Origin of the sequence: Streptomyces sp. NBC_01233 (assembly GCF_035989305.1) — a bacterium.
GTDB lineage: Bacteria > Actinomycetota > Actinomycetes > Streptomycetales > Streptomycetaceae > Streptomyces.
Genome location: NZ_CP108514.1, coordinates 56,964 through 170,546, shown reverse-complemented (window position 1 = coordinate 170,546; position 113,583 = coordinate 56,964). Strand labels below are relative to the sequence as shown.

At 71.5% G+C, this 113,583-nt stretch carries 105 protein-coding genes, 1 tRNA gene and 4 pseudogenes (2 of these 110 running past the window's edge); 42 read left to right on the top strand and 68 right to left on the bottom strand.

Going from position 1 to position 113,583, the window contains the following annotated elements:
- From OG332_RS00825 to OG332_RS00815, 3 genes are all read right to left on the bottom strand, one after another.
- Positions 1-337, bottom strand: the 5' portion of a protein-coding gene (locus OG332_RS00825) for a VOC family protein (protein ID WP_327411591.1). Its footprint begins 86 nt before the window's first position; the window shows 337 of its 423 coding nt (coding positions 1-337); its start codon is at positions 335-337; the stop codon falls past the left edge of the window.
- 264 nt (positions 338-601) lie between these two features.
- Positions 602-676, bottom strand: a tRNA-Trp gene (locus OG332_RS00820).
- Between the two features lie 165 nt (positions 677-841).
- Complete coding sequence (locus OG332_RS00815) at positions 842-1,477, bottom strand: alpha/beta hydrolase (RefSeq protein WP_327411590.1); 636 nt, start codon at positions 1,475-1,477, stop codon at positions 842-844.
- Positions 1,478-2,118: 641 nt separating this feature from the next.
- On the opposite strand from OG332_RS00815, the gene OG332_RS00810 reads away from it, so the two are divergent.
- Positions 2,119-2,562: a transglycosylase SLT domain-containing protein gene (locus OG332_RS00810; protein ID WP_327411589.1), complete on the top strand. Its 444-nt coding sequence runs from the start codon at positions 2,119-2,121 to the stop codon at positions 2,560-2,562.
- A 19-nt stretch (positions 2,563-2,581) separates the two neighbouring features.
- Here OG332_RS00810 and OG332_RS00805 read toward each other — a convergent pair whose 3' ends face one another.
- The 4 genes from OG332_RS00805 to OG332_RS00790 all read right to left on the bottom strand — a co-directional run bounded on the left by OG332_RS00805 (position 2,582) and on the right by OG332_RS00790 (position 8,051).
- A complete protein-coding gene (locus OG332_RS00805; protein WP_327411588.1) occupies positions 2,582-3,424 on the bottom strand; it encodes an IS5 family transposase in 843 nt (280 codons plus the stop codon).
- A gap of 276 nt (positions 3,425-3,700) precedes the next feature.
- Positions 3,701-5,098 carry an IS1380 family transposase gene (locus tag OG332_RS00800; RefSeq protein ID WP_327411587.1) on the bottom strand — a complete coding sequence of 466 codons (1,398 nt, stop codon included), beginning with the start codon at positions 5,096-5,098 and terminating at the stop codon, positions 3,701-3,703.
- An 865-nt stretch (positions 5,099-5,963) separates the two neighbouring features.
- Entirely contained in the window at positions 5,964-6,878 is a 915-nt protein-coding gene (gene puuE, locus OG332_RS00795) for an allantoinase PuuE (protein WP_327411586.1), read from the bottom strand.
- A gap of 432 nt (positions 6,879-7,310) precedes the next feature.
- Entirely contained in the window at positions 7,311-8,051 is a 741-nt protein-coding gene (locus OG332_RS00790; RefSeq protein WP_327411585.1) for a hypothetical protein, read from the bottom strand.
- Positions 8,052-8,230: 179 nt separating this feature from the next.
- Here OG332_RS00790 and OG332_RS00785 point away from each other — a divergent pair, with 179 nt between their 5' ends.
- Both OG332_RS00785 and OG332_RS00780 read left to right on the top strand, forming a co-directional pair.
- Positions 8,231-8,920 (top strand): nuclear transport factor 2 family protein, encoded by a 690-nt coding sequence (locus OG332_RS00785; protein ID WP_327411584.1) that lies wholly within the window; start codon positions 8,231-8,233, stop codon positions 8,918-8,920.
- A 162-nt stretch (positions 8,921-9,082) separates the two neighbouring features.
- Entirely contained in the window at positions 9,083-9,580 is a 498-nt protein-coding gene (locus tag OG332_RS00780) for an anthrone oxygenase family protein (RefSeq protein WP_327411583.1), read from the top strand.
- 128 nt (positions 9,581-9,708) lie between these two features.
- On the opposite strand, the gene OG332_RS00775 is transcribed toward OG332_RS00780, so the two are convergent.
- From OG332_RS00775 to OG332_RS00740, 8 genes are all read right to left on the bottom strand, one after another.
- The gene (locus OG332_RS00775; RefSeq protein WP_327411582.1) at positions 9,709-10,323 is read right to left on the bottom strand and encodes an anthrone oxygenase family protein; all 615 of its coding nucleotides are present in this window, start codon (positions 10,321-10,323) and stop codon (positions 9,709-9,711) included.
- Between the two features lie 159 nt (positions 10,324-10,482).
- A complete protein-coding gene (ahcY, locus tag OG332_RS00770; protein ID WP_327411581.1) occupies positions 10,483-11,901 on the bottom strand; it encodes an adenosylhomocysteinase in 1,419 nt (472 codons plus the stop codon).
- A 5-nt stretch (positions 11,902-11,906) separates the two neighbouring features.
- Positions 11,907-12,788, bottom strand: coding sequence for a methylenetetrahydrofolate reductase [NAD(P)H] (gene metF, locus OG332_RS00765; RefSeq protein ID WP_442816322.1), 882 nt, complete (start codon positions 12,786-12,788; stop codon positions 11,907-11,909).
- A gap of 171 nt (positions 12,789-12,959) precedes the next feature.
- A complete protein-coding gene (locus tag OG332_RS00760; RefSeq protein ID WP_327419062.1) occupies positions 12,960-14,123 on the bottom strand; it encodes an IS701 family transposase in 1,164 nt (387 codons plus the stop codon).
- 156 nt (positions 14,124-14,279) lie between these two features.
- Complete coding sequence (gene metH / locus OG332_RS00755; RefSeq protein ID WP_327411580.1) at positions 14,280-17,744, bottom strand: methionine synthase; 3,465 nt, start codon at positions 17,742-17,744, stop codon at positions 14,280-14,282.
- On the bottom strand, positions 17,741-18,721 hold the full coding sequence (locus OG332_RS00750) for a carbohydrate kinase family protein (protein ID WP_327411579.1): 981 nt from the start codon (positions 18,719-18,721) through the stop codon (positions 17,741-17,743). Before OG332_RS00750 ends, metH begins: the two co-directional genes overlap by 4 nt.
- Before the next feature lie 177 nt (positions 18,722-18,898).
- Positions 18,899-20,107 carry a methionine adenosyltransferase gene (metK, locus tag OG332_RS00745; RefSeq protein ID WP_327411578.1) on the bottom strand — a complete coding sequence of 403 codons (1,209 nt, stop codon included), beginning with the start codon at positions 20,105-20,107 and terminating at the stop codon, positions 18,899-18,901.
- 199 nt (positions 20,108-20,306) lie between these two features.
- A complete protein-coding gene (locus OG332_RS00740) occupies positions 20,307-21,776 on the bottom strand; it encodes a multicopper oxidase family protein (protein ID WP_327411577.1) in 1,470 nt (489 codons plus the stop codon).
- Positions 21,777-22,094: 318 nt separating this feature from the next.
- Between OG332_RS00740 and OG332_RS00735 the strand changes: the two genes are divergently transcribed.
- From OG332_RS00735 to OG332_RS00725, 3 genes are all read left to right on the top strand, one after another.
- Positions 22,095-23,489 (top strand): pyridoxal phosphate-dependent decarboxylase family protein, encoded by a 1,395-nt coding sequence (locus OG332_RS00735; RefSeq protein WP_442816088.1) that lies wholly within the window; start codon positions 22,095-22,097, stop codon positions 23,487-23,489.
- 107 nt (positions 23,490-23,596) lie between these two features.
- Positions 23,597-24,199: a hypothetical protein gene (locus OG332_RS00730; protein WP_327411576.1), complete on the top strand. Its 603-nt coding sequence runs from the start codon at positions 23,597-23,599 to the stop codon at positions 24,197-24,199.
- A complete protein-coding gene (locus OG332_RS00725) occupies positions 24,196-24,831 on the top strand; it encodes a DUF6875 domain-containing protein (protein ID WP_327411575.1) in 636 nt (211 codons plus the stop codon). The genes OG332_RS00730 and OG332_RS00725 overlap by 4 nt, the downstream gene beginning before the upstream one ends.
- Positions 24,832-24,940: 109 nt before the next feature.
- Here the strand turns inward: OG332_RS00725 and OG332_RS00720 are convergent, their stop codons facing one another.
- From OG332_RS00720 to OG332_RS00665, 12 genes are all read right to left on the bottom strand, one after another.
- Positions 24,941-25,774, bottom strand: a complete 834-nt coding sequence (locus OG332_RS00720) for an alpha/beta hydrolase (RefSeq protein WP_327411574.1) — start codon at positions 25,772-25,774, stop codon at positions 24,941-24,943.
- Entirely contained in the window at positions 25,771-26,493 is a 723-nt protein-coding gene (locus OG332_RS00715; RefSeq protein ID WP_327411573.1) for an indole-3-glycerol-phosphate synthase, read from the bottom strand. Before OG332_RS00715 ends, OG332_RS00720 begins: the two co-directional genes overlap by 4 nt.
- Positions 26,490-27,344, bottom strand: a complete 855-nt coding sequence (locus OG332_RS00710; RefSeq protein WP_327411572.1) for an N-(5'-phosphoribosyl)anthranilate isomerase — start codon at positions 27,342-27,344, stop codon at positions 26,490-26,492. The genes OG332_RS00715 and OG332_RS00710 overlap by 4 nt, the downstream gene beginning before the upstream one ends.
- Positions 27,341-28,492 (bottom strand): acyl-CoA dehydrogenase family protein, encoded by a 1,152-nt coding sequence (locus OG332_RS00705; RefSeq protein WP_327411571.1) that lies wholly within the window; start codon positions 28,490-28,492, stop codon positions 27,341-27,343. Before OG332_RS00705 ends, OG332_RS00710 begins: the two co-directional genes overlap by 4 nt.
- A 62-nt stretch (positions 28,493-28,554) precedes the next feature.
- A complete protein-coding gene (locus OG332_RS00700) occupies positions 28,555-28,929 on the bottom strand; it encodes an ectoine synthase (RefSeq protein ID WP_030721055.1) in 375 nt (124 codons plus the stop codon).
- Positions 28,930-29,004: 75 nt separating this feature from the next.
- Positions 29,005-29,850, bottom strand: coding sequence for a tryptophan synthase subunit alpha (gene trpA / locus OG332_RS00695; protein ID WP_442816321.1), 846 nt, complete (start codon positions 29,848-29,850; stop codon positions 29,005-29,007).
- A gap of 100 nt (positions 29,851-29,950) precedes the next feature.
- Positions 29,951-30,994 (bottom strand): hypothetical protein, encoded by a 1,044-nt coding sequence (locus OG332_RS00690; protein WP_327411569.1) that lies wholly within the window; start codon positions 30,992-30,994, stop codon positions 29,951-29,953.
- Between the two features lie 45 nt (positions 30,995-31,039).
- Complete coding sequence (locus OG332_RS00685; protein WP_327411568.1) at positions 31,040-31,297, bottom strand: phosphopantetheine-binding protein; 258 nt, start codon at positions 31,295-31,297, stop codon at positions 31,040-31,042.
- Positions 31,294-32,895 (bottom strand): AMP-binding protein, encoded by a 1,602-nt coding sequence (locus OG332_RS00680; protein ID WP_327411567.1) that lies wholly within the window; start codon positions 32,893-32,895, stop codon positions 31,294-31,296. Before OG332_RS00680 ends, OG332_RS00685 begins: the two co-directional genes overlap by 4 nt.
- On the bottom strand, positions 32,892-33,749 hold the full coding sequence (locus OG332_RS00675) for a MaoC family dehydratase (RefSeq protein WP_327411566.1): 858 nt from the start codon (positions 33,747-33,749) through the stop codon (positions 32,892-32,894). The genes OG332_RS00680 and OG332_RS00675 overlap by 4 nt, the downstream gene beginning before the upstream one ends.
- Positions 33,746-34,999 carry a beta-ketoacyl-[acyl-carrier-protein] synthase family protein gene (locus OG332_RS00670; RefSeq protein ID WP_327411565.1) on the bottom strand — a complete coding sequence of 418 codons (1,254 nt, stop codon included), beginning with the start codon at positions 34,997-34,999 and terminating at the stop codon, positions 33,746-33,748. Before OG332_RS00670 ends, OG332_RS00675 begins: the two co-directional genes overlap by 4 nt.
- A 47-nt stretch (positions 35,000-35,046) precedes the next feature.
- On the bottom strand, positions 35,047-36,258 hold the full coding sequence (locus tag OG332_RS00665) for an aminotransferase class I/II-fold pyridoxal phosphate-dependent enzyme (protein WP_327411564.1): 1,212 nt from the start codon (positions 36,256-36,258) through the stop codon (positions 35,047-35,049).
- 294 nt (positions 36,259-36,552) lie between these two features.
- Here OG332_RS00665 and OG332_RS00660 point away from each other — a divergent pair, with 294 nt between their 5' ends.
- Positions 36,553-37,470 (top strand): AfsR/SARP family transcriptional regulator, encoded by a 918-nt coding sequence (locus OG332_RS00660; protein WP_327411563.1) that lies wholly within the window; start codon positions 36,553-36,555, stop codon positions 37,468-37,470.
- Between the two features lie 185 nt (positions 37,471-37,655).
- On the opposite strand, the gene OG332_RS00655 is transcribed toward OG332_RS00660, so the two are convergent.
- The 3 genes from OG332_RS00655 to OG332_RS00645 are packed head-to-tail and all read right to left on the bottom strand — an operon-like array spanning position 37,656 to position 39,661.
- Entirely contained in the window at positions 37,656-38,408 is a 753-nt protein-coding gene (locus OG332_RS00655) for an SDR family NAD(P)-dependent oxidoreductase (RefSeq protein WP_327411562.1), read from the bottom strand.
- Entirely contained in the window at positions 38,405-39,391 is a 987-nt protein-coding gene (locus OG332_RS00650; RefSeq protein WP_327411561.1) for a 3-oxoacyl-ACP synthase III family protein, read from the bottom strand. The genes OG332_RS00655 and OG332_RS00650 overlap by 4 nt, the downstream gene beginning before the upstream one ends.
- Positions 39,392-39,406: 15 nt before the next feature.
- The gene (locus OG332_RS00645; RefSeq protein WP_327411560.1) at positions 39,407-39,661 is read right to left on the bottom strand and encodes a hypothetical protein; all 255 of its coding nucleotides are present in this window, start codon (positions 39,659-39,661) and stop codon (positions 39,407-39,409) included.
- 205 nt (positions 39,662-39,866) lie between these two features.
- Here OG332_RS00645 and OG332_RS00640 point away from each other — a divergent pair, with 205 nt between their 5' ends.
- The 6 genes from OG332_RS00640 to OG332_RS00615 all read left to right on the top strand — a co-directional run bounded on the left by OG332_RS00640 (position 39,867) and on the right by OG332_RS00615 (position 45,973).
- A complete protein-coding gene (locus OG332_RS00640; RefSeq protein WP_327411559.1) occupies positions 39,867-40,763 on the top strand; it encodes a class I SAM-dependent methyltransferase in 897 nt (298 codons plus the stop codon).
- A gap of 10 nt (positions 40,764-40,773) precedes the next feature.
- Positions 40,774-42,336: a flavin-containing monooxygenase gene (locus tag OG332_RS00635; RefSeq protein ID WP_327411558.1), complete on the top strand. Its 1,563-nt coding sequence runs from the start codon at positions 40,774-40,776 to the stop codon at positions 42,334-42,336.
- 10 nt (positions 42,337-42,346) lie between these two features.
- Complete coding sequence (locus OG332_RS00630; protein WP_327411557.1) at positions 42,347-43,873, top strand: FAD-binding protein; 1,527 nt, start codon at positions 42,347-42,349, stop codon at positions 43,871-43,873.
- 95 nt (positions 43,874-43,968) lie between these two features.
- Positions 43,969-44,442 carry an SRPBCC family protein gene (locus OG332_RS00625; RefSeq protein ID WP_319732797.1) on the top strand — a complete coding sequence of 158 codons (474 nt, stop codon included), beginning with the start codon at positions 43,969-43,971 and terminating at the stop codon, positions 44,440-44,442.
- Positions 44,439-45,275, top strand: coding sequence for an alpha/beta fold hydrolase (locus OG332_RS00620; RefSeq protein WP_327411556.1), 837 nt, complete (start codon positions 44,439-44,441; stop codon positions 45,273-45,275). The genes OG332_RS00625 and OG332_RS00620 overlap by 4 nt, the downstream gene beginning before the upstream one ends.
- On the top strand, positions 45,272-45,973 hold the full coding sequence (locus OG332_RS00615) for a 4'-phosphopantetheinyl transferase family protein (protein ID WP_327411555.1): 702 nt from the start codon (positions 45,272-45,274) through the stop codon (positions 45,971-45,973). The genes OG332_RS00620 and OG332_RS00615 overlap by 4 nt, the downstream gene beginning before the upstream one ends.
- 50 nt (positions 45,974-46,023) lie before the next feature.
- Here the strand turns inward: OG332_RS00615 and OG332_RS00610 are convergent, their stop codons facing one another.
- The 4 genes from OG332_RS00610 to OG332_RS00595 form a co-directional block, all read right to left on the bottom strand.
- A complete protein-coding gene (locus OG332_RS00610; RefSeq protein ID WP_327411554.1) occupies positions 46,024-47,022 on the bottom strand; it encodes an AraC family transcriptional regulator in 999 nt (332 codons plus the stop codon).
- A gap of 131 nt (positions 47,023-47,153) precedes the next feature.
- Complete coding sequence (locus tag OG332_RS00605) at positions 47,154-47,648, bottom strand: anthrone oxygenase family protein (RefSeq protein WP_327411553.1); 495 nt, start codon at positions 47,646-47,648, stop codon at positions 47,154-47,156.
- Entirely contained in the window at positions 47,645-48,280 is a 636-nt protein-coding gene (locus tag OG332_RS00600; RefSeq protein WP_327411552.1) for a hemerythrin domain-containing protein, read from the bottom strand. The genes OG332_RS00605 and OG332_RS00600 overlap by 4 nt, the downstream gene beginning before the upstream one ends.
- Positions 48,281-48,438: 158 nt before the next feature.
- Positions 48,439-49,257 carry an NAD(P)H-binding protein gene (locus OG332_RS00595; RefSeq protein ID WP_327411551.1) on the bottom strand — a complete coding sequence of 273 codons (819 nt, stop codon included), beginning with the start codon at positions 49,255-49,257 and terminating at the stop codon, positions 48,439-48,441.
- Between the two features lie 321 nt (positions 49,258-49,578).
- Between OG332_RS00595 and OG332_RS00590 the strand changes: the two genes are divergently transcribed.
- Positions 49,579-50,577: an AMP-binding protein gene (locus OG332_RS00590; protein ID WP_327411550.1), complete on the top strand. Its 999-nt coding sequence runs from the start codon at positions 49,579-49,581 to the stop codon at positions 50,575-50,577.
- A 90-nt stretch (positions 50,578-50,667) separates the two neighbouring features.
- Here OG332_RS00590 and OG332_RS00585 read toward each other — a convergent pair whose 3' ends face one another.
- The 4 genes from OG332_RS00585 to OG332_RS00570 form a co-directional block, all read right to left on the bottom strand.
- The gene (locus OG332_RS00585; RefSeq protein ID WP_327411549.1) at positions 50,668-51,474 is read right to left on the bottom strand and encodes an SDR family NAD(P)-dependent oxidoreductase; all 807 of its coding nucleotides are present in this window, start codon (positions 51,472-51,474) and stop codon (positions 50,668-50,670) included.
- 66 nt (positions 51,475-51,540) lie between these two features.
- Positions 51,541-51,759 (bottom strand): acyl-CoA carboxylase epsilon subunit, encoded by a 219-nt coding sequence (locus tag OG332_RS00580; RefSeq protein WP_327411548.1) that lies wholly within the window; start codon positions 51,757-51,759, stop codon positions 51,541-51,543.
- Positions 51,756-53,330 (bottom strand): acyl-CoA carboxylase subunit beta, encoded by a 1,575-nt coding sequence (locus tag OG332_RS00575; RefSeq protein ID WP_327411547.1) that lies wholly within the window; start codon positions 53,328-53,330, stop codon positions 51,756-51,758. Before OG332_RS00575 ends, OG332_RS00580 begins: the two co-directional genes overlap by 4 nt.
- A 148-nt stretch (positions 53,331-53,478) precedes the next feature.
- The gene (locus tag OG332_RS00570) at positions 53,479-54,696 is read right to left on the bottom strand and encodes an aminotransferase class V-fold PLP-dependent enzyme (RefSeq protein WP_327411546.1); all 1,218 of its coding nucleotides are present in this window, start codon (positions 54,694-54,696) and stop codon (positions 53,479-53,481) included.
- Between the two features lie 362 nt (positions 54,697-55,058).
- On the opposite strand from OG332_RS00570, the gene OG332_RS00565 reads away from it, so the two are divergent.
- Together OG332_RS00565 and OG332_RS00560 are read left to right on the top strand one after the other, a co-directional pair.
- Positions 55,059-55,226, top strand: coding sequence for a hypothetical protein (locus tag OG332_RS00565; RefSeq protein WP_327411545.1), 168 nt, complete (start codon positions 55,059-55,061; stop codon positions 55,224-55,226).
- Positions 55,227-55,490: 264 nt separating this feature from the next.
- Positions 55,491-56,312, top strand: a complete 822-nt coding sequence (locus OG332_RS00560) for an AfsR/SARP family transcriptional regulator (RefSeq protein ID WP_327411544.1) — start codon at positions 55,491-55,493, stop codon at positions 56,310-56,312.
- Positions 56,313-56,354: 42 nt separating this feature from the next.
- Here OG332_RS00560 and OG332_RS00555 read toward each other — a convergent pair whose 3' ends face one another.
- The 11 genes and pseudogenes from OG332_RS00555 to OG332_RS00505 all read right to left on the bottom strand — a co-directional run bounded on the left by OG332_RS00555 (position 56,355) and on the right by OG332_RS00505 (position 69,005).
- Positions 56,355-58,397, bottom strand: coding sequence for a condensation domain-containing protein (locus OG332_RS00555; protein ID WP_327411543.1), 2,043 nt, complete (start codon positions 58,395-58,397; stop codon positions 56,355-56,357).
- A 149-nt stretch (positions 58,398-58,546) separates the two neighbouring features.
- Complete coding sequence (locus OG332_RS00550; protein WP_327419060.1) at positions 58,547-59,461, bottom strand: 4'-phosphopantetheinyl transferase family protein; 915 nt, start codon at positions 59,459-59,461, stop codon at positions 58,547-58,549.
- Positions 59,462-59,534: 73 nt separating this feature from the next.
- Positions 59,535-60,497: an SRPBCC family protein gene (locus OG332_RS00545; RefSeq protein WP_327411542.1), complete on the bottom strand. Its 963-nt coding sequence runs from the start codon at positions 60,495-60,497 to the stop codon at positions 59,535-59,537.
- A gap of 68 nt (positions 60,498-60,565) precedes the next feature.
- Entirely contained in the window at positions 60,566-61,837 is a 1,272-nt protein-coding gene (locus OG332_RS00540; protein ID WP_327411541.1) for a helix-turn-helix transcriptional regulator, read from the bottom strand.
- Positions 61,838-61,953: 116 nt separating this feature from the next.
- Positions 61,954-62,649, bottom strand: a pseudogene (locus OG332_RS00535) (serine hydrolase); the annotation flags it as partial.
- Between the two features lie 193 nt (positions 62,650-62,842).
- On the bottom strand, positions 62,843-63,676 hold the full coding sequence (locus OG332_RS00530; RefSeq protein WP_327411540.1) for an AfsR/SARP family transcriptional regulator: 834 nt from the start codon (positions 63,674-63,676) through the stop codon (positions 62,843-62,845).
- A gap of 374 nt (positions 63,677-64,050) precedes the next feature.
- Positions 64,051-64,731 carry a ScbR family autoregulator-binding transcription factor gene (locus tag OG332_RS00525; protein ID WP_327411539.1) on the bottom strand — a complete coding sequence of 227 codons (681 nt, stop codon included), beginning with the start codon at positions 64,729-64,731 and terminating at the stop codon, positions 64,051-64,053.
- A gap of 104 nt (positions 64,732-64,835) precedes the next feature.
- Positions 64,836-65,717: an AfsR/SARP family transcriptional regulator gene (locus OG332_RS00520; protein WP_327411538.1), complete on the bottom strand. Its 882-nt coding sequence runs from the start codon at positions 65,715-65,717 to the stop codon at positions 64,836-64,838.
- A 238-nt stretch (positions 65,718-65,955) separates the two neighbouring features.
- Entirely contained in the window at positions 65,956-66,669 is a 714-nt protein-coding gene (locus OG332_RS00515) for a ScbR family autoregulator-binding transcription factor (RefSeq protein WP_327411537.1), read from the bottom strand.
- Between the two features lie 189 nt (positions 66,670-66,858).
- A complete protein-coding gene (locus tag OG332_RS00510; RefSeq protein ID WP_327411536.1) occupies positions 66,859-67,536 on the bottom strand; it encodes a ScbR family autoregulator-binding transcription factor in 678 nt (225 codons plus the stop codon).
- A gap of 179 nt (positions 67,537-67,715) precedes the next feature.
- Positions 67,716-69,005, bottom strand: coding sequence for a cytochrome P450 family protein (locus OG332_RS00505; protein ID WP_327411535.1), 1,290 nt, complete (start codon positions 69,003-69,005; stop codon positions 67,716-67,718).
- Between the two features lie 460 nt (positions 69,006-69,465).
- On the opposite strand from OG332_RS00505, the gene OG332_RS00500 reads away from it, so the two are divergent.
- Positions 69,466-70,452 carry a ScbA/BarX family gamma-butyrolactone biosynthesis protein gene (locus OG332_RS00500; RefSeq protein ID WP_327411534.1) on the top strand — a complete coding sequence of 329 codons (987 nt, stop codon included), beginning with the start codon at positions 69,466-69,468 and terminating at the stop codon, positions 70,450-70,452.
- A gap of 55 nt (positions 70,453-70,507) precedes the next feature.
- Here OG332_RS00500 and OG332_RS00495 read toward each other — a convergent pair whose 3' ends face one another.
- Positions 70,508-71,452, bottom strand: coding sequence for an NAD-dependent epimerase/dehydratase family protein (locus OG332_RS00495; RefSeq protein ID WP_327411533.1), 945 nt, complete (start codon positions 71,450-71,452; stop codon positions 70,508-70,510).
- 34 nt (positions 71,453-71,486) lie between these two features.
- On the opposite strand from OG332_RS00495, the gene OG332_RS00490 reads away from it, so the two are divergent.
- Positions 71,487-72,263: an SDR family NAD(P)-dependent oxidoreductase gene (locus OG332_RS00490; protein ID WP_327411532.1), complete on the top strand. Its 777-nt coding sequence runs from the start codon at positions 71,487-71,489 to the stop codon at positions 72,261-72,263.
- Between the two features lie 216 nt (positions 72,264-72,479).
- Positions 72,480-73,223 carry a class I SAM-dependent methyltransferase gene (locus OG332_RS00485; protein WP_327411531.1) on the top strand — a complete coding sequence of 248 codons (744 nt, stop codon included), beginning with the start codon at positions 72,480-72,482 and terminating at the stop codon, positions 73,221-73,223.
- A 29-nt stretch (positions 73,224-73,252) separates the two neighbouring features.
- On the opposite strand, the gene OG332_RS00480 is transcribed toward OG332_RS00485, so the two are convergent.
- Together OG332_RS00480 and OG332_RS00475 are read right to left on the bottom strand one after the other, a co-directional pair.
- Positions 73,253-74,146 (bottom strand): aldo/keto reductase, encoded by an 894-nt coding sequence (locus OG332_RS00480; RefSeq protein WP_327411530.1) that lies wholly within the window; start codon positions 74,144-74,146, stop codon positions 73,253-73,255.
- Positions 74,147-74,159: 13 nt separating this feature from the next.
- Positions 74,160-75,098: an NAD-dependent epimerase/dehydratase family protein gene (locus OG332_RS00475; RefSeq protein ID WP_327411529.1), complete on the bottom strand. Its 939-nt coding sequence runs from the start codon at positions 75,096-75,098 to the stop codon at positions 74,160-74,162.
- Between the two features lie 70 nt (positions 75,099-75,168).
- Here OG332_RS00475 and OG332_RS00470 point away from each other — a divergent pair, with 70 nt between their 5' ends.
- Positions 75,169-76,080: a LysR family transcriptional regulator gene (locus OG332_RS00470; protein ID WP_327411528.1), complete on the top strand. Its 912-nt coding sequence runs from the start codon at positions 75,169-75,171 to the stop codon at positions 76,078-76,080.
- Positions 76,081-76,147: 67 nt separating this feature from the next.
- Here OG332_RS00470 and OG332_RS00465 read toward each other — a convergent pair whose 3' ends face one another.
- From OG332_RS00465 to OG332_RS00430, 8 genes and pseudogenes are all read right to left on the bottom strand, one after another.
- A complete protein-coding gene (locus OG332_RS00465; protein ID WP_327411527.1) occupies positions 76,148-76,930 on the bottom strand; it encodes a lysophospholipid acyltransferase family protein in 783 nt (260 codons plus the stop codon).
- 168 nt (positions 76,931-77,098) lie between these two features.
- Positions 77,099-78,532: a hypothetical protein gene (locus OG332_RS00460; protein ID WP_327411526.1), complete on the bottom strand. Its 1,434-nt coding sequence runs from the start codon at positions 78,530-78,532 to the stop codon at positions 77,099-77,101.
- A gap of 65 nt (positions 78,533-78,597) precedes the next feature.
- Complete coding sequence (locus OG332_RS00455; protein WP_327411525.1) at positions 78,598-80,079, bottom strand: lipase family protein; 1,482 nt, start codon at positions 80,077-80,079, stop codon at positions 78,598-78,600.
- A gap of 303 nt (positions 80,080-80,382) precedes the next feature.
- Complete coding sequence (locus OG332_RS00450; protein WP_327411524.1) at positions 80,383-81,159, bottom strand: peptidoglycan recognition protein family protein; 777 nt, start codon at positions 81,157-81,159, stop codon at positions 80,383-80,385.
- A 355-nt stretch (positions 81,160-81,514) separates the two neighbouring features.
- Positions 81,515-81,955: a hypothetical protein gene (locus OG332_RS00445; RefSeq protein ID WP_327411523.1), complete on the bottom strand. Its 441-nt coding sequence runs from the start codon at positions 81,953-81,955 to the stop codon at positions 81,515-81,517.
- 157 nt (positions 81,956-82,112) lie between these two features.
- On the bottom strand, positions 82,113-82,859 hold the full coding sequence (locus OG332_RS00440) for an anti-sigma factor (protein WP_327411522.1): 747 nt from the start codon (positions 82,857-82,859) through the stop codon (positions 82,113-82,115).
- Positions 82,856-83,370 (bottom strand): annotated as a pseudogene (locus OG332_RS00435) (sigma-70 family RNA polymerase sigma factor). Before OG332_RS00435 ends, OG332_RS00440 begins: the two are co-directional and overlap by 4 nt.
- A gap of 378 nt (positions 83,371-83,748) precedes the next feature.
- Positions 83,749-84,657: a DUF4344 domain-containing metallopeptidase gene (locus tag OG332_RS00430; RefSeq protein ID WP_327411521.1), complete on the bottom strand. Its 909-nt coding sequence runs from the start codon at positions 84,655-84,657 to the stop codon at positions 83,749-83,751.
- Positions 84,658-84,856: 199 nt separating this feature from the next.
- Between OG332_RS00430 and OG332_RS00425 the strand changes: the two genes are divergently transcribed.
- The 7 genes from OG332_RS00425 to OG332_RS00395 all read left to right on the top strand — a co-directional run bounded on the left by OG332_RS00425 (position 84,857) and on the right by OG332_RS00395 (position 91,475).
- Positions 84,857-85,957, top strand: a complete 1,101-nt coding sequence (locus OG332_RS00425) for an LLM class flavin-dependent oxidoreductase (protein ID WP_327411520.1) — start codon at positions 84,857-84,859, stop codon at positions 85,955-85,957.
- The gene (locus OG332_RS00420; protein ID WP_327411519.1) at positions 85,954-86,607 is read left to right on the top strand and encodes a CE1759 family FMN reductase; all 654 of its coding nucleotides are present in this window, start codon (positions 85,954-85,956) and stop codon (positions 86,605-86,607) included. The genes OG332_RS00425 and OG332_RS00420 overlap by 4 nt, the downstream gene beginning before the upstream one ends.
- Positions 86,608-86,728: 121 nt before the next feature.
- Positions 86,729-87,199: a flavodoxin family protein gene (locus tag OG332_RS00415; RefSeq protein WP_327411518.1), complete on the top strand. Its 471-nt coding sequence runs from the start codon at positions 86,729-86,731 to the stop codon at positions 87,197-87,199.
- A gap of 146 nt (positions 87,200-87,345) precedes the next feature.
- A complete protein-coding gene (locus OG332_RS00410) occupies positions 87,346-88,239 on the top strand; it encodes a CPBP family intramembrane glutamic endopeptidase (RefSeq protein WP_327411517.1) in 894 nt (297 codons plus the stop codon).
- Position 88,240: 1 nt separating this feature from the next.
- Positions 88,241-89,569 (top strand): sensor histidine kinase, encoded by a 1,329-nt coding sequence (locus OG332_RS00405; protein ID WP_327411516.1) that lies wholly within the window; start codon positions 88,241-88,243, stop codon positions 89,567-89,569.
- Positions 89,521-90,165, top strand: coding sequence for a response regulator transcription factor (locus OG332_RS00400; RefSeq protein WP_327411515.1), 645 nt, complete (start codon positions 89,521-89,523; stop codon positions 90,163-90,165). The genes OG332_RS00405 and OG332_RS00400 overlap by 49 nt, the downstream gene beginning before the upstream one ends.
- 239 nt (positions 90,166-90,404) lie before the next feature.
- Positions 90,405-91,475, top strand: coding sequence for a hypothetical protein (locus tag OG332_RS00395; protein WP_327411514.1), 1,071 nt, complete (start codon positions 90,405-90,407; stop codon positions 91,473-91,475).
- Positions 91,476-91,580: 105 nt separating this feature from the next.
- On the opposite strand, the gene OG332_RS00390 is transcribed toward OG332_RS00395, so the two are convergent.
- The gene (locus OG332_RS00390; protein ID WP_327411513.1) at positions 91,581-91,907 is read right to left on the bottom strand and encodes a hypothetical protein; all 327 of its coding nucleotides are present in this window, start codon (positions 91,905-91,907) and stop codon (positions 91,581-91,583) included.
- 190 nt (positions 91,908-92,097) lie between these two features.
- Positions 92,098-92,637 carry a GNAT family N-acetyltransferase gene (locus OG332_RS00385; protein WP_327419059.1) on the bottom strand — a complete coding sequence of 180 codons (540 nt, stop codon included), beginning with the start codon at positions 92,635-92,637 and terminating at the stop codon, positions 92,098-92,100.
- A gap of 127 nt (positions 92,638-92,764) precedes the next feature.
- On the opposite strand from OG332_RS00385, the gene OG332_RS00380 reads away from it, so the two are divergent.
- From OG332_RS00380 to OG332_RS00370, 3 genes are all read left to right on the top strand, one after another.
- On the top strand, positions 92,765-93,475 hold the full coding sequence (locus tag OG332_RS00380; protein ID WP_327411512.1) for a hypothetical protein: 711 nt from the start codon (positions 92,765-92,767) through the stop codon (positions 93,473-93,475).
- A gap of 403 nt (positions 93,476-93,878) precedes the next feature.
- The gene (locus OG332_RS00375) at positions 93,879-94,484 is read left to right on the top strand and encodes a hypothetical protein (RefSeq protein WP_327411511.1); all 606 of its coding nucleotides are present in this window, start codon (positions 93,879-93,881) and stop codon (positions 94,482-94,484) included.
- Between the two features lie 127 nt (positions 94,485-94,611).
- Positions 94,612-95,667: a hypothetical protein gene (locus OG332_RS00370; RefSeq protein ID WP_327411510.1), complete on the top strand. Its 1,056-nt coding sequence runs from the start codon at positions 94,612-94,614 to the stop codon at positions 95,665-95,667.
- A gap of 187 nt (positions 95,668-95,854) precedes the next feature.
- Here OG332_RS00370 and OG332_RS00365 read toward each other — a convergent pair whose 3' ends face one another.
- The 4 genes from OG332_RS00365 to OG332_RS00350 form a co-directional block, all read right to left on the bottom strand.
- Positions 95,855-96,328 carry a hypothetical protein gene (locus tag OG332_RS00365; RefSeq protein ID WP_327411509.1) on the bottom strand — a complete coding sequence of 158 codons (474 nt, stop codon included), beginning with the start codon at positions 96,326-96,328 and terminating at the stop codon, positions 95,855-95,857.
- A 222-nt stretch (positions 96,329-96,550) separates the two neighbouring features.
- On the bottom strand, positions 96,551-97,252 hold the full coding sequence (locus OG332_RS00360; RefSeq protein ID WP_327411508.1) for a 2-phosphosulfolactate phosphatase: 702 nt from the start codon (positions 97,250-97,252) through the stop codon (positions 96,551-96,553).
- A gap of 334 nt (positions 97,253-97,586) precedes the next feature.
- Positions 97,587-98,345 (bottom strand): MBL fold metallo-hydrolase, encoded by a 759-nt coding sequence (locus OG332_RS00355; RefSeq protein ID WP_327411507.1) that lies wholly within the window; start codon positions 98,343-98,345, stop codon positions 97,587-97,589.
- A 112-nt stretch (positions 98,346-98,457) separates the two neighbouring features.
- Positions 98,458-99,435, bottom strand: coding sequence for a GlxA family transcriptional regulator (locus tag OG332_RS00350; protein WP_327411506.1), 978 nt, complete (start codon positions 99,433-99,435; stop codon positions 98,458-98,460).
- A 304-nt stretch (positions 99,436-99,739) separates the two neighbouring features.
- Between OG332_RS00350 and OG332_RS00345 the strand changes: the two genes are divergently transcribed.
- Both OG332_RS00345 and OG332_RS00340 read left to right on the top strand, forming a co-directional pair.
- Positions 99,740-100,471, top strand: coding sequence for an SDR family NAD(P)-dependent oxidoreductase (locus OG332_RS00345; protein WP_327411505.1), 732 nt, complete (start codon positions 99,740-99,742; stop codon positions 100,469-100,471).
- A 730-nt stretch (positions 100,472-101,201) separates the two neighbouring features.
- Positions 101,202-101,368: pseudogene (locus OG332_RS00340) on the top strand (NF041680 family putative transposase); the annotation flags it as partial.
- A gap of 25 nt (positions 101,369-101,393) precedes the next feature.
- On the opposite strand, the gene OG332_RS00335 reads toward OG332_RS00340, so the two are convergent.
- Both OG332_RS00335 and OG332_RS00325 read right to left on the bottom strand, forming a co-directional pair.
- Positions 101,394-101,996: a HalD/BesD family halogenase gene (locus OG332_RS00335; RefSeq protein ID WP_442816087.1), complete on the bottom strand. Its 603-nt coding sequence runs from the start codon at positions 101,994-101,996 to the stop codon at positions 101,394-101,396.
- A 113-nt stretch (positions 101,997-102,109) separates the two neighbouring features.
- A complete protein-coding gene (locus OG332_RS00325; protein ID WP_327411503.1) occupies positions 102,110-102,313 on the bottom strand; it encodes a hypothetical protein in 204 nt (67 codons plus the stop codon).
- 650 nt (positions 102,314-102,963) lie between these two features.
- Here OG332_RS00325 and OG332_RS00320 point away from each other — a divergent pair.
- From OG332_RS00320 to OG332_RS00275, 10 genes and pseudogenes are all read left to right on the top strand, one after another.
- Positions 102,964-103,716, top strand: a complete 753-nt coding sequence (locus OG332_RS00320; RefSeq protein ID WP_327411502.1) for an ASCH domain-containing protein — start codon at positions 102,964-102,966, stop codon at positions 103,714-103,716.
- Between the two features lie 308 nt (positions 103,717-104,024).
- Positions 104,025-105,641 carry an IS1182 family transposase gene (locus tag OG332_RS00315; RefSeq protein ID WP_327419058.1) on the top strand — a complete coding sequence of 539 codons (1,617 nt, stop codon included), beginning with the start codon at positions 104,025-104,027 and terminating at the stop codon, positions 105,639-105,641.
- Between the two features lie 246 nt (positions 105,642-105,887).
- Positions 105,888-107,519, top strand: coding sequence for an IS21 family transposase (gene istA / locus OG332_RS00310; protein WP_327419057.1), 1,632 nt, complete (start codon positions 105,888-105,890; stop codon positions 107,517-107,519).
- Positions 107,516-108,331 (top strand): IS21-like element helper ATPase IstB, encoded by an 816-nt coding sequence (gene istB / locus OG332_RS00305; RefSeq protein WP_327411501.1) that lies wholly within the window; start codon positions 107,516-107,518, stop codon positions 108,329-108,331. The genes istA and istB overlap by 4 nt, the downstream gene beginning before the upstream one ends.
- A 711-nt stretch (positions 108,332-109,042) precedes the next feature.
- Positions 109,043-109,213 (top strand): hypothetical protein, encoded by a 171-nt coding sequence (locus tag OG332_RS00300; protein WP_327411500.1) that lies wholly within the window; start codon positions 109,043-109,045, stop codon positions 109,211-109,213.
- Between the two features lie 358 nt (positions 109,214-109,571).
- Complete coding sequence (locus tag OG332_RS00295) at positions 109,572-110,342, top strand: 2OG-Fe dioxygenase family protein (RefSeq protein WP_327411499.1); 771 nt, start codon at positions 109,572-109,574, stop codon at positions 110,340-110,342.
- 114 nt (positions 110,343-110,456) lie between these two features.
- Positions 110,457-110,657: pseudogene (locus tag OG332_RS00290) on the top strand (transposase); the annotation flags it as partial.
- Positions 110,658-110,696: 39 nt separating this feature from the next.
- Positions 110,697-110,990 (top strand): hypothetical protein, encoded by a 294-nt coding sequence (locus OG332_RS00285; protein WP_327419573.1) that lies wholly within the window; start codon positions 110,697-110,699, stop codon positions 110,988-110,990.
- A 141-nt stretch (positions 110,991-111,131) separates the two neighbouring features.
- A complete protein-coding gene (locus OG332_RS00280; RefSeq protein WP_442816085.1) occupies positions 111,132-112,292 on the top strand; it encodes an ISAs1 family transposase in 1,161 nt (386 codons plus the stop codon).
- 564 nt (positions 112,293-112,856) lie between these two features.
- On the top strand, positions 112,857-113,583 hold the beginning of the coding sequence (locus OG332_RS00275) for a transposase (protein WP_442816086.1). 1,037 nt of this gene lie beyond the right edge of the window; 727 of the gene's 1,764 nt are visible here — the first part of the coding sequence; it begins with the start codon at positions 112,857-112,859; its stop codon lies off the right edge, out of view.

The following is a 113,583-nucleotide window of genomic DNA, read 5'->3' as shown; positions in this document are numbered from 1 at the left end:
GGTAGTTCCCGTCGATCTCGGCGATCGAGTCCCTGGTCTTGAATCCCGGAACGTCGACGTCCTCGAACACCACACCGAGCCGCTTGAGCCCCGTGACCACACGGGTGAGGTCGTCGACCTCGAAGGCCATCTGCGTGAACGTGCCGGGCGAGGATCCCGTGGACCGGAACAGCACGAACTCCGCACTCCCGCACCGGTACAGAAGGCCGCCGGGCCGCTCGTCGACAGGCTCCAGGCCGAGGCGCTCGGCGTAGAAACGCCGGGCCCGTCCCAGATCCTGGGCGGGAAGCCGGGTCGCCACGCGCGCCCTGGCCAGAAGGTCGCCGCTCACGTTCATGTCCCCAGTGTGCCCGTGCACCGGCCACGGACGGGCGGTCGACGCGCGCCACCGAATCCGCCCGGCGGACCGGGCCCCGCACGTGCCCGAAGCCCGGGCACCCAGTACGGGGCACACCCGCGAGGAGGAGCACCCGGACGGCCGTGCCGGGCCTGCCGTACGTGTGGGATCGCCGGGGCGGGGCCGGCCCCCGGCGTACTGGCCCCGGCCCGCGCCCGCGCCCTCGATGCGGTTCCGGGCTCGTCTCCTGCCGTGGTCTGCGGACGGAGCCGACCGGATTCGAACCGGCGTCCTCGCGGTTTTGGAGACCGCGCGCGTCGACCTCTGCGCTACGGCTCCGTCCGCCCGGCATCCTAAGCCACCCCGCCCCGACCCCATCCGATGCCCTCCCTCCGCCCTGGAGCGGCTAGCACGGGGGCCAACCGATGCGGTACCCGCCCGGCCCCCGTTGTCCAGCGCACGCGCTCTCCGTACGCGCTCTCCGTACGCGCTCTCCGCGCGTGCTCAGCGCAGCGTGGGGATCACCTCGCGCGTCTCGTCGACCTCGACGCCCGCGGTGCGGCGGCCGAGCGTCCCCGTCGGCGTCTCGTCCGCGCATGCGGTGTCCCGTGCGGGCAGTGCCAGCGTGGCGAGGTACTCCGTGACCAGGGCGCTGACGCACGCGCTCCGGTTGTACGCGGTGTGTCCTTCACCGGCGAAGGTCAGCAGCCGCCCGTTGTCCAGCCTCGCTGCCAGGGCCACGGCGTCCTGGTACGGGGTGTCCGGGTCCCCGGTCGTGCCGAGGACCAGGATCGGGGCGGAACTCGCCGCCCGGTAGGAGCCCTCGAAACGGCTCGGGCGTTCCGCCGGCCACTGGGCGCAGGTCGGCGCATGGTTGTGGTCGTAGGTGGGCGGCCCGAGCCCGATGGCGGATCCCAGCAGCGGCTCCGAGGCGACATGGGCACCGACCAGCGCGTCCAGGAGCAGCCGACTGGTCGGATAGACGCGGTCGGCGCACTCGACGGCCATGTTGACGTTGAGGAAGTCGAACGACGCGGGGGAGGGCGGGTTCAGCAGGAACGTGGCCTGCCGTGCCTGCGCCGCCCGCAGGGCCTGCCCCAGCTCGGGCCAGATCTCCTTGCCCGCGTTGATGTTGAACATCAGCCGGTACCGGGTGTTCTCGTGTCGGGTGTTTTGGTTCTGTTGTTCTTGTGTGGGGTGGGCGGGTCGGTGGCTGGGGTCTGCCGGGTGCTGTGCTGCTTGGGTGCTGTGCTGCTTGGGTGCCGGGCGGCCTGGGCCGGGTGCCGGGGCGGGCTGGGTGCGGGGTGGGTGGGGCGTCTGGTGGGGGCTGTCGGAGTTGTGTGGCTCGGGGTGTCGTGCTGACGGGGGTGGTGCGGGGTGGGCACGGAAGGTTGGCCTGTAGTCCACCTGTCCCCTTCGATTCCGGTGCAATTCTGACAAATCAACCACCTCGTTGGAGGGGTGTGTGTGGTGACGTTTAGTGAGGTTGGGGTGGTTTGGGGGTGACTCGGCCCATAGGGCCCACGTCACATACGGCCTGGGTTAGTAGGTGGTGGTGGGCTTGGGGTGGTCGCGTTGTGGGGGCTTTGGCCTGCGTGGATCCCTGTGGCGGTGCGGTGGGGGTGTGGGTGTGTTGCTGCGAGGCCGGGTAGTAGGTGGAGTCGTTGCCAGGGCGTGGGGGCGTCGGTAGAACTGGATGAGTCGCCGGGCGGTGCGGGTGTTTCACCCGCCGCCTGCGGTTCCCCTCTCCACTGCGTGAGTGGTTCACGCATGTCTTCGGCATGCGGCGACCGTCTCTGTCCCCTTCGGAAGGTCAATCCGTGTCCAACGCCGTCATCCGCCGCATCGCCGCTTCGAAGAAGGCCCTCGCGGGTTCCGTCCTCGCCCTGGGCGTCGCCGGTTCCATGCTTGCCGCGGTTCCCGCGCAGGCTGCCCCGACGAGCGCCAAGGCGATCGCGCAGCAGATGATCAAGGACCCGGCCCAGTTCGCCGCCTTCGACAAGATCATTTCGCGTGAGAGTGGCTGGGACTACACCGCGACCAACGCCTCCTCCGGCGCCTACGGCCTGGCCCAGGCCCTGCCGGCGTCGAAGATGGCCTCCGCGGGCGCGGACTGGAAGACCAACCCGGCCACCCAGATCAAGTGGGGCCTGGACTACATGAACGAGCGCTACGGCAGCCCCGTCGGCGCCTGGAACTTCTGGTCCGCCAACCACTGGTACTAAGACCGACCGGCAGTAGGCGTCACTTGAGTCGTCGGGTGGTGGGGCGGGTGTCCCAGCGGTATTGGAGCGTCGCGCGGCGGATGAGCATGCGGAGCGTGACGATCGTGGCGGTGAGGTGCAGGTAGAAGTCCACGACGTTGCCGTTCTTCTCGGTGCAGCGCCGCAGTTTGCCGAAGCCGTTCATCCACGAGTGTGCGCGCTCCACCACCCAGCGTTTCCCGGCTTGGATTGGGGCGGGCACACCCTTGCGGGCGATCTCGACGGTGAAGCCGAACTCCTCCAGCGCGGTCCGGGTCTTCGCGCTGTCGTAGCCGCGGTCCAGGTTGACGTTGACCTGCTCGGGGAGTGGTCCGACCTGGGTTTTCACGGCGTCGAGGGTGGGGATGAGCAGGGGCGAGTCGTGCCGGTTGGCTCCGGCGGAGACCAGGCCGAGCGGAACACCGCGGGCCTCGGCTGCTATCGAGCGTTTCAGGCCCTGCTTGCCGCGGTCGACCGGGGAGCGGCCGGCCTTCTCGCCGCCGCAGGGCGCCTTGGTGATGCAGCCGTCGACCGACAGTTCGTCGAGTTCCAGGCCGATCATGCGGTCGTACGCCTCCAGGGCCAAGGCGTGCAGTTGCTGACATATCCCCAGGTCGGCCCAGTGTCTGACGCGGCGTCGGATAGTGCGGTCGGAGCAGCCGGGACTGGCGATGCGTTCGTAGCCGGAGCCGTGCACGAGGGCAGCGATCACGTGCTCGAAGACGATCCGGTCGGGGAGGCGCGGATTGTGGCAGCCAAGCGGATGGCCGTCCACGTGCGCGGGCAGCAGCGCCGCGAACTGGTCCCACAGGGGTTCGAGCAGGCATGATGGCAGGACAGGCACGAGCCCTCCGGTGATCACTGAGCGTAGAGAACTCCATGATCACTCAGGCTCGTGCCTGCCTTGCGCTCGGGCCGCCGATCACCGACACCCACGGCCCTACTGCCGGTCGGTCTAAGCCTCGATCCACCGATGTGGTCTGAGGGTGATCTTCTGGCGGGCGTCTGTGCCGGTTTTGGGGCGGTGGTTGGGCATGGGCAGGTTGTAGCCGCTGGTCTGCCCAGCTTTTCCACGACTTGGTTCCGGTTGGGCCCTGGCGGGCGGGGTGGGCAGGGGGCGTCAGGCCGGGCCGGGTGGGCCGTGGACCGTGTCGAACAGGTGCGTCCAGGCGTGCTGCCAGGGCCAGTTGTGCGGTAGGTGCAGGGTGACGCGCCGGGCGGAGCGGGCGGTCCGGGCCGGAACGTGGATCAGGTGGGTGCGGAGGGTGGCGGTGGTGGCCTTGGCGTGGAAGGCGGAGGTCAGAGCACCGGTGGCCCGCAGCAGGTTGTAGGTCATCGCCCACAGGGTCAGCCAGGCCGCGTTGGCGTTGAACTGTCCGGAGGGCAGGTGGGCGAGGGCGGAGGCTTTGCTGTCGGCGATGACCTGCTCGACGACGGCGTGGTGACGGTGTTCCCGCTCGGCCTGGAGCGTTCCGGCGGGGTTGTCGGTGAAGAACGGGTGGTAGCGCCAGACGGGGAACAGCTCGCCCTGCTCACCGACGCCGGCGGGTTTGGCCAGGTCCCGGACCCGGCGCACGATCAGCCGGGCCGTGACCCGCTCGCTCTTCTTGCGGCCGGCGAACGCGGTGTATGCGGGTATCTCGGCGACTTCGGCGCCGGAGATGAGCTCCCCGGTGTCGGGGTCGGGCACCGCGGTCGGGTAGCTGATCTGCTGCCACGTGCCGTCCGGGATGGCCAGGACGGCCCGTTTGATGGAGGGGTTCATGCCGGTCGTGATGGAGAAGTGGGCTCCGGCCCGGCGGCAGGCGGCGATCACACCGGCGTTGTAGAACTGCGAGTCCGCCCGCAGGATCCGCAGGCCGGTGCAGCCGGCCTCCCGGGCGGTGGCCAGAGCCTCGCTGACGAACTTGGGGGCACCGCGGGAGTCGGCCGCCTTGCCCCGCCGCATCCGTGCCCCGGCGATCACCGGCCGCGCGGCGGGGGTGCAGATCGTGGCGAGCAGGGGGTGCAGGGTGCGGACACCCTTGAACCGGCCGTACTCGCCACCCTGCTTGGTCCGGCCGTAGACCCGTTTGTGGGTGGAGTCGACATCGATGAACGCCTTCTCGCCCGCGCCGGGCAGCAGCGGGGTGTGCGAGGCCAGAGCGGCCAGGAACCCGCGGTGCACCGCGTGGAGCTGGAGCGCGTGACCATGGGTGAACGAGCGCAGAAACGTGCCCAGCGTGGACGGCGCACGGACGCCTGCGAACAACACGGGCATCGCACCGTGCCGCAGCACATCCAGATCGTCGATGCTGTCCGCACCCGCGGCCATCCCGGCCACGATGCTGGTCACCTTGGCGTCCGCCGACGCGCCCGCGCCGTTCTTCGCGCCGGTCAGCTTCACCTTCTCGGCCACCAGCCGGGCAAGCCCGCACCGCTCGGCCAGCCGCATCACCGGGACCAGCCCGGCATGCGCGACCAGATTCGCGTCATCGAACGCGGCAAACACCGCCGAAGCAGCATGGGAAGATTGCATCTCGCGGATGTTCTCTTGCTCTGTGGAAATGGAACCGTAGGAAGTCCCATCATCCCAGCTCAGAGGGCATCCGCGTCTTCATGTCCAAGCCCTGGACCGGCTATTGCTCGGTGGATCGAGGCTAAGCCACCGGCACGCAGCAGACGGACAGCAGACGCACGGAAGACGCCCGGCCGGAATTCTCCCGGCCGGGCGTCTTCCGTGCATCCAGCCGCCCCCGGGCCCCCGGGCCCCGGCCCCCCGGGCCCCCGGCCCCCCCAGACCCCCTGGACCCCTGGACCCCCGAGCCTGCGGTCTCTCGGGCCTCCGGCCTTCCGAGCCGCCGGACCCCCTCACGGCCTGCGGTCTCTCGGGCTTCCGGCCCCCCGGGCCTCCGGGTTCCCGGCCCCCGGGCTCCTGGGCCTCCGGGCTTCCGAGCCTCTGGGCCTGCGGGCTTCCGGGCTTCCGGGCCCTCGGGCCTGCGGGCCTCCGGCTTCCCGGCTTCCGGGCTTCCGGGCCTGCGGTCTCTCGGGCCTGCGGGCCTGCGGTCTCTCGGACTCCCGGGCCTGCGGGCCTCCGGGTTCCCGGGTTCCCGGGCCTGCGGACCCCCGGGCCTGCGGGCTTCCAGACCCCCGGGCTCTCGGGCCGCCGGGCTTCCGAGCCGCTGGGCTTCCGGCCCCCCGGGCCCTCGGGCTTGCGGGCTTCCGGGTTCCCGGGCCTGCGGGCTTCCGGACCCCCGAGCCGCCGGGCTCCCGGACCCCCGAGCCGCCGGGCTTCCGGGCCTGCGGTCTCCCAGGCCTGCGGACCCTCGGGCTCCTGGGCCTGCGGGCTTCCCGGGTTCCCGGACCCTCGGGCTTGCGGGCTGGGGCTGGGTCTGCGGAAGGATTCAGGGCGGGGGCGGGGGTGGGTGGGTGGTGAGCCAGTGACGTGCGATCTGCTCGCGGGTGGCGACCCATGTCCCGCCCCGCTGCGCGACGTGTTCCAAGAAGCCGTCGAGCGCACGGATACGGCCGGGCCGGCCGATGATCCGGCAGTGCAGGCCCACGCTCATCATCCGCGGCCGTTGTCCGCCCTCGGCGTGGAGCACCTCGAACGTGTCGATGAGATACGCGAGCATGTCGTCGGCCGTCGTGAAGCCGTGGACGATCAGGAACTTGAAATCGTTGGCATCCAGGCTGTACGGAACCACGAGGTGCGGGCGGCCGCCCATCTCCGCGTAGAACGGCAGGTCGTCCGAGTAGTCGTCGCTGTCGTAGAGGAAACCGCCGTCCTCGGCGACCAGACGCCGCGTGGCGGGGCTGGTCCGGCCGGTGTACCAGCCGACGGGCCGGCGTCCCACGAGCCGTTCGATCGTGGCGATCGAACGCGCGATGTCGGCGCGCTCGACGTCCTCGGGCACGTGGCGGTAGTCGATCCAGCGCCAGCCGTGGCCCGCCACCTCCCAGCCCGCGGCGCCCATCGCGCGCGCCGCGTCCGGGTTGCGCTCCAGGGCCTGGCCCACCGCGTGGACGGTGAGCGGCACGCCGTGCGCCGTGAGCGTGCGGTGGAGGCGCCAGAAACCGGCGCGCGCACCGTAGGCGAACATCGACTCGGCGTTCAGGTCACGCCCGCCCACCACGGGCGGCGCACCGACCAGTTCGTGAAGGAACCCCTCCGAGGCGCGGTCGCCTTCAAGGACGCTCTGCTCCCCGCCTTCCTCGTAGTTGAGGACGAGACTGACCGCGACACGGGCCCCGCCGGGCCACGCGGCATGCGGCGGCCCGGCGCCGTAACCGACGAGGTCGCGCTGATCCTCGGACACGGGCCGCACCCTACCCCCGCCGCGCCCCCGGACCCGGGCGACGCCGCGCCGGGCGGCAGCCCCCGCGGCCGATCAGCCCACACCGCCCGGTGCAGGCCCCCCGGCAAACAGGGCGCGGGACACCGGAGGTGACCCGACGCCAGGCCGGGAACAAAGGGCCGGGAACAAAGGGCCGGGAAGAAAGGGCCGGGAACAAAGGGCCGGGAAGGAAGGGCCGGGAACAAAGGGCCGGGAAGAAAGGGCCGGGAACAAAGGGCCGGGGAGAAGGGGCCGGGGAGAAAGGGAGGGGGAGGGTGGGGAGGGTGGGGAGGAGGGGAGGAGGGGAGGAGGGGTGGGGAGGGTGGACCGGCAGCCGGTGCCCCGCGTCTTACCGGCGCCCTGCCGGTTTCCGGTGCCCGGTGTCTTACCCGCGCCCGCCCGGATACCGGTGCCTTACCGGTGCCCCGCGTTCGCAGGCCCCGGCGGGGAGGAGTCCTGCCGGGAATCCTTCCTCGAACGGTTTCGGTCCAGGAACCAGGCGCCCGCGCCCACCAGCACGGCCGCCCCGGCTCCGTACAGGGGCAGCCACAGGGTCGTCGTGGACGCCAGGCACTCGGCGACGGCCTTGCGGCGCTGGGCCTCCTGCGCGTACGCCACGGCGGCGCCGTCGCCTGCGGCCAGGTTTGCGACTGCCGCCCGCGTGCGGATGACCTCGTACCTGCCGAGCCCGTCGCACCCGCTGCGCGTGCCCGGCATCGGGAACAGCCAGTCCCAGCGCTGCATCATGGGGGCCAGCGCGATCGCCACGCACAGTCCGACGACGAGTGAGTAGGCGACCAGAGCGCGCATGTACGCCGACCGGACGCCGGGCCGCCATACGGGCTGGCCGCGGAAGGCGAAGACCACCGCGAAAAGCGTCACCCCGATGTAGGTGGCGAACCACTGCCAGGAACCCTGCGCGAGTGCGAACGCCAGTACGGCGGCGAGCCCGATGCCGATGACCCCGGCCTGACCGGCGCCGTCATCGCCCGCTCCGCCCGGTCCGGGCCGTCGACTTCCTTGGGGGCCGGGCTCGCTCACGGGCCCCTCCTGCAGGGTGGGAGGCATCGCCCGCAGTATCCGCCGTGCGCCGCCGCCCAGCCCGGGCGCCATGCCGGGGGCGGCGGCGATGGCCTCCGGACGGGGGAGCCGCACCCGACGCCCCCGTGCGGCCGCACAAGGAGCGGTGGCGGCGGACGGGACGTGCACGGCCGGCGCATCCCGTGGACAGGCGTGGACAGTGTCGGGCAGTGGCCAGGCCCTGCGGGGTCTGGCCAGTGGACAGCGCCCGGCGTGAGGCTGTGTGCCACACACCGCCTGAAGGAGCAACAGCCATGGCATCCCGCCCGATCCGTACGATGACGGTCCTGACCGCCACCGCAGCCCTGTGCGCCACCGCCCACGCCGCCACCGCCGTCGCCGCCACCGCCCACGCCGCCTCCGCCGTCGCCGCCACCGCCCACGCCGCCTCCGCCGTCGCCGCCACCGCCCACGCCGCCTCCGCCGTCGCCGCCACGGCCCACGTCACCTCCACCTCCGCCGTCGCCGCCACGGCCCACGCCGCCTCCACCTCCGCCGTCGCCTCCGCGGCCCCTGCTGCTCCCGCCGCGGGCCGGCACGTGCCGCGGATCGTCACCGCCTGGGCCCGTGCCTGGAACGGCACCGACCCCCAGGCCCTCGGCGCCCTGTTCACCGCCGACGGCACCTACACCGACGAAGCCGTGGCCGTCACCTTCCGCGGACGGGAGGAGATCGCGGGGTGGAAGGCCCGTGCCGACACCCTCATCGAGAACGTCCACGTCACCGTCCGCTCCACCCGTCTCGAGGGGGACCGCGTCACCGTCCGGGCCCTCTACTCCGGCCATCTCAAGGGCGCGTCCAAGCCCTTCGCCGTGCCGATGACCACCGTCCTCGGCCTCGATGGCAACCACTGCCGGATCGTCTTCGACCGGGACCACTACAGCCTGGCCGCGGTCCTGTCCCAGTCCGGCCTGCCCGCCGACTGGACCCCGCCCGCCGCCTGACAGGGGGCCGGCCGCTCGAGATCCACTCGAAGGCGGCTCGAATCACCCACCGCTGGAGCCCCCTGCGCCCGTATGATCCCCATGACTTGACGATTCGATGACCCGTTCCCGAAGAATCGATGACCGAGAGACTTGGCGGACGGACGAACAGGGGGACGCACGATGGAGACCGCACGCCTGGCCTCGCTCATCGCCGCCACGCTCACCACGGGACTGGTCAGTGGCCTCTTCTACGGTTTCTCCGTCTCCGTGATGCCGGGTCTCAAGCGCACCGACGACCGTACGGTCATCGAGGTCATGCAGCGCATCAACGTGGCCATCCTCAACGGCTGGTTCGTCCTCGGCTACATCGGGGCGTTCCTGTTCACCGCGCTGGCCCTGGCCCTCCACATCCCCTCCGACGGCCGTGACGTGCTGCCGCCGCTGATCGCGGCCCTGGTCTGCTACATCGTCTCGATGGGCGTCACCAACAAGGTGAACATCCCGCTGAACAACATGCTGGAGAAGGCCGGTCCCGTCGACCGGATCCCCGACCCCGCAGCGGTCCGCCGCGCCTTCGAGGGCCCCTGGTCCGTTGCGAATGTGTGGCGCACCCTGCTGTGCACGGCCTCCGTGGGCTTCCTGTCCTGGGCGCTGTACCTGCACGGCCAGGCCGGCTGACCCCCTGTCCGCCCCCGGCCGGCCGTCCCCCCGGCCGGCCGGGGGCGGGCGGGATGTACGAAGTCCCCCGGTCGGGTGGCCGGGGGACTTCGTGGTGGTGCGGTGAGGGGGAGGACGGGAGCCGCGGTTCAGCGGGTGGCGCGGCCGTACAGGACCAGGGCACGGGACAGGGCCGTCAGGGCCGCCGTGCACAGCAGGGTGCGGACGATGTTGGTGGCGGCCCAGGTGTCCTTGAACTTGTCGACGATCGAGAAGTCCGTCAGCTTCGCCGCGTCCCCCGCGTCGGCGAGTTCGTTGTTGAGGGGGATGTTCACCGAGAAGGTGATCATCAGGACGAGGAAGTAGGCCGCCGTGGCCGCCCCGACCCAGATCGCCACGGTGCGGCGGCCCTTGCGGAACTCGACGATCGCCGAGGCCGCGGAGGTGAGCAGGGCGAGTACGAAGGCCATGCCGAAGACGGCGTTGCCGTCGATCGCCGCGTTGAAGTTCTGCATCGCGGTGATGTAGGTGCGTTCGTCGCCCGCCGCCAGACCCGGCATCACCGAGACGTCGAAGGCGAAGAAGAGGCCGGCCATCAGGCCCATGAGGATCGTGGAGACCAGCAGGAGGGCGGTGCCCGCCTTGCCGCGGTCGGCGGGCGCGGGGGGCTGGGGCGGGGCGTAGGGGCCGGGCTGCTGGGTGGCGTACGGGCTCGGGCCTGGGGCGGGGTAATGCTGGGGGCTGCCGGCCGGGTTGGGGTTCATGGGACATCCTCGTCTGGGGTGGTGGGAGCACTGCTCTTTCGGCGCGGGACATCCGATCGTGACACTCCCGGGGACACCCGGCCACGGGCTTTCCACCGGCTCTCGAGCAAACCTCGAGAGCCGGTGGCTCGATCTTTTCGGTCGCCGGTCAGGGGGTGGTCAGTAGCGGTAGTGGTCCGGCTTGTACGGGCCCTCGACCTGGACGCCGATGTAGGCGGCCTGCTCCGGGCGCAGGGTGGTCAGGCGGACGCCGAGGGCGTCGAGGTGGAGGCGGGCGACCTTCTCGTCGAGGTGCTTGGGCAGCACGTACACCTCGGTCGGGTACTCCTCCGGCTTGGTGAAGAGCTCGATCTGGGCCAGGGTCTGGTCCGCGAAGGAGTTCGACATGACGAAGGAGGGGTGGCCGGTCGCGTTGCCCAGGTTGAGCAGACGGCCCTCGGACAGCACGATCAGGACCTTGCCGTCGGGGAACTTCCAGGTGTGGACCTGCGGCTTGACCTCGTCCTTGACGATGCCGTCGATCTTCGCGAGGCCGGCCATGTCGATCTCGTTGTCGAAGTGGCCGATGTTGCCCACGATGGCCTGGTGCTTCATCCTGGCCATGTCGGCGGCCATGATGATGTCCTTGTTGCCGGTGGTCGTGATGAAGATGTCGGCGCTCTCGACGACATCGTCCAGGGTGGCGACCTGGTAGCCGTCCATCGCCGCCTGCAGCGCGCAGATCGGGTCGATCTCGGTGACGATGACACGGGCGCCCTGGCCGCGCAGGGACTCGGCGCAGCCCTTGCCGACGTCGCCGTAGCCGAAGACCACGGCCGTCTTGCCGCCGATGAGGACGTCGGTGGCACGGTTGATGCCGTCGATCAGGGAGTGGCGGCAGCCGTACTTGTTGTCGAACTTCGACTTCGTCACCGCGTCGTTCACGTTGATCGCCGGGAACAGCAGGGCGCCCGCCCGGTGCATCTCGTAGAGGCGGTGGACCCCGGTGGTGGTCTCCTCCGTCACGCCGCGGATGTCCGCCGCAAGTGCCGTCCAGTCGATGGACGTCTTCTGCAGCAGGCCCAGGACCAGGGCCATTTCCTCGTTGTCCGCGGTGGACGGGTCCGGCACGGCGCCCGCCTTCTGGTACTCGACACCCTTGTGGACCAGGAGGGTTGCGTCACCGCCGTCGTCGAGGATCATGTTGGGGCCCGCGTGGCCGGGCCAGGCCAGGGCCTGCTCGGTGCACCACCAGTACTCCTGGAGCGTCTCGCCCTTCCAGGCGAAGACGGGGATGCCCTGCGGGCTGTCCGGGGTGCCGTTCGGGCCCACCGCGATGGCGGCGGCCGCGTGGTCCTGGGTGGAGTAGATGTTGCAGGACACCCAGCGCACCTGGGCCCCCAGCGCCACCAGCGTCTCGATCAGGACGGCCGTCTGCACGGTCATGTGCAGGGAACCGGTGATCCTCGCCCCGGCGAGGGGCTGCGAGGGGGCGTACTCCTTGCGGATCGACATCAGACCGGGCATCTCGTGCTCGGCCAGGGTGATCTCCTTGCGGCCGAAGTCCGCGAGGCCGAGATCGGCGACCTTGAAGTCCATGGGTTCTACTCCGTGATGGTGGTGGCTGGGTGCTGGCTGACGTTCAGGTTCTGATGGATCTCCAGAGTCGCGGTGGACTTGTTGAGGGTGATGTAGTGCAGGCCCGGCGCACCCTCGGCGAGCAGACGCTCGGCCATCGCGGTCGCGTACTCGACCCCGATGCGGTGACCGGCCGCCGGATCGTCCTTCGCCGCTTCCAGCCGCCGGGCCAGCGCCGCCGGGAAGCGGGCATCGCTCAGCTCGGCGAAACGCCGGATCTGGCGGAAATCGGTGGCCGGCATGATCTCGGGGATGACCGGTGTCAGGCAGCCGACGGCGCACAGCCGGTCACGCAGGCGCAGGTAGTCCTCGGCGTGGAAGAACATCTGGGTGATGGCGTAGTCGGCGCCGGCCCGGCACTTGGCGGCGAAGTGCCGGATGTCCTCGCTCCAGCCGGGCGAACGGGGATGACGCTCGGGGAAAGCCGCGACACCCACCGTGAAGTCACCCAACTGCCGTATCAAAGTGACCAGTTCATGGGCATGCGTCAGCCCGCCCGGATGCGGCGTCCACTGCCCCTTCGGATCGCCGGGCGGGTCACCGCGCAGGGCGAGCACGTCACGGATACCCGCGTCGGCGTACTGGCCGATGATGTGGCGCAGCTCGGCCACCGAATGCCCCACCGCCGTCAGGTGCGCGACCGGGCGCAGCGTCGTCTGCGCCGCGATGCGCTTGGTGACCTCCACGGTGCGGTCGCGGGAGGAGCCGCCGGCCCCGTAGGTGACGGAGACGAAGGACGGCGCGAACGGCTCGATCCGCCGGATCGCCGCCCACAGGGTGCGCTCCGCGGCATCGGTCTTCGGCGGGAAGAACTCGAACGAGAAGGTCCGCCGCCCCTGGGACAGCAGCTCGCGGACACCCGGGGCGGCGGGCTTAATACTGCAACCGCATGTGTGGGTCGTGGCCTCGGCGTTGGTAATGGCAGCGGCGGGCTCGGGCCTGGCTGCGGCGCCGGAAGCGTGACCAGTGCAGACGGTGCTCGTTGCTGTGGCAGCGGGGCGTGACGACGACGTGCCCGATCATCCGGCGGATCTCCGGGACGCTGAGGGGTATGAGGTCTTGCTCGTCATCTCCGCTGCCCCTTTTGCGGCTTCTGCGGCACGGATGGCCGTGAGGTAGGCCAGGACGGCCATGGCCAGGGTGATGTGCCGGTACCAGGCCCGGTAGAGCCGCACCTGGTAGTGATCGAGCCCGCATTCACCCTTCGCGGTCTGGAAGCATTCCTCCACCGCCCACCTGGCTCCGGCGGTCCTGACCAGGTCTTTCAGCCGGGAAGTGACGGGGCCATAGCAGACGTAGTAGGCGATGTCGGTGGGGTCGGACAGATTGCGGCGGGCGAGCACCCAGTGCCCGAATCCGCCCTCCCAGGCGGGCCGGATCGCGACGCGGGCCCAGTGGTAGATCCGCTGGCCGTGGGCGCCTGCTCCGGCGGAGATCCGCTTCCATGCCTGCTTCGGCAGGGCCGCGATCAGCTCGTCGACGCGGGCGTCCCGGCCGTCGGCGGTGATCACGGTGTCGTTGACCTTGGTGGCCAGCACATACGCGGCCTGGCGTTCTTCCAGCCAGGCGCGGAAGTGCTTGACCTGCCCGTATGCCTCGTCCGCGGTCACCCAGGCGAAGGGAACAGCCGCGTCGATGGCGCGTTGCAGCATCCACTTGAGGTGCTCGATCTTCGTGGCGAACGGCACGGTGTCGTCGATCCCGGCTGCCCGGCAGCGGTCGCGGTCGTCCGTCCAGGACTTCGGGACGTAGAGTTCCCGGTCGATCAGCGCCCGCCCTTTGGCGGATGCGTAGGCGAGGAAGGTGCCGATCTGGCAGTTCTCGGTGCGGCCAGCGGTGCCGGAATACTGCCGCTGGACCCCTGCTGACCTGGTGCCCTTCTTCAGGAACCCGGTGTCGTCCCCGATGAGCACGCCATCCTTGGCGCCGATGGTCTCCACGACGAAGTCCCGGACATCGTCGCGGACCGCGTTCTCGTCCCATTCGGAGTGGTTGAGCAGGCGTTGCACACCGTCCGGGCGGAGCTGGCCGACCTGCTCGGCCAGCGTCCACCCGTTCTTCTTCTCTAGCGGCGCAAGCAGGCCCGTCATGTAGTCCAGAGCCCGATCACGTGGCTCCGACCTGCCAAAACGATGCCCGAACCGGGCATGCAACCCCGCTACACCCTCGGACCACGACTCGATCTGCTCAACCGTCAGCGATTCATCACACAGTCACAACAACGAGCAACCTCACCGACCGTCACGCCACATGCGGTTGCAGTATTAAGGGTGCGGGGGCGGTCGGTGGTGGCGGCCAGAGCAGCCGGCATGTCGGACTCCTTTCCAACTCATCCGATCTCAACGGGCGTTGAAATACTTGGCTTCGGGGTGATGGACCACGATCGCGTCGGTGGACTGCTCCGGGTGGAGCTGGAACTCCTCCGACAGGCGCACCCCGATCCGCTCCGGCTGCAGAAGAGCGGCGATCTTCGCGCGGTCCTCCAGGTCGGGGCAGGCGGGATAGCCCAGCGAGTAGCGGCAGCCCTGGTACTCGGTGCGGAACATGCCGTCCATGGACCCCGGATCCGATCCGGCGATGCCCAGCTCGCCGCGGACGCGGGCGTGCCAGTACTCGGCCAGGGCCTCGGCGAGCTGCACGGACAGGCCGTGCAGCTCCATGTACTCGCGGTAGGCGTCGGCGGCGAAGAGCCGGGCCGTCTCCTGCCCGATGCGGCTGCCGGCGGTGACCACCTGGAAGCCCACGACGTCGGTTGCCCCGCTGTCCTCGGAGCGGAAGAAGTCCGCCAGGCACAGCCGGCGGCCGCGGCCCTGGCGGGGAAAGGTGAAACGGGTCCGCTCGGATCCGTTCTCGTCCAGGACGATCAGGTCCTCGCCCTTGGAGACACACCGGAAGTAGCCGTGCACGACAGCCGCCTCCAGCAGCCCGCCGGTGTGCAGGCGCTCCAGCCAGCCGCGCAGCCGGGGCCGCCCGTCCGTCTCGATGGTCTCGCTGTCCTTCAAACCCCACTGGCCCTTGAACAGGGCGCCCTCGTCCAGCCAGGACGCGTACTCCTTGAGCGGGATGCCCTTGACGACGCGGGTGCCCCAGAACGGCGGGGTGGGGACCGGGTGGTCGACGGACACGTCGGAGCGGCCGCCGGGCTGGGGCCCCGCCACCAGGAGCGGCGTATCGCGCCGGGCGACGCGGCGCTGCTTCAGGGGCGGCAACACGACGCCGGGAACACCGCGTTTCACCCCCATCAAGGCGTCCATGAGGCGCAGGCCTTCGAAGGCGTCGCGGGCGTAGCGGACTTCGCCCTCGTAGATCTCGTGGAGGTCTTGTTCGACGTAGGCGCGGGTGAGGGCCGCACCGCCGAGGATCACCGGGTAGTCGGCCGCCAGCTTGCGCTGGTTGAGCTCCTGAAGGTTCTCCTTCATGATCACGGTCGACTTCACCAGCAGCCCGGACATGCCGATCACATCGGCCTTGTGCTCCTGCGCCGCCTCCAAGATCGCGGAGACGGGCTGCTTGATCCCGATGTTGACGACGTTGTAGCCGTTGTTGGTGAGGATGATGTCGACGAGGTTCTTGCCGATGTCGTGGACGTCGCCGCGGACCGTGGCCAGCACGATCGTGCCCTTGCCCTCGTCGTCGGTCTTCTCCATGTGCGGCTCGAGGTAGGCGACGGCCGTCTTCATGACCTCCGCGGACTGCAGCACGAACGGGAGCTGCATCTGGCCGGAGCCGAACAGCTCACCGACGACCTTCATGCCCTCCAACAGCGTGTCGTTGACGATGCCGAGGGCGGGACGGGTCTGCAGGGCCTCGTCGAGATCGCCCTCCAGGCCGTTCTTCTCACCGTCGATGATCCGCCGCTGCAACCGCTCGTCCAGCGGCAGCGCAAGGAGCTCCTCGGCCCGCCCGGCCTTCAGCGACTTGGTGTTGACCCCCTCGAAGAGGGCCATCAGCTTCTGCAGCGGGTCGTAGCCCTCCGCCCGCCGGTCATAGATCAGATCCAGCGCCGTGGCGACCTGCTCCTGATCGAAACGCGCGATCGGCAAGATCTTCGACGCGTGCACGATCGCCGAATCCAGACCCGCCTTCACACACTCGTCCAGGAACACCGAGTTCAACAGGACCCGCGCAGCCGGATTCAACCCGAAGGAAATGTTCGACAGACCCAGCGTGGTCTGGACGTCCGGGTGGCGGCGCTTGAGCTCGCGGATCGACTCGATCGTGGCGATACCGTCCTTCCGGGACTCCTCCTGCCCGGTGCAGATCGTGAACGTCAGTGTGTCGATGAGGATGTCCGACTCCCGGATCCCCCAGTTCCCCGTCAGGTCCCCGATCAGCCGTTCGGCAATGGCGACCTTGTGCTCGACGGTGCGGGCCTGGCCCTGTTCGTCGATGGTCAGCGCGATCAGCGCGGCGCCGTGCTCCTGCGCCAGTCGGGTGACCTTCGCGAAGCGGGACTCCGCACCGTCACCGTCCTCGTAGTTCACCGAGTTGATGACCGCACGCCCGCCGAGCTTCTCCAGGCCCGCCTGGAGGACGGGAACCTCGGTCGAGTCCAACACGATCGGCAGCGTGGAGGCCGTGGCGAAGCGGCCCGCAAGCTCCGCCATGTCCGCGACGCCGTCGCGGCCCACGTAGTCCACGCAGAGGTCGAGCATGTGCGCGCCCTCACGGATCTGGTCCCGTGCCATCTCCACGCAGTCGTCCCAGCGGGCCTCCAGCATCGCCTCACGGAACTTCTTCGACCCGTTCGCGTTGGTGCGCTCACCGATGGCCATGTACGAGGTGTCCTGGCGGAACGGAACCGTCTGGTAGAGCGAGGCGGCGCCGGGCTCGGGCTGGGGGGTGCGAGCGGTGATCGCGGTGCCGCGGACCCGCTCGACGACCTGCCGCAGATGCTCCGGCGTCGTCCCACAGCAACCACCCACCAGAGAAAGCCCGTACTCGCGGACGAAGGTCTCCTGTGCTTCGGCCAGCTCGGGGGCGCTGAGCGGGTAGTGCGCGCCGTCCTTGGTCAGGACGGGCAGGCCGGCGTTGGGCATGCAGGACAGCGGGATACGGGCGTTGCGCGCCAGATACCGCAGGTGCTCGCTCATCTCCGCGGGGCCGGTCGCACAGTTCAGACCGACCATGTCGATACCCAGCGGCTCCAGCGCCGTCAGGGCCGCACCGATCTCGGAGCCCAGCAGCATCGTGCCGGTGGTCTCGACGGTGACGGAGCAGATCAGCGGGACGGTGACCCCGAGGGCCTCCATGGCGCGCCGGGCACCGATAATGGAGGACTTGGTCTGCAGGAGGTCCTGGGTGGTCTCGACGAGCAGCGCGTCGGCGCCGCCGGTGATCAGGCCCTCGGCGTTGATCTGGTAGGCGTCGCGGATCTTCGCGTAGGTGATGTGGCCCAGGGTGGGCAGCTTGGTGCCGGGGCCCATGGAGCCGAGAACCCAGCGCTGCTGCCCCGTCGACGCCGTGAACTCGTCGGCGACCTCGCGGGCGATACGGGCACCCGCCTGCGACAGCTCGAAATTGCGCTCCGCGATGTCGTACTCCGCCAGAGCCGCGAAGTTCGCACCGAAGGTGTTCGTCTCGACGCAGTCCACACCCACCGCGAAGTACGCCTCGTGCACCGTCCGCACGATGTCCGGACGCGTCACGTTCAGAACCTCGTTGCAGCCCTCCAGCTGCTGGAAGTCCTCCATCGAGGGGTCCTGCGCCTGCAGCATCGTCCCCATCGCCCCGTCGGCGACCACCACACGGGTCGCGAGCGCCTCCCGCAGGGCATCGGCCCGCATCTGCGCGTTCACCGTCATGCCGACCGCCCCAGCTTCGCCTCCAGCAGCCCGGCCGCATGCTCCCCGTACACCGCGCGAACGGTGGCCAGCAGACGCTCGGGCCGGACCTCGTACGCCTGGGATCCGACCGTCACCAAGGCCAGCGCCGACATCGCGCAGCCGAGCTGCGCGGCGCTCTCCAGCTTTAGGCCCCAGCTGACGGCGGCCAGGAAGCCGGAGCGGAAGGCGTCGCCGACACCGGTCGGGTCCTCGGCGCGGACGTCGGGAACCGCGCCGACCGTGACGGCCGGCGCGCCCATGCGGTCGATACGGACGCCCTGCGCGCCCAGGGTGGTGACCCACGTACCGACGCGGTCCAGGACCTCCTGGCGGCTCCACCCGGCCCGTTCACGCAGCAGCGCGGACTCGTACTCGTTGGTGAACAGCCAGCGGGCCCCGGTGACCAGGCTGCGGACCTCGGCGCCGGTGAGGCGGGCGAGCTGCTGCGAGGGGTCGGCGGCGAAATCGATGTCCAGGTCCCGGGCCTGCTCGGTGTGGCGGACCATCGCGCCGGGATCGTTGGGCGAGACGAGCACCAGGTCGAGGGGGGCGCGGTCATGGACGGCGCGCAGGTCGACACGGCCGGCCTCGGCCATGGCGCCCGCGTAGAAGGCGGCTATCTGGTTGGTGTCCTGGTCGGTCATGCACATGAAGCGGGCGGTCTGGTGGTCCGAGGAGACGTACACCGAGCCGGTGTCGACGCCGTGTTCCTTGAGCCAGACCTCGTACTCGGCGAAGTCCGGGCCCACGGCGCCCACCAGCAGGGGGTCGAGGCCGAGGCCGCCGAGGCCGAAGGCGATGTTGGCCGCCACTCCGCCCCGCCGCACCTGGAGGGTGTCGACGAGGAACGACAACGAGACGTGTTCCAGCTGGTCGGGGAGCAGCTGGTCGACGAACCGGCCCGGGAAGGCCATGAGGTGATCTGTGGCGATGGATCCGGTCACCGCGATACGCACGTGGACTCCTGTGAACTGGTCTGATGCCGGCGGGGCGGGGCGGGGCGGGGCGAGGCGGGGCGGGGCGGGGCGGGGTGTGGGTGTGGGGGTGTGGGTGTGGGGGGTGTGGGGGTGCCTGGCGGGGCGGGACGGGGCGGTGTGGGGGGCTGGTGGGGGCCGTGCGCGCGCCCGGGGTGCTCAGGCGGCGGCGACGGCCTTCAGCCGCTCGGCGCGGTCGGTGCGCTCCCACGTGAAGTCCGGCAGCTCACGGCCGAAGTGCCCGTACGCGGCGGTCTGCGCGTAGATCGGGCGCAACAGGTCCAGATCACGGATGATCGCGGCCGGACGCAGGTCGAAGACCTCGCCGATGGCCCGCTCGATACGGTCGGTGGGCACGGTGTGGGTACCGAAGGTCTCCACGAACAGACCCACCGGCTCGGCCTTGCCGATCGCGTACGCGACCTGCACCTCGCACCGCGAGGCGAGACCGGCCGCGACGACGTTCTTGGCGACCCAGCGCATCGCGTACGCGGCGGAGCGGTCGACCTTGGACGGGTCCTTCCCGGAGAACGCGCCGCCACCGTGGCGGGCCATCCCCCCGTACGTATCGATGATGATCTTGCGGCCGGTCAGGCCGGCGTCGCCCATCGGGCCGCCGATCTCGAAACGGCCGGTCGGGTTCACCAAAAGCCGGTAGCCCTCGGTCTCCAGCTTGATGCCGTCCTCGGCGAGCCGGGCCAGCACGTACTCGACGACCGAGGCGCGGACGTCCGGCGCCAGCAGGGCCTCCAGGTCGACATCGGATGCGTGCTGGGTCGAGACGACGACCGTGTCCAGGCGCACGGCCCGCTCACCGTCATACTCGATGGTGACCTGCGTCTTGCCGTCGGGACGCAGGTAGGGGATCGTCCCGTTCTTGCGGACCTCCGACAGCCGGCGCGAAAGCCGGTGCGCGAGGTGGATCGGCAGCGGCATGAGCTCGGGCGTCTCGTCGCAGGCGTAGCCGAACATCAAGCCCTGATCGCCGGCACCCTGCCGGTCCAACTCGTCCTCATCGCCCTCCACCCGGCTCTCGTAGGCCGCGTCGACACCCTGCGCGATGTCCGGGGACTGCGCGCCGATGGACACCGACACGCCACAGGAGGCGCCGTCGAAGCCCTTCTGCGAGGAGTCGTAGCCGATCTCCAGGATCTTGGCCCGCACCAGCTGCGCGATGGGGGCGTAGGCCTGCGTGGTGACCTCGCCGGCTATGTGCACCAGACCGGTGGTGATCAGCGTCTCCACCGCCACCCGCGAGGCCGGGTCTTGTGCGAGGAGCGCGTCGAGGATCGTGTCGCTGATCTGGTCGGCGATCTTGTCGGGGTGTCCCTCGGTCACGGACTCCGAGGTGAACAGACGACGGGACATCTCACTCCTGGTGGTGTGGGCACGGATTCGGGTACGACGGTCGGATCGGTCAGGGGTCGGGCGTGGGGGACACGGCCGGACACGGTCTGTTGCCGAGGATCCTGCCGCCCGGTCCTCGGCCCGTCCTTGAGAGCGCGTCGAGCGGACCTGGCCGGTTCCCCCACCTCCGCTCCAAGCGGCGCATCCCCCGCGGGCACCGCTACCGGATACGGAAATTGGCCATCATGCCCATCGCCGAGTGGTCCAGCAGATGGCAGTGGTAGACGTACGTCCCCCTGAACGTGTCGAAAGTGGCGTGCAGCTTCACGCTCTCGCCGGGGAACAGCCGGACCGTGTCCTTCAGCCCGGCCTCGCCCGGAGCCACCGGCGCCCCGTTGCGCTCCAGCACCCGGAACTGGACCAGGTGCATGTGAAAGTTGTGCGGGACGACCTTGTTGGCGTTGGTGACCGTCCAGATCTCCGAGCTCCCGTGGGCGATGGTCTGGTCGATGCGCTGGTAGTCCCACACCTGCCCGTCCATGAACCCCTGCGGCTCCTGGCGGCCGTCCTCGTCCATGCTCAAGACGATGCTGCGCTGGACCGTGGCCTTCGCCATGGCCGGCAGGGAGCGCAGCGTCTCGGGCACCCGGCTCGCATCGGACGCCGTCCGCACGACGTCGAAGCGCAGCACCTTGCCCACCTGCTCGGGCGTCCCCGGCCCCAAAGTGTTCTCCAAGACGATCTTCGTACCGACCCGGTAGCGCGAGAAGTCGATGACCACATCCGCCCGCTCCGCCGGCGACAGCCCGATGGTGTCCGTCGCGAAGGGGTGTTCCAGCAGACCGCCGTCCGTACCGATCTGGACCATCTGCCCGCCGTCCGACAGACGCAGCTGGAAGAAGCGCATGTTGGACGAGTTCAGCAGCCGGAAGCGGTACTTGCGGGCCGCGACCTCGACGTACGGACTCGGGCGTCCGTTGGCGAGGATGGTGGTCCGGCCGAACACGTCGTCCATCACGTAGACCAGCTGGCCGGCCTCGTCGAAGCGGGCGTCACGCAGCGCGATCGGAACCTCGTACTGGCCGGACGGCAGCGGCAGCGACCGCTCGGCCTCGTCCGACAGCAGATACGCGGCGGACAGGCCACGGAAGACATGCTCCGACTCCATGTGGTGCGCGTGGTCGTGGAACCACAGGCCGGCGCCCGGCTGCTGGTTCGGGTAGGTGTAGGTGCGCGAGGTGTTCGGCCCGAACGTGTCCATCGGGCCGCCGTCGTTCTCCGGCGAGACGCTCCCGCCGTGCAGATGGACCGAGACCGGCATCGTGAGGGCGTTGCGGTGGCGGATCACCACCCTGCGCCCGCTGCGCGCCCGCAACACCGGCCCCGGGAACTGGCCGTCGTAGGTCAACACCTTCGTCTGCACACCGGGGATGATCTCCCGCGCCACCTCCTTGATGGTGACCGCGTACGTGTCCTGGCCGCCCACCGTCGATATCGGCTGGAGCACCGAGGCCATCGGCATCCGCACGCTGAACGGCGGCGGGACGGTGACCGGCCCGCTCCCGGCCGCGCCCGTACCGGAGGCCTCGGCCCCCCGGGCACGCAGCAGCGGCGTCAGACCACCACTGGTGAGCAGGCCGGCGCCGGTCGCGGCGACGGCGCCGCCGAGCAAGCTGCGTCTGGTGACCATGGAATCTTCCTCCTGGAAAGAAAAAAATGGGGGGGCGCGGTGCGGGCGGACGCCCGCGAGCGGGGCCGAACACGCCGAGGACGGCCGGCACCCGGTGCGCCGGTCCCCCCGGAGCAGCCGGCAGCAGGGAGTACCCCGCGTGGCTGTCGCGCCGCGAGTGCACCAGATACGGCTTGCGCATCACTGGAGCCCAGATGGTGTGCGGGCGTCAGGCGTTGCGCGGGCCTTGCGGGGCCTTCGTAACCCTCCTCTTGCGTACGTACGACCGCGTACGCCCGACTCGTGCCGCCACCCGGGCGGCCGCTGGGGGAGGCACCCGTGGACCTGCACGACCTGCACGACCTGACCGACTGGCTGCCGCGCGCGCTCACCGTGGCGCAGCGGTGGGGAGGGCAGTTCGGCCCGTACCGGACCCACGACGCCCACCGCGTCCACCCCGACGCCTTCACCGAGGCCTTCGACCGCCTCGCCAAGCGGATGGACCACAACTACCCGTTCTTCCACCCGCGCTACGCCGGACAGATGGTCAAACCGCCGCACCCGGCAGCCGTCACCGGCTACCTCACCGCCATGCTCTTCAACCCCAACAACCACGCCGCCGAAGGCGGGCCCGCGACCACCGAGATGGAACGGGAGGCGGTCGCCGAACTCGCCGCCATGTTCGGACTCGACGCCCACGTCGGACACCTCACCACCAGCGGCACCATGGCCAACCTGGAGGCCCTCTACGTCGCCCGCCAGCTCCACCCGGACCGCGGCATCGCCTACAGCGGCGAATGCCACTACACCCACGAGCGGATGTGCCACGTCCTGGGCATGCAGGGCCACCGCATCCCCACCGACGCGCACGGCCGCATCGACCTCGACGCGCTGGAGGCCGCCCTGCGCGGCGGACGCATCGGCACCGTCGTCGTCACCACCGGAACCACCGGCCTCGGGGCGGTCGACCCGGTCCACGAAGTCCTGCCACTGGCCCGCCGCTACGGGGCACGCGTCCACGTCGACGCGGCCTACGGCGGCTTCTACGCCATCCTGGGCCGGGCCGGCACCGGCGAAATCGACGCGGCCCCCTGGCAGGCGATCGCCGCATGCGACTCCATGGTCGTGGACCCCCACAAGCAGGGCCTGCAGCCCTACGGCTGCGGCGCGGTCCTCTTCCCCGACCCGCGAGCCGGCCGGCACTTCGCACACGACTCGCCGTACACCTACTTCACCGACGCCGACCTCCACCTGGGCGAGATCAGCCTGGAATGCTCACGGGCGGGCGCGGCCGCCGCCGCCCTGTGGCTGACCCTGCAACTGCTGCCGCTCACACCGGACGGCTTCGGACGGATCCTCGCCGCGAACCGCCGGGCCGCACTGCACTGGGCCGACCTGCTGACCGCCTCCGACGAACTGGACCTCTACCAGCGCCCGGACCTCGACATCGTCACCTACTTCCCCACCCTGGCCGGCACATCCCTGTCCACCATCGACGCCGCCTCGAACCGGCTGCTGCGCGACGGCATGACCGCGGAGGCGGACCCCGTGTTCCTGAGCGTGCTGCGCGCGGACGCGGACGCCTTCCTACGCCGCCACCCGCACGTGACCCGGGACGCGGACGCGGCCCGCGTGATCCGCAGCGTCCTGATCAAGCCGGAGTCCGAGCACTACCTGCCGACCCTGCACGCACGCGTGGAAGAACTGGCCGCACACGCCCGCACGACAACCTGACCGACGGCAACCCCACCCCCGCCCCGCCTTCCCCCGCACCCCCCACCTCCCGGCCCCTACACCCCCTCCCACCTCTCTTCTCGTCCTTCCGACCGGAGGTCCTCGCCTTGTCCCCGAACGCGCCCAGCCCGACCGCCTTACCCCGACCCCACCCGCCGTCCCACGCCCACCTGTCCGCCCTGCTGTCCGCCGCCTTCCACGACGACGCACTGACCCGCTGGATGATCCCCGACCAGCGGCTGCGCACCGAACTGCTCCCCGGGTTCTTCCACGTCTTCGTCGAACTCTCCGCCGCCCACGACGGGGTGCTCACCACCGACGACGGCGACGCGGTGCTCTTGTTCCTGCCGCCCGGCGCCGAGGTGGACGAGACCGCCCTGGACGCCGCCTTCGCCCACGCGCTGGGCCGCCACACCCACGCGCTGCGCACCATCGCCCGCCTCCAGGCCGAACGCCACCCGCACACCCCGCACTACTACGCCTCCTTCGGCGCCGTCCGCCCCGGCCGCCAGCAGGGCGGCCTGATGTCCACCCTCCTCGCCCAGATCACCGCCCGCGCCGACGCCGACGGCGTCGGCGCCTACACCGAGGCCAGCTCACCCGGCGGCGAAGCCGTCACCCGGCGCGCCGGCTTCGACCGCCTGGGCACGGACATCACCCTGCCCGACGGCGGACCCGTACTGCGACCGATGTGGAGGAACCCCCGATGAGGGGAGACGACCTGATCCAGTCCTGGACCACCGGCCAGGTCGCCCGCGGCGAGGCGCCCCCCGAAGCCATCGGACCGCTGCTCCAAGTACTCATGTGGAGCCGCGACTTCCTCGTCTCCAGCCACCCCGAACTGGGCCGCACCGGACCGGTGTGCCCGTACACCCAGCCCTCACTGCGCAAGGAACTCTTCCACCTGGCCCTGCCGTCCGCCGGATGCGAGGACCTGGCCATGGCCGTCGACTCGCTGCGCACCCGCCACGCGGCCCTCTCGCAGCCGCTGTCGCCGCAGGACCGCGAACTCCTCACCATCTTGCTGGTCCTGCCCGGCTTCGACCCGACGGACTCGGTGGAGCTGGACGAACTCCAGCGCAAGGCGAAGGACGAGTTCGTCGCCGAGGGGCTGATGATCGGGCAGTTCCACCCGGTCTGCGAGGAACCGGGCCTCTACAACGAGGACTTCCGCCCGCTGCGCGCCCCCCTGCCGCTGCTGGCGGTCCGCAAGCTCCTGGTCTTCGACCTCCCCTTCCTGATGAGCGACGACTCCCACATGGACCACTACCTGCAGCGGTTCGCGCCGGCGCTCCCGGCCCGGATCCGCGACCAGCTGGTGAGCCGGGTGGTGGCCGCCTGACCGCCCAGCCCTCCCGATGACCGGCCGGCCGCGCCCCTTTTCCGTGGGGCGCGGCCGGCCGGCGTACGCGGCCAACCGCGCGAGCCGCGCGAGCCGTGAGCCGTGGGGGCTAGGAGCGCAGGCAGTCCTCCAGGAAGGCCAGCACACGCAGGTGGTAGGCGGTGGCCGCGTGGCCGAGGCTGATGTTGTGGCCCGCCGCGGCCAGGTGTTCCAGGCTCACCCGGGGGGCCGCGGTCAGCAGGGATGCCATCGAGGCGAGGGTGGAGCCGTCCAGGCGCCACCACGCCTCGTGCTCCGCGAAGGTGAGGCGGACCGGGACGCGGACGCGGGGGGCCAGCTCCTCGTACTGGCCCGGCCACCGGAGGGTTTCCGCGGACTCGCGCGGCGGGGTGGGGGCCAGCAGCGCACGGCTGGCCTGGAAGGTGCCGCGCGGGTAGAGGTTCAGGGGGCCCCAGTTGAGTGTGGAGGCGCCGCCGCCGAGGGTGGAGGGGAAGTGCAGGGCCCGCGGGTCGTAGCGGTAGCCGACGCCCGAGGCGTCCAGGCCCAGGAGGGGGACGGCGCCGTCGGTGGCCGCCGTGTGGAGGGCCACCTTGCCGCCGTCGGAGTGGCCCAGCAGGAAGACGCCGGCGCCGATGGTGTGCGCGGCCGCGTGTTCCTTGAGGGCCGCGGTCAGGGTTTCCGCCTGGCCGGCCAGGCTCTGGCCCTCGGGGAGCAGGTCTGCCGAGTCGCCGTAGCCCGGCCGGTCCAGGGCCAGGACCGCGTGGCCCAGGCTGGTGGCGAGGGGGACGAAGGAGTTCCAGTACGCCGCCCGCATGCCCCGGCCGTGGACGGCCAGGATCGTGGAGCGGACCTCCCCGCCCGCGGGCAGTGCCCAGAGCCCCGACAGGGGGATGCCCGCGGCGTTCAGCGTGTGGGGGCGTGCGCCGCCCGCAAGGGAGTTCATCGCAGCGCCAGCCCCTTCCGGGCGCCCGCCATCGCGTCCACCCACTCGACGGGGGATCCCGTGCGCAGCAGCGAGGTGCCCACCAGCAGTCCGCCGAAGCCGGCGTCGAGGAGGCGGGCGGCGCTCGCCGGGCCGTCGATGCCGCTCGCGCTCACCGGGCAGGCCGCGCCGGCCGCGCGCAGGGCCGGGAGCAGGTCCAGGGAGCGGCCCAGGTCGCCGGCGCCCCGCTCGCGGGTCCTGATGTCCTTGTTGTTGACCGCGATCACACACTCCTCGGGGTGGTGGACCGTTTCGAGTTCGGCCTCCGTCGTGATCTCCACGAACGGGGTGAGCCCGGCCAGCAGGCACTCCGTCACCAGGGTCCGCATGCTCGACGCCGGGAGCAGCGCCGCCGTCAGCAGCACCGCCGAGGCCCCGAGCTCCTTCGCCGTGCGGACCTGGTCCTTCCTGGTGATGAAGTCCTTCTGCAGGAGCGGAAGGCCGCTCAGGGCGGCCACGTCCCGCAGCAGCGCGGGCGAGCCGCCGAACCAGCGGCCCGTCACCACCGAGATGCACGGGGCGCCCGCCGTTTCGTACGCCTCCACGAGCGCGGCGGGGGTCCGGCCGCCGAGCATGTCGTAGCCGTGGGCGTCGCGCCGTTTCACCTCCATCACCACGGGGGTCGCACAGGCCAGGAGGGCCTCGAGAAAAGGGAAGCCGTTCCGGTTCTGCTTCGTCATCGCGAGAGCTCCAGTCGGGGAAGGTCGGGGACGGCAGCGCCGGCGGTGCCGGCGGGGAGGTCGGTGCCGGCGGCGCGAGAGGTGCCGGTGGTGCGAGAGATGCCGGTAGTGCGGGAGGTGCCGGTAGTGCGGGAGGTGCCGGCGGTGCGGGGGGTGCCGGTGCGCCAGGCACGGGCCAGGGCGGCGATCTCCGGGACGCCGAAGCGGCCCGTCGCCCGGTCGCGCGCCGCCGTGTCCACGTCGATGCCGCGGAATCCGCTGTGGCCGACGACCGCCTCGTAGGCGGGGCGGTTGGCCGGGGTCAGACCGCCGGCCAGGAGGAAGGGACGGGTGAGCCGGGGCAGCAGCGCCGTGAGACGGACCGGATCCAGGCAGGCGCCGGTACTGCCGATCCGGCCGTCCCCGGTGGCGGTGTCGAGGAGGAAGAGATCGGTGCCCGCCCGCTCGTACGCACCGATCAGCGGGCGCTCCACACAGCCGCCCCCCTCGTCGACGTGCAGCACCTTGACGAGGCCGACCTCCGCCGGCAGCGCCTCGCGCAGCGCCCGTACGACGGCCGGCGGCTGGTAGGCGTGGAGCTGGACCCAGGCGACACCGGTGCCCCGCACGATCCGGTCCAGTTCGCCGGGGTCGGCCAAGAACGTCACCAGGACCGGCAGGAGCCCGGCCGGCCGGGCCGCCGCCACAAGGGCGGCGAGCCCGTCCAGAGCGAGTTCCGACGGGCCGCCGGGTACGCCGTGCCAGAGCCCGACGCAGTCCGCCCCGGCGGCCGCCGCCGCCTCGATGTCGCGGGGTTGCGTGGCCCCGCAGACCTTCAGCAGCGTCTGGGACAGCGGGCGCACGGTGCTCACTTGCCCAGCCCCAGCCCCAGCATCGAGGCGATGCGGTTGTACTGGATCTCGTTCGTCCCCGAGTAGATCGTGCCGCCCAGCGCGTTGCGCACGTCCTGCTCCAGGCCGAACTCCGACATGTAGCCGTGGCCGCCGAAGATCTGCACGGCGGTGATGCTGGTGGCCAGGTTGCTCTCGCTCGTGACGAGCTTGGCGATGGCCAGGTCCACGGTGACGTTCTCGCCCGCCTCCAGCTTCTCCCCGGTGTCGTAGAGCCACTTGCGGGCGGTCTCCAGCTGGATCTTCGTGTCGACGATCTTGTTGGCGATCGTCTGGTACGAACCGATCGCCTTTCCGAAGGACTTGCGCGTCTTCGCGTAGTCGACACACCGCTCCAGCCGGTGCTGCATCTCGCCCACGTTGACGATGAAGGAGAAGAGGATCTCCCGTTTCATCACGTGGTCCAGAACCAGGAACCCGCCTCCGACCCTGCCGAGCACCGCGCTCCTGGGCACCCGTACATCGTCGAAGAACAGTTCGCTCAGCGGAGAGGTCCGCAGCCCCATCTTCTTGACGGGCCTGCCGGCGCTCAGCCCGGGGCTGTCGCGGTCCACCAGGAACGCCGTCGTCCCCAGCGGGCCCCCGTCCGGGTGGGTCCGGGCGTAGACCACGATCACGTCCGCGACCGGTCCGTTGCTGACGAAGGCCTTGCTGCCGTTGATGACGAAGTCGTCCCCGTCACGCACGGCCCGGGTGGTCATCGCCATGGCGTCCGAGCCGCCCTCGGCCTCGGTGATCGCGTGGGCGCCGATCGCCTCGCCCGAGCAGATCCGCGGCAGCCAGCGCTCCTTCTGCTCCACGGTGCCGAACTGCTGGAGCGGGATTCCGGTGGAGCACAGGGACGTGGTGACCGAGAAGCTCAGGCCCGAGTCACGGTTGTACTCGCCGAGGCCCTCCAACACGTACATGGTGGTCAGGAGCGACTGCCCGAGGCCTCCGTAGTCCTCGTCGAAGGGCAGCGACAGGATCCCGGTCTTCTGCACGAGCTTCCACTTGTCCTGCGAGAAGGCGGACTGCTCGTCGAGTTCGATGTGGTCTGCGCTGAGTGCGTCTCCCCACGACTCCAGGCCTTCGCGCAGATCTGCCTGGTCGGCGTTCCAACGGATCACGAGGGACCCCTTTGTTGATTCGGCTGACGGTTCGGACGAGCGGTGCGCGCGCGAGGCGCGCCTCAGTAGGCGGAGGAGCTGTGGGCGTCGAGGCTGTGGACCTCGTCGCCGCGCAGCGCCGGCGAGAACACGCAGACCAGGCGCAGGTCCTCGTGCGGGCTGGCGACGAGGAAGTGGGCGTCGTGCTGGTCGAGGGCGTACATCCGGCCCGGGACTATCTCGTGCGAGGTGCCGTCGAGCTCGATGACCTCGCCGGAGCCCTCGATGCAGTAGCAGGCTTCCAGGTGGTTGACGTACTCCAGGCGGGACTTGGTGCCGGCCAGGACGGTGGTGTCGGTGAGCGAGTAGCCCAGGCCGTCCTCGGCCAGGAGGAAGCGGCGGCTGAGGCCGTTGCCCCACTCGACGGTCTTCACGGACTCGATGTCACGAACGATCATGGCAGTCTCCCGGTGTGAGGTGGTGCACGGATGGTGCTGCTGAGGGGTGGAGCCCACTTCCGCTGGCAGGGAAGGTCAGTGCGGTGCTGCGGGCAGGACCGAGCGGACGAACTCGCGGAAGGCGCCGGTCACATCCCGGCCGCCCTCCTGCGCCCGCTCCACGGCGGCCACCGCGGCGGAGCCGATGATCGCGGCGTCCGCGCCGGCGGCCCCGACGGCCTCCACGTCCTGCCGTGTGCTGACCCCGAAGCCGACGGCTATCGGGGACGTCGTGTGCGCCCGCAGGCCCGCGACGGTCTGCGCCAGCGCGGCATGGCCGGCGGCCGGTGCGGTCCCGCTGCGCCCGTAGTGGGCGACGAGATAGAGGTAGGCGCGGGCCTGGGCGGCGGCCTGCGCCCGGGTGTCCGCCGGGCTGCTGGCGTAACAGGTGGTGACGACCGGCAGCCCGGCCGCCCGCGCCGATTCCAGGTGCGCCTCGCGCAGCCGCGGGGGCAGCGCGTGGACGAGGAGCCCGTCCGCGCCCGCCGAGGCGATCTCGCGGGTGGCGGCCGCGAGGTCCCGGCCCTTGAGCGAGTGGCTCCAGTCGGCGAGCAGGGCGATCCGCAGGTGCGCCAGGTGCGGCCGAACACCCGCGATGAAGGCGAGTACGTCGTCCAGGCCGGCGCCGCCGCCCTCCAGCGCCCGGCGCGCCGAGCGCCGCACGACGGGGCCGTCGGTGACCGAGTCGGGGAACGGGACCGCCAACTCCAGGCAGTCCACGCCCTCCTCGTCGAGCATCAGGACCAGGTCCCGCAGGAGGGGCAGCGGCGGGTCGCCCGCATTGAGGAACAGGGCCAGCCCCGGGGTAGCGCCGGGCCGCCGGGTCGCAAAGAAGGGTGCGGGGCCGCCGGCCGGCGACGCCTGGGCGGGGCGGGCCGCCAAGGTCGGGGCCGCCCAGGTCCCCGCCCACTGCGCGGCCGCCGCCGGTGGCGGGCCGCTGGTTCGGGCCGTGGCCGGGGTGCGCCCGGTCAGCGCCGCAGGCCTAGGCACGGGCCACCGCCGGTGTGCGGGGGGCCGACGCCGACGCAAGGCGCCGCGCGAGGTCGTGGGCCTCGCCGGAGCGGACCGCGCCCTCGGCGAGGGCGACCGCGGAGGGCCAGTCCCGGCGGACGCCGCAGGCCACCACCAGGGCGGCCGCGCCCAGGCAGACCGTGTGGGTGGCCACCCGGCCCGCCGTGCCGGCCAGGACGGACAGGAAGTGGTCGACGGCCGCGCCGGGGTCGGGGGCCGGCCGCAGGTCCGCGAAGGAGCCGTCGCCCGGGGTGAGTTCGCCCGGCCGGATGACCCGGGGCAGGGAGTGTTCCCCGTGGACGGTGTTGGTGGCGAAGGGCAGCAGCTCGTCCGCGCCGGTGTCGTTCGCGGTCAGCCAGATCCGGCGGGTCGTCGTGGTCGCGGCGAGCCGGCGCAGGGTGTCGAGGGGGGCTGCCGCCGAGACCCCGGTGACCTGGGCGGCCACGGGCAGGTCGGCGAGGAAGGGGCCCAGCGCGTTCAGGAAGCGGCCGAAGGGCTTCATGGCGTACGGGGCCACCGTCCGGGCCAGCCGGGTCAGCTGCGCCGGGTAGACGAAGGGTCCGGCGAAGGCGATCCCGTGGGCGGCGAGGGTGTCCTCGGTCTGGGCGTAGGAGGAGGTGAGACGGACACCGAGCCGTTCCAGCAGGTCGACGGAGCCCAGCGAGCTGGTGTAGGCCCTGGACCCGGTCTTGACGACCTTGACCCCCGCGGCCGCGGCGACGAAGGCGGAGGCGGTGGAGATGTTGAAGGTCCGGGGCCCGCCGCCGGTGCCGACGACGTTCACGGTGCCCTCCCAGGAGGTGGTCACCGTCGCGGCCGGCCGGCGCTCGGCGAGCGAATCCAGCAGGTGGCGCAGGGTCTGGTGGTCCGGTAGCCGGCTGGTCAGGGAGGCCAGCAGGGCGAGGACCTCGGCCTTGTCCAGCCGGCCGTCGCCGAGCTGGTCCCACCAGGACCGCCAGGTCTCCCGGCTGACCGGGGCCCGCTGTTCCAGCAGGCCGGTGAGTGCGTCGTGCACGGTCGCTCTCCGTCTCGTCTGACGTCGGGGTGGTGGTGGGTGGTTCTACGCGGCCGCCGTGCGGCGGGCCTCCGCGATGAAGGTGTCGATCGCCTCGACGCTGCGGAAGTTGTTGGGGTCCAGGTCGGCGTCGCCGATGGCGAGCTCGAAGCGGTCCTCGACCCAGGCGATCAGCTTCAGGACGCCCAGGCTGTCGATGACCCCGTCGTTGAGCAGGTCGTGGTCGACGGCGAGTTCGGCGGCCGCGCTGCCCGGGAGGAACTCGGTGATGACGAAGTTCTTGATGGTGTCGATGTTGCTCATGACGGGATTCCTTCGGCGAGAGGTGTGACGACAGGTGTCGTGGCGGGTGCGGGCGTGGCTGTGGGGGAGTCGGGCCGGTCGAGCCGGTCGAGCGCCTTGCGGTCGACCTTTCCGGTGGCGGTCTTGGGCAGCGGGGTGTCGGTCAGGGTGAGCTGGTGGGGGACCGCGGCCCTGGGCAGGTGCCGGGCGCAGTGCGTGCGCAGTTGCAGGCCGGTCAGGGTGGCGCCGGGGGCGCGGTGGACGGCGGCGACGAGCCGCTTGCCGGCGATCGGGTCGGGCAGGGCCGCGACGCCCGCTTCCAGTACGGCGGGGTGTTCCTGCAGGACCCGTTCGATCTCGGCCGTGTTGACGGCGACTCCGCGGACCTTGACCTGGAAGTCGGTGCGTCCGGTCAGGTGCAGGGTGCCGGCCGCGTCGCGCCGAACGAGGTCGCCGGTGCGGAACCAGCGCCGGTCGTCCAGGCCCAGCGGATGAGCGGTGAACTTGTCGGCGTGCCGGGTCCGGTCGAGGTAGCCGCGGGTCTGGAAGGGCGTGGAGACGAATAGCTCTCCGCTGCCGGGCCCTTCGACGAGGGCACGGGTGTCGGGGTCCAGGACCAGGGCGCGCACGCCGGGCAGCGGGCGGCCGATGGGAACGGGCGGGAAGGCGGCGGCCGTGATCCCGGCGGGCTCGACCTCGTGGACGAAGCTGTCGTTGGTCTCCGTACAGCCGTAGATGTTGTGGATGCGGGCCTTGGGGAAGAGGGTGGGCAGGGCGGCGAAGGTGCGGTCGGGGATGGCGTCGCCGGTGAACATGACGTGCTCGACGCCGGGGAAGACGTCGCCACTCTTGTCGGCAGCGTCCTGGAGCAGCCCGAAGGCCATCGGGACGGCCTGCACCACGTGCACTGCGTGGCGCTGGACCAGGTCGCGCAGGTGGCGTCCGTGGGCGGCCAGCGCCGGGTCGACCAGGATCACGCGGCCGCCGCGGGCCAGGGTGGTCCACACGTCGAGGAGGCACAGGTCGAAGTTGAGGGGGGCGTAGTTCAGGACGGTCCGGTCGGGGCCGATCTCGAAGGCGTTGCCGGCCCACCGGGTGAACCGGTCCACGGCGTCCAGGCCGATCGGGACGATCTTGGGCAGGCTGGTGGAGCCGGAGGTGGTGAGCATGAAGGCCACGTCCGCGGCCTCGTCGGCCGGCAGCGGCTGGGCGGCGACGTCCGGGTTGGGTGCGACCCGGGCGGCCTCGCCGCCGGGGGCGAGGACGTGGGCGCAGCCGGCCTGGGCGAAGAGATCGGCCAGAAGCGTGTCGGCGAGGGCCGGGGACGGCAGCAGCAGCGGCCGGCGGGCCAGCAGGCAGCCCAGGACGAGGGCCACGGCGGCCGGTGACTTGTCGGCCAGGACACCGACCGGGACTCCGGGGGCCAGCTCCAGGAGCGTGAGGCGGTCCCGTTCCCGTCCGGCGAGCTCGTACAGCTCCCGGTAGCTGGTCTCGTCCCCGTTGAAGACGAGCGCCGTGGCGTGCGGGCGGTCGCGGACCTGGGTCAGGAACCCGCCGAGGAGGCCGAGTTCGACGACCGGGGCGGCCGGGATGCCCGGGGTGGCCTGGGTGGTGGTCACGGCAGCTCACCCGCCTGCGCCGCGGCCGGCCGCTCGAATGCGATCCAGCCGCTCTTGACGGCCGCGCCCTTCGGCGTCTTGCAGCTGAAGCGGACCACGCGGGCCTCGGCATCGGGCTGCAGGGTGATCTCCAGCGGGACGCCGGGCGGTACGGGAGCCGAGAAGCGGCAGCCGAGACCGCGCACCTTGGCGCAGTCGCCGCCCGCGAAGCGGTCCACGGCCTCCTCCACCGCGAGGGCGACCACGCTCATGCCGTGCGCGATGACGGTGTCGAAGCCCGCCCCGCGGGCCGCCTGCTCGTCGAGGTGGATGGGGTTCAGGTCGCCGGACGCGTGGGCGTACGTACTGATCCAGTCGCCGGTCAGCTCGTGCACCGCGCTCTGCGCCTCGCCCGCCCCCAGCGGGGTGGGGGCGGCGGGGCCGCCCGCGATGTCGCCGAACGGCTCCAGCAGCGTCGCACCGACCAGCAGGGCGGAGATGGCCAGTTCCGCGAACGGCTCGGGGCCGTCCTCACCGACGAGGCGGACCCGCAGGGCGATACGGGCGCCACGCGGCTCCTTGCGGATACCGGCCACCTCCAGCCGTACGCTCACCTGCTCGCCCGGCCTGACCGGCCGCACGGTGCGGATGTCCTGACCGAGGTGGACCACGGAGACCGGTCCGGGCTCGGCGGCCGTCAGCGCGGCGACGGTCTGCTCGGCCACCGCGTGGGCGAGGACGAAGGTGTGCACGGGCGAGGCCCGGCCGGGCCGGGCGGTGGGCAGCCCCCGCCGGGCGGCGCCGCGGTAGTCGGTGATCTCGCCTTCGGTGACGGTGAGCGTGCGGACGGGGGAGGGCAGGGACAGCAGCGTCATACCGGCACCACCACCACGCAGGAGTTGTGGCCGCCGAACCCGAAGGAGTTCGTGATCGCGGGGCCCGAGCGCACGGCACGGGGTGTGCCGTGGACGACGTCGATGTCCATTCCTGGCTCCAGCTGTTCGTGGTTGGCGGTGGGCGGTACCTCGCAGTGCCGCATGGCCTGCACGGTCGCGATGAGCTCCACGGCTCCGGCGGCGCCGATCAGGTGCCCGATGACCGACTTCGGTGCGGTGACCGGCGGCTGGGCGGTGCCGAACACCTTGGTGAGGGCGGCGGCCTCGGACCGGTCGTTGTGCGGGGTCGAGGTGCCGTGGGCATTGACGTGGACGATGTCGGACGGGTCGAGGCCGGCGTCGGCGATGGCCGAGGCCATGGCCGCCGCGGCTCCCGCGCCGTCGGGCAGCGGCATGGCGAGGTGGTGGGCGTCGGCGGTGGCGGCGTACCCGGCGACCAGGCCGTACGTCCTGGCCCCCCGCGCCCGCGCGTCCTCCAGCCGTTCCAGGACGACGAACCCCGCGCCCTCGCCCATCACGAAGCCGTCGCGGTCCTTGTCGAAGGGGCGCGAGGCGTGCTCCGGGTCCTCGTTGCGGAACGAGACCGCGTTGAGGTTGCCGAAGCCGGCCAGGGTGACCGGGGTGAGGGTGTGCTCCGCGCCGCCGGCGATGACGAGATCGGCGCGGCCGGTCTGCAGCAGCATCAGCGCGTGCCCGATCGCATCGGCGCCGCTGGCACACGTGTTGGCGACGGTGAGTGCAGGACCGGTCCAGCCGAGCCGGATGGCGATGTGGGCGGCGGCCGCATTGGGCATGGTCATCAGCGGCATCAGCGGATTGACCCGGGCCGGGCCGCCCTCGGTGAAGTGGGCGGACTCCAGGTCGCTGCTGGCCCGGCCGCCGACGGCATTGCCCACCACGATGGCGGTGCGCCCGGCCTCGGCGGTGGGAGATCCCGCGTCGCGGTGGGCGGCCAGCGCAGCGGCCGTCCCGTAGTGGGCGAAGGGGTCCATCCGGCGGGCCTCCTTGGCCGGGACGAGCCCGGCCAGGCCCTCCAGGCCGCGGACGCGGCAGCCGATCCGTACCCGGTGGCGGCTGAGGTCGAAGTGGGTGAGCTCGGCGGCGGTGGACCGGCCGGCCCACAGCGTGTCCCACAGCTCGTCCGGGGTGCACCCGCCGGGGGTGACCACACCCATGCCGGTGATGGCTACGGGCGCAAGCGCCGAACTGCCCCTGGACGGTCCAGGCATGTCTGCTCCCTAAGGCGTAAGAGCGGTCGTCGTGAAAAAAAGGGGGGTCAGATGATGCGGCACTCGCGCGCCGACTTGATGAAGGCCTCGGCGGCGAAGTCGATGTCGGCCTTGGTGTGGGCCGCGGTGATCGCGATCCGTAGCCGGGCCAGGTCGTTGGGGACGGCCGGAGTGACCACGGGCAGGCCGATGACACCGTTCTTGCGGCACACGGTGGCGTAGTCGTAGGCGGCGATGTCGGACCCGGCGACGACCGGGACGACGGCGGTCTCACTGTCGACGGTGCTCATGCCCGCCTCGTGCAGGATGGACCGGAAGCGCGCGGACTCGCCCTGGATGAACTCCACACGCTCCGGCTCACGCTGCAGGATCCGCAGGGACTCCAGCGCCGCGGCGCTCTGGGCGGGCCCGAGCGCGGCGGAGAAGAGGAACGGGCGGGCCGCGTACTTGAGGTGGTGGATCAACTCGGCGGAGCCGGCGACCCAACCGCCCATGGAGGGGATGGCCTTGGAGAGGGTGCCGAGCTTGACGTCGACCTTCACCTCGTAGTCGAAGTGCTCCTCGATGCCCTTGCCGGTGGCGCCGATGACACCCAGCGCGTGCGCCTCGTCGACCATCAGCAGCGCGTTGTGCGCGTCGCAGACCTTGCGCAGCTCGACCAGCGGGGCGATGTCACCGTCCATCGAGTAGACGCTGTCGACGATGACCAGACGGACACCGGTGTCGGGGGCGGCGGCCAGCCGCCGCTCCAGGTGGGCGACGTCGTTGTGGCGGAAACGGGTGACGGTGGCACCGGAGAGCTTGCACCCGTCGACGATGCTCGCGTGGTCGTACTTGTCGATGAACACCGTGTCGCCCGGGCCGACGATCGCACCGACCGTGCCCACGTTCGCCGCATAGCCCGAACCGAACACCAGGGCCTGATCACGCCCCGCGAACTTGGCGACCTCGACCTCCAGTTCCTCGTGCAGCGGCGTCGAACCCGCCAGCGCCCGCACCCCGTGGTTGCCGGTGCCGTAGCGGTCGACGGCGGCCTTCGCAGCCGAGACGACGCGCTCGTCACCGGCCAGACCGAGGTAGCTGTAGCCCGACATCATCAGCAGGCGCCGCCCGTCCTGGTCCGCGTACGCCGAATCCCGCTCGACGGTGTAGGCGACGAAGCTGTTCTTGCGGTTGGGCTCGTACTCCAGCGACCGGACGCGGTCGCGGAAGTAGGCCAGCTTCGGCTCGAGTCGGCTCCAGGCGGCGGATGCGTTCACGTGCTTCTCCTCGTCGCGATCGTCCGGCTGACCCGGAACTCCATCGGCGCTCTGCCGTTGTTCCGGCGGGGCTCTAGTGGAATTCCATTAAGACTCGGGGGGCGCAATAGCGGCGCAAGAGGAAGGCCATAGCCGTACTCGAAAAGCGAACGACAATGCCCGGACCTCGGCTTTCATTCGCGAAGGAATGTTTTACCGACCGCTGTTGACATGCGGAGACGACCCGCCGGTATCCTCTGAATCGCACGAGCTAGGGGGACACGGCCGGAAGCCGACCGTTTCGGAGAGTGCATAGTGCTGATCAGACTCATAGGTCTTGTCACGATCGAGCCGGACGGAGCAGCGCCGCAACACCTGTCGAGCGCCCAGGCGCAGGTGGCCTTCGCCCGCCTGCTCCTCGAGCGGACCGGCGGTACCGACCGTGACCAACTGGCCGAGACCATATGGCCCGAAGGACTGCCCGACACCTGGGCCTCCGCGCTGCGCAGCCTCGTGAGCCGCGTACGCACCTTCGTCACCACACCACAGGACCAGCCGGGAGTGACCCCGCTGGTCGCCCAGGGCGGCCGCTACCTCCTGCGGCTGCCGCAGGACGCGGCCGTGGACGTGGAGTGCGCGGAAACCGCCGTCACCGAGGCCGCGGAAGCGTACGCGGAGGGCGCCTACGCCGTGGCGCAGCAGCTCGCGGCCGGCGCCGTGTCCAACCTGCGCGGATCCTTCCTGCCCTCGCACGAGGGCGAGTGGGTCAACGCGATGCGCGAACAGCTCGAAGAGCTGCGCCTGAAGGCACTGGAGACCGCGAGCCTGTCCTCCTCCGCCCTCGGCGACGAGCACCACGCCCTGCGCTACGCGGAGGAGGCGGTCCGCCGGGCCCCCTTCCGGGAAAGCGCCTACCGCTGCCGGATGGCGGCCCACACCCGGGCCGGCAACCGGGCCGAGGCACTACGCAGCTACCAGCAGCTGCGCGAGGTACTGGCGGAAGAGCTGGGGATCGACCCGGCACCGGAGACGGAGGCGGCCTACCTGGAACTGCTGCGCACACCGGAACCCCGGTCGTTCGCTCCGCGCTCCGCGGCCCGCCTGGACCCGCTGCTGATGGGCGTCTTCGAGATCGACCACCGCGCCTCGGCCCCCCGCCCGTGCTCCCTGGTCGACCACGGCTGCGTCACCCACCCCGTCACCCGCCCCGTCACCTCGTTCCCCGCCGCCTGACCCCGCACACGCCGAAGGCCGCCGCGAACCCCGCGGCGGCCTTCGGGCACCTCCGGCCCCTGGCCGGCCCCCCATCCTCCTCCCCCCGCGCCCGGTCCAGGCGGCCGCCCCCGGGGGCACGACGAGCGGCCCCGGCCTCCCCTGGGGGTGGGAGGCCGGGGCCGGGGGAGGGGAAAGGCCGGGGGTCAGGTGATGGACACGCCACTGTCGATGCTGATGACCTGGCCCGTCATGCAGTCCTGCTCGAGGAAGAGACGGGCGCTGCGCGCGACCTCCTCGACCGTGACGAAACGGGGGATGGGGGCCTTGCCCTCCATGCCCTCGACGACCCGGTCCGGGAGGGTGTTCGTCATACCCGTGATCATGAACCCGGGGGACAGCGCGTTCACCGTCACCCCCCGCCGGCCGCACTCGGACGCGAGCGTACGGGTGAAGCCGATCAGACCCGCCTTGGACGCCGAGTACGCCGTCTGGCCGGCCGTCGCGATGATGCCCGACGGGGACACGACGTTGATCACCCGGCCCCACCGCCGGCGCAGCATGTGCGGCACCGACACCCGGGCGGTGTGGAACGACCCGATCAGATTGGTCTGGATGACCTGCGCCCAGTCCGCCGGGTTCTGCATCGCCATCAGGCTGTCCTTGCGGATCGCCCCGTTGTTGACGAGGACGTCCACCGGGCCGAGCTCGGCGGATATCGCCTCGTGGAGGGCCTGGGTGGCCTCCCACGAACCGACGTCCCCGGTGACCAGCACCGACGGGTTCACCAGCTTCTCCCGGACGGCCTCGGCAGCCTCGCGGGCACTGTTGTAGTGGACCGCGACCCGGCAGCCCAGCGCATCGAGTTCGAGCGCCAGGGCCTGGCCCAGACCGCCCGAGGCGCCGGTCACGAGCGCGACGGGGGACTCGGGCCGCTGCCCCGCACTGTTCTTGCTCATGCCGCGACACCGCCCCATTCCATCAGGATCGAACCCCAGGTCATACCGGCTCCGAAGCCCGCCAGCAGGACCTTGTCACCGGCCTTGATACGGCCCTCCTCCAGGGCCTCGGTCAGCGCGATCGGGATCGACGCCGAAGCCGTGTTGCCGTACTTCTGGAGGTTGGTGATCAGAGCCTCCTGCCGCAGGCCGGTGTGCGACAGGATCGAGTTGATGATCCGGATGTTGGCCTGGTGCGGAACAACATGGTCCACATCGGCCGCATCCACTTTGGCGCTCTCCAGCGTCTCGCGCACCGTACGGACGGTGTAACGGACGGCGTTGAGGTAGATCTCGTTGCCGTTGATCTGCGCGTAGTGCAGGCCCGCGTCCAGCGTCTCCTGGGTGGTCGGCATCCGGCTGCCGCCGGCGAGCACCTTGAGCGAGCCGGTGCAGGCACCGTCGGCGCCCAGGTTCCACGCCTTGACCCGGTTCTCAGCGCCCGGCTGCAGGACGACCGCACCCGCACCGTCGCCGACGAGGATGGACAGGTCACGATCGGCCGGATTGGCCGTCAGGGTGTGGGTGTCGGAGCCGATCAGCAGGATCGGCCGGGGATCGATGGCGATCAGCGCCATCGCCGACACCAACCCGTAGACGAACCCCGCGCACTCGGAGTTGACGTCGTGCGCGCTCCCCGAGATGCCCAGTTCGTGGTGGACGAACGCGGACGTCGCCGGGGACGGCTGCTCGGGCGTGGCGGTCGCGACGATGAGGTGGGCGATGTCGGCGCCGGTCAGCCCGGCCTTCTCCAGCGCACGCCGGCCGGCCTCGACCGCCAGGGAGGCGGTGGTCTGCCCCGGGTCGACCGCCCGCCGCTCGCGGATCCCGCAGCGGCTGACCACCCAGTGCTCGTCGACGCCGAAACGCGCCGCGAGTTCAGCGCTGGTGACGATGCGTTCGGGTACGGACATGCCCCACCCGGTGATGTCGAAGCCGGTCACGTCACCCCCCCCCCGCTACGCCTGAGCCGGGACGAGGTCGACGATCTTCGCGTAGACGTCACGCAGCGTGGTGGTGTCGTCGAGGTCCGCGAAGAGGGACTCGTCGGCCGGGATGTGCGGGTACTGGTTCTGGAATCCGTACAGCCACTCCATCAGGTCCAGCGAGTCGACGTCCGCAATGTGCTGGAGCGGGGTGTCGGGGCTGACCTCCGCGGCACCCGAGACGGCCTCGAGCTGGCTCGCCAGTTCTTCGATGGTGGGCAGCGACATGGGGTCGGTCCTCTCTCGGCAATGCAACTCGGCAGTGCGTGTCTGGTTTTCGAGAGTGATAAAAGCTCCGCCCCCGCAAGGAAGGCGCAACACCGCCCCGGATCCTGATTCCCGGCCTTCTTGCGCACACCTTGCGGGGCATCGGGTTTTCTCGGTCGCGAATTCGGAAACACGGCCCGCCGGACACGCAGGAAAGAGGATCAGGATGACAACGGTCGCCCCCAAGTCGGTGGACCCCGAGGTCGATGCGATCAGGCACCACTACGAGGTCAGCAACGATTTCTACCGGCTCCTGCTGGGCCCCACGATGATGTATTCGGGCGGCTACTGGGAGGACGGCGAGGACCTGGTCGCCACCCTGGACGAGGCGCAGGAGCGCAAGCTCGACACGTTCGCCCAGCTCGCGAACGTGGCGGCCGGCGGCGCCAAGCGCGTCCTGGACATCGGCTGCGGCTGGGGCACCATGCTCAACCGCCTCACCACCGTGCACGGCGCCGAGCAGGCCGTCGGCCTGACCCTGTCCCGCACCCAGGAAGCCTTCATCGACGGCCTGAACAACCCGCGGATCACCACGCTGGTCCAGAGCTGGGCGGACTACAAGGTCGCCGACGACAGCGAGAAGTACGACGCCGCGTTCTGCATCAACGCCCTGGAGCACTTCGTCTCCTCCAACCTGCCGCCGAAGGAGCGCACCAAGCGCTACCGGTACTTCTTCCAGCAGGTCGCGAACGCCCTCAACCCGGGCGCGAAGTTCGTGCTGCACACCATGACCGCCGAGGCGCTGCCGATGAACCGCGCCCTCCTCGACGACCTGAAGTTCCTCCAGCGCTCCGAGTTCGAGGGCTGCCACATCCCCCACCTGAGCGAGCTGTCCGCCGCCGCCGAGGGCCTCTTCGAGATCGACGAGATCGTCAACGAGCGCGAGTCCTTCGCGATGGCCTGCCGCGCCTGGCTGGTCCTGCTGGCCGAACGCCGGGACGAGGCCGTGGCCATGGAGGGCGAAGAGGTCGTCTCGCGCTTCGAGCGCTACCTCGACATCTTCGCGTACACGCTCGAGGACAAGTTCTTCAACAACTTCCGCGTCACCATCACGCGCCGCTGAGGAGGCCGACGTGACGAGCATTCTTGAGCCGGCCAAGGACGGCGGAGCACGTACAGGCACCGAGACGCATCCCGGTGGCGGCGGACCGACCCGGCACCTGCGGGTCGCGGTCATCGGCACCGGCTTCTCGGGCCTGGGCACCGCCATCCGACTGCTGCAGTCGGGCATCGACGACTTCCTGGTGTTCGAGCGGGCCGACGAGGTCGGCGGCACCTGGCGCGACAACAGCTATCCGGGTTGTGCGTGCGACGTCATGTCCCACCTCTACTCGTTCTCCTTCGCCCGCAACCCGAACTGGAAGTCGACGTTCGCCTCACGCGACGAGCTGTACGCCTACCTGCGCGACACGGCCGACCGCTTCGGCGTACGCCCCCACATCCGGTTCGGGCACGAACTGGAGGCCGCCCGCTGGGACGAGGACGAGCGGCACTGGAAGATCGAGACCTCGCAGGGCCACTACACCGCCCAGTTCCTGGTCACCGGCACCGGCTACCTCAGCGAGGCGGCCGTACCCGACATCAAGGGGCTGGCGGACTTCGAGGGCAAGATCTTCCACTCCTCGAACTGGGACCACGACCACGACCTGGCCGGCCGCCGCGTCGCCGTCATCGGCACCGGCGCCTCCGCCATCCAGTTCGTCCCCAAGATCCAGCCCGAGGTCGGGCAGCTGGACCTGTACCAGCGCACGCCCCCGTGGATCGGCCCCAAGCCCGACAAGGCCAACAGCGAGCTGCACACCAAGATGCTCCGCTCACTGCCCGGCTACCAGCAGTTCCGGCGGGGCTTCAACATGTGGGGCCGGGAGATCCTGGCCTTCTTCTGGAAGCGCCCCAAGCTCGCCGAGAAGGTCCAGAAGATGGCGAGCGACCACCTGGCCAAGTCGGTCCCCGACCAGGCACTGCGCGCCAAGCTGACACCCGACTACCTGGTGGCGTGCAAGCGCCTGCTGTTCTCCAACACCTGGTACCCGGCGATCCAGCAGCCCAACGTGGACATCGTCACCGACGGCATCGCCGAGGTCCGCCCCAAGTCGATCGTCGGCAGCGACGGCGTCGAGCGCGAGGTCGACACCATCATCCTGGGCACCGGCTTCCAGGCCACCGACCGCCCCGTCGCCCGCCGGATCTGGGGCAGGGGCGGCCTCCAGCTGCGCCAGGCCTGGCAGGACGGCATGGCCGCCCACCGGGGCACCACCATCGCCGGCTTCCCGAACCTCTTCATGCTGCTGGGCCCGAACACGGCACTGGGGCACTCCTCGCAGACCGTGATGATCGAGGCGCAGGTCCAGTACGTCGTCGACTCGCTGAAGCAGGTGGAAAAGCGCGGCCTGGCCAGCATCGAGGTCCGCCAGGAGGCGCAGGACGCCTACAACCGCACACTCGACCAGCACCTCGAGGGCACCGTCTGGATGTCGGGCGGCTGCAAGAGCTGGTACCTCGACGCGAACGGCCGCAACACATCGATCTTCCCGACCTACACCTGGCGCTTCCGTCGCGGGACCAAGCGCCTCGACCTGAGCGAGTACCAGCTCGCTTCCCGGGTGCGCAGCACCAAGCCGGTACCTCACCAGTAGGAGACGCACGATGAGCAGCACCCACAGAACTGCCGCGGGCACCGCCGCCGAGCCGTCCCGCCGCCGGGTCCTGGGCGGGATCGCGACCACGGCCGTCGCGGTCGTCGGCTGGAACGCCGTGTCCCAGACCTGGGCGACGGCCGCCGAGGCCGCCGGCACCTCCGACGTCGTCCCCGTGCCGGGACTGGCCGGCACCCTGGAGACGACCCCGGGCGTGGTCGACGCCTTCGCCAACGACTTCGGACACCTCTTCGACGGCGCCCCGAGCAAGCCGTGGGCGGTGCTGCGTCCCGGCGGCATCGACGACATCGTCAAGATCGTCGACTACGCCCGTACGAACAACATCAAGGTCGCCGTCAACGGCCAGGGCGGCACCGGCAACGACATCGAGTCCCACTCGGTCTACGGCCAGGCGCGCGTCCCCGGCGGCATCTCCATCGACGCCAAGGGCATGTCGAAGATCATCTCGATCGGCAGCGACACCGCGGTCGTCGAGGCCGGGGTGACCTGGGGCCAGCTGACCGACGCCGCCCTCAAGACGGGCAAGACCCCGCCGGCCCTGCCCGACTACCTGTACATCTCCGTCGGCGGCACCATCAGCATCGGCGGCATCGGCGGCACCGTGCAGAAATACGGCCTGCTGTGCGACACGGTCCAGTCGATCGACATCGTCACCGGCGACGGCAGGCTCGTCACCGCCAGCGCCTCCCAGCGCTCGGAACTGTTCAACGCGGCACTGTCGGGCGGCGGCCAGGTCGGCATCATCGTCCGCGCCACCGTCAAACTGATCCCGGCGCCCAAGCGGGCCGTCATCTTCAGCCTCTTCTACAGCACGGTCGAGCAGTACCTCGCCGACTCGGAGAAGGTACTGGCCGACGGCCGGTTCCAGGTCCACGCCGGCGAGATGCTGCGCACCCCGGACAACTCCGGCTGGCGGTACAAGCTGGAGGTCGGCGCCACCTACAACACGACGCCGCCGAACCGGACCAGGCTGCTGTGCGACCTGAAGGACGTCCGCGCCGACGCGGTCATCGAGGACGTGTCCTTCCGGGACTACATGTTCCGCCTCGACGCCTACGAGGCGTACCTGAAGGAGGGCGGCCACTGGTACACGCCCAAGCCGTGGCTGAGCATGTTCCTGCCCGCCTCGAAGACCAAGGCGTTCATGAAGCGCGTCGAGCAGGAGCTGGACGCGAACTCCCTCGGCGGCGGATTCCTGCTCTTCTACCCGTTCTTCACCTCGAAGATCAAGCGGCCGCTGGCGATGATGCCGGGCGAGTCCGTGGCCTACCTCTTCGACCTGCTGCGCTTCCCCAACCCGGGTGAGCCCAACATCCAGGGCATGATCGACCAGAACCGCCGCCTGTACGACATCGCGGTGGCCAGCGGCGCCAAGCGCTACCTGGTGGGCTCGATCCCGATGACGGGCGCCGACTGGCAGAAGCACTTCGGCAACCGCTGGGCCGGCTTCGTCAACGCCAAGAAGAAGTTCGACCCCAACAACATCTTCACGCCCGGCCAGGGCTTCTTCGCCTGACGGCAGGCCGGCCGGCCGTGGAGTCCCGGCGGTGGGGGCGGGGAGAGCAACCCCCGCCCCCACCGCCATTCCCGTATCGAGTGGAGGCCCCTGAGATGAGCACGTACGACCTGATCGACGAGGCGGTGATCGACGCCCCGGCGGATGCCGTCTGGGACGCGCTCGTCGCCGAATTCCGCGGCGCGAAGAAGTGGTGGGTCCCGCACAACACGTTCACCGCCCTCTCCGGCGCCCCCGACGAGGTCGGCGGCACGGTGGGCGTGGTCGTGCACACCAAAGGCGTCGACAAGGGCGGACTGAAGCTGCGCTTCACCTCCCGCACGGTGGCCGTGGAGCCCGGCCGCCGCCTGGACATCGAGTACGTCGACGGGGTCTTCCGCGGCCCGAGCACCTTCCTGCTCGAACCCCTGCCCGGCGGCCGCACCCGCGTCTCGATGCACTTCACCGGCAGCCCGCACGGCTGGCTCAAGGCCCTGGCCAAAGTCGCGGACCTCGGCGCCGAGCACTCCAAGGCCACCCTCGCCGCATTCGAGTCGCTGGACCGGCAGCTGTCGGCGGCACCCCGGTGACCGCCGCCCCGGAGCTCACCAGCGAGCTGACGGTCCCAACCGACGACGGCGCGGACCTGGCCGTGACCGTACTGGCACCGCTCGCGGGCGCACCGGCCCGCGCCGACGTGGTCCTGCTGCACGGCTGGGCCCACACCCGCCGCGCCTGGGGCACCGTCGCCGACCGGCTGATCCGGGCCGGACACCGGGTCGTGCTCTACGACCAGCGCGGCCACGGCGCGTCCACACTCGGCCGCACCCCGGTCTCGGTGGAGCGCCTGAGCGCGGACCTCGCGGCGGTCCTGGGCGAGACCGACGCCCGCGAGGCGGTGCTCGTCGGCCACTCGGGCGGCGGGTTCACCGCCCTCTCCTACGCCGCCACCTCCCCCTCGGCGGGCCGCCTGCGCGGCCTGGTGCTGCTGGGCACGGCGGCGCACGGCCAGGACACCCCGGACAGCGAGGTGAAGATGATGGGCAGCCGGCTCTTCTCCCGGGCCCTGCGCCGGCCCTGGCTGGGCGGCAAACTGCTCGGCTCCACCATGGGCAAGGGCGTGGATCCCGTCGTGCGCGACGTGAACCGGCAGATGTTCGCCGCCACCACACCGCGCGTGCGGGCGGACTTCTTCCGCTGCACCCGCGGCTGGGACGTCCGCGAGGCACTGAAGGCGGTCGCCACCCCCGCCGTGGTCCTGCACGGCGACGGCGACAAGGTGATCGACATCGCCCTGGCCCGGACCCTCGCCGAGGTCCTGCCGGGCGCCCGCTTCGAACCGGTCCCCGGCGCGGGACACATGCTCGCACTGGAGCGTCCGCTCCTCGCGGTCGCGGCCGTCACCGAGCTCGCCTCACGATGATCGAGGAACTCCTCCCCCCGGGCGTCACGTCGTCGGAAGCCTTCGACGACGCGGCGCCCGCTCCTCTCTTCCCGGCCGAAGCCGCCCTGATGCAGGGCCGACGGGCCCACCGGCGCCGGCAGTTCGCCACGGCCCGCGCCTGCGCCCGCCGCTGCCTGTCGGACCTCGGCCGCCCCGCCGGCGCCCTGCTCCCGGGACCGGGCGGCGCCCCCCAGTGGCCGACCGGAGTGGTCGGCAGCATCACCCACTGCGAGGGCTACCGCGCCGCGGTGGCGGCCCCCGCCTCCGTGATGGCCGCCGTCGGCATCGACGCGGAACCGGCGGGCCCACTGCCCCGGGGCGTCCTCGCCCTGATCGCGTCCGAGACGGAACAAGCCCACCTGGCCGCCCTCGCCTCGACCGACCCCTCCATCCCCTGGGACCGCGTCTTCTTCTCCGCCAAGGAGGCGGCGTACAAGGCCTGGTACCCGGCCACCGGCATCTGGCTCGGCTTCCGCGACGCCACCCTCACCCTCTTCCCCGACGGCGGCTTCGCGGCGACCCTGCACCCCCCGCTCCCCCCACCCGTGGACCCGGTCTACCAGGGCCGCTGGCTGGCCGGCCCGGACCTGATCCTGACCGCGGTGGCGCGCCAGGGCCACCAGCCGCCCCCGAGCGCCACGGCAGCCGCGCTGATCTCCTCGGGAGCGCCCTCGTAGCGCGCGGGCCCGAACCCGGCCCTGACCGCCGCAGCGCTGCCGGCCGGCGGTCAGGGCCGGGGCAGCACCACCGTGCGCACCTCCTGCGGGGCCTTCGGCGCGGCCACGGGGTGCGCACCCGTACGGAACTCCTGGGGACTCATGCCCCGCACCCGCTTGAAGGCCGTCGACAGGGCGAAGGCCGAGCTGTAGCCCACACGCCGGGCCACCGTCGCGATGGTGGCGTCCGGCTCCCGCAGCAGATCCGCAGCCAGCGCGAGCCGCCACCCGGTCAGATAGGCCACCGGCGGCTCACCCACGACGTCGGCGAACCGGCGGGCCATGGAAGCCCGCGACACCCCCACCTTCAGGGCGAGTTCCTCCACCGTCCACCCGTGCGCGGGATTCTCGTGGAGCAGCCGCAGCGCCGGGCCGACCACCGGATCGCTCTGCGCCCGGTACCAGGAGGGCGCGCCGCTGCCCGGCGCCGCCAGCCACGTGCGCAGCACCCCGATCAGCAGCAGGTCCAGGAGACGGTCCAGCACGATCTCCTGGCCCGGCTCGTCCTTGGAGATCTCCGAGGCGAGCAGCGCGACCAGCGTGGTGTCGGCGGCCTCCGCCGGACGCACCAGGATCGTCGGCAGCGCGCTCAGCAGCCGCCGGCCGATCTCACTCGGCGCCTGGTAGGTGCCGCTCAGCATCACGGCCGAGCCGGCGTCCTGGAAGTCGTCGCCCCACGTGCGCACGCCGAGCGCCATCGTCTCGGTGACGTCCTCGCCCTCCTCGGTGCTGCACCGCTGCTCCGGGCCGACGGTGATCTGGACCGGCGTGTCCCGGGAGTCCGCGACCGTGTACGGCTCCGGGCCCCGTACGACCGCCACGTCGCCCGGCCGGATCACGACCGCAGTGCCGAGGGCGGGAACCAGCCATGCGCTGCCGTGCACCATCGTGACGACCGAGAGCGGCGCCCGGTCCTCCACCCGCAGCGACCAGGGCGGGTTGAAGACGGACTTGAGCAGGAAGGCCCCCCGGGCCTTGGGGCCCTCCAGCAGTCCGGTCAGCGTGTCCATACGCCCATCCTCTCGCGTCGTGCGCCCGCTCCGAAACCCCCGCCCCCGCCTCCCGCGCCCCCGCCCGCACGCGCCGAAGCGCCCGCTCTCCCGCGGGGGACGGAAAGAGAGCGGGCGCCGATCGCGGGGGTCTACGCCGCCGACGCGCGGCCGTGCAACGTCAGCGCGCGCCCCAGCGCGGCCAGCGCCGCCGTACAGGCCACCGTGCGCACGACGTTGCCCGAGGCCCAGCGGCCCCCGAAGCGGGAGCGGGCCGCCGCCGCGTCGGCGCCGGCCCGGGCCAGCTGGTTGTTGAGGGGAATGTTCACGATCGCGGTGACGGCCAGCGACAGCCCGTACAGCGCGAAGGCCAGCCAACCCCAGCGCGCCGCGTCGAGGCGGCCGCCGCGCTGCTGCTGCGTGGCCGCCACCCCCGTCGCCAGGAACGCGCCCAGGAAGAGCAGGCCGAACAGGCCGTTGTCGATCGCCTCGTTGATGTTCCGCATCGCGGTCACATACGTCTGGTCGTCGCCGCGCCCCAGACCCGGCATCACCGAGATGTCGAACGCGAAGTAGAGGCCGGCCATCAGCCCGGTCCCCACCGTCGCCGCCACCAGCGTCACCGATTGCGTGGTCGTGCTGCTCACTTCAGGATTCCCTTCAACGTGCGCTCGTACCGCCGGTTCAGCAGCGTGGCGCCGATCAGCCGGACCGGCGGCGGGATCGTGGCGGACACGTGCGCGACCGACTGCCGGGACGCGCCGTCGAACATCCACGGCTGCAGATACGTCATCACGCGCATCGGGGCACTGGAGACGACCTTGCGCTCCTCGGCCAGGTAGGCCCGCTCGCCGAGCCGGTCGAAGACCGGGAAGACGATCCGCTCCTCGTCGCGCAGATGGTCGCGCAGCACGCCCTCGAAGGTCTGCGCCGCCCGGACCAGGCCGTCGCCGCGGCGGGCGATCGCCGTCGACACGGCCGCCATCGCCGCATCCAACTCCTCGTGATCCTCGTGAAGTTCACGCGCCTGCGCGTCGAAGTCGGCGTCCCGGCGGCGCAGTCCGGGCCACAGGACGTCGTCCTCGCTGGTGTGGTGCCATTCGATGACCTCGCGCAGCCGCTGCCACCACGCGGTGCCCGCGCCGCTCCACGCGGGGGCCGCGGCGCGCAGCCGGGCCGCGTCGCGCCGCATCGCGACGTGCATCAGGGCGAAGCCGTGGAAGTGCGGGGGAAGGTGTTCCAGCCCGTGTTCGCTGGAATACGACGGGGGAGCCGGCACGGGAGCCTCCTGCCTGTCTGTCGTGCGCGGTGGTGCCGGTGTGCGGTGGTGCGGTCGTGCGTGCCCGGACACCCCGAGCACCGGGCGGCGGCCGTAGCAGAGTCGCCGCCCGGTCAAGGAGCGATAAGGGATCGAGCAGGTGGTGAGGCGCCGTGCCGTCAGACGTTCCAGACCCCGGAGGCCGCCGCGTCGCGCGCGAAGTCGGAGAAGTCCTTGGGCTTGCGGCCCAGAGCCTCCTCGACACCGTGCACCAGGTGCGCGTTGCGCCCGTCGAGGATCATGGTGAACAGGTCCGCGAACTCCTCCGGCAGGCCGTTCTCGCGCAGCACGGCGCGGTACTCCTCGTTGGTGACCGAGATGTACTTGATCTCGCGCCCGGTGGCCTTGGTCAGTTCGGCGGCCACATCGCTGTAGCTGAGCAGGCGCGGACCCGACAGCTCGTAGGTCTTGCCGATGTGCTTGTCATCGGTCAGCGCCGCCACCACGACGTCGGCGATGTCGTCGGCGTCGACGAAGGCCTCCACGGCGTCACCGGTCGGCAGGGCGATCTCGCCGGCCAGCACGGGCTCCAGGAAGAAGCTCTCGTTGAAGTTCTGGTTGAACCAGCTCGAGCGGACGATCGTCCAGTCGCCGCCGGAGGCCTTCAGGTTCTCCTCCGACACCTCCGCGGCCTCCTCACCGCGCCCGGACAGCAGCACCAGGCGGCGCGCACCGCCGGCGACGGCCACCTTGGCGAAAGCGCCGACCTGTTCGGCGGCGCCCGGGAAGGCGAGGTCGGGGTAGTAGGTCACGTACACCCGGTCGACGCCCTCCAGCGCCGGTCCCCAGGTGGCGGGCTCGTGCCAGTCGAAGGCGGGCTGGCCGCTGCGCGAACCGATCCGGACCTCGCGGCCCTGGGCGGAAAGCTTCTCGGCGACGCGCCGGCCGGTCTTGCCGTGACCGCCGATGACGAGGGTGATCTGCGTGTTCTGAGTCATGAGTACAGTCAAGTCCAGTCTCGCGAGACGGGCCATAGCCACAAAGCTCAGTTCCATATGCCTGCGTCTACGAGAGGTCACCTCGGAGCGCGACGGAGAGAGGGTGGCTTCGGCGTGAGCTCCAGAAGCGTAGGCATGCCCCCAGGAGGCCGGCCAGGCCTCCCCAGCGATCCTCGACCCCCTGTGGACAGACCCTCGAGCAAACGTCCAGCACCTCCTGACCAGCCGTCAAGCCGTCCTGTACGGCAGGACTTGAGCCGTTCTCCGGTCTCCTGCGACACCATCGGCCCCGGAGTCACGACCCGCCCGCTGGGAGGCCGCATGAACGCCACTCCGGATCATCCGGAGCTCGACCAGTTGTCCGCCGACCTGACCGGCCTGCTCGGACGGATCGGGCTCGACCCGGCCGCCCGGCGGTCCGCGCGCCGGGACCGCATCGACATCCGCTTCGCGGCCGCCGCCGCCCGCCATCCGGCCCGCGTATGCGCCCGGGACGGCGAAGAGCAGACGACCTACCTCGAAGCGGACTGGCTCGCCGACGACATCGCCGGGCGCCTGTCCGGCCGTGCGGGGCCCGGTACGGTGGTCGCCGTGCGCGCACAGCGCACCTGCTCAGCCCCCGCCGCCGTGGTGGGCGCACTGCGCACCGGGGCGGCGGTACTGCCGCTCGAGCCCGGACACAACGCGGGCCTCCAGGAGTTCCTGATGCGCGACGCCGGCGCCGAGATGGTCATCTCGGACGGCGGACTGCTGCGCGAGGAGATCCCGCTGGCCAAGGCGGGCAGGTTCGTCATCGCGGCGCGGCCCGAGGCGGCGTGGCGCCGCGAGATCCCGCCGGCCACGGCCTTCCTGGCGCTCCCCACGGGCGGCGACCCGGGCCGGGCGCTGGCCGTGCGGCCCGTCAGCCACATGGACGTGCTGTCCTGGGTGGACGCCTTGCTCCCGCTCCTGGAGTCGGGACCGGACGACGTGTGGACCTGCTTCCATTCCCTCAGCCTGGACCTGGGCATGCGCGAGATCTGGGGACCCCTGCTGTCCGGCGGACGCGCCGTCGTCGTGGACCGCGACACGGCCTGCGACGCCCGCGCCTTCGCCCGGCTCCTGGCCGAGCAGGAGGTGACCGTGCTGACGCAACTGCCGTCCGCCTTCGCGCGGCTGGCCGCGGCGGCGCGCGGGAGCCGGAGCAGCCTGCCGGCGCTGCGGCACGTACTGCTCTCGGACGAGCAGGTGGACGCGCCCGCCCTGGCCGGCTGGCGGGACGCACGGATCGCCCCGCAGGCCGTCGCCTGGGACGTCTCGGGGCCGCCGACCGTCCTGTGAGCCAGGGGGCGGGCGACAGACAGCGGGGGAGGGCCGCGGACGACGACCGTCCGCGGCCCTCCCCCCTGCGCCTCCCCGCCCGCGGCCGCGTCAGAAGTTCCCCAGCCCTCCGCACACGTTGAGGGCCTGGGCCGTGATGGAGGCGGCCAGATCGGTGGTCAGGTAGCCGACCAGAGCGGCCACCTCCTCGGGGGTGGAGTACCGGCCGAGCGGGATCTTGGATTCGAGCTGCTCCTGGACGTACTCCTCGGTGGTGTCCCACGCCTGCGCGTACCCGCTGCGCACGCGCGCCGCCATGGGCGTCTCCACGTATCCCGGGCAGACCGCGTTGACGGTGGTCCCGGTCGGTGCGAGTTCCTTGCCGAGCGCCTTGGTGAAGCCGACCACGGCGTGCTTGGAGGCGGTGTAGGGGGCGCCGAGCAGGACCCCCTGCTTGCCCGCGGTGGAGGCGATGTTGATGATGCGGCCCCAGGGCTGCGCCCCGAGGCCGCCGCCGTTGAGGACCTCGCGCGTCAGCAGGAACACGCTGTTGAGGTTGGTGTCGATGACGTCGTGCCACAGCTCGTCGGTGATGTCCGCGGTGGCGCCGCCGCCGCTGCGGCCGGCGTTGTTGACCAGGATGCTGACCGGCGCCCCGTACACCGCCACCGCCGAGGCGACCACCGCCGCCACGGCCGAGCGGTCGCGTACGTCGGCGGCCGCGCCCTCCACGCTCATCCCTTCGCACTGCAGGTCGGCGACGGTCTGCTTGACCGCTGCCTCGGTGCGCGCGCAGACGAACACCCGGTGGCCGCGGGCGCCCAGGTCCCGGGCGACGGCCAGCCCGATGCCGCTGGTCGCCCCGGTGACCAGCGCCACGGGCCGTTCGGGGGCCTGCGTTCTCGCCTTGACCGTCATCCTTGTTCCCTCCGTCGCTCACCAGGACGTCCAGAGCGTGCCGCAGAGCACTCGGGGCGCGACGGATCAGCGCTCGCGCCAGGTCCCCGCGCGCCGGAACCCGCCGGTGCGGTCCCATCCGGCGGCCCGGGCGCGCGGGGGCTCCGGCCGCTCGCCCGCCTGGCCGGCCAGCAGGGCCCTCAGGACCGCCAGCACGGCGGCCGTCTCCGCCGCGTCGGGGTGACCGCGCGTGATCCTCCACGGCTCCGCCCCCGCTTTGGCGGCGGCTGCCTCCCGGGCCGTCATACCGGCGGGTTGCCGTGCTTGCGCGACGGCAGGTCGGCGTACTTGGGACGGAGCATGGCCAGTGCCGAGGTGAGCGCCGAGCGGGTTTCGGCCGGGTCGATGACGTCGTCGACCAGGCCGCGTTCGGCCGCATAGTAGGGGTGCATGAGCTCGGTCGTGTACTCCTTGATCTTCTGCGCGCGCGTCGCGTCGGGGTCGGCGGCGGCGGCGATCTCCCGGCGGAAGATGACGTTCGCCGCGCCCTCGGCGCCCATGACGGCGATCTCGTTGGTGGGCCAGGCCAGTGCGAGGTCCGCGCCGATGGAGCGGGAGTCCATGACGATGTAGGCGCCGCCGTACGCCTTGCGCAGGACCAGGGAGATCCGCGGGACGGTGGCGTTGCAGTATGCGTACAGCAGCTTGGCGCCGTGCCGGATGATGCCGCCGTGCTCCTGGCCGACACCGGGCAGGAAGCCGGGGACGTCGACCAGGGTGACCAGCGGGATGTTGAAGGCGTCGCAGAACTGCACGAAGCGGGCCGCCTTCTCGCTGGCGTGGATGTCGAGCACCCCGGCGAGGTGGGCGGGCTGGTTGGCGACGAAGGCGGTGACGTGCCCGTCCATCCGGGCGAGCGTGCACACCACGTTGGCCGCCCAGCCGGGCTGGACCTCGAAGTGGTCGCCGTCGTCGACGACCTCCTCGATGACCCGGCGGATGTCGTACGCCTGCTGCGGATGGGCGGGCACGATCGCGGCGAGCGCCTCGGTACGCCGGTCCGCGGGGTCCTCGCCCGACTCACGCGGCGGTGTCTCGCGGTTGTTGGCGGGCAGCAGCGACAGCAGGTGCCGTACGTCCTCCAGGCAGCTCTGCTCGTCGTCGTAGGCGAAGGCGGCCACCCCGGAGACCGCGGCGTGCACGTCGGCGCCGCCGAGACCGTTCTGCGTGATCTCCTCACCGGTGACGGCACGGACCACGTCCGGGCCGGTGATGAACATCTGTGAGGTGCCGCGGACCATGAAGACGAAATCGGTGAGCGCGGGGGAGTACGCCGCCCCGCCCGCGCACGGACCCATCATCACGCTGATCTGCGGGATGACGCCGGAGGAGCGGGTGTTGCGCTGGAAGATGCCGCCGTAGCCGGCCAGGGCGGACACGCCCTCCTGGATGCGGGCGCCGGCACCGTCGTTGAGCGAGACCAGCGGGGCTCCGGCCGCCTCGGCCAGGTCCATCACCTTGTGGATCTTCTCCGCGTGGGCCTCGCCGAGCGCCCCTCCGAAGATGCGGAAGTCGTGCGCGTACACGAAGACGGTGCGGCCGCCCACCGTGCCCCAGCCGGTGACCACGCCGTCGGTGTAGGGCCGTTTCTGCTCCAGCCCGAAACCGCTCGCCCGGTGCCGGCGCAGAGCCTCGATCTCGTGGAACGAGCCCTCGTCCAGCAGCAGTCCGATGCGCTCACGGGCGGTGAGCTTGCCCTTGGCGTGCTGCTGTTCGGTGGCCCGCTCGCCGGGACCGGCCAGGGCCTGGGCCTTGATTCCGGCCAGTTCCGCGGCACGGTCGGTACCCGGCGGGGTGGACACGTCGATGATGGTCATGTGGATCCTCCAGATCTGAAGACCGGATTGCGGCCACCGTCGCGCGCGCGACTCAAGACGCCGTGGAAGTCCACTCGAACCCCGTACGAGACGCGGTCCTGGCGCCGCTGCGGCGTGCGGGCTCGGCGGCCTGATGGCGGGGCGGGGCTCAGGTCGCCCGGTGCAGCGTGAGGTGGCCGCGGCGGACCGGCGTCCCCCGGTACGGCGGCGGCCCGCCGAAGCCGTCCCCGCCGGCCGCGGCCCACGCCGCACCCGAGGCCGCGGCGCCGGCCCGCTCCCGCTCCTCCTGCCCCTCCCGCTCCTCCCGCAGGACGTCCCGCAGGGCCTGCTCGAAACGGTCGATGTCCTGTGCGCTGTTGTCGCGGTGGACGGAGGCACGCACGGCGGTGGCGCCGTCCCGCGCGGCCGGGTGCAGCGGGTTCTCCTGCGCGACGGTCTTCCAGAGGACGACCCCGCGCCGGGCCAGACCGCGGCGGATGAGCGCGGCCGGCACCTCGCCGTGACGGAAGGCCAGCATCCCGGCCTGCTCCCGGCCCGCTCCGAGCAGTTCGATCCCGGGCGTCCGCCCGACGGCGGCGCGCAGCCGGGGCAGCAGGTCCTCGTACGGAAGACGCAAGGCGGCGGCGTGGTGGGCGAGGGCGGCGTTCAGCGCGGCGACGGCGGCCGGGACGGGCGCCGGCGGGCGGCCGCTCCACACCCCCGGCGCGGCGTAGGCGAAGCCCACGCCCTCCGGGCCGCGCAGGAACCGCCAGCCGTCCGCCGTGACCAGCTGCGCGCCGATGCGCGCGGCGTCGACGGGGAGCTGGCCGACCGAGTGGGAGGCGTCGACGGCGTACCGGGCCCGGTGGGGGGCCAGGAGCCGGCCCACCTGCTCGACCGGGCTGACGGTTCCGCAGGCCGAGGAGACGTGGACCACCGAGACGAGGGCGACGTCCTCGTCGATGTGGGCCCGCATCCAGTCCAGGTCGAGGTCGCCGTCCGCCCGCAGCGGGACGACCTCCAGCCGGCAACGGGTGCGGTCGCGCAGGGCGTAGAGGGTGCTCAGGCGGGCCACGCCCTCGTACGGGGTGGTCCAGATCCGGTCGCCCGGACCGAGTTCCGCGGCGCAGACGAAGGCGTCGAAGGCCTCGGCCGCGCCGGTGGCCAAGGCCGTGTCGCCGGCCGGGACGCCCAGCAGGGCGCCGAGGCGTTCGTGCACCTCGGTGTGCAGGACGGCGCCGAGGTGCTCCGCCAGCGCGCGGCTCCCGAAGCGGTCGTCGCGGGCCGTGCAGGCGGCGAGCACGGCCCGCACGCCGTCCGGCATCCGGCCCGTGCCCGCCGTGTTCAGGTGGGCCGTTCGTTCCCTGTCGTACGTCGGCGCATTCATTCAGGGGCCTCCCCCCGCTGTCGGGGCCGCGGCACGTCCACGACCCTGCGTTCCACATATTGCCAAAACGTCTGGCAATACATTGCCTATCACTTGGTAGTTTTGGCAATGCCCGCTCCGGCGACGCTCGAGTTCCGGCCCCTTGGCAACTCTTGGCAAGATTCCCCGCCGGCCCTGCCCGCTCGACTTCCGTGCAGGTCGCAGCGGTTCATGCAGGAACGAAAGCCACGCGGGAGGCGGCGGACGCCCTTCCCTCCAGCCCTTCTCAAGCGATTGACGAGCAAATCCCGAGCAGGCGTTGCCAATCTTCTTGGCAGAGGACTTGCCAAGAAGATTCGAAACATTGCCACGGAGGAACCGCCATGAAGAACATCGCCCGCATCGTCGCCACCGCCGCCCTCGCCACCGCCGCCGTCCTCACCGCGGGCGCAGCCGCCCACGCCGACGGTGGCGCCATCGACTGGCCGGTCGCCCCGACCTCGGCCGGCGCACCGGCCGCCCCCGCCACCACCCTCATCGACTGGCCGTAACCGCCCGCCGGGAATCCGCCCGGGAGTTCTCGTGCCCTGCACACCGAACTTCCGGCCCCCGCGGAAAAGGATCGGAATCCTTGTCCCGCATTCCCGGCACCCGTGCGAAAAAGGGGGCACTCGGGCACGGCGCCGCAGGTGGAAGGCGGCTCGAAAGCCGCTACAGGAAAGAGATGGAACACATCCACCCCGGCTAGCGTGCCTCGAACGGGGGCAGCTCCTTGGCCACCGGAGGAAAAGAGCCAAGGAAGTACGGAGGAGACCGTGAGAATTCAGGTTCTGGGTCCGCTGAGCGCCGAGGTCAACGGCGGATCCATTGTTCCGACCGCGGGTAAGCCAAGACAGCTCCTGTCGCTCCTCGCGCTCTATCCAGGGCGCGTCATGCCGGTCCCCACCCTCATGGAGGAGATCTGGGGAACCGCGCCGCCACAGAGCGCGCTGACCACCCTGCAGACGTACATCCTCCAGCTGCGCAGGCGCCTGGGCACCGCGATGGGGCCCGACGCCCCCGGCGGGGCCAAGGAGGTGCTGGTCACCCGGCACGGCGGCTACCTCCTGCAGATACCCGAGGACGGCGTCGACGTGCACGACTACGAACGCCTCGTCCGCGAGGGCCAGTCCGCCTTCGAGTCCGGCGACAGCCAGGTCTCCGCCGCCCGCTTCCGGGCCGCCCTGGACCTGTGGCGCGGCCCCGCGCTGGTCGACGTACGGGTCGGACCGATCCTCGACATCGAGGTCATGCGCCTCGAGGAGAGCCGCCTGGTCACCGTGGAGCGGCGGATCGACGCCGACCTGAGGCTGGGCCGGCACGGCGAACTGATCGCCGAACTGACCGAGCTGACCGCACGCCACCCCCAGCACGAGGGACTCCACTCGCAGGTCATGGTGGCGCTGTACCGCTCGGGCCGGCAGGCCACCGCCCTGGACGTCTACCGCCGGCTGCGCGGACGGCTGATCGAAGACCTCGGAGTGGAGCCGTCACCGCAACTCCAGCGCCTGCACCAGGCCATGCTGGCCGTCGACCCGCAGCTCGACGTGCTCGCCGGACCGCGCTGCACCTCCACCTTCGACCTCTTCGCCGCGTAACGCCCAGCCGTCCGGCCGCTCAACCGCGCGCCGTCCGGCCGCTCAGCCGCGCCGCACAGCCACCCCCGCGAGCCCCCGGGCGAGCGCGTCCGCGCTGCCCCGGGGACCGCCCAGACCCGTCATGACCACGCTCACCGGCGGCCCCGCCCCGTCCGCGAGAACCCGCGCGAGCTCGTACGCCGCCCCCGCGCCCGGCCCGCACCCGCACAGCACCAGCCGCCTGCCGGAAGCCAGCAGAGCGGTCAGCGCGGCGAGGGCGTCGGGCACCACCGGACCGGGCGGACCGTCCAGATCCAGCGCCACGATGGTCTGCGGACCCCGGTGCTCGCGCGTGAACAGCTCGTAGCAGCCGCCCACCACCCCCGAAACCACGAGCAGACAGATCACGTCCGCCGAAGACGCCCCGCTGCGCAGCGTCCTGACGGTGACGCGCCGCGGCACGGCCGGCCGACCGGCCATGGCGGGGGCCACGTCGTCCGCCAGCAGGTCCAGCACCTGACCCACGGTGGGATCCGGGTCCGGCAGATCGGTCAGGGCCCGCAGCAGGCCGACGCACTGGCCCAGCACGGCGGCGGCGTCCGCATCCGCCAGCCTCGCCCGGTCGTAGACGGCATCCAGCACCAGCGCGCCGCCGCCCTCGTGCCGGGCGACGACCGTGACGGGCACCCCGGCTCCGGAGCCGACGGCACGCGGTGCGTCCACGCCGACGCCCTGCGCCGCCAGTTCACGGCCCACGTCGGCCCCCGGCCCGGCCGGGCCGTCGAAGACGATGACGGAGTCGGTGAGCCGCTCACCCGGCCCCCGGCCGGTCCACTCGCGGATGCGGTCGAGCGACACCCACGGGTAGGCGGCCATGTCCAGCCGGGCGTCGTGCACCTGCTGCAACAGGCCGGTCAGCGGGGCCGCCGGATCCACCCGCACCGTCATCGGCAGCGGACTGCCCAGCAGCCCGGGGATACCGGCCGCTCCGGGCAGCGCGATGTCGCCGCCGCAGAGCCGGACCCCGAAACTCACCGGCAGGGGGCCCACGGCCGCGGCCGCCCGGTACAGCAGCAGCGCCCACACCATGTGCAGGGCGCTGCTCTCGCCGGCACCCCGGGCCGCGGCCCACGAGCGCAGCCGGGGACCGTACGGTTCGCCCAGCCGCCGGCGCAGGTGTCCCTCGCCGCTCTGGCGGGTGTCCGCGCCGAGGCGTCCCGGCGCGGTCGCGGCGCCGCACGGGGGCGCCGCACGCGTCCACAACTGGCGGGCGCCCTCGGTGCCCTGCCGGGCCAGCCAGCGCGCGTGGTCCCACAGGTCGGGGCGGCGCTCACCCCCGGGCAGCACGCCTGCGGCCAGGTAGGCACGGTAGAACGCGCGCAGCAGGAGGTGGACGCCGCGCTCGTCGAGCAGGGCGCGGTGGCAGGTCAGCAACACCCGGGTGGGAGCCCCCCCGTCCCCCTCCAGCAGGGTCAGGCGCAGCAACGGCGGGCGGTTGAGGGCGAACCCCTGCGCCCGGTCCGCATCGAGGAGTTCCTGCCAGGTGATCTCCGCGCGGGCACGGTGGGCGATCTCGACTTCGGCGCACGGGTGCAGCAGGAGCCGTGGCACGGCCGTCCAGTCGAAGGCGGCCCGCAGGACCGACTCCCGCCCGCAGACGGACTGCCAGGCCGCGTCGAAGCGGGCCCGGTCGAGCGGGCCCGCCCAGTTCCAGTGGATCTGCTCCACGTACCGGTCCGGTCCGTCGGGACGGGCCAGGGCCTGCACGAGCAGTTCGCGCCGGTACCCGTCCAGGGCCAGGGGCTCGCCGCCGCCCGGGTACGGGCCCAGCAGGTCGGCCAGCAGCTCGGCGCTCAGCGACGCGGGGCCGGCCGCGGCGGCGTCCGGGAGGAGGCGCAGGGTGTGCCGGCCCGGACCGTGGCCCTCCAGGGTGACCCGGAAGCGGCGGTGGCGCTCGGCGATGCGGGCGGCGAACACCTCGGCGTCCGCATCGTGGCGCAGCCCGCGCAGGCCGAGGACGAGCGTGGAGCCGGGCGCACCGCGGCCCGCCTCGTGCACCACCGCGAGGACCGGCCCCGGCCCGTCCGCGGCGTCACGGCGGCTCACCGGCCGGCCCGCGCACGGCCGGCCCGCACGCCGTCGGGCCGCACGCCGTCGGGCCGGACGCTCGCCGCGCTCTCGTCAGTCGCCGGCACGGACACGGACACGACACGGCGGGGCCGACGCGAAGGGCACCGCCAGAAGTTCCCTTGCGTTCACGGCGTCCGCCTTCCCTCGCCCCGCCCGGAGCTCACCGGTCGCAGGAAGCGTAAGTGGTCCACGGACCCGGACCCCCTTTCCTCGAGTGGGACTGCAGCGCTTCGCGAACCGGTGTCGACCTGCGCCTTCCGGGCAGCCGCCACCGGGAGGGCGGGGCGGCGCCGGTGCGCGGCGCCGACCAGGTAACGCTCCTGGACGAGATGGGTGGTGAACCTCCACTGCCCGGCCGCGTCCCCCTCCTGCGGCGCGCCCGCCAGGACGACACGCCCCCGCTCGTCGTGGTCGAACCCGAAGGCGGAAGAGCAGCGGCGCCCCCCGTGTCCGAGCGCCTTGCCGTAGGCCTCCTTCAGGGTCCACAGGCACAGCAGCCGGGCCCGGCGCTCGCTCTCGGGCAGCGCGGCCAGCGCCGCGCCTTCCTCCGCGGTGCACAGCTGCCCGGGCGGCACGCCGAAGGCCACGTCACGGTCCGCGGCCTGCACGTCCACACCGATCGGACCGGTGCGGCTGACGCCGACCACGATCAGCTCGCCGGTGTGCGCCAGGCTCACCTCCAGGTCTTCGCCCGCGCCCCGCACCAGGGGCGCTCCGCCCGGCTCGTACCCCAGGTCCAGGGTGTCCACGGGAACGTTCAGTGCCGCGGCGGCGGAGTACTTGACCACGAATCGCGAGACGGCGAACCGCATCCTGCCGGCCGCCGGCGCCGTCTGCCGGTAGCGGGGCCAGTCGCTCCCGAGCAGGGGCCGCAGCGCGGGATCGAGCAGCACGGCCGCCAGCCACTGGCCCCACGTCGTGCAGATGACCGCCCGGCCGACGTCGTCGAGCCGGTCGCCCACCTCGTCCCAGGGGCCTTCGGGACCGGCGACGTGCAGCGGCGCGTCGAGCGGATCAGGGCGGTACCGGGCGGGGACCATGGTCACGACCTCCTTCTCGTGCTCATCGCGAACCCGTGCTCATCGCGGATGCGTGGACGGCGAAACCCGGGGCTCATCGCAGACGGCGGACGGCGCTGCGGGCGTGCCACCCGGCCAGGCGCAGCGTCTCGGTACCGGCCCGCCCCAGCCACGTCCGCACGTACCGGCGGGCCTCGACCAGGTCGGTCCCCGCACCGAGCACCTCCTCGACCGCTTCCTCCCGCAGCATCACCTGCCGGGCGCAGACGACCCGTACGCCGCCCCCGTCCGGGACCAGCGACCACTCACCGCTGTGCGCGGCGATCAGCCGGGACGTCGTCAGCTCCTTGTGGACGATCCGCGCGGCCGAGGGGAAGCACAGCCGCACCGACCGGGTGGTGAGCGTGTGTCCGCCGGGGGCGGCGCAGGTGTCCACCGTGGCCAGCTGCACGCCGGGTACGTCCTCGATCACGCCGACCGACTCCACGTGCGGGACGCGCTGCGGCCAGTCCCCAATCCGGTAGAGGAAGTCGTAGACCAGCTCGGCGGGGCCGTCGACGTGCACGCTGTCCTCGAAGGAGAGCAGCAGCCGGTCCAGGCGCTCCCAGCGCTCGGCGACCGACTTCACGTGGGCGAGCCGTTCGGCCGGCTCCGCCTGCCACTCCTGCCTGCTGCGCCCGGTCTCGGCGGCGGGCAGCCCCTCCAGAGTGCGGTCCTGACGCAGCGTCAGCAGTGATTCCGTCTCGCCGAGCGCCTCGACCGTCCACAGGCCGGTGGTGGGCACGCCCGGGCGGGCGGTGTCCTCCTGCTCGAACCCGACGGTCCTGGCCTGCGGGTCCAGCACCCGGCGCACGTGGAAGGAGCGGACCCTGCCGTCCCGCACGTCCCAGAGCCGCAGCCGCTCCCGGACCCCGTCGAAGTCCATCCGCTCGACGTGGACGTGCGAGGGCAGCAGAAGCGGCCAGCGGACGGCGTCGGCCAGCAGTCCGTAGACCACGCCGGCCGGGGCGGCCACCCACGCCGTCTGCCCGCTCGCGTGCACGCGCTGCGACGACATGAGACACACCCCCGCCCTGATCGTTCCTGCGATGCGCTCCAGGCTGCACCAGGGGACTCGAGCCTTCCTCAACCCCCGACGGGCGAGGCCCCGCCGAGCCGGCCCGCCTGACCGGCCTGACGGGCTTGACCGGCCTGTCCCGCCTGGGTCAGTGCGTCGGCCAGCACCCGCCAGATCTCGGCGGCGAGGTCGATGTTGGCGTCCTGCTGAGCCTGCTGCGCCAGGTCGCGCAGGCCCTGGATCCCGCAGGGGTCGCCACTGAGGATCAGCAGCTGATGGCGCAGGATCTCCAGCCGTACCCGGCCGCGGTAGGTCATCCTCGACTGGTCGGCGTCCAGCGTGCCCAGAAGGGCGCGCGCGTCGTCGTACCGGCCGGTGGCGAAGGCCAGGTCGGCCTTGAGCGCGGTCAGGTCCTGCCGCAGGGCCGGTGTGCCCACGAAGGCGAGAGCGGCCTCGGCCTCGGCGGCGCGGCGCTGGGCCTGCTCCGGATCGGCGGGCAGCTTCTGCAGGTGCAGCCGGGCCGTGGCCAGCCGCAGCCGGGTCCACAGGACCAGGTCCTCCTGGCTGCCGAACCGGTCGAGGGCATCGTCCAGGCAGGCCTGCGCGCCCGGGTAGTCGCCCTGGCGCATCCGGACGGCGGCGGCCGTCCACATGGCCTCGGCCCACAGTGCGTCGGCGCGTCCCTCGACGAGAACGGTCAGCTCGTCGGCGTGCACGCGCGCGTCGCCGATCCGGCCGGCCTCGGCCTGTACGGACACGAGCGCCAGCAGGGCGGTGGCCCGGTCCTCCACGCCCAACTCCTCGCGCAGCGCGATCCGGTGGGCCTCGACGGCGGCCTCCAGGGCCGGGTTGATCTCACCGACGGACCGCAGGCAGCGGGCGAGGCGGGTCAGGCCCCGTACGCGCAGCTCGCACACGCCCACTTCCTCACCGAGCCCGACCAGCCGCGTGAGCCGCTCCAGTTCCAGCGCGTGGTCGCCCTGGACGCGGGCGGCCCCGGCGAGGAGCCACAGAGCCTGCCAGCGCAGTACCGGGCTCTCGTGTCCCTCGGCGGTCAGCGCCTGACGCAGGGCCTCGACGGCGTCGGGGGAGCCGGTGGACGCCGCCAGGGTGAGCGCATGGGCCAGCGAGCCGGTGGCCGGCTCCTCGAAGTCGGCCGCTTCCAGGCCCAGCCGGCCGGCCAGGTACCCCACGGCCCGCTCGGTCGGCTGGCGTGCGCCCGACTCCAGACGGGAGAGATAGCCGGTGGACATCCCCTCGCCGGCCAGCGCCGTCTGGGACAGGCCCTGGGCCATCCGGAGCTTTCTCAGGCGGTGTCCGAACGCGGGCTGTCGCAGCATGAGCATCCCTGAGGTCGCGGGCAAGAAATCTGTCGGGAACCGCCAACGAGCGTAGGGCGCCCGGCAATACGCGGGCAAACCTTTGCCAGGGGTTCGCGACGGCTCTCATGCGCACGTCATGCGTTCCTCAAGCGTTCCTCGATCCGGCCGAGGCAGACTCTCCAGAACCCGGCCCCGGCACCCGGCCGGAGCCCCGCTCTTCCCGCATTCAGCGCCTTGGAGTCGACGATGAGGCCATCGGTGTGCGCATCCCGCGCGTCCTGGACGCCCGCAGCCCACACCGCGCTCGCGGCCCCCGCCCTGCGGCCCGCCCGGCCGGCCGGGAAGACCCGCCCGGACGACGACATAGGCTGGCCCAGGAGATAGCCCCGGCCTGGACGGCCTGCGCACGGGTCCCAGGTGCTCAGCCCGCCGGCTCGGTCGGCTCGGCCGCCCCGCCGGCCGATCCGGGCCCGCCCGCCGCCGAACACCTCCTCGACGAACCTCTCCTGCGCCGTGTGGAACGCCGCCGCCAGCGACATCGCCGCGTCGTCGACATGGTTCAGCACGGCGGTCAGGATCTTGCCGCCGTCGGGCGTGCTGTACATCAACGCCGCGTGGCCCGCCGCGCCGCCGTTGTGGAAGAGGACGGTGGCGCCGTTCTCGCCCACGTCCTGCACGCGCAACCCCAGGCCGAATCCGCTCATGGGATGCGGCGTGCGCATCTCGGCCAGCAGCGGGGCCGGCAGGAGCCTGCCGCCCATCAGCGCGGAGACGAAGGTGTGCAGGTCCTGCGTGGTCGAGATCATGTCCCCGCCGGCGCAGACCCGGGAGGGGTTGTGGCGGGTGACGTCGACCGTCTCCTGCCGGCCGGCGTCCCGTCCTCGACCGGAACCGGAAGGTCTGCACGCAGACCCCGGCCGCCGGCACGACCACCAGCACCGACACGAAGATCGACTTCGGCACGGTGAAGAACGAGGAGTCCTGCCCCTGGGAAGAGCGGCCGCTGCAGCGGGGGAGCGGGACTCAGACGGCGTACAGGTCGAAGGTCGACCCCCGCTTCGGCCCCGCCTGCACGTCCAGCGCCGGGTCGACGGCCAGCATGGCCTGGTGCAGGCGCTGGAGTTGCGGCGACGGCTCCACTCCCAGGTCCTCGATCAGCCGGCCCCGCAGCCGCCGGTACACGTCCAGGGCCGTCGCCTGCCGGCCCGACCGGTACAGCGCCACCATCGCCTGCGAGTGCAGCCCTTCGTGCTGCGGATGCCGGGCGATCAGCTCCGTGAGCTCGGCCAGCAGCTCCGAGTGCCGGCCCAGCCGCAGCTCCACGTCGATCCGCCGCTCCACCGTGACCAGCCGGCTCTCCTCCAGCCGCATCACCTCGATCTCCAGGATCGGGCCCACCCGTACGTCGACCAGCGCGGGCCCCTGCCACAGCGCGAGCGCCGCGCGCAGCCTGGCCGCCGCGCTCTCGTCGTCGCCCTGCTCGAAGTCGCTCTGCCCCCGGGCCACGAGGCCCTCGTACTCGTGCACGTCCACCGCCTCCGGCGGGATCTGCAGCAGGTACCCGCCGTGCCGCGTGACGAGGACCTCTTTCGCGCCATCGGCGCCGCCCGCGCCCGCGCCCGGCCCCATGGCGGTACCCAGCCGCCGGCGCAGCTGGAGTATGTACGTCTGCAGGGTCGTGAGCGCGCTCTGCGGCAGGTTGGTGCCCCAGAGCTCCTCCATGAGCGTGGGCACCGGCATCACCCGGCCCGGGTAGAGGGCGAGGAGCGTGAGGATCTGCCGCGGCTTGCGTGCGGTCGGAACGATCGAACCCCCGTTGACCTCGGCACTCAACGGACCCAGCACCTGAATCTTCACCGTCTCCTCCGCACGTCGTCGAGTCCCTCGTCATTCGGCCTCCGACTCGGGGCACGGTAGCGGTCCCTGAACGATGTCACCGGATTCTCAAGCTCCCTTCGAGCCCCTCTCCAAGCCCCGCCCCACAGCCGCGCAACCACGGCCGCACCAGGCGGAACACCGCACGAACAGTCCCCGAGAGCGCTCCCCGGGCATCCGGAAACACCCCCCGGACCGCACGCGCACGCGCATCCACACCCGCACCGGCCGCAGCCGTGCACCCGCCCGCATCCCGGACCCGAAGCCGTCCTGGCAGCGCCCGCCGAAGGGGAAGCCGCACCCCGCGCCCGAGCGGACGACTCCCGTGCCGGGACAGCCCTTTGGCACCTGTGCAGCTACACGCCCGCCGCGGCGGACCCGGCGCCGGCCGGCGCGCCACCACGCGCCCGGGCCCGGTACTCCCGTACCCTCTCGCCGTCCACGAGGCTCGGCAGCAGCAGGGCCCACATCGCCGCCACCTTCCGCTGCAGCTCCCGGTACGGCATCCCGGTACCGGACATGACCTCGATCCCGCACGCCGCAGCCGTCACCAGCGCCTGCGCGCCCTCCCACCCGCGCTCCGCAGCCGGCAGTTCACCCGCGTCCCTCGCCAGCCGGAGCAGCGAACAGACCGCCGAGATCCACGCCGCGTGGAAGTCCACCACCGCCGGCCGTGCCCCGGCCGGCCCCCGGGGCCCCGCCCCGCACTCCTTGGTGATCCGGAAGCTCGCCGGGATCGCCGGATCCTCGTGCAGCGTTGCGGCCAGCCAGTGCGTGATGCCGATCAGCGCCTGCAACGGCGAAGCCCCCGACTCGCGCAGGGCCCGGACCGCATCGTGCAGCAGGGTGTGCCCCCGCTGCTGCACGGCCTCCGCCAGCTCGTCCTTGGAGGCGAAGTGAAAGTACAGCGCCCCCTTCGTCACCCCGGCCGCGCCCGCGATCTCGTCCAGCGTCGCGTTGGCGTAGCCGTTGCGGTGGAACATCTCGGCCGCGGCGCAGACCAGCCGCCTACGCGTTCGCTCCGACCTCTCCTGCACCGAGCCGTCCCCTCTCGCCGCCGCCGACGGAGCCCCCCGCACCCCGAAGGCCCCTGACAGGCCGGAGAGCGGAGGCACTGAAGGCCTCAGAGACCTCACACACCTCAGACCCGTACGAGCCGCTCGCCCCCGGGCTCGACGCCGGGCTCGGAGAGGCTCTCGGGACCCGCCATCAGGATCGAGCGCTGCAGGCGCCGCAGCGCCACGGACGGCTCCAGCCCCAGCTCGCGCACCAGCGTCCCGCGCAGCCGCTGGTAGACGTCCAGCGCCTCGCCGCGTCGGCCCGAGCGGTGCAGGGCGAGCATGAACTGGCCGTGCAGGTTCTCGTGCGTGCGGTACCGGCTCGCCAGCACCGTCAGCTCGGCCAGCAGCTCCCGGTGCCGCCCCAGCCGCAGGTCCGCCTCGATCCGCTGGTCGAGGGCGCACAGCCGCGTCTCCTCCAGCCGTCTGGCCTCCATGTCCAGCTGGACCCCGCTGTGCACGTCGGCGAAGGCGGGCCCGCTCCACAGGGCCAGCGCCTCGCGCAGCAGCCGCGCCGCGGCGGGGAAGTCGCCCGCGTCCATCGCCCGGTAGCCGCTCCCGGCGAGCCGGTCGAACTCCCGCACGTCCAGAACTCCGCCGCCGCTGCTCAGCAGATAGCCACCCGGCAGGGTGACGAGTATGTCCTTCGCGGTCCGCACGGCCGCACCGGGATCCGTGCGGGGGTCGCCGCCGGGATGCGTACCGGCCTGCGCACCGTCGGCCGCGCCCCGCTCCAGAGCGGCCGCGATGAGGGCACGTAACTGCAGGACGTACGTCTGGAGCGTCGTCCGCGCGCTGCGCGGCGGTTCGCCCGCCCACAGCTCCTCGATCAGTGCCGATACGGGCACCACCTGGTCGGCATGGAGGGCCAGGAGCGCCAGGACCTGCCGGGGCTTGGGGGCGGTCGGCGTGATGGAGATCCCGTTCTCCCGCACAGCCAACGCGCCCAGTACATCGATGTCCACGCCGTACTCCCCTGTCCTTGGATGAGTCGCACAGCCAGTAGAAAACAGGACCGACGGTTTGTCAATATCAAACCGGTTGTGCTGTTTTGGAGATGGGCGTGTTCTGACTGTCCCTCAAAAACCCACTCTCAGCTGGGACTTCACTCGATCCTGGGCATCCCGGACCGGTCCCCGCATCCCTTGATCGCCCCCGACCGGAGCCCTGGAAGCGACTTCCACAGCCCCTTAAACAGACCATTCAGTCTGGTATGGAGCTTTGCTGCGCGGAAGAACCGTGACCGCCCGGCCCTCCCGCCCCTTTTGGCCCTCGCACCCCTTCCGACCCTTCCGGCGCAAGCCCGTCGAGAGTCCCGTCGGCCGCGAGCTGGGGGAGTGCCAGCGTCCAGAAGCGGGTGAGGGGGTGGGGTGCGAGCCAGTGCCCCTCGCGGGCTCCCAGGGTCTCCAGTCCCACGGTGGAGGCCACCACCATGCTCGCCGCGTCCTGCGGGGCGAGCCCGTCGGCCAGCGCGCCGTGCCGCGCCGCGGTCCGTGCGACCGCTTCGACCCACAAGCGCCACTGGCGCCGCAGGTCTATCCCGCTCCTGTGGGAAACGTCCGCGCACAACCCGAAGGCGGCCCGCACCACCACATCCGACGCCAGCAGGGCCATCAGGGAGTGGGAGGAATCCACCAGCGCCTGCAGGGCGTTGCCGTCCACCGCACCGGACGGGGCCGCGGCGACCCCCCACCTCTCGGTGGTGACGCGCCGCAGCGCCTGCGACGCCCGGTCCTCGACGGCCTGGGCGAGCACGGTCTTGCTCTCGAAGTGGAAGTGCAGCCCGCCGGCGCTCACGCCGGCCCGTCGGCTGATCGCCGCGATCGACGCGGTGACGAACCCCTGCTCGGCGAACACCTCCGCAGCGGCACGGATCAGAGTTTCTCGCGTGCGGGCCGCACGCTCCTGCTTGGCCATGGAGTCTCCACAAACCGTCAATGCGGTTTGCCCAGGGAGGTACAAGATCTTGTCGCCCACCGTCTGCGGCCGCACCGGAGCGCGGCTCGTGTCCTGCTGGAGCCGACACGCACCGACCCGCCCCGCGGCCGGACCTCCAGAGCCCTGTACCCCGCCCCGCCCGTCCTCACCGCGCCGGACGCGGCGGCCTCAGGGCAGCGCCGGTTCGGGTTCCTGCGCCGGGCCGCCGGTCGCGATCCCCATCTCCGCGGTCACCCGCCGCCCCCGGTCGGGGCCCATCTCCAGCCGCACGAGCACCGCCGGCGTGGCGATGCTCGGGTAGATGTGCTGGTAGACGGCGGCCACCCGCTGTTCGAGGTCCGTCCGGTCGTTGAGGGTCTGGGAGAAGATCTGGGCGCCCGTCCAGCAAGCGGACAGGATCCAGGCCGTCTCGGCGGGATCGACGTGCGGGAGCAGTTCGCCCTGCTCCTTCGCCTCGCAGAGCAGCGCGCGCGTGAACTCGATCCAGCCCGGCACGGATCCTCCGCCGAAGATGTCGCGCATGCCCGGGCCCAGGGAGAGCCGGGCCCCCGCGCTGAGCATCGGCTCGTGCTTCATGCGGTATGCCAACACCAGTGCGACATCGACGAGTTCCTGGAGCTTGCTCTCCCGGTGGGGCACCCCGCCCTCGGCGAACTGCTCCTCGAGCACCCCCTGGGCCAGCTCCTGCTTGGAGGAGAAGTGGAAGTAGAGGGCGCCCTTGGTGACCCCTGCCCGGGCGAGGATGTCGGCGATGGTGGCCGCGTCGTATCCGCGCTCGTCGAAGACCGCCGCCGCCGCTTCCAAGATCGCGCGACGCGTACGTACCGCACGCTCTTGCCGTGCCACGGTGCCTCCGTTGTCCAGGGGTTGTGCCTGCCGGACCCCCTGACAGGATCCGCCACCCCATCAAAACCAACCAGAAGGTCCGTATTTTAGTCAAGCACCTCTATCCAGCCGGGCATCACAATCCGTCACCTCTCCACCAAACCCCCACGCTCTCTTCCGCCACTTGCTTCCCCTCCGCCTCACCTACCCCGCTTCTCGGCCCCCAGCACCACCGGCAGCTCCTGCAGTCCGTTGGAGATGAACGAGGCCACCCGCGGCAGCTCCCCGCCCTCCGCGGCCGCCGCCACGGGCTCCGGAAACCTCTCGAAGAACCGCTGCACGGCGATCGCGCACTCGGTCCGTGCCAGGGTCGCGCCCAGGCAGTAGTGCGTCCCGAAGCCGAAGGAGAGGTGCTGTCCGCGGGTCGCGCGCGTGACGTCGAACCGCTCCGCCTGCGCCCCGTGCAGCCGGGGATCCCGCCCGACCGAGCCGAACGACACCAGGATCGGGTCCCCTTGCGGGATCACCACCCCCTCGCCCATGTCGATGTCCTCCACCGCGAACCGCAGCAGCCCGTACGAGGCCGGCGGCTCGATGCGCAGCGCCTCCTCGACCACGTCCTCCCAGGAGGCGAGCCCCTCGCGCACCAGCTTCAACTGGTCCGGGTGGCACAGCAGTTCGTGCAGGGCCGTGCAGATGAGGTTGACGGTGGTCTCGTACCCGGCCGTGAAGAGCAGGATCAGGTTGTCGACCAGCTCCTTCTCGCTGAGCCGCACCCCGTCCTCCTCGCCGCCCGAGTCCCGGGCGGCGATCAGCACGCTGGTGATGTCGTCGCCCGGGTGCGCCCGCCGGTACGCGACCACTTCGGCCATGGTCACGTCCATGTCCACGGCGTTCTGCTGTGCGGCCTCGACCGTGATCGTCGTGTCGAAGAAGCCCCTGATGATCTTGTGCAGGGGTGCCCACGACCGCTCCGGGATCCCGAACAGCTCGAAGACCATCCGGGTCGGCAGTTCGTGCGCGAACTCCGCCCGCAGATCGACCACTCGGCCCGGCGGCAGCGCGGCCAGACCGTCCAGCAGCCCGTCCACGACCTCCTCGATCCTCGGCCTCAGGGCGGCGACGCGCCGCGAGGCGAACGCGGCGGCGACCGGCTTGCGCAGGCGCGTGTGCTCCTCGCCGTAGGCGGTGATCATGTTCTGCACCGAGACCCAGATCGCCAGCGGCCACTCGGCGCCGACCTCTCCGTCGATCCACGCCGGCCAGTGCCGGTAGGCGTCCTTCGACACCCTCGGATCCACCAGCAGCCTGCGTATGTCGGCGTGCCGGTTGACGGCCCAGCCGGTCACCCCGCCGGGCAGCAGCACCTGCGTCGCCGGCGCCTGCTCCCGGATGCGCGCCGCCTCGGCGTGCACGTCCGCTCCGGAGAGGTCGATCGCTATGGGGCACTGACGGGTCATCTGACGGCTCTCCCGGATGGTGGCGAACATCGGTCACAGGGTGCAGCGAGCTGCCGACACCCTGCGTTCAGAAACCATCCATCCGGTTCTTTTGGTGACCGGCGGCGGCCCCGATTCTGGCATTGCTGCACCCCGCCTGCCAATGGTTTGCAAGGCATGCCCTGCCGCATGACGTTCACTCAAGAACGACTCGCGCGCCACTCGTTGAACAACACGTGACGAGGCCCCGCCGGACCGGCGCATATGACCGGAAGGCCCTCTCCCACTTGGGCTGTGATCCCTCACGTCACGGCCGACGGCCGCCATCCTGATATTCGCTGGTCGACGTCACGGCGCCCCCGCGCCACCCTCTGCGACCGCACCCGCCGCCGGCGCACGAGCGACATCCACTCTCCTTCCGCACCTTGCAAACAAAACCGGAGAGTACGTATCTTGCGTCTCGCGTACGCACCCCGTCCCATCCGTCAAACGGCTCTGCGGGAGAGGTCCCATGACCATGCTGACGATCCGGAACAACGCTCCCGTCCTCCCGCTCCGGGGAGCGGCAGACCCCTGGACGCGCTGCAACGAGGCCCCGGTACTGACCACCACGGTGCCCAGGGAGTACGTCCACCGCAGCTCACTCGCCGAGGTCTTCCTCACCGGCTGCGACCGCACCGGCGACGACACCTTCTCCCTCACCGGGCAGTGGCCCCGCGCCCACACCTTCTTCACCAGCGCCGACGGCGGCGGCCACGACCCGGTACAAGCCGGCGAGACCGTCAGACAGACGGGGCTCTACCTCTGCCACGCCGTCTACGGAGTTCCCCTCGGCCACAACGTCCTCCTCTGGAGCCTGGACTTCACCTCCCGCCCCGAACAGATGCGCATAGGCCGCGGCCCGAGCGAACTCGACATGACCGCCACGTGCACGGACTTCACCTGGAAGGGCAGCCGCTTCTCCGGCTTCCTCCAGGTCGACATCCACCGCAACGGCGAACTCGCCGCCTCCGGCACCGCCCGCTTCACCTGCGTCGCCCCCGCCACCTACCGCCGGCTGCGCGGCGACCGCGGCCACGCCGGCTCAGCGCGTCCGCTGCCGCGCCGTACGCCCGTGCCCGCCGCCTCCGCCGGCCGGCTGGCCCCCTTCGACGTGGTCCTCGCACCCGCCGACCGCCCCGGCCGCTGGCTGCTGAACCCCGACCTCGACCACCCGATCCTCTTCGAGCACGCGAACGACCACCACCCCGGCATGGTCCTGGTCGAGGCCGCCCGCCAAGCCGCCTGCGGGCTCCACCGCCCCGGCACGTTCACCCCCACCGGCCTGTCCACCGAGTTCCACCAGTACGCCGAACTGGACGCCCCCTGCCGGGTGGACGCCACCCTCGTCGCACCCGGCCGCGTCGAGGTCACCGGCCACCAGATGGGCCGCACCGTGTTCACCTCGACGGTCACCGGCGCAGCCCAGGACCGGCCCGGCCCGCACCCTGTGCCGTGAGACCCGCACCCTGTGCGGTGACACCCGCACCCACCGCCCACCGACCCCCTCCGGGTCAGCGGCGACGCATCCGCTCCTCGCCGCGGTACCAGCCGGCGTACTGACCGAACGCCTGCGAGAACCGCGCCCCCGGGGACGCCGCCAGCTGCCCCCACAACCGCCCGCTGTCGTACCAGTGGTCCACCGCGAACAGCGACACCTGCCGCCGCACCACCGGATCCGGACCCTCCGGGCCCCCCAGCAACTCCAGGGCCCCGGACAGGTCCACCTCCCCCCGCGGCAGCGGCAGCCCCAGCTCCCGCGCCACCGTCCCCACGAGCTCCCGCGCGGTCACCGGCTCGGGATGACCCGCATGCAGCACACCCCTGACGCCCTCCTCCCGTACGGCCAACTCCGCGATCGCACCCGCCAGCGCGTCCACCGACACCACGGACATCCGGGCCCGCCCGCCGTCCACCCAGTACGGCAACCGCGCGAGCAGCCGCACCAGCGACGGCACCACCCAGCGGTCCCCCCGCCCGTACACCAGATGGGGCCGCACCACCGCCCCGCCCGCCGCCAGCACCATCCGCTCACCGACGAGCCGGGTCACACTGGTCACCGACTCCGGCTCCTCGGCGAGCTCCCCTTCCACCGCACCCCGGTGCGCCCCGTCCCGGTACACGGCAGCCGTCCCCAACTGCACGATCCGCCGCACCCCGGCCCGCTCCGCCTCGGCCAGCAGCGCCCGCGTCCCTTCCGCGTTGACGGCCCGGCACTCCTGTTCCGTGCCCCCGATCCGCGCCGCGAGATGCAGCACGGTGGCGACACCGTCACACAGCCCGCGCAGCGACCCGGAGCGCACGAGATCCCCCCGTACGCCTTCCACGCCCACTCCTGACGGCACATCGGCCCGGTGCGCCAACACCCGTACGGGCACGCCCTCCTGCACCAGACGCTCCACCACCGCGGAACCCACAAATCCGGTGGCGCCGGTCACCAGCACGACTCTTGCGGTCATCACGCCCTCCATCCCCTCGTGTTACGGTCGCGCGATGACCCGGGAGACCAGCAACTCTTTGATGGCGGGCAAATCGGCGCTGATCACGGGCGCGAGCGCGGGCATCGGCGCGGCCGCCGCACGCGTATTCTGCCGCGAAGGCGCCTCGGTGACCCTGGTGGCCCGCCGCGAACCCCAACTCGCCGCGCTCACACGGGAATTGTGTGCCGCCGGCCACCAGGCCCAGTACGTGGTCGCCGACGTCTCCCGCACCGAGGACGTGGCCCGCGCCGTCGCGGCGGCCGTGGCCGCGTACGGCCGCCTCGACGCGGCCTTCAACAACGCCGGCATCGGCGCGACCCCCCAGCCGATGCACCTGCTGGACGAGGACGCGTACGACACCGTGATGGACACCAACGTCCGCGGCGTCTGGAACTGCATGCGCCACGAGATCCGCGCCATGCTCGCGGGCGGCGGCGGCTCGATCGTGAACAACAGCAGCACCGCCGGCCTGGTCGCCACCCCGGTGACGGCGACCTACATCGCGTCGAAACACGCGGTCCTGGGCCTCACCAAGGCCGCCGCGTGCGAATACGCCGCCCAGGGAATCCGCGTCAACGCCATCGCCCCCGGCTCCACCCGCAGCGAGATGATCGACGACTGGCTCCGGCAGAACCCCGCGATGGAAGAGGTCCTCCTCCAGTCGGCCCCCCTCCCGCGCATGGCGAGCCCCGCGGAAATCGCAGAGGCGGCCGCCTGGCTCTGCAGCGACCGCGCGTCCTTCGTCCTGGGCACCACCTTGTCGGTCGACGGCGGCTGGACAACGCGCTAGCGGCCGGGACGCGGGGGAGAGGGCGGCCTCGGCGACCTCGGCCAGAGCCCGCACCCGTACACGACGCCGGGACGATGCCCGGATCTTTGTAGCTTCAGCCAGTACGACCGCCTGCCGCGACCCGTAGAGACTGCCAGCCAGAAGCCGCGGCCCGCCCCGCAGTCGGGAGGCGGGGACCGCGGCCAAGGGGCATGCCGAAACGGGGAGTACACCACCATGAGCGCACAGCAGCAGTACGACGAGATCGGTGAGGCATACGAGGGGTTCAAGGCCCTGCCGCTGGAGCAGTACGTGGTGGTACCCAGCTTCCTGGCCCTGGCCGGGGACGTACGCGGCAAGTCCGTCCTCGACCTCGCCTGCGGCACCGGCTTCTACAGCAGGGAGTTCAAGCGGCGCGGCGCCGCCGGGGTCCTCGGCATCGACGTCTCCGGTGAAATGGTCTCCGTGGCACAGCAGTTGGAAGAGCACGACCCGCTGGGTGTGCGCTACGAGGTCGCTGACGTGACCGAACTACGGCCCCTTGCGCAGCGCTTCGACGTAGGCCTTGCGGTCCAACTGCTCAACTACGCAACGGACATCGCCACCACGGAGCGGATGTGCCGCAACGCGCACCGGAGCCTGAAGCCCGGCGGCGAGTTCTTCCTGCTCAACCAGTCGCCCGACTTCCGCTTCGGCGGGCCGACCCCCGAGAAGTACGGGTTCCTCTCCGTGCTGACCGGCGAGGAGGCCGAGACCGGGCCGCAAGTGCGGACCACGGCGCTGCTCGACCAGCCGGTCTCCTTCGTCGCCAACCGCCCGCGCCGCGAGGTCTACGAGAAGAGCCTGCACGCGGCCGGATTCAGCGAGCTGACCTGGGTCCCGCTGACGGTGACGGAGGCCGGCGTGCGCGAGTTCGGTGCGGACCACTGGGCGGACTTCCACGCCAACCCCCCGCTGGAGATGCTGCGCTGCCGCGCCTGACACCCCACACCCCGCACCCGTGACCCGCCTCAGCCCGGCAGGCCGCCCTCGAGCAGCGCCAGCTCCTGCGCGCTCAGCGTGAGCTCCGCGGCCTTGGCCGAGTCGGTGATGGAGAGCGGGCGACTGGCGCCCGGTACCGGGATCACGGCCGGGGAGCGGGCGAGCAGCCAGGCCAGGGCGACCTGCTGCGGGCTGACCCCGCGCCCGGCCGCGACACGGTGGAAGGCGGTGGCGACGGAGGCGGGGCCGGCGGGGCCCAAGGGGCCGTCCAGCGAGCTGCGGGAGATGCCACCCAGTGGGCTCCAGGGCAGGAACGCCAGACCCAGCCGGGTGCTCAGCCGCAGCTCGGGCTCACTGTCGCGGACGGCGGGCGAGTACCGGTTCTGTACGCAGGCGAGTCCGCCGCCGAGGATCTGATGCGCCTGGCGGATCTGGGCGGTGGTGACGTTGGAGATACCCGCGGCGCGGATCGTGCCGGCGTCGAGCAGCTCGCGCAGCGCGCCGACGGACTCCGCCCAGGGCACGGCCGGGTCCGGCTTGTGCAGCTGGTACAGGCCGATCGCGTCGACACCCAGACGCGTGGCGGAGGCCTCGGCGGCCCGCTTCAGGTGGGCGGGGGCGGCGGTGACGGTCCAGCTGCCGTCGCCGGGGCGGCCCCGGCCGCCCTTGGTGGCCACCAGCACACCGGAGGTGTCGCCGCCGTAGCGGGCCAAAGCGCGGGCGATCAGCAGCTCGTTGTGGCCCGCCTCACCGGCGTGCCAGTGGTAGCTGTCGGCGGTGTCGATGAGCGTGACGCCGGCGTCGAGGGCGGCGTGGACCGTGGCGATGGCCCGCCTCTCGTCCGGGCGGTTCTCGATCGACAGCGGCATGGCACCCAGGCCGATGGCGCCGACGGCAGTGTGGGCGATGGTGCGGTACTGCATGGCAGCTCGATCCTCAGAAGGTGGGTGACGGCTCCGCGGCGAGGGCTTCGGCGACGGCGCCGGGCAGCCAGTCGATGGTGCGGGAGAAGGGAAACCCCAGCCCCTTCGCGCGCGCATTGCTCATGGCGTAGTGACGGTCGAAGGAGAACGCCGAAGCCTCCCCGCCCGCAGCGACGCTCCGGTAGACCGGCTCCCGGCCCGCCTGCACGGCGACGATCGCGGCGAAACCGTACACATCGAGCGGGCCGTCGGAACACGCGTTGACCGCACCGGTGAAGCCGGCCGTGGCCGCCCACAGCAGCAGCTCCGCCAACTCCTCGTAGTGGATGAAGACCGTGGGCAGCGCCCTCGCGTGCACGGCGATCTCCTCACCCCCGGCGATGCGCCCCGCATAGTGCGCCAGCCGGCCGGTGAACTCCTGCGCGCCGCCGCCGAGCACGTGGGCGCTGCGCACACTGGCGAACCCGAAGCCGCCGGCGCGGGCGAACACGGCCTCCGCCTGGCGCTTGCCCTCGGCGTAGTGCGCCTCCAGGTACGCGCCGTCGTGCCAGGGAAGGTCCATGGCCACCGGCCAGGCGGCCGGGTCCACGCTCTCCTCCGGCACCGGCGTGCCCGCAGGCACGGCCGGCAGCGCGGCGGTCGCGGGGTCGTAGACCTCGATCGTGGAGGTCATGACGTAGCGCCGGGTACGGCCGGCGAAGACACGGGCGGCGACGGCGGCCTGCACCGGGGTGTAGCAGACCTGGTCCACCACCACGTCGAAGGTGCGGGAGCCGACCGCGGCTGTCAGGGCGGCCTCGTCGTTCCGGTCCGCGACGAGGTGCTCCACGCCTGCGGGCGGCGACGCGGAGCCGCGGTTGATCACCGTGACCCGGTGCCCCGCACCCTGCAGGCGCTGCACCAGGAGCCTTCCGAAGTACCGGCTTCCGCCGATGACGCAGATCCTTTGCATACCCCCATCCTGGAGACCTATCGTCATCAGCAGAAGTCCTGACCTACTGGGTACGCATTAAGGAAAACTGTTGATCGATGTGCAACGGCTGCGCGTCCTGCGGGCGGTGGCGGAGCACGGCAGCTTCAACCGGGCGGCCACGGCCCTGCGCCTCACCCCCTCGGCCGTCTCCCAGCACATGGCCGCCCTGGAGCGCAGCCTCGGCACCCGGGTCGTCGCCCGCAGCACCCGCGGCGTCACCCTCACCAGGGCCGGCCAGATCATGGTCGGCGCCGCCGAATCCGTCGCCGCGGAGCTCGAACACGCACAACAGCAGGTCGCCCGGCTCGGCACCGGCCGTACCCGACTCACCGTCGCCACCTTCACCAGCGGCGGCAGACTCCTGCTGCCCCCCGCTCTCACCCGGCTCACGGCAACCCATCCCGACACCGTGCTCCACATCAGGGAGGGCGAACCCGAGGACACCCTGCCGCTCGTCCGCCAGGGCGCCGTGGACCTCGCCCTCGCCTACCACTTCGACGCCCCGCTACCCCTCGGGCCGGGCGCCGGCTCCAGCCTGCAGTGGACGCCGCTCCTGGAAGACCCCCTGCACGTCGTCCTGCCTCAAGGGCACCGACTCGCCGGCCGCGACGCCCTCGACCTCGCCGAACTGGCAGCCGAACCCTGGGTGCTCGGCTGCCTGAAGACCGAGGCGTACCTGCGCCGCTACGCCGAGCGCGCCGGCTTCGATCCGCACGTGCGCGGGACCACCACCGACTACTTCTTCGCCCGCTCGCTCGTTGCCGCAGGGACGGGAATCTCCCTGATCCCCTCCATCGCGCTCGCCCCGCACATCCCGGGCCTGTGCACCGTCCCGGTCACGCCGCCGGCGCCGATCCGCTACATCGGCGTCGCCGCGCTCAGCCGTGGCGACCGCCCCCACCTCACGACGCTCATCGACGCCCTCCGCGAGCAGGCGATCCGGCAGCACACGGGGAGTTGACCCCGCCACGGGGCCGGCCCGGCCCGCCGGCCCGTCGGCCGCACCGCGCCGCGGCCGCACCCCGTACTCAGTCGAACAGGTGCTCCCGGTCGGCCAGTTCGCGGTCGATCAGCTCCTGGACGGCGGTACGCGTGGTCTCGCTCAGCCCCCGGGCGGCGTCCCGGCGGGCGGCCAGGCCGTCGGGACGGGCCGGCGCCGGGATCGGTTCCCCGATGATGATCGTCCAGTTGGACGGCAGCGGGAACGGCGTGGTGACCGGGAAGTACGGCACGCCGAGCAGCCGGGCAAGAGTCGGCACCTCGCCGAGCTTGGGGCACGCCTCCTCCGCGCCGACGATCCCGACGGGCACCACCGGGGCACCCGAGCGGATGGCGGCGACCGCGAAGCCGGGGCTGAAGGGCCGCAGCCGGTACCGCTCGGTGAACGGTTTCTCCAGACCCGCGATGCCCTCCGGGTACACCCCGACGAGCTGCCCCGCGTTGAGGTGCTCGACACCGGCCGTCGGACCGATCGGCAGCGCGCCGTTACGGCGCGCGTGCCGCCCCAGGATGGGAGTGCGGAAGACGAACGGAGCCGCGAGGAAGCGCACGCGCCGGTCCAGCGCCCTGCCCAGGACCTTGTCCAGGACGAACGCGTCGAGGCCCCAGGCCCCGGAGTGATTGACGGCGATCACCGCCGGGCCCTGCGCGGGGATGTTCTCCAGGCCGAGCGCGACCACCCGGAAGTAGTCGTCGACGAGCCAGTCGAGGAGGCGGTCCCACGCCACACCGCCGGCTTCGCCGAGCAGCCTTCTGGCGGAGCCCAGTTCCGCCCCGGTCGCCCTGATCATCTCGACCACGCTGTCCCTCACGCCCGGACCTCACTCTCACGTCGCACCTCGGGCCGACTCACTGCCGGCGAGACGGTGTTCCGCCCCTTCAACGGCCGTGAGCCCTGCTGATCACGGCTGACCGGGACGGAAACCGCCCCATGTCCTCCGTTCGAGGGCCGGGGCGGGAGCGGCCCCCGTGTACGGCGCTCAGTCCGCCAGCCACCCCGCGGCACGCCGGACGTCGGAGGCCGCCCTCGAACACCGGTCGGCGTGCGCGAGGAGGACCATGCGGAACCGTTCGCCCGCCTCGCTCCCGCTCCAGCCGGTGTCGGCGGCGCACGCGGAGAGGCTCTGGGCATGCCGGTCCAGCCGGTCCGCGCCGACCCGCCCCCGCGCCCCGTACGCGCCGAGCGGCGCGGCCACGGCCACGGCGCGGGAATCGGCGGTGTCCGTCGGGCAGTCCACCGCGAACCGCGCATGGGGAACCACAGGGCGCACCGCGCCGGCGACTTGGCGGACGACCTCCCGGCCGACGCGCGCGGCGAACCCTGCGACGGCGCAGCCGGACGGGTTCCCGCACAGCGCCCACGCCGGATCCGTACGCTCGCCCTCCACGCGCCGCCCCAACAGCGCCGGGTCGTACAGGATTTCTTCCCCGGCTCCGATCGCCAGGCCCTGCGCGCGCAACGGTGCGCGTACCGGATACACCACGGCGGTCAGCGCAGGGTGCTGCTCCAGGGCCCGGCCCATGGCGCGGTCCGCGGCCCGGTCGGTCGCCTCCCCGGCCGACGGCGCCGTCCCCGTGGCATCGGCACGCGTTCCGGAGGCGTCCGCGTCCGCGGCGAGCAGGGCCAGGGCGTTCAGCGCCGGTACGCCGGTGGCCGCCGACACCATGGCCAGCGCGTGCGCGACGGCCTGGTGCGGCTCCGGCCCGCCCCGGCCGCCCGCGGCCAGCCGGCCGGCCAGGCAGCCGGGTTCGGGGTCGGCCAGGTACGGTGCCATCCGCCGTCGTACGACCGCCGCCCGCGCCCCGTACGCACGCCCGCCCGCCGCGTCCGCCGCCGCCGAGACCATCTCGCTCAGCAGGGTGTCCTCGGCGGCCTCGGAGCCCAGTACGACGTACCGGCTCAGCCGCAGCATGACGGCCTCCCAGCGGTCCCGGTCCAGGGTGCCGTCCTCCCGCCGGGCACCGGTCACCGCAGCGAGGTGCTCGGCCACCTGGGCGCTCAGCCCGCCGGCGCCGCCCTGCGCCGCCGCCTCCCGCGCGCCCGCCGGCACCACGTGCGGCGACAGCCCGTACCGGCGCCCGTCGGCCGCGAGACCGGACGGGGTACCCAGCGCCCCGGCGCCGTCGGCACGGGCCAGCAGGCTCTCGGCATCCGCCCGGGTCAGCGGTACGAGGAAGGCCCCGAAGGGTGTGCGCAGCCGCACCGGGCGCCCGTCCCGGCCGCTCCTCAGATGTGCCATCAGCCGGCTCGTCAGCCCGTCGAGGGTCAGCGCGTCCAGACCGAGCGTGCGCGCGGGCAGGTCCGCCCACGGCATCCGCCGGGCCACCAGCGCGGTGCTGAACAGCAGGTTCTCCAGGGGCCAGGCCGTCTCGGGCCGCGCCGCCGCCGTGGCCGGGCCGTCGGCATGGGTCATCGGTCGCTCTCCCTCGTGGGTTACGTGGTCACGTGCTCGCTCGTCACGCGCTCGCCGGTCACTCGTCACTTGTCACGCAGCATGTACGGCTGGTTTCCGACGATTACGCCGTCGTAGGCCCTGATCAGTTCGTTCACCCGGTCCCGGTGGTGCGCCATCTCCCCGCGCAGGCTGTCGGAGTACGCCTGCGGCGCGTGCGACAGCGGATAGTCGTAGGACTCGTCGAGCCAGGTCAGTTCGACCCAGCCGGCGGGGATGTCGTTGGGAGAGGCGGGCCCGCGCCCGTCGAGCATGGGGATCACGTCGTGCTTGTTGACCAGACTGATCACCTGGGTGGTGTGGTCGGCCGGGCGCTTGTTGTCGATGGGGGAGCCGAGCGTGACCACGTGGGTGATCCGGTGGGCGGACGCCAGCTCCACGTCCATCGCCAGGTTCATCGCCGTCAGTCCGCCCAGGCTGTGCCCGACGAACATCAGCTCCGACCCGGCTGGCACCCCCGCCCGCTGCAGCAGCTTCCGTGCCGCGCGCGTGTACGTCGTGTCGGAGCGCAGGAACCCGTCGAACGCGCCGATCAGGTCCTGCGGGGTGCTGTTGCTCGGCAGGACGAAGCTCGTACCGGGCAGCAGCAGCACGTACCTGACGCGGCCGTCGGCGCACTCGACGCGCCGCAGCAGCACCAGACCGTGGTTGCCGAGCGCACCGATGTCGTTGATGTAGCTGACGATGTCGTTGCGGGACGTCGTCAGGACCTTCGCGAGGATCGAGTCCGCCTCGGTCCGCTCCGCCCGCCCGGGGCCGGGGTTGAGGCGGGCGAGCAGCGAACTGGGCAGTCCGAGGAAGGGATCCGTGGTCGGCACCCCGCCGGCGAGCGTCACCCAGGAGAAGCCGTCGTTGACCGGGTTCTCGTCGAGCAGCCCCAGCAGCGCCAGCAGCTCCATGATCACCGGGCTGACGGTCGTCAGGGCGCGCGTCACGCCCAGCCGCTCGACCAGTGCGTGCAGCGCCCGCAGCGCCTCCCACCGGTTGCCCTCCACCATGGCGTCGGTGAGCCGCCTCGCCAGTGCCGAGCCGAGGTTCGGGTGCTCCACCACCGCGGCCTCGATGCGCAGCGCGAAGGCGTCCACGGCCATGGAGACCGCGGCCGGTCGGCGGTAGGTCACGCTCCCCGCCATCCGGGCCAGCTCCCCGGCGAGCCCGCCGTTCGGACCGAACCCGAGCCCCGAAGGGCTGGTCAGCGCCCTGGCGCACGACACCGCCGTGCCGAGCGCCCACCCGGGACGGCTCAGGGCGGCCAGCCCGAACCGCCAGCTGCTGAGCGCCCCGGTCAGTTCCGCACCGGCCCGCTTCGCGGCGAGGGCCGCATCCGCCAGCAGCACGGATGCCGCGACCAGGAGTTCCGTGTCGGGTCCCGCCGCCACGGGCCCGCCTGCCCCGGGGACGGCGCCGGGCCCGTCGGCGGCCGGCCTGCTCTGCCCCGGAATCGGCTGAGCCGCTTCATCGGCCACCTGAGGCGCCACGGTCTGCGGTGCCACGGTCTGCGGTGTCACGGTCCTCCCTCTCGTCCCTGTGCGGTGTTCGCCGCGCCGCCCCCTTTCGCCGGGCATGCTGGCACCGAAAGCGATCCACTGCGCGCACGCGTCAGGCCGCGGGCAGGCGCGATCCGCCCCCGGGCCAACGCCGCAGGGCGCTCGGACCCCGAATCCACGGGCTGCCGGGCGGGCCCGGCCATGCCGTGCCCGCCACCCGGAATTCGCCGGCCCGGAGGATGAGCCGCGGACCGCGGTGTTGACGCGTGCCGCTCCCGGCCGCCGCGACGGGGGCCGGCTGTTCGGTGCGGGCGCCGCCTTCGGTCAGGGCAGGAGGCCCGCCGGAAGGTATTCCGCGTAGGCCGTGGCCGGCGGGTTCGAGGCCTGCCGGACCAGGTCCCACACCCGGTCCGACTCCGGATCGGCCTCCGGGTCCTGCAGGGGCGTGCCGAGGCGGGTGGCGACGTCCTCGCGGAGGGCCGGGAGCAGGGCGTAGAGGCGGTCGCCGGGGCAGGAGGTGGCGTTGAAGTCGCGGTGGCCGTAGATCTCGGAGGCGGGCAGGCCGTACTGGCTGCAGATGTGGGCGCACAGGTCGGCCAGCATCGCGTACTGCGCCGCCGGCGGGGCCTGCGAGGTGTACGTGCCCTCGTTCTCGATGCCGATCGACACCGTGTTCTGCCCGACGCAGTGCGCCGCGCGCACCTGCCGGGTGCCGGCGCGCAGCTCCGCGAGGCTGTTGTGGCGGCCCTCCAGCACGAAGGCCCCGCGGCTGATGGTGAAGTGCTGACCGGTGTCGATCCAGCCCTGCGCGTCCATGTGGTACGTCTGGATCGCACGGGCCAGGGCGAAGGCACGCTGCTTCGAGTAGTCCGTCACGTTCGCCGTCGCCGTGTGGTGGACGATGATCCGCTCCGGGCGGTTGGCCAGGACGACGACGGGCTCGGACGGGGCCCGCGCACCCCAGGCGGCGCAGCCGATGACGTCGGGGCCGGCGGCGGAGTGCGCGCGCCCGGCCGCGGCGAGCGGCAGTGCCGCCGCGGCGGCCAGGGTGAAGCCGCCCGTGAGGACCGACCGGCGGGTGTGCAGTGCGGAGAAGGTCATACGGTGCCCGTTTCCGTAGGGGGCTGCCCATTGAAGGGACCCCGCAAGCACGGGTCGCGCAGACACACCGGGCCGCGGACGGACTGGCCCCGGCCGGCCGCGCCGCGAGGGGGGCCTCGTGCACCGCGAAGCCGTGCTGCGCACCGTCCAACTCCACCGGTTCGGCGGGCAGGTGGCGGCGGAGCCCGCACCGCCTGCGTCCGGGCAGATGGGGGACGGGTCTACTCACGGGCTGGTTACCGTCGGGCCTTGTTGCCCGAGCGAGCGGTTGCCGCCGTACCTGCCGGGAAAGGCGAGAGGGGCTCCGGGCGGTGCCCGGAGCCCCTGCGGGGCCCCTGCGGGCCAGGTGAACCGGTCACCACTTGTTGTGGCAGTTCCAGTGTCCCGGCACCCAGTGGGTGGCGTGGTGGCCGGGCACCCAGTGGTTCTGGGACCAGCCGTGGCCGTACCAGCCGGGGTGCCAGTGGCCCCGGTGGTCGTAGTGGCCGGGGTGCCAGGTGCCGTGGTGCCACTTCTTCTCGTAGTGGCCCTTGCCCCACGTCTTGGCCCAGTGCCCCTTGGTCCACGAGCAGCGTTCGTGATGGTTCGACCGGTGGTTCTTGTCGTCCCGGCGGTCATGCCGGTCACGGTCGCGGTCGCGGTCCCCGTTCGGAGCAGTGGCCACCGATGCCGATGCCGATGCCGGCGTCGAAGCGGCGGCGGCCGTGCCGGTGGCCGCGAGCGTGGCGCCGCCCGAGAGCAGGCCGGCCACGGCCGCGCCCGCGAGCAGGCTGCGGGTCCGCACGGAAACGGTCATGGGTCTCACCTCCTTCTGCTTCACGAGTGAGCGGATGCTCGGCCCCTGCTTCCGCAGGGGGCTCGTGAAGGGATTCAGTACCGTCCGCCGGAGGGATTGGAAAAGCATCAAACCGGCATATATGAGGACGCATCGTCGCCTTGGTCTGGTTCCCCGGTCAGGCGGGGAGGGGGAGGCGCAGCAGGGGACTGGTGGTGGGCTCGGGCGAGCCGCCCGCGGGTTCGAGGGTGAGACCGACGGCGCGGGCGTCTGCGGGATCGCCTTGCATGACGACGGCGCCGTCGCTGTGGACGAGGCCGGCGGAGCGCTTGGTGCCGTGGTCGTCGAACCACAGTTGGTAGGTCTTGCCGGCGCGCGGGACCGGCAGGCCGCTGCTGGCGAAGACGGCCTGGCCGCGCAGGGCCGAGGTGGTCACGGACGTGGTCGCTCCGGTGGTGGTGCGTCCGTGCACCGTCCGGGAGTCGGGGGCGGTCATGACGGCGGCCAGCTCCTGGGCCTGCCGGGTGGCCTGCTGAGCCTGCGTACGGGCCTGTTCGGCCTGCTGGTACTGGTACGCGGCGAGTCCGCCGAAGGCCGCGGCGGCGGCGATGCAGGCCGCGGCGGCGAAGGCTCCGGCCCTGCGCCTCAGGACTGCGGTGAGCCGGGCCGACGCCGTGGGCCGGGCGTGCGGGAGCGGCTGCGGGACGGTTTCGATGCGGTGCAGGACCGTCTGCCTCATCGGGGCGGGTGCGGGCAGGGCGGCCGCCGCGGCCAGGCGCGCCACCGCCGCCTCGAACTCGCCGACCTCCTGGGCGCAGGCTTCGCAGTGCCGGAGGTGTGCGGTGAAGGCGTGCAGTTCCTTGCCGGTGAGTGCGTCGAGTGCGTACGCGCCGGTGAGGGTGTGCAGGTGTTCGTCGTGTTTCATGTGGTCACCCCCATGCAGTCGCGCAGCCGGATCAGTCCGTCGCGCATCCGGGTCTTGACGGTCGCGAGCGGAGACCCCAGCCGGTCTGCGACCTCGCGGTAGGTCAGGCCCCGGTCGTAGGCGAGGGTCACGGCCTGGCGCCAGAGTTCGGTCAGGCTCTCCAGGCCTGCTCGCCCTCGAGCCGGCCCTCCACCTCTTCGGCGACCTCGTCGAAGAGCCTGTGCCGGTCGCGAACGGCGGTGGCGTGCTCGCGGTCGGAGGAGGCCCGGGCGGACCGGACGCGGTCCACCGCCCTGCGGTGCGCGATCGTCGCCACCCGCGTCATGACGGTTCCCTGCTCGGGGCGGTAGCGGGCGGCCTGACGCCACAGGTCGATCATCACCTCCTGCGCCACCTCCTCCGACTGGGCCCGGTCCCGGACGGCTTTGACGACGATCCCGAACACGGTGGCGCAGACCGCGTCGTAGAGGACGGCGAAGGCGTCCTTGTCGCCGTGACCGACCCGCTCCATCACCTCCTGCAGCCGCGGCCCGCCCGCGTCCGCACTCCGAAACCGCACGGGCTGTGTCACCGGCACCCCCTCGCGCGTCGCCGGGCGCCGTACCGCGGCCCGGCGCCGCGGCGGCCACGCCCGCCCTTGTGCCTCGCTGTCATCAACGGCTCTTTCGCCGAGAAGAAGGACCGGCCCCGTCCTGGGGCCGGCCATGGTGCCCCCTGGTCTCACCTCTTCTTCGTAGCGGGCATTTGTGCGGATTGCCCCGATCGGCAATGCCGCATCCCGCCCGTCATCCGATCGAGCGAAACCGGCATCCACCGCCCAGCCGCTGCACCTGCGCCACCGGGCAGGGCGCCGAGCGCTGCTCACGCAGGCCGCCGTCCGCGGGCCGGGCTACTTGAGGTACGGCTCAAGGAGCCTGTTCCATGACTTCCTGATCTGTTCGTACTCGTGCCGGCAGCCCTCGGCCCGAAGCTCCGGCAGTACACCCTCCGGGTTGCCGACGGCGATGACGACCGACTTGAAGGCGTCGGGGTCCGAGCCGTACAGCCAGCAGATCTCGTTGTAGAAGCGCTGCGCGCTGAGCGAGTGCTCGTCGGAGAAGAGGCCGGAGAGGTCTCCGGCCTCTTGCGCGTCGGCCAGGGCGCCCCATGCGTTGAGGGTGCTCACCGCGTAGTCGATGCGCTGCTCGCCGCCGGTGGCGAGCAGCAGTGTGGCGAGCTGGTCGACGGCGTCCTCCTCCTTGCCGGTGATCGGCAGGTCGTACATGTCGACCAGGCCGTGACCGAGCTCGTGCAGGAGCACACCGTTGGAGAACCCGATGATGTCGTCGTCCACGGCCCCGGCCCGCTCCGCCGCACTGCCGGAGCCTTCCCGGGCGGCCTGCTCCCGGAAGACGGGCCCGGTCTCGTCGACGAGCTCGTAGCAGTACGTGATGTCCCTCGCCTGCGGGTCCCAGGAGGCGTTCGCCCCGCCGCAGCTCTTCGCGATCACGGGCACGTCGTAGGACAGCGCGATCCGGTCGTCGACGAAGGCGGCGACGCGTTCCAGGACCTCGTTGTCCTGCAGGAACCTCTGGATCCGCCGGTCCTGGGCCGTCCTGCCGGTGTCGTACCGCGGGATGAGCCGGCCGTGGCCCGCCGAGGCGGACGCGGATGCCGGGACGGCCGGGGACTGCACGGCCGTCCTCGTCTTCGGGCCGGTGGGGCCGTTGCCGGTGGGCGAGCAGCCCGCGGCGGCGGCGATCACGGACACGGCCGCGACCGTGACGGCGCCCGCCGCCCGCATCCTGGCTGCTCTCACCGCTGTCACCCCTCGGCGCGGTACATCCTCCGTCACAGCCTGCTGCTGCGGTGCCGCCCCGGCCCGCGCATGTGCGCCGGCCGGGTGAAAACGCGGCACCGGCCGGCACGGGCGGCCCCGCACCGGATCGGGAATACCCCGGGCGCACCCCTCGTTCCGGAGTATGGTTGAACTGTAAACAATCTTGGGAAGGGGAGTCATGCAGTTCGGGATCTTCACCGTCGGTGACGTCACAGCCGATCCGACGACCGGACGCGTGCCAAGCGAGCACGAGCGCATCAAAGCGATGCTCGCCATCGCGCAGAAGGCCGAGGAGGTCGGCCTCGACGTCTTCGCCACCGGCGAGCACCACAACCCGCCGTTCGTCCCCTCCTCACCGACGACGATGCTCGGCTACATCGCCGCACGCACCGAGAACCTGATCCTGTCCACCTCGACGACACTGATCACCACGAACGACCCCGTGAAGATCGCCGAGGACTTCGCGATGCTCCAGCACGTCGCGGACGGCCGCGTCGACGTGATGACGGGCCGCGGCAACACCGGCCCGGTCTACCCCTGGTTCGGCAAGGACATCCGCGACGGCATCGACCTCGCCATCGAGAACTACGCGCTGCTGCGCCGCCTGTGGGACGAGGACACCGTCACCTGGAAGGGCAAGTTCCGCACACCGCTGCAGTCCTTCACCTCCACCCCGCGCCCGCTGGACGGCATCGCACCCTTCGTCTGGCACGGCTCCATCCGCTCGCCGGAGATCGCCGAACAAGCCGCCTGCTACGGCGACGGCTTCTTCCACAACAACATCTTCTGGCCCGCCTCCCACACCAAGCAGATGGTGAACCTCTACCGGCAGCGCTACGCCCACTACGGGCACGGCACCCCCGAACAGGCCATCGTCGGACTCGGCGGCCAGGTGTTCATCGCCAAGAACTCACAGGACGCGGTCCGCGAGTTCCGCCCCTACTTCGACAACGCACCCGTGTACGGCCACGGCCCGTCCCTGGAGGAATTCACCTCCCAGACACCGCTCACCGTCGGCTCGCCGCAGGAAGTCATCGAGCGAACCCTGTCCTTCCGGGACTACGCCGGCGACTACCAGCGCCAGCTCTTCCTGATGGACCACGCGGGCCTCCCCCTCAAGACCGTCCTGGAACAGCTCGACCTGCTCGGCGAAGAGGTCGTGCCGGTGCTGCGCAAGGAGTTCGCGAACCTGCGCCCGGCCGGCGTACCGGACGCGCCCACACACCCCGCCCGCGTGGCGGCGGCCCAGCAGAACCCGAAGGAGGACAGGCAGGCATGAAGCTCACCGTCATATCGGCCGGCCTGAGCTCGCCCTCCTCCACCCGCCTGCTCGCCGACCGGCTCGCAGCCGCGACACTCGGCCACGTGGACGCCGAGCCCGAAGCGATCGAACTGCGCGACCTGGCGACCGAGATCGCCCAGCACTTCGTCACCGGCTTCCCGCCCGCCCGACTGGCCGCCGCACTCGACGCGGTGGCGGCCGCGGACGCCCTGATCGCCGTCACACCGGTATTCGCGGCCTCGTACAGCGGCCTGTTCAAATCGTTCTTCGACCTCATCGACAAGGACGCCCTCACCGGAAAGCCGGTGCTCATCGGCGCGACCGGAGGCACGGCCCGGCACTCCCTGGCCACCGAACACGCTCTGCGCCCGCTGTTCACCCACCTGCGCGCCCTCGTCCCGCCGACCGCCGTGTACGCGGCCTCGGAAGACTGGGGCGAGGACGGACTGGCGCAACGGATCGCCCGCGCGGGCGCGGAACTGGCGCGCCTCATGGCGCCCGCCGCCCGGGACGCCGCCCCCGACCTCGACACCGCCAACGCGATCGCACCCCGTTCACTGACAGGGGCCATCACCTCGACGGATCCGGCCGCCGGCTTCGAGATCGTGCCCTTCGCACAGCGGCTGGCCGCGCTACGGGCCGAGTAACCGCAGCCGCTCCGGAACCAGCCCTCCCTCGGCACACGGATCCCGTCACAGCGCGGGGCTGTCACATCCGGAAGGTCTGCCCGGTCTCTGCTGCGGAAGGCGACAAACGAAGGGGACGCGGATGAAGACTCTGCTCGTATGCACGTCCGTATCCCACGGCAACACCCGTCGCGTGGCGCAGGCGATGGCCGACGTACTCGACGCCCGCGTGGTCGCACCGCAGGAAGTGGAGGTCGCGGCCCCGGCAGGCTACGACCTGGTGGGCTTCGGCTCCGGTGTCTTCTCCCAGCGGATGCACCCGGACCTGCTCGGGTTCGTCCGCGCCTTGCCGGCGTCGTCGGGGCTGGCCTTCGCCTTCGCCACGAGCGGCCTGCCGCAGCTGCCGCTCGCGCCGTTCACCCGCCCGTTGGTACGGCTCCTCCAAACCAAGGGCTTCGCGGTCGAAGACACCTTCACCTGCCGCGCCTTCGACACGTGGACGCCGTTCAAGCTGATCGGCGGCATCAACAAGCAGCGTCCGAACGAGGACGACTTGACCGCCGCGCGCGCGTTCGCCCAAGCACTCAAGAACCACTCCACCACCACAGCCTGACCCGCCACCCGCCCTCGAGAGGGGGTGTACCTGGATACACCCCCTCCGGCACCCACGTGCAAGGACGGCCCCGACCCCAACCGGCAGAGTCGAACGCGGGGCGTGACAGCCACGCCCCCAGCGATCCACGGGGGAGGCCGGGCACCATGCCGGACCACAAGCACGAGCACAAGCAGGGGCCGGACCACAAGCAGCGGCAGGGGCAGAGGCAGGGGCGAGCACCGCGCAGCGGATGGGCGGCTCAGACAGGGGTGTTCCTCGCCGTCGCCTTCCTGGCGGCGGGACTGTGCGGGGCCCTCCAGCCCGCGACCGGCATACCCGCCGAAGTGCTCCAACTGACCCAGTTCGGCCCCGCCCTCGCCGTGGCAGCCGTGGCACTGCTGTGGCCCGGCCGGATCCGGGACCGCCTCACGGGAACCCTGCCCGCCCGCAGCAACGGACCGGCAGACCACGAGGCCCGGCCGCCATCCGGCAACCGGGCCGCCCTCCTCCTCACCCCCGCCCTGATCACCGCACTGTCCGCCGGCGGCGCCCTGCTCACCTCCGGCTCCCTCCCCGTCATCCACCCCCAAGCCCTCGCACACCCCCTCACCCTGCTCGTGACCGCCCAACTCATCGGTGCCTGCGCCGAGGAGATCGGATGGCGCTGCTACCTCCAGCCACTGCTGCGCACCCGCTTCGGCCCGCTCACCGCCTCCGTCCTGGTCGGGACGGCCTGGGGCCTGTGGCACGTACCGGTCCTCACCCAGGAGCCGGCCTACGCGGCCGGATTCCTGACAGCCACCATCGCGATGTCCGTGATCCTCGGCCTGGCCCTGGAACGCGTACGCGGCAACCGGCTGCTCCTCGCGGGCGGCTTCCACACCCTGGTCAACCTCGGCATGCTGTACGTGACGGACGAGACGTCCCCGGCAACAGCGCCGATGGCGTTCTTCGGCGCCGCCTGCCTGGCCGCAGCACTCCCGTGGATCGCCTCCGCCCGCCGGGCGGCGACCACGCCGGATAGGATCACCGCCGCAACAGCGCACGGACCGCGCTGACATGACGGAACCACAGGTGGACATGGCACAGGCAGACAGACGCCCCGGCAGCAGCCTCAAGGGCGCGCTCGCCGACCTCGGCCGCTGCCAGCTGCTCTCGCTCGCCGCGCTCGCCGTGTCCGGGGCCGGCACCCTCGTGGTCGGGGCGCTCCTCCTCCTGCCCGTCGGCATCGGCCTCCTCCTGCTCCCGCCCGCCGCAGCCGCCCTGCGCCGCATCTCCGACCGCTACCGAGACTGGGCCGCCCGCTGGACCGCAACCGCGATCAGCCCACCGCAACCGCTCCCACCCCGCCCGACCCCACACGAGAACACCACCGGCCGCCACCGACAGGCCCGCGCCCTCCTCGGCGACAACGGGTTCTGGCACGACCTGCGCTGGGCCTGGGCAGAGCCGTGGACGGGCGCACTCCTCGCCGCCGTGCCGCTGGCCCTCGTCGAGTACGGCCTCTTCGGCGCCGCCGTACAGCCCTTCGTCTGGCGGCACCTGGGCGACGGCAACTGGTACGCCTTCATCCCGGTCGACTCCACCCCGGCGATGCTCACCGCGCTCCTGCTCGGCCTCGGATTCATCGCCGCGGGACTCAAGCTGGCCCCCGCCACCCTGCGACTCCACGCACGCTGGAGCAGACGCCTGCTCGCCGCCCCCCACACCACCGAACTCGTCCGCCGCATCGAACACCTCGCAGGATCCCGCGCCGACATCCTCGACGTCCAAGCCGCCGAACTGCGCCGCATCGAACGGGACCTGCACGACGGGGCACAGGCCCGCCTCGTCGCCCTGGGCATGACCCTGGACGAAGCCACCCGGCTCCTCGACCGCGACCCCCCGGCCGCCCGCGCACTCCTGCACGAGGTACGCGCCACCTCCCAACGCGCCCTCCAAGACCTCCGCGAACTCGTCCACGGCGTCCTGCCCCCGATACTCGCCGACCGCGGCATCGGCGACGCCGTCCGCTCCCTCGCCCTCGACAGCCACCTCGACGTGCACATCGAGACCGCCCTGCCCGGCCGGCTCCCGGCACCCGTGGAATCCGCCGGCTACTTCGCCGTCGCCGAACTCCTCGCCAACGCCGCCAAACACTCCGGCGCCCCCGAGGTCCACATCCGCCTCAGCCACACCGACGGCGCCCTGCGCGCCACGGTCACCGACGCAGGCCGCGGCGGCGCCGACCCCGACGGAAGCGGACTGCAAGGCGTACGCCGCCGCCTGGACCCCTTCGACGGAACCCTCGTCCTGCACAGCCCGCCGGGCGGCCCGACCACCGCGACCTTGGAGATACCGTGCGCGTCGTCCTCGCCGAAGACCTCTTCCTCCTCCGGGACGGACTGACCCGCACCCTCCAAGAACACGGATTCGAGGTGATCGCCGCAGTCGACAACGGCCCCGCCCTCCTCAAAACACTCCTCGAAGAACAACCCGACGTCGCCGTCGTCGACATCCGCCTGCCACCCACCTTCACCGACGAGGGCCTCCAAGCCGCCCTCGAAGCACGCCGATCCCGGCCGGCGCTGCCCGTCCTCGTACTCTCCCAGTACGTCGACCAGCTCTACGCCCACGAACTGCTCGCCGGAGGCCAAGGCGCCATCGGCTACCTCCTCAAGGACCGGATCACGCACACCACCCAGTTCGTCGACGCAGTACGCACCGTCGCCGCAGGCGGCACGGTGATGGACCCGCAGGTCATCGCACGGCTGCTGGCCCGCAGCGACGCCCGGGGCACCACCGCCCAGCTGACACCGCGCGAACTGGACGTACTGGCCCTGATGGCCGAGGGCCGCTCCAACGCAGCCGTAGCGCAAACCCTGTTCATCAGCGAAAGCGCCGTCGCCAAACACACCGCCGCCATCTTCACCAAACTCCGGATCGAACCATCCGCAGACGACAACCGCCGAGTACTGGCCGTCCTGGCCTACCTCAAACGGTAGCCACCGACCCGCTGCGGTTCCCGCTCAAGGACGTCATCCGCGCACAGGCCACGGTGGCGAACCCGACGTGAGCCGGGCCGCTGCCACGCACCACGGAGACGGAGACATGCGCACCAGCCGCGGCGATGGCTCCGGGCGCCTCCTTCACCAGCGGAAACGTATTTGCGACAGATCACGCTCCCCGTCCATACTCCCGTGTCCCCCCACCTGTTTCGATCACTCCTATCGGGGCTCCAACCGTGGAAATCGCACGCATCGTCGTCATCGGGCTCGCCATCACCGTGGCGGTCGTCTTCTACCGCCGCACCACCGGCGACGTACCCGGCCGCACTTCGTCCCGTGCCGCCCGGAAGTCCGGACTCCTCCCGCAGTCCAGGCAGAACACCGGCCGCGCGGCGCCCGACCCCGAGCTGGAATCGGCCGCCGCCGCAGCCGCCCGGGGCAGTTGGGAGCCGGCCGCGCGGCTGATGGCCGAGACCAGGAAGCGCGGCGACTGGGCACGCCGCTCCTCCTACGCCGCCACCCTCGGCTCCCATCGAGCCGCCCGCCCCGACAGCTGGCTGCACACGTGGGAGGCCGCAGTCGGGCCGGACGACGCCGACCTCGCTCTGGTGCGGGCGAAGGCGATGGTCAACCTGGCCTGGCACCGGCGCGGCAGCGGATGGGCCAAGCACACCAGCGCCGAACAGTTCGCCGGATTCCACACCACCCTGGCCCGCGTACCACAGGAGAACGCACGCGCGGCCGAGCTGAACCCGGACGACCCCACGCCCCACGTCAACGAGATATGGGCGGCACTGGGCCTCGGCTACCCCGAAGAGCACATGCACCGGATCTGGAAGGAGATCACCACCCGCGACCCGCACCACTACGACGCGCACTACGCGGCGCTCCAGTACTGGTGCGCGAAGTGGCGCGGCTCGCAAGAGCGCGCCATGTCCTTCGCCCGGCAGGCAGCAGCCGACGCACCGCCCGGCAGCCTGCTCACCGCGCTGCCCCTGATCGCCTGGTACGAACACCGCGACACGGACGCGAACACCGCCGACTTCCGGTCACCCCACCTGACCTCCCTGGTCGACGCCGCCCTGGCCGACGTCGCCGCAGCCCCCTCGAACCATCCGAACACCGCCGAGCTGCGCCACCTGCTGGCCTACTTCCTGACCCGCCAGAAGCGGTACGATGCGGCGCTGACGCAGTTCCGCCTGGTCGACGGCTACGTGGGCGCCCTCCCGTGGAAGTACTGGACCGATCCGGCGGCGGCGTACTGCCACTGGCGCGACCGTGCGGCCCACCGAGCCCGCCGACGCTGAACCCCCGGCTTCCGGCGACCACCGGTACGGCACACCGGCTGCCCCCGCGGGAACCAGCTCATCACCCCGAGCCCGTGCCCGCCAGGACATTCTGCAGGGGCTGGCTCACGACCGTTTCGCAGTGAGCTTCCCGTCGGGAGTGAGAGTGAAGACGGTGCGGTGCATGATGCTGATATCGCGGGCCGTCCTGCCGTACGCGTTGAGGTCGATCCCTTCGGCCTTGCCCCAGTCGATGCGGGCTTGAGCGGCACGAGACCAGGTGCTGACCCTGACGTGCGTCGACCAGCCGTCCCTCTCTTCGTCTCTCCAGTCTCCCCAACTGCTTTCCGGGAGGAGGCCCGGAGTCTTGCCCTGGGAGAAACACAGCCCGGTGAAAGCGAACAGCGCGGCAGCCAGAACGCCCAGGGCTGACGCGCGGGAGCGGCGGCTCATCAACGGCACGGTACGTCCCCTCACGATGCGGATGGAACAGCCAGGCCGTGGGCCCGCCCGTCCGAATGCGGCAAGTACAAGCAGTTCGAGGCTCAGGAACCAGCGCCCAGAGCGACCACGGTGCCGCCCCGGCTCGGCCCCCATGGTTCCTCGGATGCGTGCGGTACGTGCTCCCCCACGGGCTGACGAGTCATCCCCGCGGCGGCCAAGGGGATGGGGCGGGCGCACGCCACTCGTCTTCGAGGACGGCGAACACGTCGGAGTCCCGCCAACCATCCCGGATCACAGCGGTATGACGATGACGTCCTTCCCATGTCATGCCGAGCTTGCCGAGAACCCGTGCCGATCCGAGGTTGCGCGGGTCACAGGTGGCATAGATGCGGTGGAGCTCAAGTTCCTCGAACCCGCGCGCCAGCAGTTGCCTGCCGATCGCCGTTCCGACGCCCTGCCCCCAAACCCGCGGATGCACCGCATAGGTGATCTCACCTTGACGCTGCCCTCGGCTCCGGACGTGAAGCTCCCCGATGCCGACCACCTCGCCATCGACACGCGCTACATGAGCGAACCGCTGCCCAGGCGTATGCGACCAGGCCTCGACCGCGGCCATCACGAAGACGCGCGTCTGCTCTTCGGTGTTCGGTCCCCACGTCTGGAAGCGGCAGACCTCGGAGAGGGAAGCCCAGGAGTGGACAGCCCGCCAGTCTGCGAACTCGATCCCGCTCAAGGACACCGAATGCCGAGCCACGAGCTGATCTTGCCAGATACAGCCGCGGCTCCGACCTCCCCGTTCAAAAAGAGGCACTGAGTGATCGTCACCTCGGACATCTGCCCTCTCACCCCACCGCTACCTTCCTCGTATGGGACGAGCCGACCTCCTCAGCAACCTCGCCGCGAGCGGCACCGACACCACCCCCGAGACCCTCGCCGAACTCGCCACCGAACTCGACGTACCGCCCGCCGACCTGCTCGTCATCGCGGGCCACCCGGTCCCGGCGGAACTCCTTCCCCCGAAACGCGACGCCACGATCACAGAGCAGTTCGCCTACCGCGTCAGCCACTGCGACCACGCACAACTCGCCTCGCTGGAGGACTTCGTCCGCTCGCTGCCGCACCTCGACGCCCCGGGGCCCTTCGTGGAACCGACCTCGCCGTACCCCACGCCCGCCGAGAGCGGTCCCGCCGCCGTGTTCAACGGGCTGCTCCGCAACCGCGGCTTCGGCATCAAGGAGCTCCCCTTCGCGGGACTGTCCCGCAGCACGCTGCGCGCGATGGTGTCGGACTGGGGGCCGACACCGCACAGGCGCTACCAGCTCTGCGCGATAGCCGGCCCGCTGGGCTGGCGACTGCCCGATCTGTTCGCCGTCGTAGGCGAACCGTACTCACCGGACTTCCGCCCAGCGCACCTCTGCCGCCACGTCGGGCGGGTGTTCACGGCCGCCGTCCCCTTGAGCACCACCCAGCTGATCGAGTGCGCCCAAGAGGCGGACCGCCTCAGCGCACGTGAGAACCACGGCGTGTGGCATCCCGTCTCGCAAGGCTCCGTCGCAGAATGCCCTGACCATCCCTGACAGTCAGGGCGCGCATGCCGCTCGCCGCAGCCTGCCCGGGACTGCGCCTCCCCGCAGGCCGACCACAGACGTCCCGGCGGCAGGCGCGCGGGCGCGGTGGCCCGTTGGGCGGCGCTGGATCCGCGCAGTGAGCTGACCACCGATCATGCGCGCCTGGTCGCCCGGGCTCCGGGTACGTCGTCGCGAACAGTACGGAACCGGGGGAGCGCAGATCCGCCGCCCTGAACGCTCCGCCGGCGCTGCGCCAACCCGGCAACGTGTCGCAGACGTGTACCCACGGACACCAGAGGAAGGGCCGGGTCCGACGTACGGTCGAGCAACCGGCCGAGCCTTGCCGCCAGCACCGCACACCTGCGGCCGGGGCCGGCCCTCCTCGACGCCATGACCGGAACAGGAGCACCCGATGCTTCTCTACGCCCAGACCCCAGCACGGCGGAACCGCCAGATCCTCGCGGACCTGATCGCCGTAGTCCTGATCGTCGCCGCGGTGAAGTTCGCCCTGGCCGTCCACGGCGCGATCATGCTGCTGGCCGAGCCGGGACGCAAAGTGGAGAGCTCAGGCGAAAGCCTCGCCACCGCCCTCGACGACGTCGGCGACACAGCCTCGAACGTGCCGCTTGTCGGCGACCTCCTGAAGAAGCCGTTCCAGTCCGCAGCCGACGCCGGCACCGGGCTCGCCGACGCAGGACAGTCCCTACAGGACACCGTCAGCCAGGTGGCCACCCTGGCCGCAGTCGCCCTGATCGTCCTCCCCGTGGCCTTCGTACTGCTGCTGTGGCTCCCCCTGCGCCTGCGCTGGATCCGCCGCAGCGCCACCATCCGACGCCTCCTCGACGCACCCGGAGGCGCCGACCTGCTCGCCCTGCGCGCCCTCACCGGACCGCCGGGCGACCTCTGCGCGATCTCCACCCCGCCCGGCGGCCTCGCAGACGCCTGGCGCCGCGGCGACCAGCAAGTCGTCGCCGCCTTGTCCGAGACCGCACTCAGGCGAGCGGGCTTGCGGCCCTGACCCACCCCGAACGCGCCGCCCGCGCCCGCGCGGACGCCGCCTGCATCGCTCTTCCCGGCCCGTTGCCCACCCTTGCCGCGCGGAGCGGTTCGGGATGAGGCGGCGCCCGCCGCCGGGGGAGGAGCACATGCGCAAGCGGCACGACTACGGCGCGGTCGTTCCCGTCTCCCGTGTACGGAAGCCGCGCCGCAGCGCCCGCCCCACTCCGGCGCCGGTGGGCCTGCACCGACCCGGCATCCGCCCGTCCGAACGCGCCCGGATCTCGGCCATGGCCGAGGACACCCTCGGGGAGCGCGATACGGGGGCCCGCGCCCGGTCGCGGCATGGCCGAGTGGACGGGTGCGGACAGGACTGGACAGCCCTCGCCTTCGCTGGGCATGGAAGGTGGACACCACCCGGCAGGAGGCTGTGCGCCATGAACCTCGGACGCACGAAGGACAAGGCGGCCGCAGCCTCGCGGACCCCCGCCCCCCACGCACCGTCCGCCGTTTCCCACCCCTTCGCGCGGCCCGTCCTGAGCCTGCACGCACATCCGCTCCTCACCCCGGAGATGTCCGCCATGACCAGTACCGCCACCCTCCCGCCGGCCGACGCCGGCGCCCCTGCGACCCGCCGATCGAACGAGGTGGACAACCGTGCGGCCTACGCCAGCTTCGGACTCGCCTACGTCCTGGGCCACGGCGCCGCCGCAGCCTCCCACGGCGACACCCCCGTGCTCGGCCTACCCGGCTGGCTCCCCATGACGCTCCTCGGGATCGGGCTGGCGACCGGCATCGCCCTGGCCACCATCGCCGCGCTGCGAGCCCAGCGCGGGGCCACCGCACCAGAGCTCCTCTCCGGCAGGCTGCTCGGCACCGCCTGGATCGCCGCCTTCACCGCGCTGGCCCTCGCCATCACCGGCCTGACATCCGTCCTCGACGCACCGGAACTCCAGTCCGTCCTGTGGCCCGCCGGATCAGGCCTCATCGTCGGCCTCCTCTACCTCGCCGAAGGCGCCGTACGCCGAAACGTGCTGCACTACGGCCTCGGTGTCTGGCTCGCCCTGACCTCCGCCGCGGCACTCTCACTCGACGCCCCCGGCCCCTCCTGGGTCCTCGCCGTCGCAGGCGGCGGCGCCTACTCTCTCGCCACCGCTCTCGAACGCCGCCGCCTGCGATCCCTCGCAGGACCCCCGCAGAACTGACGGCCCCCCTGCGGACCGGCGCAACGATCGCGGTCCGTGTCCTCACTCCTCTCCCCAACCTGCCGGAGAGCCGGCCGTGCCTACCGCGAGGCCTTCGACGACGTTGTCCGGCGGGATTCGACACCCACCGACGCGTTGGCTGTTCCCCATCAGTCAGTCAGTGCTTGCCGGCGAGGACTTGCCTGGTTTATGGATTGCCGGGGCAGTCGGCCTCGGTCCAGGTCGCGACGAGGTCACGGCAGACGACGGCCAGTGAGCCATTCCAGAACGCGATCTCGTGGCTGCAGCCATTCTGGTTGGGCAGGACCTCGTCGAGGATTACGGTCCCGAGGTTTCCCCCATTGTCGTCCTCGGCGCTTTCGGCATTGAAGCCGGAGACGCCTGTGTAGTGGATGACCAGGTCTTCGTCGTGCTTCCAGCAGTTGTGCCGGAACTGGATCTCCATCTGCTGGTCATCAGCGCCGACACCCCGAATGTGCTGGAGTTCCAGGTCCTTCACGCACCGCTTGCCGGAGAAGTCGTAGTGGTCTGGGGCAGTGGCGAAGTCCCGGGCTCCGGTTGGCAGATCGTCAGCCAGCGAGGGCAGGTGCTCCAGGTAGCGAGCAGGGTCCAGGAAGTTTGACAGGTTGCCGACCTGTGCATCCAGATTGATGTACTCCATCGTCCTTCGTTCCCGCTCGTGGCTGTGTTGGCCGACGCATCGTCGCACGCCCTCCAAGCCGTGTCGGCCCGGAGATTCACGCTGCCGTACTCAGCTCTGAGCCGCGACGGGTTTGGCGCCGACCTTGTGGTGTGCGGGTCGGGCGTAGGGGGGACACGCAGTTGACACTGCATCCCCGGGAAGGTGCCCGCTCTCAAGGATGAAAGCAGGCCTTACCAGCGATCAGACCGGGTCCTCGCCGCTCAGCGAAGGCACAGCGCGTGGACGCAGGACCATGAGCGAGCCTTCCAGCGTCGCCACCATGGCAAAGGGGAACCGGTCGAGCTCAAGACAGAGCGCAACGTCATCGGGATGGACTCCTTGGCGCACCCTCTCCGCCAGTTCGGCCGCGGCGCGCGACTCGGCAGCGCGGCGGAGGAACCCAGCAGCATCCGTCGCGGCCTCGGTGGCTCTCCGAGCGATGTACTGAGCACACGCCAGATCTTCCTCGGCCTGCCCATTTTCGCCGGTCACCACGAACGTGACGCTGTCGCTCGCGCGCGTCCGCAAGAGCCCGGCCGTTGCCTGCGCCACCACGAAGCTCGCGCACAGCACCAGCGACGCGTCCTTCACCGCAAGGGCGCCGACCGTCCCTGCCGTGGTCTTCTGCACAACGGTCCGTCCGCCAAGGTCCATGGACCGCAGCATGCCCGGGGAGTTGACGGTGTCGAACCCGGGCGCGGGCGGACCGTCTTTGAGCGCCACCCAGTCCGGGTGGCGGGCCTTGAGCGCCAGGGCCCCGTCCAGCGACTCAGCAAGAACGATCTTTTCCGCCCCCTGGGCGAAGGCCCAGGCAGCCACGGTGAAAGCACGCATGACGTCGACTACGACCGCCACGGGCGGGGCTTCGACCAGATCGGCGATGCCAAGGAAACGAGTGTCCATTCCGCTCATGATCGCGCATGCCCGACCCAAGGCCCCCGGAGAGTGATGTGCGTTACATCGACTGCGCGGGACGCTGCCGCCAAGCCGCCTCCCGCCGACGTACAACGGTCGAGACTGCGCCGGCGTCGAGCGCCTGGATGGTGTCCAGTGGCCGCGCATGCTCGGTGAGCAGCCGGCACCCCTCGGCGTGGACGGTGGCAGCCCGCCGCGGGTGCGGCCGTCCAGCAGCCGTGCCCACCGACCGGCGGCGCCGCGACAGCGACCCGGCGGTGGTCGTGGAGGGGGCCCCGGTTCTGCGACAGGCTGAAGCTGCGCCGTCGCAGCCGTGCGTCGGTCAGACTCCGACGTCATCGGTGCGGACGGCGAGGCGTCCGGCCGCTTGGCGGCGGGACAGTCGGCGGTGCTCCCGGGCGGCCCAGGAGCGGACCCGGTCGGGTTCCAGCGGCGAGCCGTGACCCACGTGGAGCCGGCCGGGGTTGAGGGCGAGCATCTTGTGCAGGCTGGCGAGGTTGGCCAGCGGGTCGTCGTGGAAGGGAGGGTTGGCCGGCCTGCCCGGGAGGAGACCCATGAAGGAATTGGCCACCAGGTCACCTGCGACGAGGTCTCCCTGGTCGGTGAGGACGGAGATGGATCCCGCGGTGTGTCCGGGGGTGGGCATGATGCGCGCCGCGATCCCGAAGTCCTTCAGGTCTGTCTCACCTCGTACGAGGACGTCGGGTTCCAGCGGTTCGGCCTGGATGTGGAGGTTCTTGTTCCTGGCCATGAGGCGGCCCATGGGGCCGGTGGGCAGATACGGCTCGCGGACCCGACCGGTACGGAACGGGCCGAGGTCCGCGATATGGCCGGCCACGGGTGCCCCGGTCAGGCGGTGCAGTTCCGCGGCGGAGCCGAAGTGGTCGATGTGGCCGTGGGTGATGACGATCAGTGAGATGTCGGTGGGGTCCACACCGTGCGCGGCGACCTGCTCGTGGATCTTTCTCCCGCTGCCGGGTGTTCCCGCGTCGACGATGACGGGGCGCCGGCCCAGCAGGAGGTAGGCGTTGATGTTGTGGCGGCCCATGACCGGGATGGGGATGACCTTGGTTCGGGGCATGGTGCTCTCCTCGCGGTTCGTGTTGTGCGGCGTGCCGCTCGTACGGGCACGCCGGTGTTCCGCCCCTGCGGCGCTGCGCGGGGGCGGTGACTGGTCGGGTTCGGCGTGGGGGTCAGCGGAAGCGGCGGCGGTATTCGGCGGGGGTGGTCCCCAGGCGACGGCGGAAGGAGCGGTGCAGGCTTTCCACCGAGCCGAGGCCGCTGGCTGCGGCGACCTCTGCCAGAGGGCGGTCGCTCTCCTGGAGCAGTCGGCGAGCGGCCTCGAGTCGGGCGGCCTCGACGTAGGCGGCCGGGGTGGTCTGCGTACGCCGGCGGAACAGCCGGTTGAAGTGGCGCACGCTCAGGTGGAGGCGTGCAGCCAGGGCTTCGGCGGAGAGGTCGCCGGTGAGGTGCTCGCCTATCCACAGGCGCAGGTCGTCGATGCGGTCACCGGCGGCGGTGGGGCCTGCGAGTGGAACGCTGAACTGACTCTGGCCACCAGGGCGTTTGACGTACATGACCATCATCCGGGCGGTGGCGAGGGCGAGATCGGCGCCTTGGTCCTCGGCGACCATCGCGAGTGCCATGTCCAGCCCCGCCGTGATGCCGGCGCAGGTCCACACGCGGCCGGCGCGGATGAAGATCGGGTCCGGGTCGACCGTGACTCGCGGGTGGGCGGCGGCCAGTTGCGGGGCCGTGAGCCAGTGGGTCGTGGCGGACAGCCCGTCCAGCAGGCCTGCGGCGGCCAGCAGATGCGCGCCCGCACAGATCGAGCCGACCCGAGCGGTCCGGGGCGCCGCCTCACGCAGCCAGCCGGTGAGCTGGTCGTCGAGTACCGGCTCCACGCCGTCGTCCCTGACTGCGACGGCACCCGACACCAGCAGGGTGTCCATCCGGTCGAGGGCCTCGTCCAGTGTGAGGTCGGCGATCAGCCGGACACCGCTGGATGTGGTCACCGGGCCGCCGTCGGCCGTCGCGATCCAGACGGTGTAACCGGGACGGCTACTGCCGCCGACGCGCGTGGCGACCGAGAAGACCTCGGCAGGGCCTGTGACGTCGAGCAGCTCGACTCCGGGGAAAGCCGTGATGACGACTCTGTGCGGTGGAAGCATGCCCTGATCCTTTCGCCGCGCTTCCGTGTCCGCAATGACGAGGTTCTGTCAGATCAGGCCCTGCATATCGCAGCACCACGTCCACCCCCATCCCCCTGGCGCGACCGAGGCCGCCCGTCTCACGCAGCGGACCACCGTCGACGTGGCCTCACCCGCCTCCGCAACCGAGCACACCCTTGCCGCACGAGCAACTGCGTGCCCAGACTGGCTGGTGTGGCGACCATCGAAGCGTTATACGGATTAGCACGAGCGCGGTGCAGCTGCGGCGTCCAGGTGATCGAACTTCGACGAAGGAGCCAATGCCATGCTGCTGGAGAACAAGACCGCCATCGTCTACGGCGGCGCTGGTGCGATCGGCTCCGCGGTCGCCCGCGTCTTTGCCGGCGAAGGCGCCACGGTCCACTTGGTCGGGCGCACCCACGCACCTCTGGCGGAGCTCGCCGGCACCATCACCGAATCCGGGGGTCGCGTCGAGACCGCCACGCTCGACGCGACCGACCGCGCCGCGGTCGAGCAGCACGCCGAAGCCGTCGCCCGACACTCCAGGGGGATCGGTATCGCCTTCAACGCCACCTCCAACGACGACCTGCAAGGCACCCCGCTGGTCGACATGGCCGACGAAGACGTGCTGCGCCCCGTCACCAAGGCGGTCACCACCCACTTGACTCTGGCCACCGCCGTCGCCCGCCATATGATCCCCCGCCACACCGGAGTGATCCTGGCCATGGGCGGCGGCCGAGAAGCCATCCCCGGCCTCGGCGGCTCCCACATTGCCTGGTCCGCCCTCTCCGGTCTGTGCCGCCAGCTCGCCGGCGAACTCGGCCCGCACGGCATCCGGGTAGCCTGGCTGCTCTCTCCCGGCTCGCCCGATCCGTCCAACCCGCCCGAGGACGACCCCGAGGCGACCGCGACCCTGCTCCACCGCCGGCCCCGTCTCGAAGACGTCGCCTACGCCGCAGCCTTCCTCGCCTCCGACCGCGCCCCGACCATGACCGCCACAGAGGTCAACGTCACCGGCGGCGCCGTCGTCGACTGAACGCACTCGCCGAGCCGCCCCCGTCTCACATCGCTACGAAACCCTCGCCCCCCCCGGGTGACGATCCGACTTTCGCTCCCTGAGCTTGTCCTTCGAGGTCTGAGCCTGCGCAGAGCATTCGGACAAGAAGGTGTCCGTCTCCCGTATTACAGTCACGGCTCGTGACCGATGCTGCCCACCGCACTGCTGCGGATGATGACGCACTGCTGGAGCGGCTGCATGCCCTCGCGAGGGGTGCGGAGGGCGTGGTCCCCTCCTCTGGCTGCCTCCCGGAGCAACCGTTCCCCCCGCTCGCGATGGCCGAAGTAGAGCGCGCGGAACACAAACTCGGTTATCGGCTACCCCCATTGCTCCGGCGCATCTACACCGAGATCGGTGACGGCGGGTTCGGACCGGAGGGCGGCCTCGCATCGCTGACGCCGCGCCGCGTTCCGCACTGGCATCTGCCGGACTGGCCGTGCGCGACCGCCATCCGCGCCGAGCGGCCAGGGTGGGGGCAGTCAGCGTCGTGGTTCTTCCTGACGGGCGGCGGCTGCACCATGGAGTGGTACGTCTCGCTGATAGCGGTTGATCACCCGGTGCTGCTTTGGGATGCCGACGGCTGGGAACCGGATGGGGGCCAGGATCCACACGACGGCCTGCGGTACGCGACGCCGTCACTGCGCCAGTGGCTGTGGACCTGGGCAGACGGGGGCAACGTGTGGGATGAGGTGCTGGCACGACCCCACGCCGCTGGCAGGCGTTCCTCCGGCGCTTCGACCTGGCGCACACCTTCCGCCTGTTCAGACAGACCCTCGGATGGACCCACCCCTGGTTGAGGGAGCCCGAAGGCGCGGCCCCTGGACCTGGCTGATCACCGCTGCCCACACCCAGCTCCGGCTCGCCCGCCCGCTGGCACGGACCTGCGGCGTGAAGAGCAGGCTCAGTCGTAGAGGAGGGAGGCGGACGAGGTGGTCGCGCCTTGGCGGCCGGGCGTGGTGTAGGCGAAGTTGAGGACGGTGCGCCGCAGTCCTGGACGCTCCAGCGGGGTGACGCGGTGGGCGGTGATGTCGCTCCGCAGGAGGTAGCCGTCGGCGGGCCTGTGGTGCGCGCGCCGGGCGCCGGGCGCGTCGAGGGCGCCGAGGTTGCCGCGGCCCGGGTGGAACTCCAGCAGTCCGCCGTCCGTGTGGTGCGGTGGGGCTTCCAGGAAGAGGACCAGGGCGAGCGGGTAGTCGTCGGTGTGCGCGCCGTGGGTGTCCCCGGGGCGGTGCAGGACGTTCAGGACGTGCCGCTCGACGGGGTCGTGCACGGCGACGACCGCCTCGCCCAGGAGCGAGGAGAGCAGCCGCATCAGGTCCCGGTCCTGGTAGAGACGCGTGATCACTGGTGAGGCGCGGGCGATCTGGTGTCCGCCGAGCGTGGTCGGTGATGTAGCGGATCGAGTCGACGATGCGGTGCCGGGGCCATTTCTCCGGGGCGCCGCCCTTCGGGGTCTGGCAGGCCGGAGTCGGGAGGAGCGCCTTGAGCAGGGCCCATTCGAGATCACTGGTGTCGGAGGGGTAGCGGTAGTGGGGCAGCCGCATGACGGTGCAGGGCCGCGACCGGTGGGGTGGGGCCAGCTGATGGGCGGTCGCGGCCCGTTGCCTCTCGTACTCCGGTTTACTCCAGGCTGGCCAGCAGCTGAAGGGTGGACTCGATCGCACCCATCTGCGCCATGACCGTGCGGATGTAGGGGTCGTTCGGGGTCTTCTCCTGATGCGGGAGGAGGGTTCCGGCGATGAAGTTCTCCACCCGATGGTGGACGGTCTCGAAGAACGCCCGTTCGTAGCGATCCCGGCTCACACTGCCGATCGTCTCGGGCATCCGGACAACCACCCCGCGGGCTCTGGCGCGACACCATTTCATGCCGCCAACTCGCCCTGAGGACCCATTGCTTCGCACCATCTGACGCCCTCCGGCCGTCCGAAAGGGCGTGTGGCCCCGGCGCGAGAAGCAGCCCTATGGCCCCAGCATGCGCGGTCTCACATCCCGCGCTGCTGCGTGCGCGTCTATGCCAGGCCCGTTTGCGACAGGCGGGAGAACAGTGCGTTGCCGAGGAAGCACGTTCAACGCCAACGGTCCAGGACACTCCACACTCCGGGCAGGTGGCAGCCCTGGCACCTTGCACCGCCCGGGCCCTCGCGCCTGCCCGCCGCATCCGCCGCCAGTGCCGCGAACGGCACACCGACGTGCAGAACACCGCCGCCGCCTTCACCCTCGGCATCAATGGGCCGCCACAGCCACGGCAGAGCCGCGGCCCGGGGTCGTCGTCCGTGACCACGACCAGCTTCAGCCAGGGCGCTCCATCCCTGCCCACGGGACCACCATGGGGGCCCAGTCAAGGCAAGCCGAAATCCCGTGGAGCCCACTTGCATGGCGTGGAATGATCTTGGCGACTGCTGACGAAAGGGAAGGCTGAAAACGTGTACGTACCGTCATCTGCACGAGCTCTCGATGATGACGAGCGTGAGCTCGTGGAGCTGGCACGCCGCACGATAGACGCGCATACCGACGCCGGGCCCGACGAAGACGGGATCCACACGATGGGCGCCGCGGTCATGGCCGCCGACTACCGGATGTTCGCCGGCGTGAACCTCTACCACTTCACCGGCGGACCCTGCGCCGAACTCGTGGCTCTGGGAGCCGCACGAGCCCAGGGCGCCCGCCAGATGCGCTGCATCGTTGCCGTGGGAAACCACGGGCGCGGGGTCATCGGCCCGTGCGGGCGCGATCGGCAGGTCTTCGTGGACTACTACCCAACCATGCGCGTCATCGTGCCCACGCCCGCGGGGCCCAGGTCCGTTCTCGCCGCCGACCTGATGCCGCTGACTCAGCGATGGACCCCGGAAGGCATGAACGGTCTCGACCCATCGCTCTACCAAGACCCCGAGACGGCCGGTCCCCCGATCATCCGGTTCAACCCCCGCTACCTCGAAGACGTCCGCTCCGGCGCCAAGACCAAGACCACCCGCTTCCGGGACCCGGCCCAGCTCGGGCCGGCACGGCTGGTGTTCGAGAGCGACCCCGAAGTCGTCCTGCCGGCAGAGGTGACCGGCATCAGGCACTGCCTGGTCAGCGACCTCACCAACCAGGACGCCCAAGCCGAGGGGCTGACGACCGCAACCGAACTCCGGGAAGGCCTCAAGGGCCACTACGCAGATCTGGCGGGAACCGACGAAGTCGACGTAATCACCTTCCAGATCAACGACAAGACAGGCGTCGCTTAAACCGCGGAGGCACCAGCGACGACTGGGCCGCAAGGTGACGACGAGCACGGGGGCCCCGTCGCTTCGGGCAGCCCCGCCCGAAGCGACAAGCCCCTGACCGCACTCAGGCGCAGCTTCTGAGCTTGACTCTGTCGGGGATCTTGGGGTTTCCCGGCGCGACAGCGTGATCAGGGGGCAAGCTCGGGTCGTTCCGTTGACCGATGCAGTTGTCGAGGTGCCCGTTGTCGCTCCGTCCCCGTTCCGGTGAGCAAGTCCCGTCTCTGACCTCGCAGATCGCGCGGGCGAGCAACCCGGGCGGTACGACGGCGATGTGGGTGAGAGACCGGCTGGACGGGCTGTGGTGCGATGAGGACTTCGCGGGCTGGTACCCGCGCGACGGACGCCCCGGCATCTCGCCCGCCCAACTGGCCACCGTCTGTGTGCTGCAGTTCCTGCTTGGTCTGTCGGACCGGCAGGCAGCGGAAGCGGTCCGGTGCCGCATCGATTTCAAGTACGCGCTGGCCATGGATCTGGACGATCCCGGCTTCCACCACAGCGTGCTGGCCGACTTCCGCGAGCGCCTCGCCCAGGACGACCGCGCCGACCGTCTGCTCGACCTCGCGCTCGCCCGCCTGAAGGAGGCCGGACTCGTACGCGAGCGCACCACGCAGCGCACCGACTCCACCCACGTCCTGGCCGCGGTGCGCGACCTGACCCGGCTGGAACTGGTCACCGAGGCCGTCCGTGCCGTGCTGGAAGAAGTCGCCGGCACCGCCGGGCACCTGCTGGACGATCTGGTCGATGAGGAATGGGGGCGCCGCTACGGCCGCCCGGTCCGCCTGGGCAAGAACCCCACCCGCCCCAAGACCAGGATCCTCGCCACCGGCAACGACGCTCTCCGGCTCCTGGAACGCCTCTACCAGCACGGGGCAGACCGAGCGTCCGGCCCCCGCGTCCAGGCCCTGCGCCAGATCATGGTGCAGAACTACTACCGCGACGCCGCAGGCCGCCTGCTCTGGCGCACCGACGAGGACGGCGGGCCCGGGCTGCCGCCCTCGTCCCGGGCGATCGTCTCTCCCTACGACACCTCGGCCCGCTACGCACGCCACGGACACATCATCAGCTGGAAAGGGTTCTCCGCTCACCTGACCGAGACCTGTGCCCCCGACGCCCCCAACGTGATCACGGACGTGGCCACCACCGCGGCCACCACGCACGACAGCCAGGTCCTGCCCGGCATCCACACCCGCCTGCACCACCGCGGCCTGCTGCCTGCCGAGCACCTCGTCGACAGCGGCTACACCTCCCTGGTCCACCTGGACCAGGCCGCCCGACAGCACGAGGTCACCGTCACCGGGCCGCTGCCGGGCAACCCCACCCGCCAGCACCGAAGGAACGAAGGCTTCAGCCGGGACGACTTCCACATCGACTTCGACCGCCGACAGGTGACCTGCCCCCAGGGCCAGGTCAGCCGGGGCTGGCACGGCCCCTACCCGACCTCCTCGCCCACCGCGGCCCCGCTGATCGTGGCACGGTTCACCAAGGGCCAGTGCCGGCCCTGCCCGGTCCGCGCCCAGTGCACCACCTCCCGAGAAAGCGCCCGCAACGTCGGCTTTCCCCCACGCGCACTCCGCGACCCGCAACTCCGCGTCCGCACCGAGCAACAGACGCCCGAGTGGAAGACCCGCTACGCGGTGCGCTCCGGAGTGGAAGGCACGGTCAACGAGTTCGTCCACGGCCACGGCATGCGACGCTGCCGCTACCGAGGACAGGGCAAGGCCCACCTTCAGCACGTTCTGACTGCCATCGCCGTCAACATCGAGCGCCTCAGCGGACTGCCACCGACCGGGGAAACACACCCACCCCGCCAGCCGACCGCCTTCCAGAACTACCTCGATCAGCACGAGATCCCCCGGCTGAAGTCCTGGCGAACCCTCGGCAGCTGACCTCGGAAACTCCAAGATCCCCGACTGTTTGTAAGGGCTTCTTTGGGCTCCAGCGCGGGAGGGTGAAGTGGCCCCACTGACGTAAGAAGTTGATCTGGCTCCACTCGCCGGTGCTTGGTGGCGCCGTGCCCTCTTTGGAGTGAATGCGGTGCTCCATCCGCTGTCCGCCGTCAGGGTGTGTCCGTCGATCACGGTCTGTCGGAGGCCGTGTTGTGGTCACGGTCGTGTCGGGAGGCCGGGGTGGGTTTGTCGCGCGTTGAACTGTTCGCTGCGATCCGTCGGGACAGGCGTCTCGATGCGGGTCTGTCGCAACGTGCTCTGGCGGAGAAGTACGGGGTGCACCGAAGGACCGTGCGGCAGGCGCTGGAGTCGGCCGTCCCGCCTCCGCGCAAGGAACCCGTGGTCCGCAGATCGGTCTTGGACCCGGCCAAGGGCTGGATCGACGAGATGCTGCGGGAGGATCTGACCGCGCCGCGGAAGCAGAAGCACACGGCCCGGCGGATCCACCAGCGTCTCGCGCAGGAACACGGCTTCGACGAGGTGTCGTATTCGACAGTCAGTGACTACGTCGCGGTCCGCCGGCCGGAGATCGAGACCGAGGCCCGGGAAGGGCACCGGCATCTGGCGGGGATGGTCCCGCAGGTCCATCTCCCCGGCGAGGAAGCCGAGGTGGACTTCGCGGACGTGTGGGTGCGGCTCGCGGGCACCGTGACCAAGTGCCACCTGTTCACGCTGCGGCTGTCGTACTCGGGCAAGGCCGTCCACCGCGTGTTCGCCTCGCAGGCCCAGGAGTCGTTCATGCAGGGCCACGTCGAGGCGTTCAACACGCTGGGCGGCGTCCCGGTCCGGCACATCCGTTACGACAACCTGAAACCGGCCGTGAACCGCATCTGCACGGGCCGCAGCCGGGTGGAGTCCGAGCGATGGGTCACCTTCCGGGCGCACTACGGCTTCGATGCCTTCTATTGCATCCCGGGCCAGGACGGCGCCCACGAGAAGGGCGGCGTGGAACAGGAGGGAGGGCGGTTCCGCCGCACCCACTTGGTCCCCGTTCCGGAAGTCGCCTCGCTCGAGGAGCTGAACGAGAAGATCGCCGCGATCGACGCGGCGGAGGACGACCGGATGCTCCAGGGCAGGCTGACGACGATCGGCTTCAACTTCGTGAGCGAGGCCGACTCGCTGGCCCCGCTCCCCTGGGGGGAGTTCGAGTGCGGCATCACGCTGACTCCGAAAGTGGACCGTTCCAGCCGGATCAGCGTCCGCCAGTGCCACTACTCGGTGCCGGCCCGCTTCATCGGCCAGAACGTGCGGGTCCTGCTGCGGGGCAACGAACTGCTGGTCTTCGAACGCCGCAAGATCGTCGCCCGTCACCCGCGTCTGACCCGGCGGGGCGAGTTCCGCGACGAGCTCGACCACTACCTGGAGATCCTGATGGTCAAGCCCGGCGCGATGGCCGGGTCGACCGCGCTGGCAGCCGCCCGGGAGAACGGCACGTTCACCGAGGTCCACGAAGCGTTCTGGGCGGCGGCCCGCACCAGCCACGGGGACGCCGCCGGGACCCGTGCTCTGATCGAGGTCCTGCTGCTGCACCGGCGGATGCCCGCCCCCGCCATCCAGCTGGGCCTGGCGGCCGCGATCAGAGCGGGCTCCATCAACGCCGAGGTGGTGGCCGTCGAGGCCCGCAGGGCCGTCGCCGATGCCTCCCCGCACGAGGACTCGACCGACGACAGCGATGATCCGCCGCCCTGGGCCGAGCCCAGCGGAGTCGTCTCCCTGACCGCCCGCCGGGCACAGCTTCCCGAGGACAAGCGTCCCCTGCCCTCGGTGGCCCCCTACGACCAGCTCTTGTCCCGCCGCCATCCGAAAGGCACCGCATGAGTACTCCCACCGTTTCCACGAACGGGCTCGTTCCCCCGGCCCGCAGAGACGCCGCAGCCGAAGGGGCGGTCGAAACGGTCATCGACGAGGCCTGCCGGGCTCTGCACCTGCCCACCATCCGCAGCCGAGTCGAGGAGATCACCGCCGCCGCGGCCCGCGAGCGGGCCAGTTACAAAGACTTCCTGGCGGACCTGTTGGAAGCTGAATGCGCGGAGCGGGAAGAACGCCGCAAGCAGCGGCTGGTCAGGGACGCGAACTTCCCCCGGCCCAAGCGGCTCGAGGACTTCGACTTCGCGGAGAACCCGAACGTCACCCCCGAGTTGCTGGGCACCCTCGCCGATCCCGCCTGGGTCAAGGCCGGCCAGCCGCTCTGCCTGATCGGCGACAGCGGCACCGGCAAGTCCCACCTGCTGATCGGGATCGGCACCGCCATCGCGGAAGCCGGTCTGCGCGTCCGCTACACGACCACGGTGAACCTGGTCAACGAGCTGGCCGAGGCAGCGGACGAGAAGAAACTCGCCCGCACGATCGCCCGCTACGGACGCGTCGATCTCCTCTGCCTGGACGAGTTCGGCTACCTCGACCTGGACAAGGCCGGAGCGAAGCTGTTGTTCCAGATCTTCACCGAGCGTGAGGAACGGGGCGCGATCGCCGTCGCCTCCAACGCCCCGTTCTCGGAGTGGAAGCAGACCTTCACCGACCCCCGGCTCTGCACCGCGATCGTCGACCGCGTCACCTTCAACGCCCACATCGTCGAGACCGGCACGGACTCCTACCGGTTCGCCCAGACTCAGAAGAAGCGACGTCGCTGACCTGACCGTCACAACACTGCGGCCGGCACCCCTTCGGGGTGCCGGCCGCAGCCATATTGGGCCCGGCCGCGAGGTCCCAGTGCCGGCCGGTCCATTGCCCGATCTCATCCAGACGCCGCGAGCACTGGGATGCCCACGACCTGAGCCGAGTCGGGTCGGCAGACTCCCGCACCTGTCGGGGGCGCGATTTCGAAGCCTGTCCGAGACCCCAAAACTACCGCCCACCACCCCACCCCCGGCTAGCGAAACCACCCGATCGAAGTGGGGCCAAAACAACTTGCCGCAGGGGCGTGAAGCACCCTCCCGCACGCCCCCTACGACCCACCGCTGGGGCCAAAAGAACTCCGAACACTGGTCCCCAAAGAAGTCCTTACAAACACCCGACAGAGTCAAGCTGAGACAGCCCAGGTGTGAAACGGCGGCGAAGGACGTCCTGCAGACACCGCACCCCAAACCCCGGCACCCGCACCGACCCGATGACGGCAGGCGGAAGAGGGCGGTCTCGCGCCGCCGCAACCGTGAGGCCCGCCGGCTCGGCAGCGAGTTGGCCGAGCGCTGGGCAGCGTCGGGTGCAACGCCGTGCGTGGCGGCCCCGCTCTCCTCATGCGAAGGGCTCTTCGCGCCGTCTGTCGGTCTCGCAGCTCCCAGGTACACGCTTCGGCGCCTGATCCCGCGGGGACGTGGGAGGGGGTTGGCGCAGCGGACGCGCCGTTGGCCGCGCTGCGCGCCGCCGGTGTGCTGGAGCGGATCGCCGCCCGGGTGGCCCGGGAGACTGCGGGCGCGCTGTGTGACGACGGCATGCCGGCCGAAGCGGTGGCCACCGCCCTCGGGACCACCCGCTCCAAGACCCTGGTCCTGCTCCTGACCACCCGGGCCCGGTAACGGCACGCACCGCGCGGCCTGGAGGTCACGCCGAGCATGCAGGGGTGGTGCCGAACCGGTGGGCCTGGTGGGGGAATCGGGCGCTGGCCGCAAGATGATCGAGTTTGCTTCCTCCGGCGACCCGTAGGAGGCTCAGCAGCCGGAGCGCCGTAGCCTCGAGCGTGCGACGAGCACGCCGCGAGGGCTGTGGCTTGCATCGCAGGGCCGCGTCGAGCCCGGGGGGTTACGCGGGAGGCGTGCGAAAGGCGCCACGGGCCGCTGGCGCCATGGCCCTGGTGGTGACCTGTGGGAGGAACACGTGGAAAAGGCTGAGCCCCAGCGGCGATCGCACACTGCTGCGGGGGGTCCGGGTGAGGGCATGGAGGGTCTGCGTGAGCGCGGGTTCGCCCGCTACGGCGCTGAGCAACTCGGTATCATCCTGGCCGGCTCCGCTGCGAGGGATTTGGCCAGGATCCGGGAGGTCTTCGCGGCTCTGCCACCCGATCCGTACGCTCCGGGAACGAATCGGTTCCGCCGGTACTCCCATGCCGTGTACCTGCCGTGGAAGGACGAACTGTCCTGGATTCCCGGAACCCCCGACCCCGTCCACGGTACGGTCACCGACTTCTCCCAGGGCGAAGACACCCCTGAGTCCCCGCGGCCTCGGCGCGTGCTCCCCGACATCCCCGAGGCGCTGCGCGGCAACGCTCTGCTGTTGCGACTCCTGCGCTGGGACATTGAGCAGGTCCTGTCCCTGAAGGATCTGGGGAGACGGCCGCTGTGGGCTGGCGTCCACCTGATCAGGCTCGGCGTCGACCGTCCCGGCCAGGACGCCGTGTCCCTCCCGAACTGCCTGCACCAGGACGGAGGTTCGGCCAGCACGTTCACTTTCGCCCACCTGATCAGCCGTACCAACGTCGTCGGCGGGCAGAACGTCATCGCCACACCGGACAGCGCAGGCCTCCAGCCCGAGGACCCGTGGGTGGACGTCCACGCCGACTTCACCCTCACCGACCCACTGGATGGCTACGCCGTCCACGACCACAGGGTCAGCCACTACGTCGGCCCGGTCCGCGCGGGCTCCGAGCCAGGGCCGGGCGAACGGTCCGTCCTCATCGTCGGCCTCGCCCCGTACGTCCCCCAGCTGTGACACCGCCACCACCCGAGCCCGCCGAACACGCCAGTACGCGGGTGCCTGGGCGGCCGTACGGGAGCCCTCGGCCGCCTCGGCCGCGAGTCGGGCCACCAGCGGACCTTCCGCACCCGCACCCACCCGGATACGCCGATCATGCTCGGCTTCCCCGGCGTCGGGCCCGGAGTCGGCGCTCGCCTTCCGGCCGAGATCGGCGACGACCGAACCCGCTTCGCCACCGCCGGATGACTGCAGGCATACGCGGGCTCGGCCCCCGTCACCCGGGCCTCCGGCAAACGCAAGTACGCCGGCCGCCGGTTCGTGAAGAACAGTGGTGTGAAAGATCGTCAAACGACTCCGGATAGGCGACAAATGAAGCGATTACGGGCATGGATCGGCGCGGCAGTCCTGACGATTCCGCTGGTCATGTCACTCGGAGCGGAGGGCGTGCAGGCCGCTCCGCTTACGGATCTGCCATTGCCGCTTCGAAGTGGCGCCGACCAGTTGGTTCGGCCTGGAGAGCAGGTCGGCGTCTCAGTGGGCCTGCAGGACGCCGTCGACAATGGCGACAGGGTCTTCTCCGAAGCGTTCACCGCCGATGGCCGGATGAGGATGAACGATCCGCACGTCACCGCGGTCATGACCAGGGCATCGGCACGAAGGTGACTTGAGGGTGTTCACCCCAACTTGCCTTGCTGGGAGGGTTCGTGACGAAATGTGGCAGGCACGGTCACCGGCGATCATGTGAGTGTCTACGTCCCATGATCCTGCTGGAAGACCGTGCCTGCCGTTGCCGAATCATCCCTCATGCCCGCCTCGCTTGACCAACTCGCCACCGCATCGTCTCTGTCGGTTGAGGAGTGCCCGGGCCTGTTGACCTGCCTTGCGACGGTGACGGACCCCCGTGACCCACGGGGCCGGCTTCACCCCCTGGTCGGCGTGCTCGCCATCTGCGCCGCTGCGGTCCTGACCGGCGCGACCTCTCTGCTGGCGATCAGTGAGTGGGCGGCTGACGCCTCGCAGTCGGTCCTGGCCCGGCTCGGTGCCCGCTGCGACCCCTTCACCGGCCAACACCACGCCCCTGGTGAGGCCACCATCCGCCGGGTACTCGCCCAGGTCGACGGTGACGTACTCGACCGAGCCGTCGGCAGCTGGCTGTCCGCCCGATGCCCGCAACCCAGCGAGCGGTTGCTGCGGGCGATCGCGGTGGACGGCAAATCCCTGCGCGGCGCCGCCCGCGCGCACGACCGGAAGATCCACCTGCTGGCGGCCGTCGACCACGCCACTTCCGCCGTCCTGGGCCAGGTCGACGTTGAGACAAAGACGAATGAAATCACCTGCTTCCAGCCACTACTGGATGCCATCGACCTGACCGGAGCGGTCGTGACCAGCGACGCGATGCATACCCAACGCGAGCACGCCGAGTACCTGGGAGGCCGGGGCGCCCACTACATCGTCATCGTCAAGGGAAACCAGAAGAAGCTCCGCAAGCAGATGAAGTCCCTTCCCTGGAAGCAGATCCCACTCCAGAACCGCACCGTCGGGACCGGCCACGGCCGCAGCGAGATCCGCCGGATCAAGGTCTGCACTGTCGCCGGCCTGCTCTTCCCCGGCGCCGCCCAGGCCATCGAACTCAAGCGGCGCCGAGTCAACCGCAAGACCGGCAAGGTCAGCACCAAGACCGTGTACGCGGTCACCAGCCTGACCGCCGAGCAGGCCAATCCGGCCCAGCTCGCGTCCTTGATCCGCGGCCACTGGTCGGTAGAGGCGCTCCATCACGTGAGGGACACGACCTTTGCCGAGGACGCCTCACAGCTGCGGACCGGCAACGCGCCCCGCGCCATGGCCACCTGGCGCAACCTCGCCATCGGAGCCCTTCGCCTGGCCGGTCTCCGCAGCATCGCCACAGCTCTCAGAGGAAACGCCCGCGACGCCACCCGGCCCCTGCGAATCCTGGCCATTCCGTGATCAAAAAACGGTCATACCTGCTTCATGCCGGAGCCCTGCGGTCATGACGATCTCCTGCACCGCTGCGCCCGGGTCCTACGAGGTGCGCATCGGATCAGGTGGGGACTGCAACCCCTCCGAGGTCACGCGGCTCTGGGGGAGTGTCCGGGTGGCTCCGGCTGAAGAGACGGAGCGTGCGGCGTGCGCGATGCGGGTCTCCGAGCTGCCGCCTGAGCCCCAGGAGGAGCGCTGGTCTGCGGATGCGGAGTGGCCCGCGAGCCCATGGGACGTGCGGCCGGTGCGGGCTGGTGGGGAGATGACGGCCACCGATGGCCTGGAGACGGGCGGCGACGGAGGCGTCACGTTGACCTCGTCGGTGTTCACGCGACCAGTGGTCATGTACGGAGCGAAGAGGGTCTCCGCGGTCGTCCGCATCAGGTGCGACGCGAAGCCGGGTCTCCACACCGTGGTCTGGCGAGAGAAGGGGACGACTCTGTTGCTCAATTCCGGCTGCGTGGTTCGGTTGGTGCGTGATGATCTATCGTGCGGTCGCTTCCCTGTCGTGCGGCCGTGGGGGTGATGTGGATGTCGCTGCGGTCGAGCGGGTTGCCGCCAGTGCCGGAACGGACGGCGCGGGTGGCCCGGGCCGCTTTCCCGAAGGGGAGTCTGCCGATACGGGTGCGGGATCGGCTCGGTGAGGTGTTCGCGGACGAGCCGTTCGTCGAGGCGTTCGGGGTTCGTGGGGCCCCGGGATTGTCGCCGGGGGTGTTGTCGCTGGTCACGGTCTTGCAGTTCGCGGAGAACCTGACCGACCGGCAGGCCGCGGTGATGGCGGTGCGGGCGATCGACTGGAAGTACGCGCTCGGGGTGGAGCTGGAGGATCCGGGGTTCGACTTCAGCGTGCTGTCGAAGTTCCGGGCCCGGCTGGTCGAGCATGACATGGAGCGGGTGGTCTTCGAGAAGTTGCTGGAGCACTGCCGGGAGGCGGGGCTGGTGGCGGCGGGCGGGAAGCAGCGCACGGACGCGACCCATGTGATCAGCGCGGTGCGGGACCTGAACCGGCTGGAGCTGGCCGGGGAGAGCGTGCGGGCCGCGCTGGAAGCCCTCGCGGCGGCCGCGCCGTCCTGGCTGGCCAGCGTGGTAGACGTGCCCGAACTCGCCCACCGCTACGGGCAGCGGATTGAGGGCTGGACGCTTCCGGCCTCGAAGACGAAGCGGGAGCGGCTCGCGCTGGTCTTCGGGCAGGATGCGCTGGCCCTGTGCCGGGCGGTCTGGGCACCGGGGGCGCCCGGGTGGCTGCGGGAGATCGAGC

Excerpts from the sequence above, each read along its gene's own strand:
- OG332_RS00815 (WP_327411590.1), bottom strand. The coding sequence starts at position 1,477 with ATGTTCAACATCAACGCGGGCAAGGAGATCTGGCCCGAGCTGGGGCAG.
- OG332_RS00810 (WP_327411589.1), top strand. The coding sequence starts at position 2,119 with ATGCGGCGACCGTCTCTGTCCCCTTCGGAAGGTCAATCCGTGTCCAAC.
- OG332_RS00800 (WP_327411587.1), bottom strand. The coding sequence starts at position 5,098 with ATGCAATCTTCCCATGCTGCTTCGGCGGTGTTTGCCGCGTTCGATGAC.
- OG332_RS00785 (WP_327411584.1), top strand. The coding sequence starts at position 8,231 with ATGGCATCCCGCCCGATCCGTACGATGACGGTCCTGACCGCCACCGCA.
- OG332_RS00780 (WP_327411583.1), top strand. The coding sequence starts at position 9,083 with ATGGAGACCGCACGCCTGGCCTCGCTCATCGCCGCCACGCTCACCACG.
- OG332_RS00775 (WP_327411582.1), bottom strand. The coding sequence starts at position 10,323 with ATGAACCCCAACCCGGCCGGCAGCCCCCAGCATTACCCCGCCCCAGGC.
- ahcY (WP_327411581.1), bottom strand. The coding sequence starts at position 11,901 with ATGGACTTCAAGGTCGCCGATCTCGGCCTCGCGGACTTCGGCCGCAAG.
- metH (WP_327411580.1), bottom strand. The coding sequence starts at position 17,744 with ATGACGGTGAACGCGCAGATGCGGGCCGATGCCCTGCGGGAGGCGCTC.
- metK (WP_327411578.1), bottom strand. The coding sequence starts at position 20,107 with ATGTCCCGTCGTCTGTTCACCTCGGAGTCCGTGACCGAGGGACACCCC.
- OG332_RS00740 (WP_327411577.1), bottom strand. The coding sequence starts at position 21,776 with ATGGTCACCAGACGCAGCTTGCTCGGCGGCGCCGTCGCCGCGACCGGC.
- OG332_RS00725 (WP_327411575.1), top strand. The coding sequence starts at position 24,196 with ATGAGGGGAGACGACCTGATCCAGTCCTGGACCACCGGCCAGGTCGCC.
- OG332_RS00720 (WP_327411574.1), bottom strand. The coding sequence starts at position 25,774 with ATGAACTCCCTTGCGGGCGGCGCACGCCCCCACACGCTGAACGCCGCG.
- OG332_RS00715 (WP_327411573.1), bottom strand. The coding sequence starts at position 26,493 with ATGACGAAGCAGAACCGGAACGGCTTCCCTTTTCTCGAGGCCCTCCTG.
- OG332_RS00700 (WP_030721055.1), bottom strand. The coding sequence starts at position 28,929 with ATGATCGTTCGTGACATCGAGTCCGTGAAGACCGTCGAGTGGGGCAAC.
- OG332_RS00685 (WP_327411568.1), bottom strand. The coding sequence starts at position 31,297 with ATGAGCAACATCGACACCATCAAGAACTTCGTCATCACCGAGTTCCTC.
- OG332_RS00675 (WP_327411566.1), bottom strand. The coding sequence starts at position 33,749 with ATGACGCTGCTGTCCCTGCCCTCCCCCGTCCGCACGCTCACCGTCACC.
- OG332_RS00670 (WP_327411565.1), bottom strand. The coding sequence starts at position 34,999 with ATGCCTGGACCGTCCAGGGGCAGTTCGGCGCTTGCGCCCGTAGCCATC.
- OG332_RS00655 (WP_327411562.1), bottom strand. The coding sequence starts at position 38,408 with ATGAGCAAGAACAGTGCGGGGCAGCGGCCCGAGTCCCCCGTCGCGCTC.
- OG332_RS00645 (WP_327411560.1), bottom strand. The coding sequence starts at position 39,661 with ATGTCGCTGCCCACCATCGAAGAACTGGCGAGCCAGCTCGAGGCCGTC.
- OG332_RS00640 (WP_327411559.1), top strand. The coding sequence starts at position 39,867 with ATGACAACGGTCGCCCCCAAGTCGGTGGACCCCGAGGTCGATGCGATC.
- OG332_RS00630 (WP_327411557.1), top strand. The coding sequence starts at position 42,347 with ATGAGCAGCACCCACAGAACTGCCGCGGGCACCGCCGCCGAGCCGTCC.
- OG332_RS00625 (WP_319732797.1), top strand. The coding sequence starts at position 43,969 with ATGAGCACGTACGACCTGATCGACGAGGCGGTGATCGACGCCCCGGCG.
- OG332_RS00615 (WP_327411555.1), top strand. The coding sequence starts at position 45,272 with ATGATCGAGGAACTCCTCCCCCCGGGCGTCACGTCGTCGGAAGCCTTC.
- OG332_RS00610 (WP_327411554.1), bottom strand. The coding sequence starts at position 47,022 with ATGGACACGCTGACCGGACTGCTGGAGGGCCCCAAGGCCCGGGGGGCC.
- OG332_RS00595 (WP_327411551.1), bottom strand. The coding sequence starts at position 49,257 with ATGACTCAGAACACGCAGATCACCCTCGTCATCGGCGGTCACGGCAAG.
- OG332_RS00590 (WP_327411550.1), top strand. The coding sequence starts at position 49,579 with ATGAACGCCACTCCGGATCATCCGGAGCTCGACCAGTTGTCCGCCGAC.
- OG332_RS00585 (WP_327411549.1), bottom strand. The coding sequence starts at position 51,474 with ATGACGGTCAAGGCGAGAACGCAGGCCCCCGAACGGCCCGTGGCGCTG.
- OG332_RS00580 (WP_327411548.1), bottom strand. The coding sequence starts at position 51,759 with ATGACGGCCCGGGAGGCAGCCGCCGCCAAAGCGGGGGCGGAGCCGTGG.
- OG332_RS00575 (WP_327411547.1), bottom strand. The coding sequence starts at position 53,330 with ATGACCATCATCGACGTGTCCACCCCGCCGGGTACCGACCGTGCCGCG.
- OG332_RS00570 (WP_327411546.1), bottom strand. The coding sequence starts at position 54,696 with ATGAATGCGCCGACGTACGACAGGGAACGAACGGCCCACCTGAACACG.
- OG332_RS00565 (WP_327411545.1), top strand. The coding sequence starts at position 55,059 with ATGAAGAACATCGCCCGCATCGTCGCCACCGCCGCCCTCGCCACCGCC.
- OG332_RS00550 (WP_327419060.1), bottom strand. The coding sequence starts at position 59,461 with ATGGTCCCCGCCCGGTACCGCCCTGATCCGCTCGACGCGCCGCTGCAC.
- OG332_RS00545 (WP_327411542.1), bottom strand. The coding sequence starts at position 60,497 with ATGTCGTCGCAGCGCGTGCACGCGAGCGGGCAGACGGCGTGGGTGGCC.
- OG332_RS00540 (WP_327411541.1), bottom strand. The coding sequence starts at position 61,837 with ATGCTGCGACAGCCCGCGTTCGGACACCGCCTGAGAAAGCTCCGGATG.
- OG332_RS00515 (WP_327411537.1), bottom strand. The coding sequence starts at position 66,669 with ATGGCCAAGCAGGAGCGTGCGGCCCGCACGCGAGAAACTCTGATCCGT.
- OG332_RS00505 (WP_327411535.1), bottom strand. The coding sequence starts at position 69,005 with ATGTTCGCCACCATCCGGGAGAGCCGTCAGATGACCCGTCAGTGCCCC.
- OG332_RS00500 (WP_327411534.1), top strand. The coding sequence starts at position 69,466 with ATGACCATGCTGACGATCCGGAACAACGCTCCCGTCCTCCCGCTCCGG.
- OG332_RS00495 (WP_327411533.1), bottom strand. The coding sequence starts at position 71,452 with ATGACCGCAAGAGTCGTGCTGGTGACCGGCGCCACCGGATTTGTGGGT.
- OG332_RS00490 (WP_327411532.1), top strand. The coding sequence starts at position 71,487 with ATGACCCGGGAGACCAGCAACTCTTTGATGGCGGGCAAATCGGCGCTG.
- OG332_RS00485 (WP_327411531.1), top strand. The coding sequence starts at position 72,480 with ATGAGCGCACAGCAGCAGTACGACGAGATCGGTGAGGCATACGAGGGG.
- OG332_RS00480 (WP_327411530.1), bottom strand. The coding sequence starts at position 74,146 with ATGCAGTACCGCACCATCGCCCACACTGCCGTCGGCGCCATCGGCCTG.
- OG332_RS00475 (WP_327411529.1), bottom strand. The coding sequence starts at position 75,098 with ATGCAAAGGATCTGCGTCATCGGCGGAAGCCGGTACTTCGGAAGGCTC.
- OG332_RS00460 (WP_327411526.1), bottom strand. The coding sequence starts at position 78,532 with ATGACCCATGCCGACGGCCCGGCCACGGCGGCGGCGCGGCCCGAGACG.
- OG332_RS00450 (WP_327411524.1), bottom strand. The coding sequence starts at position 81,159 with ATGACCTTCTCCGCACTGCACACCCGCCGGTCGGTCCTCACGGGCGGC.
- OG332_RS00445 (WP_327411523.1), bottom strand. The coding sequence starts at position 81,955 with ATGACCGTTTCCGTGCGGACCCGCAGCCTGCTCGCGGGCGCGGCCGTG.
- OG332_RS00440 (WP_327411522.1), bottom strand. The coding sequence starts at position 82,859 with ATGAAACACGACGAACACCTGCACACCCTCACCGGCGCGTACGCACTC.
- OG332_RS00425 (WP_327411520.1), top strand. The coding sequence starts at position 84,857 with ATGCAGTTCGGGATCTTCACCGTCGGTGACGTCACAGCCGATCCGACG.
- OG332_RS00420 (WP_327411519.1), top strand. The coding sequence starts at position 85,954 with ATGAAGCTCACCGTCATATCGGCCGGCCTGAGCTCGCCCTCCTCCACC.
- OG332_RS00415 (WP_327411518.1), top strand. The coding sequence starts at position 86,729 with ATGAAGACTCTGCTCGTATGCACGTCCGTATCCCACGGCAACACCCGT.
- OG332_RS00410 (WP_327411517.1), top strand. The coding sequence starts at position 87,346 with ATGCCGGACCACAAGCACGAGCACAAGCAGGGGCCGGACCACAAGCAG.
- OG332_RS00405 (WP_327411516.1), top strand. The coding sequence starts at position 88,241 with ATGACGGAACCACAGGTGGACATGGCACAGGCAGACAGACGCCCCGGC.
- OG332_RS00390 (WP_327411513.1), bottom strand. The coding sequence starts at position 91,907 with ATGAGCCGCCGCTCCCGCGCGTCAGCCCTGGGCGTTCTGGCTGCCGCG.
- OG332_RS00380 (WP_327411512.1), top strand. The coding sequence starts at position 92,765 with ATGGGACGAGCCGACCTCCTCAGCAACCTCGCCGCGAGCGGCACCGAC.
- OG332_RS00375 (WP_327411511.1), top strand. The coding sequence starts at position 93,879 with ATGCTTCTCTACGCCCAGACCCCAGCACGGCGGAACCGCCAGATCCTC.
- OG332_RS00370 (WP_327411510.1), top strand. The coding sequence starts at position 94,612 with ATGCGCAAGCGGCACGACTACGGCGCGGTCGTTCCCGTCTCCCGTGTA.
- OG332_RS00365 (WP_327411509.1), bottom strand. The coding sequence starts at position 96,328 with ATGGAGTACATCAATCTGGATGCACAGGTCGGCAACCTGTCAAACTTC.
- OG332_RS00360 (WP_327411508.1), bottom strand. The coding sequence starts at position 97,252 with ATGGACACTCGTTTCCTTGGCATCGCCGATCTGGTCGAAGCCCCGCCC.
- OG332_RS00355 (WP_327411507.1), bottom strand. The coding sequence starts at position 98,345 with ATGCCCCGAACCAAGGTCATCCCCATCCCGGTCATGGGCCGCCACAAC.
- OG332_RS00350 (WP_327411506.1), bottom strand. The coding sequence starts at position 99,435 with ATGCTTCCACCGCACAGAGTCGTCATCACGGCTTTCCCCGGAGTCGAG.
- OG332_RS00345 (WP_327411505.1), top strand. The coding sequence starts at position 99,740 with ATGCTGCTGGAGAACAAGACCGCCATCGTCTACGGCGGCGCTGGTGCG.
- OG332_RS00325 (WP_327411503.1), bottom strand. The coding sequence starts at position 102,313 with ATGCCCGAGACGATCGGCAGTGTGAGCCGGGATCGCTACGAACGGGCG.
- OG332_RS00315 (WP_327419058.1), top strand. The coding sequence starts at position 104,025 with ATGTGGGTGAGAGACCGGCTGGACGGGCTGTGGTGCGATGAGGACTTC.
- istB (WP_327411501.1), top strand. The coding sequence starts at position 107,516 with ATGAGTACTCCCACCGTTTCCACGAACGGGCTCGTTCCCCCGGCCCGC.
- OG332_RS00295 (WP_327411499.1), top strand. The coding sequence starts at position 109,572 with ATGGAGGGTCTGCGTGAGCGCGGGTTCGCCCGCTACGGCGCTGAGCAA.
- OG332_RS00285 (WP_327419573.1), top strand. The coding sequence starts at position 110,697 with ATGAAGCGATTACGGGCATGGATCGGCGCGGCAGTCCTGACGATTCCG.
- OG332_RS00280 (WP_442816085.1), top strand. The coding sequence starts at position 111,132 with ATGCCCGCCTCGCTTGACCAACTCGCCACCGCATCGTCTCTGTCGGTT.